Origin of the sequence: Rhizobium giardinii bv. giardinii H152 (assembly GCF_000379605.1) — a bacterium.
Lineage (GTDB): Bacteria > Pseudomonadota > Alphaproteobacteria > Rhizobiales > Rhizobiaceae > Pararhizobium > Pararhizobium giardinii.
Genome location: NZ_KB902591.1, coordinates 107,589 through 214,931 on the forward strand (window position 1 = coordinate 107,589; position 107,343 = coordinate 214,931).

The 107,343-nt window shown below is 59.8% G+C and carries 98 protein-coding genes, 5 tRNA genes and 4 pseudogenes (1 of these 107 cut by a window edge); 77 read left to right on the forward strand and 30 right to left on the reverse strand.

The window, feature by feature from the left end; translation table 11 throughout:
• Positions 1-193, reverse strand: the 5' portion of a protein-coding gene (locus tag A3AY_RS0108140) for a zinc-finger domain-containing protein (protein WP_018325189.1). Its footprint begins 53 nt before the window's first position; only the first 193 of its 246 coding nucleotides appear in the window; its start codon is at positions 191-193; its stop codon lies off the left edge, out of view.
• Positions 194-363: 170 nt separating this feature from the next.
• Between A3AY_RS0108140 and A3AY_RS0108145 the strand changes: the two genes are divergently transcribed.
• From A3AY_RS0108145 to A3AY_RS0108180, 8 genes are all read left to right on the forward strand, one after another.
• Entirely contained in the window at positions 364-1,149 is a 786-nt protein-coding gene (locus A3AY_RS0108145) for an alpha/beta fold hydrolase (protein WP_018325190.1), read from the forward strand.
• A gap of 101 nt (positions 1,150-1,250) precedes the next feature.
• Entirely contained in the window at positions 1,251-2,078 is an 828-nt protein-coding gene (gene cysE / locus A3AY_RS0108150; protein WP_018325191.1) for a serine O-acetyltransferase, read from the forward strand.
• A 101-nt stretch (positions 2,079-2,179) separates the two neighbouring features.
• A complete protein-coding gene (locus A3AY_RS0108155; RefSeq protein WP_018325192.1) occupies positions 2,180-2,383 on the forward strand; it encodes a DUF3126 family protein in 204 nt (67 codons plus the stop codon).
• 233 nt (positions 2,384-2,616) lie between these two features.
• Positions 2,617-2,976, forward strand: a complete 360-nt coding sequence (locus tag A3AY_RS0108160) for a phasin family protein (RefSeq protein WP_018325193.1) — start codon at positions 2,617-2,619, stop codon at positions 2,974-2,976.
• 254 nt (positions 2,977-3,230) lie between these two features.
• Positions 3,231-3,584 (forward strand): ATP-dependent Clp protease adapter ClpS, encoded by a 354-nt coding sequence (gene clpS, locus A3AY_RS0108165; protein WP_018325194.1) that lies wholly within the window; start codon positions 3,231-3,233, stop codon positions 3,582-3,584.
• Between the two features lie 9 nt (positions 3,585-3,593).
• Positions 3,594-6,116, forward strand: coding sequence for an ATP-dependent Clp protease ATP-binding subunit ClpA (clpA, locus tag A3AY_RS0108170; protein WP_018325195.1), 2,523 nt, complete (start codon positions 3,594-3,596; stop codon positions 6,114-6,116).
• Between the two features lie 80 nt (positions 6,117-6,196).
• The gene (locus A3AY_RS0108175) at positions 6,197-6,934 is read left to right on the forward strand and encodes an AzlC family ABC transporter permease (RefSeq protein ID WP_018325196.1); all 738 of its coding nucleotides are present in this window, start codon (positions 6,197-6,199) and stop codon (positions 6,932-6,934) included.
• Positions 6,931-7,275 (forward strand): AzlD domain-containing protein, encoded by a 345-nt coding sequence (locus A3AY_RS0108180; protein WP_018325197.1) that lies wholly within the window; start codon positions 6,931-6,933, stop codon positions 7,273-7,275. The genes A3AY_RS0108175 and A3AY_RS0108180 overlap by 4 nt, the downstream gene beginning before the upstream one ends.
• Before the next feature lie 6 nt (positions 7,276-7,281).
• On the opposite strand, the gene A3AY_RS0108185 is transcribed toward A3AY_RS0108180, so the two are convergent.
• Genes A3AY_RS0108185 through A3AY_RS0108200 form a run of 4 tightly spaced genes read right to left on the reverse strand, consistent with a single transcriptional unit; the run spans position 7,282 to position 10,164 of the window.
• Positions 7,282-7,713 carry an HIT family protein gene (locus A3AY_RS0108185; RefSeq protein ID WP_018325198.1) on the reverse strand — a complete coding sequence of 144 codons (432 nt, stop codon included), beginning with the start codon at positions 7,711-7,713 and terminating at the stop codon, positions 7,282-7,284.
• 46 nt (positions 7,714-7,759) lie between these two features.
• On the reverse strand, positions 7,760-8,953 hold the full coding sequence (locus tag A3AY_RS0108190) for a GNAT family N-acetyltransferase (protein WP_018325199.1): 1,194 nt from the start codon (positions 8,951-8,953) through the stop codon (positions 7,760-7,762).
• 3 nt (positions 8,954-8,956) lie between these two features.
• Positions 8,957-9,682 carry a glycerophosphodiester phosphodiesterase gene (locus A3AY_RS0108195; RefSeq protein WP_018325200.1) on the reverse strand — a complete coding sequence of 242 codons (726 nt, stop codon included), beginning with the start codon at positions 9,680-9,682 and terminating at the stop codon, positions 8,957-8,959.
• A gap of 14 nt (positions 9,683-9,696) precedes the next feature.
• Positions 9,697-10,164, reverse strand: a complete 468-nt coding sequence (locus A3AY_RS0108200; protein WP_018325201.1) for a RidA family protein — start codon at positions 10,162-10,164, stop codon at positions 9,697-9,699.
• A 147-nt stretch (positions 10,165-10,311) separates the two neighbouring features.
• Here A3AY_RS0108200 and A3AY_RS0108210 point away from each other — a divergent pair, with 147 nt between their 5' ends.
• From A3AY_RS0108210 to lpxB, 14 genes are all read left to right on the forward strand, one after another.
• Complete coding sequence (locus A3AY_RS0108210) at positions 10,312-11,139, forward strand: cell envelope integrity EipB family protein (protein WP_018325202.1); 828 nt, start codon at positions 10,312-10,314, stop codon at positions 11,137-11,139.
• Positions 11,140-11,329: 190 nt separating this feature from the next.
• Positions 11,330-12,097 carry a 30S ribosomal protein S2 gene (gene rpsB, locus A3AY_RS0108215; protein WP_018325203.1) on the forward strand — a complete coding sequence of 256 codons (768 nt, stop codon included), beginning with the start codon at positions 11,330-11,332 and terminating at the stop codon, positions 12,095-12,097.
• A gap of 256 nt (positions 12,098-12,353) precedes the next feature.
• Complete coding sequence (gene tsf / locus A3AY_RS0108220) at positions 12,354-13,280, forward strand: translation elongation factor Ts (protein ID WP_026203232.1); 927 nt, start codon at positions 12,354-12,356, stop codon at positions 13,278-13,280.
• Between the two features lie 191 nt (positions 13,281-13,471).
• On the forward strand, positions 13,472-14,194 hold the full coding sequence (gene pyrH / locus A3AY_RS0108225; RefSeq protein ID WP_018325205.1) for a UMP kinase: 723 nt from the start codon (positions 13,472-13,474) through the stop codon (positions 14,192-14,194).
• A gap of 50 nt (positions 14,195-14,244) precedes the next feature.
• Positions 14,245-14,805: a ribosome recycling factor gene (gene frr, locus A3AY_RS0108230; protein ID WP_018325206.1), complete on the forward strand. Its 561-nt coding sequence runs from the start codon at positions 14,245-14,247 to the stop codon at positions 14,803-14,805.
• Between the two features lie 38 nt (positions 14,806-14,843).
• A complete protein-coding gene (locus tag A3AY_RS0108235; protein ID WP_026203233.1) occupies positions 14,844-15,587 on the forward strand; it encodes an isoprenyl transferase in 744 nt (247 codons plus the stop codon).
• A complete protein-coding gene (locus A3AY_RS0108240) occupies positions 15,587-16,420 on the forward strand; it encodes a phosphatidate cytidylyltransferase (RefSeq protein WP_018325208.1) in 834 nt (277 codons plus the stop codon). Before A3AY_RS0108235 ends, A3AY_RS0108240 begins: the two co-directional genes overlap by 1 nt.
• A 30-nt stretch (positions 16,421-16,450) precedes the next feature.
• On the forward strand, positions 16,451-17,584 hold the full coding sequence (gene rseP / locus A3AY_RS0108245; protein WP_018325209.1) for an RIP metalloprotease RseP: 1,134 nt from the start codon (positions 16,451-16,453) through the stop codon (positions 17,582-17,584).
• Between the two features lie 249 nt (positions 17,585-17,833).
• Positions 17,834-20,164 (forward strand): outer membrane protein assembly factor BamA, encoded by a 2,331-nt coding sequence (gene bamA / locus A3AY_RS0108250; RefSeq protein WP_018325210.1) that lies wholly within the window; start codon positions 17,834-17,836, stop codon positions 20,162-20,164.
• A gap of 48 nt (positions 20,165-20,212) precedes the next feature.
• Positions 20,213-21,277, forward strand: coding sequence for a UDP-3-O-(3-hydroxymyristoyl)glucosamine N-acyltransferase (gene lpxD / locus A3AY_RS0108255; protein WP_018325211.1), 1,065 nt, complete (start codon positions 20,213-20,215; stop codon positions 21,275-21,277).
• On the forward strand, positions 21,270-21,737 hold the full coding sequence (gene fabZ / locus A3AY_RS0108260; protein WP_018325212.1) for a 3-hydroxyacyl-ACP dehydratase FabZ: 468 nt from the start codon (positions 21,270-21,272) through the stop codon (positions 21,735-21,737). Before lpxD ends, fabZ begins: the two co-directional genes overlap by 8 nt.
• Positions 21,738-21,739: 2 nt before the next feature.
• Positions 21,740-22,552 (forward strand): acyl-ACP--UDP-N-acetylglucosamine O-acyltransferase, encoded by an 813-nt coding sequence (gene lpxA, locus A3AY_RS0108265; protein WP_018325213.1) that lies wholly within the window; start codon positions 21,740-21,742, stop codon positions 22,550-22,552.
• Positions 22,553-22,557: 5 nt separating this feature from the next.
• Positions 22,558-23,439 (forward strand): LpxI family protein, encoded by an 882-nt coding sequence (locus A3AY_RS0108270; protein ID WP_018325214.1) that lies wholly within the window; start codon positions 22,558-22,560, stop codon positions 23,437-23,439.
• Positions 23,436-24,620: a lipid-A-disaccharide synthase gene (lpxB, locus tag A3AY_RS0108275; protein WP_018325215.1), complete on the forward strand. Its 1,185-nt coding sequence runs from the start codon at positions 23,436-23,438 to the stop codon at positions 24,618-24,620. The genes A3AY_RS0108270 and lpxB overlap by 4 nt, the downstream gene beginning before the upstream one ends.
• A 31-nt stretch (positions 24,621-24,651) precedes the next feature.
• Here lpxB and gltA read toward each other — a convergent pair whose 3' ends face one another.
• Positions 24,652-25,941, reverse strand: coding sequence for a citrate synthase (gene gltA / locus A3AY_RS0108280; protein WP_018325216.1), 1,290 nt, complete (start codon positions 25,939-25,941; stop codon positions 24,652-24,654).
• A 312-nt stretch (positions 25,942-26,253) separates the two neighbouring features.
• Here gltA and A3AY_RS34750 point away from each other — a divergent pair, with 312 nt between their 5' ends.
• The 9 genes from A3AY_RS34750 (at position 26,254) to exoR (ending at position 40,317) form a co-directional block, all read left to right on the forward strand.
• Positions 26,254-28,737 (forward strand): ComEC/Rec2 family competence protein, encoded by a 2,484-nt coding sequence (locus A3AY_RS34750; RefSeq protein WP_083925918.1) that lies wholly within the window; start codon positions 26,254-26,256, stop codon positions 28,735-28,737.
• Positions 28,738-28,969: 232 nt separating this feature from the next.
• Positions 28,970-29,947: a tonB-system energizer ExbB gene (gene exbB / locus A3AY_RS0108290; RefSeq protein ID WP_018325218.1), complete on the forward strand. Its 978-nt coding sequence runs from the start codon at positions 28,970-28,972 to the stop codon at positions 29,945-29,947.
• Positions 29,948-29,951: 4 nt separating this feature from the next.
• Positions 29,952-30,377, forward strand: a complete 426-nt coding sequence (gene exbD / locus A3AY_RS0108295) for a TonB system transport protein ExbD (protein WP_018325219.1) — start codon at positions 29,952-29,954, stop codon at positions 30,375-30,377.
• 319 nt (positions 30,378-30,696) lie between these two features.
• The gene (locus A3AY_RS0108305) at positions 30,697-31,362 is read left to right on the forward strand and encodes a protein-L-isoaspartate O-methyltransferase family protein (protein ID WP_018325220.1); all 666 of its coding nucleotides are present in this window, start codon (positions 30,697-30,699) and stop codon (positions 31,360-31,362) included.
• A gap of 303 nt (positions 31,363-31,665) precedes the next feature.
• Positions 31,666-33,039 (forward strand): TolC family outer membrane protein, encoded by a 1,374-nt coding sequence (locus A3AY_RS0108310; protein ID WP_018325221.1) that lies wholly within the window; start codon positions 31,666-31,668, stop codon positions 33,037-33,039.
• Positions 33,040-33,267: 228 nt separating this feature from the next.
• Complete coding sequence (locus A3AY_RS0108315) at positions 33,268-34,122, forward strand: PopZ family protein (protein ID WP_026203235.1); 855 nt, start codon at positions 33,268-33,270, stop codon at positions 34,120-34,122.
• Positions 34,123-34,250: 128 nt separating this feature from the next.
• Positions 34,251-37,091, forward strand: coding sequence for a valine--tRNA ligase (locus A3AY_RS0108320; RefSeq protein ID WP_018325223.1), 2,841 nt, complete (start codon positions 34,251-34,253; stop codon positions 37,089-37,091).
• A 435-nt stretch (positions 37,092-37,526) separates the two neighbouring features.
• Positions 37,527-38,786 carry an OmpP1/FadL family transporter gene (locus tag A3AY_RS0108325; protein ID WP_018325224.1) on the forward strand — a complete coding sequence of 420 codons (1,260 nt, stop codon included), beginning with the start codon at positions 37,527-37,529 and terminating at the stop codon, positions 38,784-38,786.
• A gap of 733 nt (positions 38,787-39,519) precedes the next feature.
• Entirely contained in the window at positions 39,520-40,317 is a 798-nt protein-coding gene (gene exoR / locus A3AY_RS0108330) for an exopolysaccharide production regulator ExoR (RefSeq protein ID WP_018325225.1), read from the forward strand.
• Between the two features lie 7 nt (positions 40,318-40,324).
• Here the strand turns inward: exoR and xth are convergent, their stop codons facing one another.
• Positions 40,325-41,119 carry an exodeoxyribonuclease III gene (gene xth, locus A3AY_RS0108335; protein WP_026203236.1) on the reverse strand — a complete coding sequence of 265 codons (795 nt, stop codon included), beginning with the start codon at positions 41,117-41,119 and terminating at the stop codon, positions 40,325-40,327.
• Positions 41,120-41,243: 124 nt separating this feature from the next.
• On the opposite strand from xth, the gene A3AY_RS0108340 reads away from it, so the two are divergent.
• On the forward strand, positions 41,244-42,707 hold the full coding sequence (locus tag A3AY_RS0108340) for a phospholipase D-like domain-containing protein (RefSeq protein ID WP_018325227.1): 1,464 nt from the start codon (positions 41,244-41,246) through the stop codon (positions 42,705-42,707).
• A 13-nt stretch (positions 42,708-42,720) separates the two neighbouring features.
• Here the strand turns inward: A3AY_RS0108340 and erpA are convergent, their stop codons facing one another.
• On the reverse strand, positions 42,721-43,053 hold the full coding sequence (erpA, locus tag A3AY_RS0108345) for an iron-sulfur cluster insertion protein ErpA (protein WP_018325228.1): 333 nt from the start codon (positions 43,051-43,053) through the stop codon (positions 42,721-42,723).
• Positions 43,054-43,263: 210 nt separating this feature from the next.
• On the opposite strand from erpA, the gene A3AY_RS0108350 reads away from it, so the two are divergent.
• The 3 genes from A3AY_RS0108350 to A3AY_RS0108360 all read left to right on the forward strand — a co-directional run bounded on the left by A3AY_RS0108350 (position 43,264) and on the right by A3AY_RS0108360 (position 49,380).
• Positions 43,264-44,481 carry a deoxyguanosinetriphosphate triphosphohydrolase gene (locus tag A3AY_RS0108350; RefSeq protein WP_026203237.1) on the forward strand — a complete coding sequence of 406 codons (1,218 nt, stop codon included), beginning with the start codon at positions 43,264-43,266 and terminating at the stop codon, positions 44,479-44,481.
• Between the two features lie 99 nt (positions 44,482-44,580).
• On the forward strand, positions 44,581-46,341 hold the full coding sequence (gene argS, locus A3AY_RS0108355; RefSeq protein WP_026203238.1) for an arginine--tRNA ligase: 1,761 nt from the start codon (positions 44,581-44,583) through the stop codon (positions 46,339-46,341).
• 63 nt (positions 46,342-46,404) lie between these two features.
• Complete coding sequence (locus A3AY_RS0108360; protein WP_018325231.1) at positions 46,405-49,380, forward strand: SPOR domain-containing protein; 2,976 nt, start codon at positions 46,405-46,407, stop codon at positions 49,378-49,380.
• A gap of 135 nt (positions 49,381-49,515) precedes the next feature.
• On the opposite strand, the gene A3AY_RS0108365 is transcribed toward A3AY_RS0108360, so the two are convergent.
• Both A3AY_RS0108365 and A3AY_RS0108370 read right to left on the reverse strand, forming a co-directional pair.
• Positions 49,516-49,989 (reverse strand): methyltransferase family protein, encoded by a 474-nt coding sequence (locus tag A3AY_RS0108365; protein ID WP_018325232.1) that lies wholly within the window; start codon positions 49,987-49,989, stop codon positions 49,516-49,518.
• 17 nt (positions 49,990-50,006) lie between these two features.
• On the reverse strand, positions 50,007-50,900 hold the full coding sequence (locus tag A3AY_RS0108370; RefSeq protein ID WP_018325233.1) for an NAD(P)/FAD-dependent oxidoreductase: 894 nt from the start codon (positions 50,898-50,900) through the stop codon (positions 50,007-50,009).
• Between the two features lie 174 nt (positions 50,901-51,074).
• Between A3AY_RS0108370 and A3AY_RS0108375 the strand changes: the two genes are divergently transcribed.
• The 16 genes and pseudogenes from A3AY_RS0108375 (at position 51,075) to A3AY_RS0108445 (ending at position 63,944) form a co-directional block, all read left to right on the forward strand.
• On the forward strand, positions 51,075-51,722 hold the full coding sequence (locus A3AY_RS0108375) for a TetR/AcrR family transcriptional regulator (RefSeq protein ID WP_018325234.1): 648 nt from the start codon (positions 51,075-51,077) through the stop codon (positions 51,720-51,722).
• A 34-nt stretch (positions 51,723-51,756) separates the two neighbouring features.
• Complete coding sequence (locus A3AY_RS0108380; protein WP_018325235.1) at positions 51,757-52,620, forward strand: class I SAM-dependent methyltransferase; 864 nt, start codon at positions 51,757-51,759, stop codon at positions 52,618-52,620.
• A gap of 91 nt (positions 52,621-52,711) precedes the next feature.
• Positions 52,712-52,975: pseudogene (locus tag A3AY_RS40370) on the forward strand (helix-turn-helix domain-containing protein); the annotation flags it as partial.
• A gap of 110 nt (positions 52,976-53,085) precedes the next feature.
• On the forward strand, positions 53,086-54,102 hold the full coding sequence (nagZ, locus tag A3AY_RS0108390; protein ID WP_018325237.1) for a beta-N-acetylhexosaminidase: 1,017 nt from the start codon (positions 53,086-53,088) through the stop codon (positions 54,100-54,102).
• 48 nt (positions 54,103-54,150) lie between these two features.
• On the forward strand, positions 54,151-54,999 hold the full coding sequence (locus tag A3AY_RS0108395; protein WP_040668342.1) for a segregation and condensation protein A: 849 nt from the start codon (positions 54,151-54,153) through the stop codon (positions 54,997-54,999).
• Positions 54,992-55,726, forward strand: coding sequence for an SMC-Scp complex subunit ScpB (scpB, locus tag A3AY_RS0108400; protein ID WP_018325239.1), 735 nt, complete (start codon positions 54,992-54,994; stop codon positions 55,724-55,726). Before A3AY_RS0108395 ends, scpB begins: the two co-directional genes overlap by 8 nt.
• A gap of 251 nt (positions 55,727-55,977) precedes the next feature.
• On the forward strand, positions 55,978-56,184 hold the full coding sequence (locus tag A3AY_RS0108405; RefSeq protein ID WP_018325240.1) for a twin-arginine translocase TatA/TatE family subunit: 207 nt from the start codon (positions 55,978-55,980) through the stop codon (positions 56,182-56,184).
• 72 nt (positions 56,185-56,256) lie between these two features.
• Positions 56,257-56,886, forward strand: a complete 630-nt coding sequence (tatB, locus tag A3AY_RS0108410; RefSeq protein ID WP_018325241.1) for a Sec-independent protein translocase protein TatB — start codon at positions 56,257-56,259, stop codon at positions 56,884-56,886.
• The gene (gene tatC / locus A3AY_RS0108415; RefSeq protein ID WP_018325242.1) at positions 56,883-57,701 is read left to right on the forward strand and encodes a twin-arginine translocase subunit TatC; all 819 of its coding nucleotides are present in this window, start codon (positions 56,883-56,885) and stop codon (positions 57,699-57,701) included. Before tatB ends, tatC begins: the two co-directional genes overlap by 4 nt.
• 70 nt (positions 57,702-57,771) lie before the next feature.
• Positions 57,772-59,055, forward strand: coding sequence for a serine--tRNA ligase (serS, locus tag A3AY_RS0108420; RefSeq protein ID WP_018325243.1), 1,284 nt, complete (start codon positions 57,772-57,774; stop codon positions 59,053-59,055).
• Positions 59,056-59,080: 25 nt separating this feature from the next.
• Positions 59,081-59,851, forward strand: a complete 771-nt coding sequence (gene surE / locus A3AY_RS0108425) for a 5'/3'-nucleotidase SurE (protein ID WP_018325244.1) — start codon at positions 59,081-59,083, stop codon at positions 59,849-59,851.
• Complete coding sequence (locus tag A3AY_RS0108430; RefSeq protein ID WP_018325245.1) at positions 59,848-60,501, forward strand: protein-L-isoaspartate(D-aspartate) O-methyltransferase; 654 nt, start codon at positions 59,848-59,850, stop codon at positions 60,499-60,501. The genes surE and A3AY_RS0108430 overlap by 4 nt, the downstream gene beginning before the upstream one ends.
• Positions 60,502-60,506: 5 nt before the next feature.
• A complete protein-coding gene (locus A3AY_RS0108435) occupies positions 60,507-61,238 on the forward strand; it encodes a class I SAM-dependent methyltransferase (RefSeq protein WP_018325246.1) in 732 nt (243 codons plus the stop codon).
• Between the two features lie 230 nt (positions 61,239-61,468).
• Positions 61,469-62,125, forward strand: coding sequence for a hypothetical protein (locus A3AY_RS0108440; protein WP_018325247.1), 657 nt, complete (start codon positions 61,469-61,471; stop codon positions 62,123-62,125).
• A 16-nt stretch (positions 62,126-62,141) separates the two neighbouring features.
• Entirely contained in the window at positions 62,142-62,345 is a 204-nt protein-coding gene (locus A3AY_RS39000) for a hypothetical protein (RefSeq protein ID WP_154663264.1), read from the forward strand.
• Between the two features lie 54 nt (positions 62,346-62,399).
• Positions 62,400-63,944: a LysM peptidoglycan-binding domain-containing M23 family metallopeptidase gene (locus A3AY_RS0108445; protein WP_026203239.1), complete on the forward strand. Its 1,545-nt coding sequence runs from the start codon at positions 62,400-62,402 to the stop codon at positions 63,942-63,944.
• Positions 63,945-64,007: 63 nt separating this feature from the next.
• On the opposite strand, the gene A3AY_RS0108450 is transcribed toward A3AY_RS0108445, so the two are convergent.
• Positions 64,008-64,880, reverse strand: a complete 873-nt coding sequence (locus tag A3AY_RS0108450; RefSeq protein ID WP_018325249.1) for an ATP-binding protein — start codon at positions 64,878-64,880, stop codon at positions 64,008-64,010.
• A gap of 243 nt (positions 64,881-65,123) precedes the next feature.
• On the opposite strand from A3AY_RS0108450, the gene yajC reads away from it, so the two are divergent.
• The 5 genes from yajC to A3AY_RS0108475 all read left to right on the forward strand — a co-directional run bounded on the left by yajC (position 65,124) and on the right by A3AY_RS0108475 (position 69,915).
• Positions 65,124-65,459: a preprotein translocase subunit YajC gene (gene yajC, locus A3AY_RS0108455; RefSeq protein WP_018325250.1), complete on the forward strand. Its 336-nt coding sequence runs from the start codon at positions 65,124-65,126 to the stop codon at positions 65,457-65,459.
• A 59-nt stretch (positions 65,460-65,518) separates the two neighbouring features.
• Positions 65,519-68,080 (forward strand): protein translocase subunit SecDF, encoded by a 2,562-nt coding sequence (gene secDF / locus A3AY_RS0108460; protein ID WP_018325251.1) that lies wholly within the window; start codon positions 65,519-65,521, stop codon positions 68,078-68,080.
• A gap of 2 nt (positions 68,081-68,082) precedes the next feature.
• Positions 68,083-68,469, forward strand: a complete 387-nt coding sequence (locus A3AY_RS0108465) for an Mth938-like domain-containing protein (RefSeq protein WP_018325252.1) — start codon at positions 68,083-68,085, stop codon at positions 68,467-68,469.
• A gap of 3 nt (positions 68,470-68,472) precedes the next feature.
• Positions 68,473-69,348 (forward strand): phytoene/squalene synthase family protein, encoded by an 876-nt coding sequence (locus A3AY_RS0108470; RefSeq protein ID WP_083925920.1) that lies wholly within the window; start codon positions 68,473-68,475, stop codon positions 69,346-69,348.
• A gap of 126 nt (positions 69,349-69,474) precedes the next feature.
• Positions 69,475-69,915, forward strand: coding sequence for a hypothetical protein (locus A3AY_RS0108475; RefSeq protein WP_018325254.1), 441 nt, complete (start codon positions 69,475-69,477; stop codon positions 69,913-69,915).
• On the opposite strand, the gene trmFO is transcribed toward A3AY_RS0108475, so the two are convergent.
• The 3 genes from trmFO to A3AY_RS37560 all read right to left on the reverse strand — a co-directional run bounded on the left by trmFO (position 69,893) and on the right by A3AY_RS37560 (position 72,247).
• On the reverse strand, positions 69,893-71,326 hold the full coding sequence (gene trmFO / locus A3AY_RS0108480; protein WP_018325255.1) for a methylenetetrahydrofolate--tRNA-(uracil(54)-C(5))-methyltransferase (FADH(2)-oxidizing) TrmFO: 1,434 nt from the start codon (positions 71,324-71,326) through the stop codon (positions 69,893-69,895). The genes A3AY_RS0108475 and trmFO overlap by 23 nt on opposite strands.
• A 129-nt stretch (positions 71,327-71,455) precedes the next feature.
• Positions 71,456-71,599 carry a DUF1127 domain-containing protein gene (locus tag A3AY_RS37555; protein ID WP_068955543.1) on the reverse strand — a complete coding sequence of 48 codons (144 nt, stop codon included), beginning with the start codon at positions 71,597-71,599 and terminating at the stop codon, positions 71,456-71,458.
• A gap of 504 nt (positions 71,600-72,103) precedes the next feature.
• A complete protein-coding gene (locus A3AY_RS37560) occupies positions 72,104-72,247 on the reverse strand; it encodes a DUF1127 domain-containing protein (protein ID WP_018325257.1) in 144 nt (47 codons plus the stop codon).
• Between the two features lie 1,016 nt (positions 72,248-73,263).
• On the opposite strand from A3AY_RS37560, the gene A3AY_RS0108495 reads away from it, so the two are divergent.
• From A3AY_RS0108495 to tig, 4 genes are all read left to right on the forward strand, one after another.
• Positions 73,264-74,370 (forward strand): DUF2157 domain-containing protein, encoded by a 1,107-nt coding sequence (locus A3AY_RS0108495; RefSeq protein WP_018325258.1) that lies wholly within the window; start codon positions 73,264-73,266, stop codon positions 74,368-74,370.
• Between the two features lies 1 nt (position 74,371).
• The gene (locus tag A3AY_RS0108500; protein WP_018325259.1) at positions 74,372-74,953 is read left to right on the forward strand and encodes a GDYXXLXY domain-containing protein; all 582 of its coding nucleotides are present in this window, start codon (positions 74,372-74,374) and stop codon (positions 74,951-74,953) included.
• 190 nt (positions 74,954-75,143) lie between these two features.
• Positions 75,144-75,228 (forward strand) — tRNA-Leu (locus A3AY_RS0108505).
• Positions 75,229-75,399: 171 nt separating this feature from the next.
• On the forward strand, positions 75,400-76,875 hold the full coding sequence (gene tig / locus A3AY_RS0108510; RefSeq protein ID WP_026203240.1) for a trigger factor: 1,476 nt from the start codon (positions 75,400-75,402) through the stop codon (positions 76,873-76,875).
• 302 nt (positions 76,876-77,177) lie between these two features.
• On the opposite strand, the gene sthA is transcribed toward tig, so the two are convergent.
• Complete coding sequence (gene sthA, locus A3AY_RS0108515) at positions 77,178-78,584, reverse strand: Si-specific NAD(P)(+) transhydrogenase (RefSeq protein ID WP_026203241.1); 1,407 nt, start codon at positions 78,582-78,584, stop codon at positions 77,178-77,180.
• Positions 78,585-78,765: 181 nt separating this feature from the next.
• Between sthA and A3AY_RS0108520 the strand changes: the two genes are divergently transcribed.
• Positions 78,766-79,836 carry a magnesium and cobalt transport protein CorA gene (locus tag A3AY_RS0108520; RefSeq protein ID WP_018325262.1) on the forward strand — a complete coding sequence of 357 codons (1,071 nt, stop codon included), beginning with the start codon at positions 78,766-78,768 and terminating at the stop codon, positions 79,834-79,836.
• A gap of 8 nt (positions 79,837-79,844) precedes the next feature.
• On the opposite strand, the gene radC is transcribed toward A3AY_RS0108520, so the two are convergent.
• The 4 genes from radC to phaC are packed head-to-tail and all read right to left on the reverse strand — an operon-like array spanning position 79,845 to position 84,096.
• Complete coding sequence (gene radC / locus A3AY_RS0108525) at positions 79,845-80,636, reverse strand: RadC family protein (protein ID WP_018325263.1); 792 nt, start codon at positions 80,634-80,636, stop codon at positions 79,845-79,847.
• Between the two features lie 7 nt (positions 80,637-80,643).
• Positions 80,644-81,471, reverse strand: coding sequence for a type I methionyl aminopeptidase (gene map, locus A3AY_RS0108530; RefSeq protein ID WP_018325264.1), 828 nt, complete (start codon positions 81,469-81,471; stop codon positions 80,644-80,646).
• A gap of 30 nt (positions 81,472-81,501) precedes the next feature.
• Complete coding sequence (gene sfsA / locus A3AY_RS0108535) at positions 81,502-82,221, reverse strand: DNA/RNA nuclease SfsA (RefSeq protein ID WP_018325265.1); 720 nt, start codon at positions 82,219-82,221, stop codon at positions 81,502-81,504.
• 21 nt (positions 82,222-82,242) lie between these two features.
• A complete protein-coding gene (phaC, locus tag A3AY_RS0108540) occupies positions 82,243-84,096 on the reverse strand; it encodes a poly(3-hydroxyalkanoate) polymerase subunit PhaC (protein WP_018325266.1) in 1,854 nt (617 codons plus the stop codon).
• Positions 84,097-84,267: 171 nt separating this feature from the next.
• On the opposite strand from phaC, the gene A3AY_RS0108545 reads away from it, so the two are divergent.
• The 4 genes from A3AY_RS0108545 (at position 84,268) to recJ (ending at position 89,270) form a co-directional block, all read left to right on the forward strand.
• Positions 84,268-84,606: a hypothetical protein gene (locus A3AY_RS0108545; RefSeq protein WP_018325267.1), complete on the forward strand. Its 339-nt coding sequence runs from the start codon at positions 84,268-84,270 to the stop codon at positions 84,604-84,606.
• Between the two features lie 121 nt (positions 84,607-84,727).
• Complete coding sequence (locus tag A3AY_RS0108550) at positions 84,728-85,945, forward strand: LL-diaminopimelate aminotransferase (RefSeq protein WP_018325268.1); 1,218 nt, start codon at positions 84,728-84,730, stop codon at positions 85,943-85,945.
• A 76-nt stretch (positions 85,946-86,021) separates the two neighbouring features.
• On the forward strand, positions 86,022-87,344 hold the full coding sequence (locus A3AY_RS0108555) for a homoserine dehydrogenase (protein ID WP_018325269.1): 1,323 nt from the start codon (positions 86,022-86,024) through the stop codon (positions 87,342-87,344).
• 123 nt (positions 87,345-87,467) lie between these two features.
• On the forward strand, positions 87,468-89,270 hold the full coding sequence (gene recJ, locus A3AY_RS0108560) for a single-stranded-DNA-specific exonuclease RecJ (protein WP_018325270.1): 1,803 nt from the start codon (positions 87,468-87,470) through the stop codon (positions 89,268-89,270).
• A 57-nt stretch (positions 89,271-89,327) separates the two neighbouring features.
• On the opposite strand, the gene A3AY_RS0108565 is transcribed toward recJ, so the two are convergent.
• From A3AY_RS0108565 to A3AY_RS0108580, 4 genes are all read right to left on the reverse strand, one after another.
• A tRNA-Glu gene (locus A3AY_RS0108565) sits at positions 89,328-89,402 on the reverse strand.
• 188 nt (positions 89,403-89,590) lie between these two features.
• Positions 89,591-89,665 (reverse strand) — tRNA-Glu (locus tag A3AY_RS0108570).
• A gap of 137 nt (positions 89,666-89,802) precedes the next feature.
• Positions 89,803-91,176, reverse strand: coding sequence for a D-Ala-D-Ala carboxypeptidase family metallohydrolase (locus A3AY_RS0108575; RefSeq protein WP_018325271.1), 1,374 nt, complete (start codon positions 91,174-91,176; stop codon positions 89,803-89,805).
• A 364-nt stretch (positions 91,177-91,540) separates the two neighbouring features.
• Positions 91,541-91,981 carry a VOC family protein gene (locus A3AY_RS0108580; RefSeq protein WP_018325273.1) on the reverse strand — a complete coding sequence of 147 codons (441 nt, stop codon included), beginning with the start codon at positions 91,979-91,981 and terminating at the stop codon, positions 91,541-91,543.
• 196 nt (positions 91,982-92,177) lie between these two features.
• Here A3AY_RS0108580 and A3AY_RS0108585 point away from each other — a divergent pair, with 196 nt between their 5' ends.
• The 11 genes and pseudogenes from A3AY_RS0108585 (at position 92,178) to A3AY_RS34770 (ending at position 99,599) form a co-directional block, all read left to right on the forward strand.
• Positions 92,178-92,756 carry a cold-shock protein gene (locus A3AY_RS0108585; protein ID WP_018325274.1) on the forward strand — a complete coding sequence of 193 codons (579 nt, stop codon included), beginning with the start codon at positions 92,178-92,180 and terminating at the stop codon, positions 92,754-92,756.
• Positions 92,756-93,241, forward strand: coding sequence for a DUF192 domain-containing protein (locus A3AY_RS0108590; protein WP_018325275.1), 486 nt, complete (start codon positions 92,756-92,758; stop codon positions 93,239-93,241). The genes A3AY_RS0108585 and A3AY_RS0108590 overlap by 1 nt, the downstream gene beginning before the upstream one ends.
• 86 nt (positions 93,242-93,327) lie before the next feature.
• A tRNA-Pro gene (locus tag A3AY_RS0108595) sits at positions 93,328-93,404 on the forward strand.
• Positions 93,405-93,644: 240 nt separating this feature from the next.
• Positions 93,645-93,950, forward strand: coding sequence for an ETC complex I subunit (locus tag A3AY_RS0108600; protein WP_018325276.1), 306 nt, complete (start codon positions 93,645-93,647; stop codon positions 93,948-93,950).
• A gap of 42 nt (positions 93,951-93,992) precedes the next feature.
• Positions 93,993-94,069 (forward strand) — tRNA-Arg (locus A3AY_RS0108605).
• 277 nt (positions 94,070-94,346) lie between these two features.
• Positions 94,347-95,420 (forward strand): D-alanine--D-alanine ligase family protein, encoded by a 1,074-nt coding sequence (locus A3AY_RS0108610; RefSeq protein WP_018325277.1) that lies wholly within the window; start codon positions 94,347-94,349, stop codon positions 95,418-95,420.
• Positions 95,421-95,583: 163 nt separating this feature from the next.
• Complete coding sequence (locus A3AY_RS34760; RefSeq protein WP_083925925.1) at positions 95,584-96,120, forward strand: MgtC/SapB family protein; 537 nt, start codon at positions 95,584-95,586, stop codon at positions 96,118-96,120.
• A gap of 181 nt (positions 96,121-96,301) precedes the next feature.
• Complete coding sequence (locus tag A3AY_RS0108620) at positions 96,302-97,276, forward strand: GlxA family transcriptional regulator (protein ID WP_018325279.1); 975 nt, start codon at positions 96,302-96,304, stop codon at positions 97,274-97,276.
• Between the two features lie 107 nt (positions 97,277-97,383).
• Positions 97,384-97,737, forward strand: a complete 354-nt coding sequence (locus A3AY_RS0108625; protein WP_018325280.1) for a hypothetical protein — start codon at positions 97,384-97,386, stop codon at positions 97,735-97,737.
• A gap of 69 nt (positions 97,738-97,806) precedes the next feature.
• Complete coding sequence (locus A3AY_RS34765) at positions 97,807-97,953, forward strand: hypothetical protein (protein WP_174371918.1); 147 nt, start codon at positions 97,807-97,809, stop codon at positions 97,951-97,953.
• Between the two features lie 458 nt (positions 97,954-98,411).
• Positions 98,412-99,599: pseudogene (locus A3AY_RS34770) on the forward strand (IS256 family transposase).
• A 689-nt stretch (positions 99,600-100,288) separates the two neighbouring features.
• On the opposite strand, the gene A3AY_RS39005 reads toward A3AY_RS34770, so the two are convergent.
• The 7 genes and pseudogenes from A3AY_RS39005 to A3AY_RS0108685 all read right to left on the reverse strand — a co-directional run bounded on the left by A3AY_RS39005 (position 100,289) and on the right by A3AY_RS0108685 (position 107,013).
• Positions 100,289-100,879: a hypothetical protein gene (locus tag A3AY_RS39005; RefSeq protein ID WP_154663266.1), complete on the reverse strand. Its 591-nt coding sequence runs from the start codon at positions 100,877-100,879 to the stop codon at positions 100,289-100,291.
• 332 nt (positions 100,880-101,211) lie between these two features.
• The gene (locus A3AY_RS0108650; protein ID WP_154663267.1) at positions 101,212-102,090 is read right to left on the reverse strand and encodes a hypothetical protein; all 879 of its coding nucleotides are present in this window, start codon (positions 102,088-102,090) and stop codon (positions 101,212-101,214) included.
• 1,126 nt (positions 102,091-103,216) lie between these two features.
• Entirely contained in the window at positions 103,217-104,572 is a 1,356-nt protein-coding gene (locus A3AY_RS0108660) for an adenylate/guanylate cyclase domain-containing protein (RefSeq protein ID WP_026203244.1), read from the reverse strand.
• Between the two features lie 131 nt (positions 104,573-104,703).
• Positions 104,704-104,988, reverse strand: coding sequence for a copper-binding protein (locus tag A3AY_RS0108665; RefSeq protein ID WP_018325289.1), 285 nt, complete (start codon positions 104,986-104,988; stop codon positions 104,704-104,706).
• 23 nt (positions 104,989-105,011) lie between these two features.
• Positions 105,012-105,491: a cupredoxin domain-containing protein gene (locus A3AY_RS0108670; protein ID WP_018325290.1), complete on the reverse strand. Its 480-nt coding sequence runs from the start codon at positions 105,489-105,491 to the stop codon at positions 105,012-105,014.
• A 32-nt stretch (positions 105,492-105,523) separates the two neighbouring features.
• Positions 105,524-106,477, reverse strand: a pseudogene (locus A3AY_RS34775) (multicopper oxidase domain-containing protein); the annotation flags it as partial.
• A gap of 158 nt (positions 106,478-106,635) precedes the next feature.
• Positions 106,636-107,013: a hypothetical protein gene (locus A3AY_RS0108685; RefSeq protein ID WP_026203247.1), complete on the reverse strand. Its 378-nt coding sequence runs from the start codon at positions 107,011-107,013 to the stop codon at positions 106,636-106,638.
• Between the two features lie 203 nt (positions 107,014-107,216).
• Between A3AY_RS0108685 and A3AY_RS40380 the strand changes: the two are divergent.
• Positions 107,217-107,343: pseudogene (locus A3AY_RS40380) on the forward strand (YqaA family protein); the annotation flags it as partial.

Below are 107,343 nucleotides of genomic sequence, written 5' to 3' on the forward strand. Positions count from 1 at the left end.
GAAGCTTGGCATTGTAGCGGTACAGCGTCGAACAGTAGGAGCAGACCTTCTCGTTGTCGTCGCCCATGTCGATATAGATGTGGGGGTGATCAAACGGAACGGAGGCGCCAGTACACATGAATTCCTTGACGCCGATCTCGATCACCGCGTGGCCGCCGTCGTTCTGAAAGTGAGGGATACCGTGCCCGGCCATGTCATGCTCCACTTGCGTCGTCTGGAAGAATAGTCGAATTCGGCGGCACCATAGAAAGCTTTGCGCAAAAAGTGTAGCGGCAAAGATGCCGCGGCCGCGCGTTTTTTGCCGCGCCGGGGTTTTCCCTATCGGGCCGGTATCATAGGTTCGGCGAAAAACAGGATATTCCCATGGATTTGAATCCCCCGCCCTTTTCGACATTTTACCATGATGGGCTGAACATCGCCTATTTCGACGAGGGCGACCCGTCGGGTGATCCGATACTTCTCATTCATGGATTCGCCTCCACCGCCAATGTGAACTGGGTCTACCCGGGTTGGCTGAAGACGCTCGGCGATGCCGGATATCGGGTGATCGCACTCGATAATCGCGGCCATGGCGCCAGCGACAAGCCGCATGATCCGACCGTTTACCACCCACCGGCAATGGCCGGCGACGCGATCGCGCTGCTCGACCATCTCGGCATCGCCGAGGCGCATGTGATGGGCTATTCCATGGGGGCGCGCATTTCTGCCTTTCTGACGCTCGCCAACCCCCATCGCGTCCGCTCCCTCATTCTCGGCGGACTCGGCATCGGCATGGTGACCGGGGTCGGAGAATGGGATCCGATCGCAGACGCGCTCACAGCGCCGTCCCTCGATGTGGTGACCCATGAGCGCGGCCGTATGTTCCGTGCCTTTGCCGACCAGACGAAAAGCGACCGCCATGCACTTGCGGCCTGCATCTCGACCTCGCGCGACCTTCTTTCCATCGAGGAGGTGGGGCGGATCGATGTGCCGGTGCTGGTTGCCGTGGGTACGAAGGACGATATCGCCGGCTCACCGCAAGAGCTCGCAACGCTCATTCCGCACGCCCTGGCGCTGGATATTCCCGGCCGGGACCATATGCTGGCCGTCGGCGACCGGGTCTTCAAGAAAGCCGCGCTCGAGTTTCTGGCGAGGGTCGGGCAGGCGTGAAGCAGCCGGAGTGTTTTAGCGCTCATTTTCGGACAGGCATTTATATCCGGGCCGATTTGGCCTATATCATCATCGACGACGTACTACGAAGGAGAGCGGCGATGGTCGCCAGAACTGACATACGCCCGACCGAGACCGTGAAGATCATGGACCCGATCTGGGACGCCCTGCAGGAGGAGGCGCGCGCCGCCGCCCAGCAGGACCCATTGCTTGCGGCGTTTCTCTACTCGACCATCATCAATCAGCGTTCGCTGGAAGACAGCGTCATCTATCGCATATGCGAGCGGCTCGATCATCCCGACCTGCAGGCCAACCTGCTGCGGCAGACCTTTGCGGAAATGCTGGAAGACTGGCCGGAATGGGGGGCGATCCTGCGCGTCGATATCCAGGCGGTCTACGACCGCGACCCTGCCTGCACGCGGTTCCTGGAAGCAATCCTCTATTTCAAGGGGTTCCATGCGATCCAGACCCATCGGCTGGCACATTGGCTGCTGAACCGTGGCCGCCGCGATTTTGCCCTCTACCTGCAGAGCCGCTCTTCCTCCGTATTCCAGACGGATATCAATCCCGCAGCACGCGTCGGCAAGGGCATCTTCCTTGATCACGCAACGGGGCTCGTCGTCGGAGAAACCGCGGTGATCGGCGACAATGTCTCCATCCTGCATGGCGTGACGCTTGGCGGCACCGGCAAAGAGGGCAGCGACCGTCATCCGAAGATCGGCAATGGCGTGCTGATCGGTGCCGGGGCGAAGATTTTGGGTAACATCCACATCGGCAATTGCTCGCGCGTGGCTGCGGGGTCGGTCGTGCTCAAGGAAGTCCCGCCGAAAACCACGGTGGCCGGCGTCCCGGCTCGGGTCGTGGGCGAGGCGGGCTGCTCCGAGCCGTCGCGTTCCATGGACCAGTTGCTGGTTTCGTTCGAGATCTGATTTGCAGCGATTTGTCGGCTGGCGGCCGAGCCAAGGGGTTTACACCGCTTGAGGCGCCGTGCAAGAAGCGGCGCAAATCAAACCCGCCATGGAGAAAAGACTTGAAGCCCGAAGAAATCAGAAAACTCGAAGCCTATTTCAAGCGCACTTTCAACCAGTCGATGGTCATCAAGGCGCGTCCGAAGAAGGACGAGTCCGCCGAAGTCTACCTCGGCGATGAGTTTCTGGGCGTTGTCTTCCGTGATGAGGAAGATGGCGAGCTGTCCTACAATTTTTCGATGGCCATTCTCGACATCGACCTCTGATCGCTCGCTGCAGTTGAGTTGATCGCTTTTAACCCGGCTCTGATTTCAGGCCGGGTTGTTTTCATAAATCATATTATTCATTTATTTTTTTTGAAAAAACGCCTCCAATTCCGCCGTTTTTCATCAAGCTGTTGCAATGACAGTATTTTATTGCGCTGCACGTATACATTGACTTTATTGTGCAGCGCACATAAATTGCAGTTGTCGTGAGCGTCAAAAAGAGGAGCAGCCCGATGTTCAATTTCGAAGATGCAAACAAGAAAAGCAAAGAATCGATTGATACGATGTTGAAGAGCTATGCCACGCTGACCAAGGCCTTCCAGGCGATCGCCACCGAAGCCGCCGACTATTCGAAGAAGAGTTTTGAGGACAGCGTTGCGCACCTTGAAAAGATCACTACCGTCAAGAGCGTCGAGGCTGCTTTCGAACTGCAGACCAACTACTTGAAATCGGTCTATGAAAACTATGTGGCTGAGGCCTCGAAGATCGGCGAAATGTATGCCGACCTCGCCAAGGATGCCTACAAGCCCTACGAAGCCCCGATCGCCAAGGCGACGGCTGCCGTCAAGTCCACGACCGCTGCCGCAGCGTAACGCAGCGATCCACGACTCCACATCAGTTCTTGAAAAACCGGCTGCGCATCGCGCGGCCGGTTTTTTGTTGCGCGCATCAGGCGGGGCGACCGGAGGGTCAAGAAAGTTGGTCAATCTTTGGGTCTGTGACGCAAATATGATTGCAGTGCAGGAGAACAGCCTTAAAATCCGGAAAAGAACCACTAGATTATGTTTCACGAACAGGCCGTGAATACCTCCCAAGCATTTGCGGCCGGACAAGGGAATGAAGTAGAATGATCGCCATGCCGGTCTGGATGCAAAAAGACAGCGACGGGGATGGGGGCAATGCCAACCGCGGCACGTCTGTCATCACTCGGACAAAGCCGAAGACCAAGAAGCCGAGCCTGTACCGCGTACTGCTTTTGAATGACGACTACACGCCAATGGAATTCGTGATTCATATCCTGGAGCGGTTTTTCCAGAAGGATCGCGAAGCGGCAACACTGATCATGCTGCACGTTCACAACCACGGCGTGGGTGAATGCGGTGTATTCACCTACGAAGTTGCCGAAACCAAAGTGACGCAAGTGATGGATTTCGCCCGCCAGCATCAGCACCCGCTGCAATGCGTCATGGAAAAGAAATGAGGAACTGACGTGCCAACATTTTCGACCAGCCTTGAAAAGGCGCTGCACCAGGCTCTGACGCTGGCAAATGAGCGCCATCACGAATATGCCACGCTGGAGCATCTGCTGCTGGCGCTGATCGACGATGCCGATGCGTCGGCGGTCATGGGGGCATGCAACGTTAATCTCGACAGCCTTCGCAAGACCGTGTCAGACTACGTCGACAACGAACTCGGCAACCTGGTTACCGGTTATGACGAGGATTCCAAGCCGACGGCGGGCTTTCAACGGGTTATCCAGCGGGCGGTCATCCACGTTCAATCGTCGGGTCGAGAAGAGGTGACGGGGGCCAATGTTCTGGTTGCCATCTTCGCCGAACGCGAGAGCCATGCCGCCTATTTCCTGCAGGAGCAGGAGATGACCCGCTACGACGCGGTCAATTTCATCTCGCACGGCATCGGCAAGCGACCAGGATCGTCGGAGACGCGTACCCCGCGCGGTGCCGACGAGCCGGAATCCGAGCAGAAGCCGTCGCGCGAGCAGGACGAAGCCGGACCGAAGAAGCAGCAGGATGCGCTGACCGCCTATTGTATCAACCTCAACGAGAAGGCCAAGGGTGGCAAGATCGATCCGCTGATCGGCCGCCACTCGGAGGTCAACCGCACCATCCAGATCTTGTGCCGCCGTTCGAAGAACAACCCGCTCTACGTCGGCGACCCCGGCGTCGGCAAGACGGCGATCGCCGAGGGCCTCGCCAAGCGCATTGTCGAGAAGAAGGTGCCGGAAGCGTTGCAGGACGCGACGATCTTCTCGCTCGACATGGGCACGCTGTTGGCTGGCACGCGGTATCGCGGCGACTTCGAAGAACGCTTGAAGCAGGTCGTCAAGGAACTGGAAGACTATCCGGGTGCTGTCCTGTTCATCGACGAGATTCACACCGTGATCGGCGCCGGGGCGACCTCGGGCGGCGCCATGGACGCCTCCAACCTGTTGAAGCCGGCTCTGTCCTCGGGGTCGATCCGCTGCATTGGCTCGACCACCTACAAGGAGTATCGCCAGTTCTTCGAGAAGGACCGGGCACTCGTCCGCCGCTTCCAGAAGATCGACGTCAACGAACCGACGATCCCCGATACGATCGAGATCATGAAGGGCCTGAAACCCTATTTCGAGGACTATCACAAGCTGAAATACTCGAACGAGGCGATCAAGTCTGCCGTCGAGCTTTCGGCCCGCTACATCAATGACCGCAAGCTGCCGGACAAGGCGATCGACGTGATCGACGAGACCGGTGCCGCGCAGATGTTGCTGCCGCAGAACAAGCGGCGCAAGCTGATCACCGAGAAGGAGATCGAAGCGACGATCGCGACGATGGCCCGCATTCCGCCGAAGACCGTTTCCAAGGACGACGAGACCGTGCTCGCCAATCTGGAAAAGGAACTGCGGTCGGTCGTCTACGGTCAGGATCTGGCGATCGAGGCCCTGGCTTCGGCGATCAAGCTGGCGCGTGCCGGCCTTCGCGAACCGAACAAGCCGATCGGCTCCTATGTCTTTTCCGGTCCGACCGGTGTCGGCAAGACGGAAGTTGCCAAGCAGCTCGCAGTCTCGCTCGGCGTGGAACTGATTCGTTTCGACATGTCGGAATATATGGAACGTCATACGGTCTCGCGCCTGCTTGGAGCGCCTCCCGGCTATGTCGGCTTCGACCAGGGCGGCCTCTTGACCGATAGCATCGACCAGCACCCGCATTCGGTGTTGCTGCTCGACGAGATCGAGAAGGCCCATCCGGACCTGTTCAACATCCTGCTGCAGGTCATGGACCATGGCTCGCTGACGGATCACAACGGCAAGAAGATAGACTTCCGTAACGTCATCCTGATCATGACGACGAATGCTGGCGCGTCCGAAATGGCCAAGGCGGCGATCGGCTTCGGTTCCGCGAAGCGCGAAGGTGAGGACGTCGAGGCGCTGAACCGGCTGTTCACGCCCGAATTCCGCAACCGTCTCGATGCGGTGATCCCGTTCGGCTCGCTGCCGACGCCGGTCATCCACCAGGTGGTGCAGAAGTTCGTCATGCAGCTTGAAACGCAGCTTGCCGAGCGCAACGTGACCTTCGACCTGCATCCTGATGCGATCGCCTGGCTCGCCGACAAGGGCTACGACGAGAAGATGGGCGCACGGCCGCTGGCGCGCGTCATCCAGGAAAGTGTCAAGAAGCCGCTGGCCGACGAAATCCTCTTCGGCAAGCTGAAGAAGGGCGGTGTCGTCAAGGTGACCGTCGGTATCAAGGCCGATGGCACCAAGGGTCTGATCCTCGACGCCGTGCCTGAAACGGCGCGGATCAAGCCGAAGGCCGAGGTGGTCGCGCCGGTAAGGAAGTCAGCCAAGGCGGCAAAGCCGAAGGAAATGGAAATTGTCGGCGCTGATCCGGAAGGCAGCGCCAAGCCGAAGAAGGCTGCGAAGGCAACCGCCAAGACCGAGGAGCCGGGCAGTGCCGTCCCCCCGGCAGCGCCCCGCAAGGGACGCACGGTGCCGAAGGTGCCGCGCAAGAAGTAAGCGGCTGCAACATACAGACACAGTGCCGGGCGGAATGGTCCGGCACTGTTTTTTTGTGGCATGAACCAGCGGATGTTTTGATGAAAAATGGCGAGACGGCCGGCTCTGCGCGGCATTGGTTCCTGGCCGGCATGATGGGTATATTCAGCCTGCCGGCGACCATCCTGATGCTGTCCTTCGTCGGCTTTTGTGCGTTCACCGCGCAGGCCGGTATCCCGGTCGAGCAGGTGGTATTCATGGTCGGCGCCGTCTGGGCACTGCCCGCCAAGGTCATCCTCGTCAGCTCGATTCTCGGTGGTGCCAACGTGCTGACAGCCTTTATCGCGGTGACCCTGTCCTCCATCCGGCTGATGCCGATGGTGGCGGCCCTCGTGCCGGAAATCCGCACGCAGCGGACTCCGACCTGGCTGCTGCTGTTACTCTCTCATTTCGTGGCGATCACGGCATGGGTGTTTGCGATGGAGCGGGTGCAATCCGTGCCGCGCGAGCGGCGGATCGTCTTTTTTGCCGGGTTCGGCATCACCCTCGTGTTGGCCAACATGACACTCGTGGGGGTGGTCTACCAGTTTGTGACGGAGTTTCCGCCCATCGTCGCCGGCTGCCTGTTCTTCCTGACGCCCGTCTATTTTCTCGCGTCGATCTGGAGTTCGGCGCGTCACCCGGTGATTTACGTGGCGCTCGCTGTCGGCCTCGTCGCCGGTCCGGTGTTCTACTGGATCGCGCCGGAGTTCGACATCCTGCTGGCCGGCGTCGGCGGCGGGACGGCCGCCTGGCTGGCCGAGCGCAGCTGGCGTCAACGCAAGGAGGCGCGCGCATGACCGTGCTTGAAGGCTGGTGGGCCTATGTCTTCATCGCGATCGCTGGCTGGCTTGCGACGGATATCTGGCGCTGGCTGGGGGTGCTGGCGGGCAACCGGCTGCGGGAGGATTCGGAAGCTTTGAACTGGGTGAGGGCGGTTGCCACCGCTCTGGTAGCGGCGGTCATCGCCAAGCTCGTTCTCTACCCGACCGGGGTGCTGGAACAATCGCCGCTCTGGCTTCGCCTCGGATCTGTTGTCGCGGGCGCGGCCGCCTTTTTTGCCGCGCGCCAGAAGCCTGCGATCGGTATCGCCACGGCCATCGGTGTGCTGGCCGTGGGATTGTACGCGCTCGGATTCTGAGCAGCCTCAGCCGGCAAGGGCTTGCCTGATTTTCGCGGCATTGGCCGCAAGAACCGACCCGTCTTCCATCTTGCCGGAATGCGGCCGCAACGGCACGCCCTCGCGACGGGGAATGACGTGGAAATGCAGGTGGAACACCGATTGGCCTGCCGGCGCTTCATTGAACTGCATGATCGTCACGCCATCGGCATCGAAGGCTTCCTGCGCCGCGATGGCGATTTTCTGTACGACCGCAATCAACGGGCCGAGCGTTGCCGGATCGGCGTCGAGAATGTTGCGCGATGCTGCTTTTGGGATGACCAGGACGTGGCCTTCCGCCTGTGGCATGACATCCATGATGACGAGGGTGCTGTTGTCTTCATAGACCTTCTGCGCCGGGATCTCGCCGCGCAGGATCTTGGCAAAAATATTGTCGCTGTCGTAGGCGCCGCTGTTCATCTGCCTCTTCCTTCTAAGTAATGTGTCTTCAAAATGGTTGCCGTGTTCAGTCGTCCAGATCCTGCCGCTCGCCTTTGCGGAACGGGCTGTGATCGGCAAGAATACCGCCGATCTGCTCGACTTCCCGCCGCTCGCGGTCGAGATAATCCGCGACAGCGCGTTTCAATCCGGGATGGGCGATGAAATGTGCCGAATGGGTCGTCACCGGAAGATACCCACGCGCCAGCTTGTGTTCACCCTGGGCGCCGGCCTCTACGCGCTTCAGTCCTCTGGAAATTGCAAAATCGATCGCCTGATGATAGCAGACCTCGAAATGCAGGAAGGGATGGTCTTCGATGGCCCCCCAATGGCGGCCGTAAAGTGCGTCGCTGCCGATGAAATTGATCGCGCCGGCAATATAGCGGCCGTTGCGCTTGGCCATGACCAGCAGGATGTCGTCCGCCATTCGCTCGCCGATCAGCGAATAGAATTTGCGGGTAAGATACGGACGGCCCCATTTGCGGCTACCGGTATCCATGTAGAAAGCGAAGAACTGGTCCCAGACGCTTTCCGTCAGATCCCCGCCGGTCAGCCAATCGATGCTGATGCCGTGCTCAACCGCCGTCCGGCGCTCCTTCTTGAGCGCCTTGCGCTTCCGGGACGCGAGTGTTTCCAGGAAATCGTTGTGGGATGTGTAGCCGTGATTGAAGAAATGAAACTGCTGATCGGTCCGGTGCAGGAAACCGGCGTTTTCGAGTGTCGGCATTTCTTCTTCCGGCACGAACGTCACGTGTGCCGATGACACCTTGTGGCGGCGCACCAGTTCCTGCAGCCCGAGAGCGAGTGACTCGCGAACCGCGCCCGTATTGCCGTTCGTCGCACTCAAGAGCCGCGGCCCGGTCGCCGGAGTGAAGGGGACCGCGCATTGCAGTTTCGGATAGTAGCGTCCGCCGGCCCGCTCGAGCGCATCGGCCCAGCCATGATCGAAGACATATTCGCCCTGGCTGTGGTTTTTCAGATAGCAGACGAGGCCGCCTGCAAGGCCGCCGTCGCCGGCCTCCATCAACAGGTGCTGGCCAAGCCAGCCGGTATCCGCGGTCGCCGAGCCGGATTCCTCCAGTGAAGAGAGATAGGCGTGCGAAACGAACGGATTGTAGAGACCGCCGTTCTGTCCTTTGGCGGTCCCGGACAATCCGTCCCAGCTTTCCTTCGGAATGTCCTGGAAGGAGGTTTCGATGCGGATTTTCACTTCGCCGGTCATTCTTTAAGCGGTGAGCCTTTCCTTTGGATCAAATCCCTCGAACGTCATCTGGTCCGCATGACTGAACGTGTGATCTGCGCCAGCCTCATCCCTCACGGTCCAGGTCAGAACCGGTCGTCCAAGGGCGCGTTCCTTGGTGATGAACGAATTTGGCAAATCGCCATAGAAATAGGAAATAAAATCAAGACCAAGCTGCATCGCTTCTTCGTGAGTGAAGAAGGACTCCGGCTGGTTGCCACCCGCCGTCAGTCCCAGAGGATAAGGCGGGTCGAGCGCCTTAAGGTCCTTGAGCAGCCAGTGGTCGAAGCTCATCAGGGCAACATGGCCCTGATAGCCTTCCAGCGTTTCCAGCACCGCGTCGGCAAAGCCCTCGTCGTCGCCCTTGCGGCCCTTGAGTTCGAGGATCAGCGGCACGCGGCCTTTCACAAGCCGTAGCAGTTGGCCGAGTGTCGGCACTTTGTCGGCGGTGCCGCCGATCGCGACGAGTGCCAGTTCACCGGCCGTCTTTTCGCGGATATCGCCCTTGATGCCGCAAAGCCGCTGCATGTCGTCATCGTGGAAGACCACGGGCACGCTGTCTGCGGTATATTGCAGGTCGCATTCAATGGCGAAGCCATGTTCCGCCGCCCGGGAAAAGGCAGACAGCGTGTTTTCCCAGATGGCATGGTTCATGTCGTGATAGCCGCGATGCGCGATCGGTTGCGCGGTCAGCCAGGAGAGGTCTTTCATGGGACAGGATTCCGTTATGCGATTTCGATGACGGCATCGATCTCGACGGCGGCATTAAAGGGCAGGGCGGCCATGCCGACGGCTGCGCGGGCGTGAATTCCGGCATCGCCGAGAACCTTGGCGATCAGGTTGGATGCCCCGTTCATGACCAGATGCTGCTCGATAAATGTCGTGGTGGAGGCGATGAAGCCGTTGAGCTTGACGACGCGGCGGATGCGCGAGAGATCGCCGCCAAGTGCTGCCTTGGCCTGGGCGAGAATGTTGATGGCGCAGAGTTCGGCTGCGCGCTGACCTGTCGCGACGTCGACGCCGTCGCCGAGATGTCCGGTGATGGCAACCTTGCCGTTCTCCATCGGCAGTTGGCCGGAGATATAAAGATGCGATCCGCTGATGACGAAGGGGACATAGTTTGCGGCAGGAGCTGCGGCCTGCGGCAGGGTGATTCCCAGTTCCTTGATGCGTGCTTCGATTTCTGCGGACATGGATAACTCCGTTGTGTTTTGTCACCAAATGCTGCATGCAAGGCGTGATTCATGAAGTGATAAAATACCGCTTCGCGATCATCTATGCCTCGCTTTCGCCGGATGTGTTCTTATAGCATTGGCGGCGAGTCCAACAGGAGGAAACGGATGTTTCGTTCAGGCTTTGCCTCCGCCATTCTGGCATGGGCGTGTTTCTCAGGCGTGACGGTCGGCGGCGCTTCTGCGGCTTCCGCCAATATCCTGGTGCCTCACCGTGCCGTGTATGATCTGGAACTGAAAGACGCATCCGAGCGCTCCGGAATTTCCGGAATGTACGGCCGGATGGTCTATGAATTCAACGGCTCCGCCTGCGAGGGATATACCGTCAGTTTCCGTTTCGTCACCAAGGTCGATACCGGCGAGGAAGTCAGGCTGACGGACCAGCAGACGACGACCTACGAGGACCTGAAGAACGGCAATTTCCGTTTCCTGACGCGTTCGTTCACCGACGAGAAGCTGGACAAGGAAGTGCGTGGCTCCGCCCACGAGGCCGAGCAAGGCGTGAAGGTCGATCTGACTTCGCCGGACAAGCGTCAGGTCGATCTCGCCCAGAGCCTGTTTCCGACCGAGCACATGCTGGAGGTCATCGATCGGGCAAAGAAGGGGGATACCCTGTTCGAATCCCGCATCTTCGACGGTTCCGACTCGGGCGACAAGACGCTGATCACCACGACGATGGTGGGCAAACAGCGAAACCCGGTTGCCGATGACGGCGACGCCGGCAAAGCCGGCGCCATGGCTTCCAAGCCCTATTGGCCGGTGACCATCTCCTATTTCAACGACGACATGACCGGTGACGCGCTGCCGATCTACCGCATGGAGTTCAAGCTGTACGAAAACGGCATCACCCGCGATCTGACGATGGACTACGGCGACTTCGTGCTGACCGGCAAGCTCGCTGACCTCGAAGTCTTCAAGCAGGGCGACTGCAAGTAGAGGCCGCGCCGTAATCCCATATTTTATGTCTTCGCCCTTGATTTATCGGGCAACAGGGGATATGGGCACCACATTCCACACGTAAGGTTTGGGACCGTCCGGGAGAAATCCGGCCAGTTCCACCCGGTGGCGCCTTCGAAGAAGGTGCTGTTTGCCTTGCGGAGGTTCAACCGGAAAAGGAGAAAAAGGCATGGCATTGCCTGATTTCAGCATGCGCCAGCTTCTGGAAGCTGGTGTTCACTTCGGTCACCAGACTCATCGCTGGAACCCGAAAATGAAGCCGTACATCTTCGGCGATCGCTCGAACGTTCACATCATCGACCTCGCACAGACCGTGCCGATGCTGTCGCGCGCCCTGCAGGTCGTCAGCGACACGGTTGCCAAGGGCGGCCGCGTTCTGTTCGTCGGCACCAAGCGCCAGGCGTCCGAAATCATCGCTGACGCTGCCAAGCGTTCGGCCCAGTACTACGTCAACGCCCGCTGGCTCGGCGGCATGATGACCAACTGGAAGACGATTTCGAACTCGATCCAGCGCCTGCGCAAGCTCGACGAAATCCTTAACTCGGAAGCTTCCGGCTTCACCAAGAAGGAACGTCTGAACCTCGAGCGCGAACGCGAAAAGCTGAACCGCGCCCTCGGCGGTATCCGCGATATGGGCGGCGTGCCGGATCTGATGTTCATCATCGACACCAACAAGGAATCGATCGCCATCGACGAAGCCAAGCGCCTTGGCATCCCGGTCGTCGCGATCATCGATTCGAACTGCGACCCGGACCAGATCGACTTCCCGATCCCCGGCAACGACGACGCTTCGCGCGCGATCTCGCTCTATTGCGATCTGATCTCCCGTGCTGCCCTTGACGGTATCGCCCGTCAGCAGAGCTCGTCCGGTCGCGACCTCGGCGCCTCCGCCGAACTGCCGATCGAGCCGGCTCTCGAAGAAGCCGCCGAAGCCTGATCGGGCCGGACGGCGGGATCTTCCCGCCGCTCCTCTAGATAAAATCAGGGCAAGGCCGTTTACGACTGAAGAAGTGAACGGCCTTGTTCTTTTGCATCGGGCCACCCCCCAAGGACACTGGCTTTTATGATGCGCATCATCGGGATGAAGCTTTCATCACGATGTCACATTCAGGGGTCATGCCCTGCCACATCCTCCTGGTATCGCGCCGGCATTCTGGCAGCGCGCCAGCCGAACAAACGAAGAGGCAAAAAAGATGAGCACTATTACAGCAGCAATGGTGAAGGAACTGCGCGAAAAGACCGGCGCAGGCATGATGGATTGCAAGAAGGCACTCGGCGAAACCAATGGCGACATGGAAGCCGCGATCGACTGGCTGCGCGCCAAGGGCATTGCCAAGGCCGACAAGAAGTCCGGCCGTGCAGCTGCCGAAGGCTTGATCGGCGTTGCCAGCAACGGCAATAAGGCCGTCGTCATCGAACTCAACTCGGAAACCGACTTCGTTGCCCGCAACGATGCCTTCCAGGAACTGGTTCGCGGCGTTGCCGGCGTCGCTCTCGGCACCAATGGCTCGGTTGAAGCTATTTCCGCCGCCAACTACCCGGCGACCGGCAAGTCCGTTGCTGAAAGCATCACCGATGCAATCGCCACGATCGGCGAAAACATGGCGCTGCGCCGTTCCGCTTTGCTGTCTGTCGAAGACGGTGTCGTTGCCACCTACGTTCACAACTCCGTTGCAGACGGCCTCGGCAAGCTCGGCGTTCTCGTCGCGCTGAAGTCGACCGGCGACAAGGACGCGCTGAACGCCATCGGCCGCCAGGTAGCCATGCACATCGCTGCCACCAACCCGCTGGCCATCCGTTCGACCGAGGTCGATCCGGTCGTTGCCGACCGCGAGCGCTCGATCTTCATCGAGCAGTCCCGCGCTTCCGGCAAGCCGGACAATATCATCGAAAAGATGGTTGAAGGCCGCATGCGCAAGTTCTTCGAGGAAGTCGCTCTTCTCTCGCAGGCTTTCGTCATGAACCCGGACCTGACCGTCGAAGCTGCCGTCAAGGAAGCTGAAAAGGCTGTCGGCGCACCGATCGAAGTCGTCGGCATGGCCCGTCTTCTTCTCGGCGAAGGCGTCGAGAAGGAAGAAAGCGACTTCGCCGCTGAAGTGGCAGCCGTCGCCAAGGGTTGATTTCTTCATCCTGATTGGGAAAACCGGGGGGCATCGCGTGACAACGCGGTGCCCTTCGTGTATCCGGCATCATCATCCCATTGACGCAGGCTCGCTCGGAAAATGATCGAGGCGATATCGGCCGCGCGGGGATGAAAGATCAGTTTTACGCACCATCTCGCATAGGTGTGCCTTCTTGGACAGGAGTGACGATGTCGGCCGAACCTCTCTTCAAACGCGTGCTGCTAAAAGCTTCGGGCGAAGCGCTCATGGGGAACCAGGGCTTCGGCATCGATGTCGCGGTTGCCGACCGGATCGCCTCGGACATTGCCCAAGCGCGCGCCATGGGAGTGGAAGTCGGCGTGGTTGTCGGCGGCGGCAACATTTTTCGTGGGGTCGCCGTGGCATCCAAGGGTGGTGACCGGGTAACCGGCGACCACATGGGCATGCTGGCAACGGTGATCAACGCGCTGGCTCTGGCGACGTCCCTGCGCAAGCTCGACATCGACACCGTGGTGCTCTCGGCAATTGCCATGCCGGAAATCTGCGAAAGCTTTTCGCAGCGCGCGACGCTTTATCATCTGTCGCTCGGCCGCGTGGTGATCTTTGCCGGCGGTACCGGCAATCCGTTCTTCACCACCGATAGTGCGGCTGCGCTGCGTGCAGCCGAAATGGGCGCGGAGGCGATCTTCAAGGGAACGCAGGTCGACGGCATCTACACCGCCGACCCGAAGAAGGATCCGACCGCGACGCGGTTCGACCGCTTGACGCACAGCGAAGTTCTGGAACGAGGCTTGGCTGTCATGGATGTTGCAGCCGTGGCGCTGGCGCGCGAAAACAGCATTCCGATCATCGTGTTCTCGATCCATGAGAAGGGCGGCTTCGCAGAAATCTTGACCGGCGGCGGTCGAGCCACCATCGTAACAGACAATTGAGCAATACAGGGCGGTGGCCATGCCGCCGCGATAAAACGGGAGTTTGATCCATGAGTGAAGGTATTGACCTGAGTGATCTGAAGCGCCGCATGGAAGGTGCGATCACCGCGTTCAAGCACGATATCGCATCGCTGCGCACTGGTCGTGCATCCGCCAATGTTCTCGATCCGGTTATGGTTGAAGCCTATGGTTCGCGCGTTCCGCTGAACCAAGTCGCAAATATCACCGTTCCGGAAGCGCGCATGCTCGGCGTTTCGATCTGGGACAAGTCCATGGTCGGCGCCGTCGATCGTGCAATCCGGGAATCGAATCTCGGCCTCAATCCGATCGTCGACGGCCAGAATTTGCGCATTCCCCTGCCTGAGCTCAACGAAGAGCGCCGCAAGTCGCTGGTGAAAGTTGCGCATGATTACAGCGAGAAGGCGAAGATCGCGGTGCGCAACGTTCGTCGCGACGGCATGGACAGCTTGAAAAAAGCCGAAAAGGACGGCGACATTGGCCAGGACGTGAGCCGCAGCCAGTCGGAAAAGGTCCAGAAAATGACCGACGAGATGATTTCCGACATCGACCGCTTGCTCGCCGAGAAGGAAAAGGAAATCATGCAGGTCTAGACTGCCCTTTTCCGAGTCTCTGTTTTTCCGGGCTGCTGATGTCGAACCCATTGATTAGAAATGTTCCCACGCACGTTGCCATCATCATGGATGGCAACGGACGGTGGGCCAATTCGCGGGGGCTTCCCCGCACGATGGGGCATCGCAAGGGGGTGGAAGCCGTCCGTGAGGCGGTGCGGACCGCCGGTGAGGTGGGCATCCGTTATCTGACGCTGTTTGCCTTCTCATCTGAAAACTGGAGCCGCCCGGAGGCAGAGGTCTCGGACCTGATGGGACTGCTGAAGGCCTTCGTCCGACGCGATCTTGCGGATCTGCACCGGCAGAACGTTCGCATCCGGGTGATCGGCGACAAGACCAATCTTCGCGGTGATATTCTGCCCTTGCTGATCGAGGCGGAGGATACGACCCGCAACAATAGCGGCATCACGCTCGTCATCGCGTTTAACTACGGTTCTCGCGATGAAATCACCCGCGCCATGCAGGCTCTGGCGGTCGATGTCGCGCAAGGACGGCTGACGGCCGACCAGATCACGCCGGAGCGCATCGCCAGCCGGCTCGACACGGCCGGCATCCCGGATCCGGACCTTATCTTGCGCACCAGTGGCGAAGAGCGCTTGTCGAACTTCCTGCTCTGGCAGGCGGCCTATTCCGAACTTCTTTTCATTCCTGAGCTCTGGCCTGATTTCAGCCGCGAGGTTTTCCTGGACGCGCTGAAGGCCTACGCGGGACGGGAACGTCGGTTCGGCGGACTGTCGCAGCCGACCTTGGCAGTTGGCTCCTGATGCAAAAAGAGCTGCAACTGCGCATCGTTTCCGGCATTGTTCTGGCGGTCGTCACGCTTGGCGCGACCTGGGCGGGCGGAACCGTCTTCCAATTGCTCTCCGTCGCCATCGCGCTCCTCGTCTATCATGAATGGTCGACGATCACCCGGCTTGGCGAGCGGGATTTTCAGGGCAATGCCTTCGGCTGGCTTTCGCAGGCGGTGATCGCCGCTCTCATCCTCTTCGACAATGCGCAACTGGCGTTGCTTGCACTGGCAGCCTTTGCCGTTGTCGGCGCCATCTGGGTCGCTCTGCGCAGCGGCAGCTGGTGGCTGCCCGGCGGCATCGTCTATGCCGGTCTTACCGGCATCTCGCTCTCGGCGATCCGAGGCGACAGCGATATCGGCCTCGTCGCGATGTTCTTTATTTTCGCGGTTGTCTGGGGGACGGATATTCTCGCCTATTTCATCGGCCGGGCGATCGGCGGTCCAAAGCTCGCACCGCGCATTTCGCCCGGCAAGACCTGGTCGGGTGCGATCGGGGGCGCGGTCTCGGGCGTGATAGCGGGCGTCGTGGTGTTCCTCAGCCATTTTTCCATGGACGACGTGCGCATTCCCTTGCTGGCGCTTGCCCTGTCGGTCGCCAGCCAGATCGGCGATCTCTTCGAATCCTATATCAAACGCCGGTTTGGCGTGAAGGATTCGAGCCGGCTCATTCCCGGTCATGGCGGCGTCATGGATCGTGTCGACGGACTTGTTTTTGCCTGTTTTGCCGCGCTTCTATTTGTCTTGGTGCAAGTCATGGCTGCCGGTGGACAAAATGCGCCCATGGGGGCGATCCTGCTGGGGCCGTAAATGGCGCCGCATACCTGATCGGGGGATGACATGGCTTACCTGGCCGATGTGCTTCACTTTATTCTCGGCTATATCGTGCCGTTTTTGCTGGTTTTGACGCTGATCGTCTTCGTGCACGAGATGGGCCACTACCTTGTCGGGCGCTGGTCCGGTATCCACATCCTCGCCTTCGCCGTCGGTTTCGGCCCCGAATTGCTCGGCTACACCGACAAACGCGGCACGCGTTGGAAGGTCTGTGCCATTCCGCTTGGCGGCTACGTCAAGTTCTTCGGCGATGAGGATGCCGCGAGCGTTCCGGACTACAGCCGCCTTGATCAATATTCCACCGAGGACCGCGGCCGCACCTTCCTGGGGGCCAAGCTTTGGAAGCGCGCTGCCACAGTTGCCGCCGGCCCCATCGCCAACTTCATTCTGGCGATCGCAATCTTCGCCGTGCTTTTCGCCATCTACGGCAAGCCTGTGGCGGATCCGGTCGTCGCCGAAGTAAAGGAAAACAGCGCAGCCGCCCAGGCTGGTGTGCTGCCTGGCGACCTGCTCGTTTCCATCGACGGCACGCCGGTGACGACATTCGACGACGTGCGCCGCTATGTCAGCGTCCGGCCGGAAACGCCGATCACCATCCAGATCAAGCGCAAGGGAGAGTTGCTGGATCTGCCGATGGTGCCCCAGCGCACCGAGATTACCGATCAGTTCGGTAACAAGATGGAGCTTGGAATCATCGGCATCTTGACGAACCAGGAAACCGGCAATTTCCGCCTCCAGCATTTTGGCCCGATCGAGGCTGTCGGGCAGGGGGTGATCGAGAGCTGGCATATCGTCACCGGCACATTCAATTATCTGGCCAATCTCGTTACCGGCCGGATGAAGGCCGACCAGCTTGGTGGGCCGATCCGGGTTGCCCAGGCCTCCGGCCAGATGGCGACCATCGGCGTCGCTGCCGTCCTGCAGCTGGCGGCAGTACTTTCAGTTTCCATTGGACTTCTCAATCTTATGCCCGTTCCCGTACTTGATGGCGGTCATCTGATGTTTTATGCGGTGGAAGCCGTCCGAGGGAAACCTGTCGGGCCGGGGGCGCAGGACATCGCTTTCCGTATCGGTTTTGCCATGGTCCTGATGCTGATGGTTTTCGCCACGTGGAACGACATCAGCTCGCTTCTTGGCTAGGAATTCGAGGCTCATGCGGAGCTGCGGGCCATTCGAGGGACGTTTAACGTCAGTGGGAATTCAAAGGGTTGATTGAAAGGAATTGTTTACGATAAAGCAATTCCGTAGTGGCCGTTAGGACACGGTTTCAATTGAAGTAAATAGAAATTAACGAGCTCCCTTGCTTGTATGAGAAAAGCGGTTAAAACGGCAACCGTGACCGGAGTCGGTACGAGTTCGCTGCGGGGCATTGGGAAGAAGGTAAGGTTTATGAAAGCTGGTTCAAGATTTTTGAACGCGGTGTCGGCGGTTGCGCTGTCCACTGGGATTGTCGCATCGGGGACTGGCATTGTAACGCTTGCAAGTGCATCTGTCGCAGAAGCCGCAACGATCAGCCGCGTGGAAGTCCGCGGCGCCACTCGCGTCAGCCCGGAGACCGTCCGCGCAAACATCACCATCGTTCCCGGCAAGAGCTTCAGCAACGCTGATATCGATTCTTCCGTAAAGCGCCTCTATTCGACCGGCTATTTCTCCGACGTCAGCATCAATATTTCCGGCGGCACGCTTGTTGTCACCGTGAGCGAAAACCAGCTCGTCAACCAGGTTGTTTTCAACGGTAACCGCAAGATCAAGGACGAAAAGCTGCAGGCTGTCGTTCGCACGCGTTCGCTCGGCCCGTACAGCGAGGCGACGGCTGAATCCGATATTCAGGCCATCAAGGATGCCTATGCGGCCATGGGCCGTAACGACGTCACGGTCACGACGCAGGTCGTTCCGATCGCGGAAGGTCGCGTCAATCTCGCTTTCGTCATCAACGAAGGCGATCGTACCAAGATCAAACAGATCAATTTCGTTGGCAACAACGCCTACGGCGACGGCCGTCTTCAGGCGGTGATCGCGACGAAGGAGTCGGGCATCTTCTCCTTCCTGAACCGCAAGGATGTCTACAACGCCGACAAACTGCGCGCGGACGAGGAACTGCTGCGCCAGTTCTACTACAATCGCGGCTACGCGGATTTCCGTGTCGTTTCCTCGGATGCAGTCCTGGATGAATCCAGCAACGAATACACGGTGACGATCACCGTCGAAGAGGGTGAGCGCTACGATTTCGGGCCGATCAATGTCGAATCGACTGTCGAAGGCGTGAATGCCGAGGAATTGAAGGGTCTCGTGCAGACCTCGGAAGGCTCGGTCTATAAGGCCAAGGACGTTCAGGAAAGCATTTCTGCGATTTCCAAGCGCGTTGCGGCGCAAGGCTATCCGTTCGCGCGCGTCACCCCGCGTGGCAACCGTGATTTCGGCAACCGGACAATCGCCGTCGATTATCTGGTCGATCAGGGCGAGCGCGCCTATATCGAACGCATCGAAATCCGCGGTAACACCCGTACGCGCGACTACGTCATCCGTCGCGAATTCGACGTGAGCGAAGGCGACGCGTTCAATCAGGAGATGATTGCGACCGCCAAGCGCCGCCTTGACGCGCTCGGTTATTTCTCCGCCGTCAACATCAGCACGCAGCCGGGTAGTGCGGCTGACCGTGTCGTCATCGTCGTTGACGTGCAGGACCAGTCGACCGGCTCGTTCGGCATCGGCGCCGGCTATGCGGCCGGCAGCGGCGGCGGCTTCCTCGTCGAGGCCTCGATCGAAGAAAAGAACTTCCTCGGTCGCGGCCAGTACATCCGCTTGGCAGCAGGCCGCGGTGAAGAGAGCCGGACCTATAACGTTTCTTTCACCGAGCCTTACTTCCTCGGTTATCGTCTGGCCGCTGGTTTTGATGTCTTTCAGAACGAAAACGATTATGACGAAGACAACTACAGCTATGAGGACAGCGGCTTCAGCCTGCGCGTAACTGCGCCGATCACGGAAAGACTGTCGACGACGCTGCGCTACAACTTTACGCAGATGGATTATCACGGCGATACGGATGATCTTTCGAGCCCGTATGATCGTGCCATCAATGGCTCGCCCTGGGAGCGGTCTTCGGTTTCGCAGACGCTGACGTATAATTCACTTGATGATGCGCAGCAGGCGCATGAAGGCATCCTGGCTTCGGCCACGCAGGAATATGCGGGCCTCGGCGGAACGTCTGACTTCTACAAGCTGACCGGCAAGTTCAAGTGGTACTATACGGTGAACGACGACGCCGATATCATCGCGTCATTGGCTGGTAGTGCCGGCCATGTGTTCAATACCGGTGGCGAAATGGAAGTGTTCGACCAGTTCCAGCTGGGCAGCAACGATATTCGCGGCTTCGAGCGCAACGGCGTCGGCCCGCGTGCGGAAAACGGTGACGCGATCGGCGGAACGACCTATTTCACGGCTTCTGCCGAGGCGACCTTCCCGCTGCCGTTTGTTGCCCGCGACGCAGGCTTCCGCGGCGCTGTGTTTGCCGATGCCGGTACGCTTTACGGCAACGATGTGGACGTGACTGCAGCCGACGGGGTTCGCGGCACCGACAGCTCGCTTCGGGCGTCCGTTGGTCTCGGTCTGCTCTGGGCGTCGCCCTTCGGTCCGCTGCGCATCGACTACGCAATCCCGGTTGCCAAGGAAGACTTCGACAGGGTTCAGAACCTCAAGTTCGGTATCTCGTCCTCCTTCTGATCCTTGCAGTCCAGAACTGCCTGCCAAAACTGTTCTGGAGTGTTGGCCATGGAATATAACTGGTTCTTCCCACCGCATGAGGGGGTTCGCCTGAGCGATCTGGCGGACCAAATCGGCGCGACGCTTGAAGATAAGAGTTCTGCCGACCGGCTTGCCCGGTCGGTTGCTCCCGTCTATCGGGCAAAGGAGGGCGACATTTGCTACATGTTGTCCCGCAAGAGCCGCGATGAACTGGAAACCTGCCAGGCGACCGCAATCGTCTGCGACAAGACCATTGCACCACTCGTTCCCTCTCATATCCCTGTCTTGCTGACCGCGCATCCGCACACGGCTTTCGCTTTGGCGGGGACCTATCTGCATGAAGCCGCCATGCGCCCGTCGCGCAACCTTTCGCAGGCCGGAATTTCCGCCGCGGCGGTGATCGATCCGCAGGCGCGGCTGGAGCCGAATGTCGAGGTCGAGCCGATGGCCGTGATCGGTGCAGGCGCCGAAATCGGCGAGGGGACGCGGATCGGCGCGGGGGTGGTGATCGGACCTGGCGTGCGAATCGGACGGGACTGTACGATTTCCGCCGGCGCGAGCATCCTGTGTGCGCTCGTTGGAAACAACGTCATTATCCATCCCGGCGCTCGCATCGGCCAGGACGGTTTCGGCTATGCGCCGGGCCCAAAGGGCGGAATGATCAAGATCGTCCAGATCGGCCGGGTCATCATCCAGGACAATGTCGAGATTGGCGCGGGCACGACGATCGATCGTGGCACGATGGACGACACCGTCATCGGCGAAGGCACCAAGATCGATAATCAGGTTCAGATCGGCCACAATGTCCGCATCGGCCGGCATTGCGGCATCGTCAGCCAGGTCGGCATCGCCGGCAGTACCATCGTTGGCGATGGCGTGATGATCGGCGGCGCAGCAGCAGTGAACGGCCATATCAAAATCGGTGACCGGGCCCAGATTGCCGCGATGAGCGGCGTCGCCTCGGATGTTCCCCCAAACGAGCGTTACGGCGGGATACCGGCGCGCCCCATGCGTGATTTCCTGCGCGATGTCGCTGAAATTACGGCACGGATGCACAACAGACAAAAGAAGTCGGGAGGCAACAATGAGTGAAGCAGGAACTACCGTTCTCGGGACCGCCGATATCCGGGAAATCTTGAAGCTGCTTCCTCATCGCTATCCGTTCCTGCTGGTTGACCGCATCATCGAGATCGACGGCGACAATTCGGCGATCGGTATCAAGAACGTGACGGCCAATGAGCCTCACTTTACCGGCCATTTCCCTGAACAACCGATCATGCCGGGCGTCCTGCTTATCGAAGGAATGGCACAGACGGCGGGCGCCATCTGTGCCCGCAAGACCGGCGACGGCAGCAATCTGGTTTACTTCATGACGATCGACAATGCCCGTTTCCGCAAGCCCGTCGTGCCCGGCGATCGCGTCGAGTTCCATGTCGTCAAGCAGAAGCAGCGCGGTAATATCTGGAAATTTCATTGTGATGCAAAAGTTGACGGGCAACTTGTCGCGGAAGCTGATATCGGCGCGATGATTATCAGCAAGGAAGACGCCTGACCATGATTGCAGCCACTGCGAAGATCCATCCGCTCTCGTTTATCGAAGACGGAGCGGTGATCGGCGACAACGTCGTTGTCGGGCCATTCTGCCATATCGGCCCGAAGGTCGTGCTCGCCGACAACGTCGAACTGATCAGCCATGTGGTCGTGCTTGGCCGCACCACGGTCGGCAAGGGATCGAAGATCTTTCCGTCCGCCGTGATCGGCGGCGATTCGCAGAGCGTGCACCACAGCGCCGTCGACACGACGTTGACGATCGGTGAAAACTGCACGATCCGCGAAGGCGTGACGATGAATACCGGCACCGTCGAGCATGGTGGTGCGACGATCATCGGTAACAACAACCTGTTCCTTGCCTATGCGCATGTCGCGCATGACTGCCGCCTGGGCAACAACATCATCCTGTCCAACAACGTCATGCTGGCGGGACATGTGACGGTCGAAGACCGCGCCATTCTCGGCGGCGGTTCGGCCGTCCACCAGTTCACCCGGATCGGCCGGCAAGCCTTTATCGGCGGTCTCTCGGCTGTCAGCTACGATGTCATCCCCTACGGCATGCTGAACGGGAACCCGGGTATCCTGAGCGGCCTCAATGTCGTCGGCATGGCGCGGGCGGGCATCGAAAAGGCGAAGATCCACGAGGTCCGCCGCGCCTATAAGCAGATATTTGAAGGACCCGAGTCCATTCGTGCCAATGCTGCTGCCATCCGTGCGAATTACGCCGATTGTGCGCCGGCCATGGAAATTTTCGATTTCATCGCCGCCGAGAGCGATCGCGCTTTGTCTTCGCCAAGCCGAGGTAAAAAAGGCTGAGCGTGATGGCTATCGACAGCCGGCCGGAAACACGCGGAAGGCTGGCCATCATCGCCGGTGGCGGCATGCTGCCCCATCACGTGGCCGAAGCCGCGCAGGCGAGAGGCGAAAATCCGTACATCATCGCGCTCAGCAACGAGACAGTACTGGATTGGTCTGATTTCGATCACCAGTTCCTGGGGATCGGCAATTTCAAGTCGATCAGCGCGGTCTTCCGCGCCGAAGGGATCGATCGTGTCGTCCTGTCCGGCGCCGTTCGCCGTCGCCCGGAATGGCGTGACATCAAGCCCACCTTCAAGACGCTCGCCAAGGTGCCCGGTGTGCTGAAGACATTGCTGTCGGGTGGCGATGATGCGGTGTTGAAAATGGCCATCGAACTCATCGAGGCAAGCGGCGCCCGCGTCATCGGCGTGCAGGACATCATTCCGGAACTGCTGGCGCAAACCGGGCCACTCGGCGCAATCGAGCCGGACAAGGACGACTGGAAGGATATCGAAGTTGCTGCCGCCGCCGCGGTCGCGCTCGGTAGGCTTGATGTCGGGCAGGGCGCAGTCGCTGTCGGCGGGCGCGTGGTCGCTCTCGAGGGGCCGGAGGGAACGGATGCGATGCTTGCCCGTGTCGCGGCGCTGAGGACCGAGGGACGGATTTCGACCCGCCGGCGCGGCGTTCTGGTCAAGTTGTGCAAGCCCCAGCAGGATCTGCGCGCCGATCTGCCTTCGATCGGCGCATCGACGATCGAGGGGGCCCGGGCTGCCGGGCTTGCGGGCATTGCCATAGAGGCGGGGCGTGCGCTGGTGCTTGAGCGGTCGGCGACGATTTCACAGGCGACCGAAGCCGGCATCTTCGTCACCGGAATCGATCGCGCTTTTCTGCGAGACTTGCGATGAGCAAAGGCAATCTCAAGCTTGCCGTCATTGCCGGCGAGGTTTCCGGCGACCTGCTTGGGGCTGATCTGGTCAAGGCGTTGCGCCCCCTTATTGGCGGCGATCTGTCCGTTGTCGGTGTCGGCGGCGAGGGGTTGGAAGCGGAAGGCCTGAAATCGCTGTTCGACTATTCCGAGCTTTCCATCATGGGCATTTCGCAGGTGCTCGTGAAATTGCCGAAGCTCATTTTGCGCATTCGCCAGACGGCACAGGCGATCGTCGCCTCAACTCCCGATATCCTCGTTATCATCGACAGTCCGGATTTCACGCACCGCGTGGCAAGAATTGTCCGTAAATCTTTGCCGGACCTGCCGATTGTCAACTATGTCTGCCCAAGTGTCTGGGCGTGGAAATCCGAGCGCGCCGTCAACATGCGGCCGTATGTCGACCACGTGCTTGCCGTGCTTCCCTTCGAGCCCGAGGTGATGCGGAGCCTCGGAGGTCCGCCGACCACCTATGTCGGTCACCGGCTGGCAAGCGACGCGAATGTCCTGCAGGTGCGAGCGCGACAGCTGGAGAAACATGTGGCAAAAGCGGGCATGATGCCTGCCACCTGCCTGTTGCTGCCTGGATCCCGCGCCAGTGAGATCACCCGTCTGCTGCCCGATTTCGGCGAGACGGCCAAGGAGCTTCGCAGCCGACATCCGGACATGCGGTTCTTGCTGCCGACCGTCCCGAGACAGGAAGGTTTGGTGCGGCAGGTCACGGCGCCGTGGGCCATCAAGCCGGAAATCACCATCGGGCCTACCGCCAAGTGGCAGGCTTTCGCTCAGGCCGACGCTGCAATCGCGGCGTCCGGCACCGTCATTCTTGAACTGGCGCTGGCCGGCATACCGGTGATTTCGGCCTACAAGGCTGACTGGATCATTCGGCTGATGCACAAACGTATCAAGATATGGACGGCCGCCATTCCCAATCTCGTGGCAGATTATCCGGTTGTTCCCGAATATCTGAACGAAGCCATCCGGCCTGGCGCCTTGGCGCGCTGGATGGAACGCCTCACCACCGCCACGCCGGAACGCGAGGCCATGCTGTCCGGCTTTCGAACGGTCTGGCAGCGTATGGCGACACAAAAGCCGCCCGGTGAGGCCGCCGCCCGGATCGTTCTCGAAGTTCTAAACGCAAAAAAGCCCGGCCATTTCTGACCGGGCATTTTCATAGTCGGTTGGCTCAAACTCAGCGCTTGGAGACCGGGACGTAGTCGCGCTCCGGCGCGCCGATATAGAGCTGGCGCGGACGGCCGATGCGCTGTTCCGGGTCCTCGATCATCTCGTTCCACTGGGCGATCCAGCCGACCGTGCGGGCAAGCGCGAACAGCACCGTAAACATGGTCGTGGGGAATCCCAGCGCCTTCAGCGTGATCCCCGAGTAGAAGTCGATGTTCGGATAGAGCTTCTTCTCGATGAAGTAGCTGTCGGTCAGAGCGATACGCTCGAGTTCCATCGCCACTTCGAGCAACGGATCGTCCTTGTGACCAAGCTCGGCCAGGACCTCATGCGTGGTCTTCTGCATGATCTTGGCGCGCGGATCATAGTTCTTGTAGACCCGGTGGCCGAAGCCCATCAGGCGGAACGGATCGTTCTTGTCCTTGGCGCGGGCGACGAATTCCGGAATGCGGTCGACCGTGCCGATTTCCGAAAGCATGTTGAGCGCTGCTTCGTTGGCGCCGCCGTGGGCCGGACCCCAGAGGCAGGCGATACCGGCCGCAATGCAGGCGAACGGATTGGCGCCCGACGAGCCGGCGAGACGAACCGTCGAGGTCGAGGCGTTCTGCTCGTGGTCGGCATGCAGGATGAAGATGCGGTCCATGGCGCGCGACAGCACCGGATTGACGACATAGTCTTCGCACGGCACGGCAAAGCACATGCGCAGGAAGTTCGACGCATAATCGAGGTCGTTCTTCGGATAAACGAAGGGCTGACCGATATGGTACTTGTAGGCCATCGCGGCAAGCGTCGGCATCTTGGCGATCATGCGCAGGCTGGCGACCATGCGCTGATGCGGATCGGTAATGTCGGTGGAGTCGTGATAGAACGCCGACAGGGCGCCGACACAGCCGCACATGACGGCCATCGGGTGGGCGTCGCGGCGGAAGCCGGTGAAGAAGCGGGACATCTGCTCATGCACCATCGTGTGGTGCGTGACCCGGTAGTCGAAGTCCTTCTTCTGAGCGGCCGTCGGCAATTCACCGTAGAGCAGCAGGTAGCAGACTTCGAGGAAATCGCCGTGTTCGGCGAGCTGTTCGATCGGATAGCCGCGATGCAGGAGGACGCCCTGATCCCCATCGATATAGGTGATCTTCGATTCACACGATGCTGTCGAGGTGAAGCCGGGATCGTAGGTGAACTGGCCGGTCTGCTTGTAGAGCGTGCCGATATCGACCACATCCGGACCAATCGACCCCGATCGCACCGGTAACTCTACCGTTTTGTTGTCGACGGTGACGACTGCGCTTTTTCCTGTCATGGGGATCCTCCGTTTGCAGCAAATTGGCACACAATTATGCCGCAGATATTAAAGCCGACCATGTGCTACCCGATTTACACACGGCTGCCAAGTTGAACGAAAGGCAAATTGTGCGATGCAAAAATAGGCATATGGCGACGCAATAATTACATGTTCCGCCAATATGTCCAATGGGATAATGGACCTGAAAAATAGCCCTTTCAAACGTCAATGAGACGCTGCCTGTTTTTTGGGCGAAAATCTCAAAGGTTGCATTTCGATATCCGCGGTTGCACAGTGAAACTAGGGGCTGGCGCGGATGGAATAGCGTCCATGGGTGAGGGACAGGGGCCGATTGTGGCAACGCGTACGCGATTTTTCGGCGCTCAACCCAGCGCGCTCGACACCACCCCGCAACTACCTGAAATAATTCACGAACCGCCGAAAACCGATGGTCGCGGGCTCCATGTCTCCTTTCCCTTGGCTGTAGGCAGCCGGTTCCGGCGAAAGAAATGGCGTGCCGCGTTTCGGCGTGCGGTGGAGGAAGAGCAGGCTTTTGGCCACGTCTTCCTGTTTGCGCCGGTGTTTCTCGGCCTGGGCGCTCTGGCTTGGTTTTCCTTCGCGCAAACGCCTGGGTTTCTCAAAACTGCACTGCTGATGTGCATTTTTGGCATGGCAGCGCTCCTGCTTCGGCCGAGCGTCTGGCGCATCGTCGCCCTTTTCGCCACCCTGTTTTGTGCCGGCATGGTTCTGGCGGCGGGCGAGACGGCCCGGAAGAACACGGTGTTGCTGGACACGCCGGTTACGACCGTCGTGCGCGGCACTGTCGTCGCCCGGGAGAGCACCGACCGGGGGTACTGGCGCTATACCGTCCATGTCGCCCAAACCTCGCATCCCGCTTTGAAGCGGGTGCCTGCAACGGTGACACTCCTCTCCCGCAGCAGGGCAAAGCCGGTCGACATCGGTGGCGGGATCGAGGGCAAGGCGCGGCTTTCTCCACCATCCGGTCCGGCTCTTCGCGGTCTCAACGATTTTGCCTTCGACAGCTATTTCAAGGGCATTGGCGCGGTTGGATATTTCTACGGCAAACCGGCAGCGGTCGCGGCTGTGCCGGAGAGCGCGCCCCCTGGCGGGATTGCGACTTGGCCTGTTCGCGCGCAGGAGACGATCGCGCGAATGCGCGAGACAGTCGGCGCGCGCATCCGCAGCACGATCGGGGGCGATGCGGGGGCGATCGCCGCGGCCTTGGTGACGGCAGAAGAGCGCGCGATCAGTCGTTCGACGATCGAGGCTTTACGGGAGGCGGGGCTGGCGCATGTGCTCGCCATTTCCGGCCTGAACATGGTGCTGGCGGCAGGGACTTTCCTGATCGGCGCGCGAACCTTTCTCAGCCTCATCCCCGGGCTGGCACACCGGTTTGCGATCAAGAAGCTGGCGGCTGCCGGTGCCCTGATCATGGTGTTTGTCTATATCCTTATCTCCGGGGGAGCCGTTTCGGCCGTGCGATCGTGGATCATGATTTCGATCATGCTGATCGCCGTATTCTTCGACCGGCCGTCGATCAGCCTGCGCAACGTGGCGCTATCGGCGCTGATCATTCTGGCGATCACGCCGTCGGCGGTGACGGGACCAGGATTCCAGATGTCCTTTGCCGCAACATTGGCCCTGGTGGCGGGCTATGGACATTGGCGGGAACGGCCAGGCCGCGAACCGGTGTCCGGCAAGCGCACGGCCGGACCCGTCAAGGCCGTCAGCGGATTTTTCGCGGGCTTGCTGCTCAGTTCCTTTATCGGCGGCCTCTCGACAATGATCTATTCCGCGGGGCACTTCCATCGTCTTGCGGCCTATGGGCTTGTCGGCAACATCCTTGCCATGCCGGTGATCAGCGTTCTGGTCATGCCGTTCGGGCTGCTTGCGATGCTGCTGATGCCTTTCGGTTTGGATCGCTATCCGCTGCTCGTCATGGGGCAGGGGCTGGACTGGGTGATTTCCGTCGCCAATTTGGTATCGTCCTGGGGCGGCGAAGTGACGACCGGCCGGGTGCCGGACAGCGCCTTCATGCTGATTGCGACCGGAGGTATTCTCGCCTGTCTGTCGCGGACATGGCTCGCTTTGTCGGGTATGGTGGTGATCGCCGCCGGGCTCCTGGCCGGATGGGGTGGCACGAGCCCGCGGCCGGACCTCGTAATTGCTGAAGATGGCCGTCTGGTCGCAATGATCGAAGAAGGCCAGGCGGCGAGTAACCGCACCAAACCGGCTGACTTCGTGTTTTCGCAATGGCAGCGCGCCTTGCGTCTGGACGGGCATCAAAAGCCGCAGCAGCGCGCCGACCTGGCGCTCAAGGACGCCGATGCGCCGCTACACGAAAGGGCAGGGAGCGATTCGGGGCCGAAAAACAAGACACCGATCGACAAGGATGCTGCGCGATCGGCTGTCCGCCGGCTGTTGGCAGAAGCCGCACCGGCGCGTTTCGCCTGCGTGCCGAAACAGTGGTGTGCGGCGACCACGCGCGCGGGATGGCGTATCGTCACGGTGGAAGATGCGCGCTTTGTCGGCATCGCCTGTGATGAGGCCGACATCATCGTGACGCCGGTCATGCTGCAGTTTCAGGACTGCCGGTCCGGCGCCATGTTGCTCAGCGGTCAAAGCCTGAGGCGAACGGGCGCCATCGAGATTTTCGCTGTCTCCGCGGACAACGCCGGCCGGCAGAATGGCAAGGCCGGGATGCGCGTTGTGACTGCCTTGGACCAACTCCAGCGTCCCTGGGGTCGCCACAGGACCTATGATTGGCGAACCGGCGAGTTCAACGCTCCCTGAGTGCGTTGGAGCGCGCGCCTGCCCGAGCGGCGCAACCTCGAGCGCACGGGATATACGCGATATATAAAGGAGTGCTTATTCTTGATTAAAATACTCCACAAATTCTTGCGTTTCCTCCATAGTCTGTCGTATGAAGCCGCGAACGACGCTGGCGTTCTGCCTTCGTCAGGATTTGCGGTCCCATGTCTTTCCTGTGGGGTGGCAGGGCGATTGAACAAGGTAAGGAGAGGTCATGCCGAACCGGGCGATGCCAAAATGGATGATGCTGGCAGCCGTGCTGCTGGCGTTCTCGAATGCTGGAGCGATACACGCGCAGGACAACCCGGCTCCCGTTGCGACCGAGATGCAGCCAGTTGAAGCAACGCCTGCGGGCGAAGTCAGCCAGGTTGCGCCGGTCGATCGAGCCGACAAAGCAGAGGCGATGCCGCAGAGCCAGGAGCACAAGGCAACATCCGCCAATCCGGTGCTGCCGCATGACCTGTCGCCGCTTGGCATGTTCCTTGCTGCCGATATCGTCGTCAAAGGCGTGATGGGTGCGCTTGCGCTGGCATCGGTTACGACATGGGCGATCCTGCTCGTCAAGATGTTCGAACTGGCCGCCGCCAAGCGAGGCGTCAAGCGGGCGGTCCGTTTCTTGACGGAGGCGGTCGTGCTGCGTGATGTCGGTGAAAGCCTGTCAGGCAATTCCGGCCCGGCAGGCCGTATGGTTGCCGCTGCGAATGATGAACTGGCGAAATCGGAAGCGGTTCTCGATCTGGTATCGGCACAGGGCGTCAAGGAGCGCGTCGCCTCGCAGCTCTCCCGCATCGAGGCTGGCGCCGGAAAACGCCTCGCCGGCGGTACCGGGATACTTGCGACGATCGGCTCGATCTCGCCATTCGTCGGGCTTTTCGGCACGGTCTGGGGCATCATGAATTCGTTCATCGGCATCAGCCAGGCGCAGACGACCAATCTGGCGATCGTTGCGCCGGGTATTGCCGAAGCGCTGCTGGCAACGGCCGTCGGCCTTGTCGCCGCCATCCCGGCCGTGGTCGTCTACAACTATTTCGCCCGTTCGATCAGCGGCTACCGCCTGATCCTTGCCGATGCCTCCGCCGCGGTCGAGCGGCTCGTCAGCCGCGACCTCGACTTCCGCCAGGCGCGCCGACACATGCCGCGCAAGGCCGAAAGCCATATGCACTCGGACGCCGGCATCGCACGGATCGGATAAGATCATGGCCAGCAAAATCAGCGAAGGCGCCGGCGACCTCGAAGAAAACAGCGAGATCAACGTCACCCCCTTTATCGACGTGATGCTCGTGCTGCTGATCATTTTCATGGTGGCGGCGCCGCTCGCCACCGTCGACATGAAGGTTGATCTGCCGCAATCGGCGGCACAGCCGGCCAAGCGTGACGACAAGCCCGTTTTCGTAACGCTGAAGGCGGATCTGTCTCTGGCGCTCGGCAACGAGGAAACGGGCCGCGACAACTTCGTCGCAGAGCTTAACCGGATCACTGACGGCAACACGCAGACGCGCATCCTGCTGCGCGCCGACAAGGCCGTCGACTACGGTGAACTGATGGCGGTGATGAACCTCATTCAGCGGGCGGGCTATACGAAAATCGGATTGGTCGGCCTGGAAGCTGCGCCGGCCGGTTGAGGCACGGCTTAAAATTTGTAGCCGACGGCGAGGCCGGCATGGCTGAGGCCATCATTCGGCCCCTCGCAGAGATCCCCATGATTCGCGTGCATATAGGGTATCCCCACATTTTCCCTTTTGCCGGCAAGTCAGATTGTGACTGCCCGCTTTCGCCAAGCTTGCTTTTTTGCAAGAACTGCGTTCCATAGCTTGAAACGGCGGGGGCGCGGATTTATGAGCGTGACCAAGCCCGGTCGGCTGAGCGCTGCCGGTTGTTTTATCTGCGCGAGCAAAGAGCACGCAAACGCCGGAGACGATCCGGATCATGAGGGCAGGCAGGATGAATTTCGAAGCAGCACGCATCAAGATGGTCGATAACCAGATCCGCACCACGGACGTGACGTCGCATGCCGTTCTCTCGGCATTTCTATCGGTCCCGCGGGAAGAGTTCGTACCTGCGGCGATGAAGCCGCTCGCCTATATCGACACAGACATTGAGCTGACGGCAAGCGGCGCGTCCGAACGGCGCTACCTGATGGAACCATCGCCGCTGGCAAAGCTCCTGCAACTGGCTTCGGTTACCAAGACCGACAAGGTTCTCGAAATCGGCTGTGGCACGGGTTACGCATCGGCGATCCTTTCGACGCTCGCCGCGACGGTCGTGGCGCTCGAAAGCGATGCCGCGCTTGCCTCCGAGGCGACCGAAACGCTTGCGCGTCTCGGCTACTCGAACGTCACGGTGGTCACGGGTGATCTCGAAAAGGGCCATACGGCAGCCGCGCCCTATGATGTGATCTTCGTCCACGGCGCGGTCGAGACTGTCCCTGATTCCCTCTTTGCGCAGTTGAGTGACGGCGGCCGCCTTGTCGCCGTGGTCGGGTCCGGCAACGCCTCTCGAGCCAAAGTCTGCCTCCATGAAAATGGAATCACCTCGGAACGGCTGGCCTTCAATACTGCGGTGAAGCCACTGCCGGGCTTCCGGCTTGTCCGCGAATTCGTCTTTTGATAACCTCTTGCTGAGGGGCCTCAACATCTGATTGTGAGTCCGCAAATTGCACGTGCTATTCGGCAGCGTGATGTCCGTTTTCTCTTCAATCTGAACCGTTGGAGAGGGAGGCTGTGGTTGTCGATGTCAAATTAGGGGTTTCTAAAAGTTCCTCGGGGATGATAAGAGCGGGGGTAATCGGTCGCTTGTGGAAGCCTCCGTCGGTCGAATGCAGGGCGTTAGGCTTTCCGGGAAATCCGGTTGCCGTCGCTTTGCCAAACTGGGAAGGTCTGGAACACCGGCTTTCCTACCGGAGTAGAGATTGTGTCGATTTTCGTTAGAACAGCTGCGGCAGCAGCCCTGTCCACCGCCTTGTCGCTCCTGCCGTATGCCGTTTCCGCCGAAACCATCTATGGCGCGATGGCGAAGGCCTATCAGAACAACCCGGATCTCAATGCCGTTCGTGCCGGGCTTCGCGCCACCGATGAAGGCGTGCCGATCGCCAAGTCCGGCTATCGGCCGCGAGTCTCGGCAACGGCCACCGGAACGTTGACGCGGCTTGATCAGGAATTCCTTCCAAGGCCTCTGGACTATCATGACGGCTCGGCGGGAATCACCATTACGCAACAGGTTTTCGATGGCTTTCAGACCTTGAACAACGTCAGGGCGGCCGAAGCGACCGTCTACTCCAGCCGCGAAACGCTCAAGGCCAACGAGATTTCCATCCTGCTGGCGGCCGCGGAATCCTACTCGAATATTGCGCGCGACCAGCGGATCGTGTCCATCCGCAAGCAGAATCTGGCCTTCCTCAAGGAGCAGTTGAATGCCGCCGAGGCGCGGCTGAGTGTCGGCGAGGGGACGCGAACGGACGTCAGCCAAGCGCAAGCCGAACTGGCCAATGCGCAGGCGCTGCTCGTCAACGCGGTGGCCCAGCTGAAAGAGAGCGAAGCGGTTTATGTACAGATCGTGGGCGATGCGCCGAAGGGAATCAAGCAGCCGTCGCCCGCCTCGAAGGCCCTGCCGAAAAGCCTGGACCAGGCGGTTGCCACCGGTTTGCGCGAGAATCCGTCCATCGCTGCTGCCCAGTATGACGTCGATGCGGCGGGTTACAGGGTGAAATCTGCCGAAGGCACGATGTTGCCGGGGGTCGTCGTTCAAGGGGCTCTCACGCGCAGCACTGGCAACGAGCCCGGCTCGAATCTCGACGGCACGACAGCCAGCGTCACCGCCCGGCTCGAAATCCCGCTCTACCAGGGTGGGGCGGAATATGGTCAGATTCGCCAGGCCAAGGAGCGACTGGGTCAACAGCGTATCCTCGTCGATTCCGCCCGTGCTGACGTTCAGCAGACAATCGTCAGCGCGCATGCACAGCTGGAGGCCGCACTGGCAAACATTTCAGCCAACCGCGCGGAGGTGAGTGCTGCAAACATGGCCCTGGACGGAGTCATCGAAGAGCGCAAGGTGGGCCAGCGTACGACGCTCGACGTGCTCGACGCCCAGCAGACCGTGCTTGCCGCAGAGGAGAGCCTGGTATCGTCGCAGCGCAATGCCGTTGTAGCCAGCTATTCCCTTCTGGCCGCAATGGGACGGCTGACCGTCAAGAGCCAGGGCCTGCAGGTTGCCGAATATCGCGCTGAGGAACATTACGAGGCCGTCAAGGACAAGTGGTTCGGATTGCGAACCGTCGATGGTCGCTGACCCGCGCGCCTGACTCGGCCGTTGTGAGATTTTCGAAAGCCGTGCGCCAGAAATGGTCGCGCGGCTTTCCCGTTCAATGGCAGTGGGTGCCGCTGCGAACAAATCTGTGCAAGAATCCAACTTGATGATTCGCGTCGTTTTTTTCGGCGCCGGACTCGCATACAGTCCGCGTCAACGACTGCGCGGCAATGTTTCGATCAAACGCGACCGCAGAAAACGGGGAAGATTATGGCACAACCCAATGTAGCGCGTGAACCTTCGATGGACGAGATTCTCGCCTCCATTCGAAAGATCATCGAAAGCAATGAACCCGGCATACCCGGGTTTCCCGCCAATGACCTCGGTCCCGCCTCCGGCGAAGACTATCGCTCCGACGTCACCTATGACGACGACAGTTTCGAAGACGTGCACCTGACGATCGACGACGGAGTGCTGGTTGCGGAATTCGAGGCGGAGGTGCAACGGCCCTCTGCGCCCGCGGAGCATCCACCGCAGGAGCCACAGCGGGGCAGTGCAATGCCTGGTGTTTCCGTCGCGACGCCACCGCAATCTCTCGCCGATGTCGCAGCGCGCGTGCGAGCGGCATCCGAGCGACATGCCGCTCCGCTTCGGGCGCCGGAGGCTGCAGGCAGTGCAGCGGTAAAGTCGGACAGCCCGCTCGTGACGTCACGCATGGCGCCGGTTGTTGCATCCCAACCGGCAAACGGCGCGTCGCAGGTGGAAACTGCCGAGGTGACGCCTGCCGTGGTTTCCCAGCAGCCCGCGGCAGCCGCCGAAGAAAAGCGGGATGAAGCGCAATCGCCAAGCGTTGTGGAGCCGACCGCGCAAAGCCATCCGCCTGCCGTTATCGCTGAAAGGGAGGTTGCCGCCCTTGTTTCACCGGCCGTCGGCGAACAGGTCGCGCGGTCCTTTGGGGATTTGGCCCTCGCCATCGATAGCATTGCCCGGCGTTCCTTTGACGAAATCGCCGAGGATATGCTGCGGCCAATGCTGCAGGAATGGCTGGACGACAACTTGCCGACGCTCGTGGAGCGTCTCGTGCGTGAAGAAATCGAGCGCGTCGCGCGCGGTCCGCGGCGCTAAAACGCAGAAAGTTTCCGACGCCAAGCCGCCAGCAATCGCGCTGGCGGCTTTTTTGCTGTTATTGTTGACACCAATGCCTCGTTCGGATTTACAAACCACCCATATCAATCAGCAAGTTTGGCTTCAAAATGCTTGAAAAAACCTATGATTCCGCCGCTGTCGAACCCCGCATCGCCAAGATCTGGGATGACGAGGACGCCTTCCGCGCCGGCGCGGGTGCAAAACCGGGTGCCGAGACTTTCTGCATCGTCATTCCGCCGCCGAACGTTACCGGCTCGCTGCACATGGGCCACGCGCTGAACAATACGCTGCAGGACATCATGGTGCGCTTCGAGCGCATGCGCGGCAAGGATGTGCTTTGGCAGCCGGGCATGGATCATGCCGGCATCGCCACCCAGATGGTCGTCGAGCGGCAGCTGATGGAACGGCAACAGCACCGCCGCGAAATGGGCCGTGACGCCTTCATCGACAAGGTTTGGGAATGGAAGGCCGAATCCGGCGGTCTGATCTTCAACCAGCTGAAGCGGCTCGGCGCCTCTTGCGACTGGTCTCGCGAACGCTTCACGATGGACGAGGGCCTGTCGAAGGCTGTTCTCGAAGTCTTCGTTTCTCTCTACAAGGACGGCCTGATCTACAAGGACAAGCGGCTGGTCAATTGGGATCCGAAGCTTCTGACGGCGATTTCCGACCTCGAGGTCGAGCAGGTCGAAGTGACTGGCAGCCTCTGGCATTTGCGGTATCCGCTCGAAGACGGCGTCACTTACCAGCATCCCATTGCCTTTGACGAGGATGGCAAGCCGACCGATTGGGAAGCGCGCAACTATCTGGTCGTCGCAACGACACGGCCGGAAACCATGCTCGGCGATACCGGCGTTGCGGTCCATCCGAGCGACGAGCGCTACAAGTCCATTATCGGCAAGCATGTCGTTCTGCCTCTCATCGGACGGCGAATTCCGATCGTTGCCGACGAATATCCGGATCCGACGGCGGGCACCGGTGCGGTCAAGATGACGCCGGCGCATGACTTCAACGACTTCGATGTCGGCAGGCGCCACCACCTCCGGCAGGTCAACATCCTGACCATTGATGGTCACCTGACGCTGGCTGGCAATGAGGATTTCCTCCACGAATTGCCGTCGGGCCATGATCTCGAAGCCCTGATATCCAAGCTTGACGGCGTCGAGCGTTTTGCTGCGCGCAAGATGATCGTTGCGATGTTCGAAGAGCGCGGCCTGCTCGACAAGATCGAGCCGCACAAGCATACGATCCCGCATGGCGACCGCGGCGGCGTTCCGATCGAGCCGCGACTGACGGAGCAATGGTATGTCGATGCCAAGACGCTCGCCAAGCCCGCGATCGCGTCGGTACGCGAAGGCCGTACGAACTTCGTCCCGAAGAACTGGGAAAAGACCTATTTCGAATGGATGGAAAACATCCAGCCCTGGTGCGTTTCCCGTCAGCTCTGGTGGGGTCACCAGATTCCCGCCTGGTACGGTCCGGACGGACAGGTCTTCGTCGAAAAGACCGAGGAAGAAGCGCTGCATGCCGCGATCCAACATTATCTCTCGCATGAAGGCCCGATGAAAGCCTATGTCGAGGATCTGCTCGAGAACTTCCGCCCGGGCGAAATTCTTACCCGGGATGAGGATGTTCTCGACACATGGTTCTCGTCGGCGCTCTGGCCTTTCTCGACGCTCGGCTGGCCCGATAAGACCCCGGAACTCGACAAATACTATCAGACCGACGTCCTGGTGACGGGTTTTGACATCATCTTCTTCTGGGTCGCCCGGATGATGATGATGGGTCTGCATTTCATGAAGGATAAGGACGGTACCCCGGTCGAGCCTTTCCACACCGTCTATGTGCATGCGCTGGTCCGAGACAAGAACGGCCAGAAGATGTCGAAGTCCAAGGGCAACGTCATCGATCCGTTGGAACTCATCGACGAGTACGGCGCCGACTCGCTGCGCTTCACGCTGGCGATCATGGCGGCGCAGGGACGCGACGTGAAGCTCGATCCGGCCCGCATCGCAGGCTATCGCAATTTCGGCACCAAGCTCTGGAACGCGACGCGCTTTGCCGGCATGAACGGCGTTGCCAACGATCCGAAGTTCGTTCCGGAAACCTGCTCCCTGACGATCAACCGCTGGATCCTGACCGAACTGTCACGCACCATTCGCGATGTCACCGAGGCGATCGAAAGCTACCGTTTCAACGAGGCGGCGGGCAGCCTCTACCGCTTCGTCTGGAACCAGTTCTGCGACTGGTATCTCGAGCTGCTGAAACCCGTCTTTGGCGGGGAGGACGAGGCGGCAAAGGCGGAATCGCAGGCCTGCGTCGCCTATGTCCTCGACGAGACGTACAAGCTCCTGCATCCATTCATGCCGTTCATGACCGAGGAGCTTTGGGCACAGACCGCAGGTGAGGGCAAGACGCGCGAGGGACTTCTTTGCCATGCCGAATGGCCGGCCGCCTCCTACGCGGATGATGCCGCGGCAGGCGAAATCAACTGGCTGATCGACCTGGTATCGGGCATCCGTTCGGTGCGCTCGGAGATGAACGTCCCGCCGGCCGCGATCGCACCCCTCGTTGTCGTCGGAGCCAGCTTTTTGACCAGGGAGCGCCTGCAGAGCCATGCGGCTGCGATCCGCCGGCTTGCGCGGGTCGACGCAATCGACCTTGGGGCAACGGCGCCGAAGGGCAGCGCCCAGATCGTTGTCGGCGAGGCGACGGTCTGCCTGCCGCTCGGCAGCCTCATCGACCTTGGTGCCGAGAAGTCCCGGCTTGAAAAGGCGATCGGCAAAGTCGATCAGGAACGCGAACGCATCCTTGGGAAGCTGTCGAACGAAAAGTTCGTCGCCAATGCTCGACCCGATGTCGTTGAGGCGGAGCGAGAGCGCCTGGCTGAACTTGATGGGCAGAAGGCGTCGCTTGGTGTGGCGCTGACACGGGTATCGGACGCCAGCTGACGGTCGAGGCAACAGACTTGATTGGATTGAAAAAGGCGGCTTTTGCCGCCTTTTTCACGACCGTCTGATTCTCTTCACGCAAGGCAAAATGCGCGATGATGCCCTTGTCGGTGCGGCAAACGGCCTTTCATGTCACATATTTCGTAATCAAGGCGCCAGGGAGTCAAAAAGCGACATTGTTGTGTCGATGTGACACTTGGTTACATTTATGAAAAATTATTCCAATAAACATCCGGAACTGGACATACGGAGAAATTCTATCCTGATTTCTGCGAGTTTTTCCGCGTTTCAGATTTTCTTACGTAAATTTTTTGTGATTTCCAGCCCTCTGCCCGCGAAATATGGGTATTTGCCATTAACGGTCCGCAGCCGATACTCGTTTTCGAGCGGTTGGCGTGCGCGCCGGCCACTGATTTGTGTTCAGGGGAGGAACGGATGGCTCACAACAAAATCAACGCGGCTATGACGGCGGCGGTGGTCGTCTTGCTCAGCACAACGGCGGCGAGCGCCGGTGGTCTCGAGCGTGGCGGCTACAATATCGATCTGTTGTTCGATCCGTCGACCTACGCCGCTGAGGCTGCAGCAACCTACGTCAACCCGCAGCGCGAACTGGATAACGTTGACGATATCGATCCGGCAAACGGCGCGTTTGACCTGACGCGCCCGACGAGCGGCGTCGAGGATACCGAAGGCTATTGGGTGCCGCGTATCGGTGTGAAGGCTGGCTTCGGCGACAGTGTCGACTGCATGGCCGATTATTCGCAGCCGTGGGGAGCGCATACCAATCCCGGTACCAACTGGGCGGGTGTCAACGATAACATCGAAACCAAGATCGAAAGCGACAACTACGCTGCGACTTGCTCCTACAAGTGGGATGTGGGGCAGGGACAGTTCCGTGTTATCGGCGGTGGCTTTTACCAAGAGGTGGGCGGTTTCAAGGAACGCCTCGTGAGCCCAATCATTGTCCCGGGATTTGACGGTATCGGGCGGCTTGATCTGGAAGGCAGCGGTTGGGGTTGGCGCACCGGCGTGGCGTATGAAATTCCAGAATATGCGTTACGCGCAAGCCTCGTTTACAACAGTGCAGTCGATCTCGACAATCTGGAAGGAACGATCGACCTCACCCAAGTCAGACTGCCGGTTTTTGGCCCCGGCGGCGTTCTCATAACCACCGTTCCCGGAACGAAATACGATGTGAGCAGTTTTGCGTCCATGCCGGACTCTCTGGAGCTTAAACTTCAGACAGGCATCGCGCCCGGCTGGCTCGCGTTCGGCTCGGTTAAGTGGACCGACTGGAGCCAGTTGCAGGTCATTCAGGTTACTGCGAACGACACTTCCGATCCGCGTAATCTTCCGACCAGCCTCGACCTTCTTTATCGCGATGGCTGGACGGTTAGCGGCGGTATCGGCCACAAGTTCAACGACCAGTGGAGCGGGGCTGTCAGCCTGACGTGGGACCGCGGCACCAGCCATGGCTACGGAACCCAGACGGACACCTGGACGGTCGGCACGGGCGTTTCCTACATGCCGACCGATAATGTCGAGCTTCGACTGGCCGGTGCCATCGGCATCCTGACGAGCGGCAGCTCCAGTCCGCAAACATACCAGGGCGACGTTGTCGGCGACGACGTAACCTACGATTTCGGCACAGATATCGTCAGTGCCGTCTCCACATCGCTCAAGATCAAATTCTGATCAACAAACAGACACGCCAGCAACTGACAGGCCCGGTGTTCGCATCGGGCCTTTTCAATTTCCAGCTACCGTTACAGCGCCGCGCGTCAAACATGACGCGCAGAAGACGCTGTAGCACGTTGAAATCGCTGCATATTTATTCTCATTGATTTAAGGAATTTTGCAGTCACCGCTGCCGGCCTTTGCTCTGCTCCAAGCATTGTCGCGCAACGCTCCGCCGATTGTCGTACTGTCCTCGGTCGCTCCGTTTCCAAGAATTTCAGCGTCAACGCGTTGGATTTATCCCGTTTCCCGCGTGACGAATTGTGACGATTCAGCAACACATTCTTTCTATAGTCTGTGGCGGTCTGGAGAGGGGGGATTGCGTCTATTTCCCGCCACAAACTGGGAGCACCGATGATCTTGACAAACCTGCAAAGAAGTTTTGAGCATGCGGCGTTTGAGGTAAGATGAGTCATCGCGTTTTCGAAAAATTCCAGGCTTCCCGCGACGTTACATGGCTTCGACACGGCTCTCAGGCCGTTCGAGGGGCGGGTCGGTGCGAGCGCCTCAAGGTTGCGAGGGCAAGCCGTACTCTTGCCGGAAACGCTGACTACAGTTGGGAAACTGCCGGAATGAATCGACAGATTGGCAATGGGCGAAATGCTGCCGTCTGTCGCAGCGTTGGCGACAGGGATCTCGTTCGGACTGGCTTTGGCCAGCTCTTGGGATTGAACGGAAGATATAGACTATCATGCTGATACGCGGTTACCGGTCGTTGACGTTTCTTGTTTTGAGTGTTGCGCTCGCGCTGACCGCACAAGGCCGCGCGGCCTGCGCCTTTGATCCCAATGCCGGTGTCACCAAGGAATCCGGTCCGTTCGCACTCTTCAAATTCGGTTTCTCCGCTTACAAGAACGGCCGCAAGGACGAGGCAGTCGAGGCCTATCGTTATGCCGCCGAAAAAGGTCATACCGGCTCCCGGTGGGCCTTGGCCAACATGTATGCCTATGGCGACGGCGTGGCGGAGAATGACCTCGAAGCGTTCAAGATCTACAGCGAAATTGCCGAAAAGGGTGTCGAACCAGGGTCCGAAGATACGGGCTACTTCGTCAACGCGCTGATTTCGCTTGCCGGTTACTATCGTCGTGGCATACCGGACAGCCCGATCAAGAGCGATCTCGGTCAGGCCCGCCAGCTTTATTTCCAGGCTGCCTCGACCTTCGGTGTCGCCGAGGCGCAGTTCCAGCTGGCAAAGATGCTCCTTGCCGGCGATGGCGGCAGCGTTAATGTCCAGCAGGCCAAGAAATGGCTGAATCGCGCCCGCAAGAACGGCCATGCCGGCGCCATGGGCGTTTTCGGCAATGTGATTTTCCAGGAAGGCCAGACGGCACGCGGACTGGCTTATATGACCGCCGCGCTCGACCAGTGTTCGCCGAAGGATCGGCCCTGGCTGCAAACCCTTCAGGAGCAGGCCTTTTCACTCGCCAGTGAAGACGATCGCCGCACCGCGATCGCCATGTCTCACAGCATTCATGTCGACAGCGATTGAGCAGTCACTAAGTACACGCCGTGAAGTTGAACGACGCCGCAACCGGCACATGGTCCGACGGCTTTTCCCAGGCGCGCACGTGCTTTTCGATGTCCGTCGAAACCAGCCTGTCAGCAGCCTCCGGCGATAGCATCAGGTGATCGATGCGGATGCCGAAATTCTTCTGCCAGCATCCGGCCTGATAATCCCAGAACGTATAGAGCGGCGCTGCGTCCGTGGTCGCCCGGACAGCGTCAGTAAAACCGAGATTTTCCAGGCGGCGAAACGCCTGCCGGGTCTGCGGCTGAAACAGTGCGTCGTTCTGCCAGACCTTGACGTCCCAGCAGTCGTGCGGCTCGGCAATGACATTGTAATCGCCTGCGAGAATGAGCGGCTCTTCCAGCGCAAGGCGACTTTCGGCAAAGGCGCTGAGGCGATCCATCCAGGACAATTTATAGAGAAATTTTTCGGTTCCGATCGGATTGCCGTTCGGCAGATAAAGCGAGCAGACACGGATCGCGCCGCCGTTGACGGAAAACACCCCCTCTAAGAAGCGCGACTGCTCATCTGCATCGCCGCCGGGCAGCCCGCGGTTGATTTCATCCGGCCGTATTTTCGACAGGATGGCGACGCCGTTGAAGCCCTTCTGGCCATGCGTCTCGACATGATAGCCAAGCGCTTCGATCTCCAGGCGTGGAAATCCCTCATCCACTGTCTTGATCTCCTGGAGGCAGACGATATCGGGCTGTGATTCCTTCAGCCATGCTACAAGGACGTCGATGCGGGCCCTGACGCCGTTGATGTTCCAGGTCACGATTTTCATATGGTCGGCATCCTTTTTTGACTTGTGCATGGCCCGCCATCCTTTTAGCCGCGCTGGGTTTTTTTGACAAATCCGGCGTGGAGCATGAATTGCTTCCTGGCTTTGGCCCGCTATAGTCCGGCGCATGATCGATATGCTCATCACCTATTGGCCGCATGTCCTGGCGGTGCTGTCCGTCATTCTTGGCGTACCGGCGGCCATTCATGCAACGATGACCAAGGAGGAGGTACGTTCCGCGCTCGGCTGGGTCGGCATAATCCTTTTGTCTCCGATACTCGGCGCCCTGGTCTATGCGATCGCCGGCATTAACCGGATTCGCCGCTCGTCGATCGAGCAGCAGAGGTCGCAGTTCCGCGAGCGCGGGCCGGACGTGATGGGTGAATTCGACGTCTCCAGCGCGGCAGTCTCCGACCGGTTCGGTCAGCGATTCGCTGCGATGAAGATGCTAGGCGACCGAGTCAGCCGTCATCGCCTCTGCAGCGGAAACAGCATCACGATCCTTGAAGGCGGGGATGCCGCCTATGCGGCAATGCTGGAGCAGATCGAAAAAGCCAGCCGGTCCATTCTGCTCGAAACCTATATTTTCGATCGTGACGACATCGGTCTGCGTTTTGCCGATGCGTTGATCGCCGCCGCCCAGCGCGGCGTCGAGGTCAGGGTTCTGATTGATGCAGTCGGAGCGCGGTACTCGGTACCGAGCGTCGTCGGGCATCTTGAGGCCGGTGGTGTGACGGTCAGGGTCTTCAACGGGAACATTATCATGGGGCTGCGGTTGCCCTACGCCAACCTGCGCACCCACCGGAAAATCCTGATCGTGGACGGTGAGGCTGCGTTTACCGGCGGCATGAACATCAGGGCCGGGTTCACGTCGGAGTTCGCTGGCGACGCTCAGGCGCGCGACACGCATTTCCGTGTTGCAGGTCCAGTCGTTGCCGATCTCTTTCAGGTGGCCGCGGAGGACTGGTACTTTGCCAGCAAAGAATCGCTACAGGGCGAGAAATGGCGCATCGAGCTGCCGGCGCAGAATCAGGGCAAGCCTTCGGTACTGATGCGCGCCGTGCCCTCCGGACCGGACAGGGCCAATGAATCCAACCACAAGATGATGATGGGTGCGTTTTCCGTTGCCAGGCGCAATATCCGCATCATGTCACCCTATTTCCTGCCGGACAGGGAATTGATCAGCGCCCTTGTCACGGCGGCGATGCGCGGCGTCGAGGTGGATGTCATCGTGCCTGCGGTCAATAATCTGGTGCTCGTCGACCGGGCGATGACGGCGCAATTCGACCAGGCGCTGAAGGGCGGATGCCGCGTCTGGCGGTCCAGGGGCGTCTTCAACCATTCCAAGCTGATGACGGTCGATGACCGCTGGGCCTATGTCGGCTCGTCCAATCTCGATCCGCGTTCGCTGCGGTTGAATTTCGAGATCGACCTGGAGGTACTCGATGCGGGTTTTGCCGGCGCGGTCGGGCAGCGCATACAGACGGCGCTGAGGGAGGCTCAGTCGGTGACGCTGGACGACCTGAGCGCAAAGCCGTTTTTGACCCGTCTTATCAACAAGATATTCTGGCTGGGCTCACCCTATCTGTGAAGCTGGTGCGGCTTCAGACCGAGAAACTGGTGCCGCATCCGCAGCTTGCAACTGCATTCGGGTTCTTGATCTGAAAAGACTGGCCAAGCAGATTGTCGATGAAGTCGATTTCGGCGCCGTTCATATAGACAAGCGACAGGCTGTCGATCAGCACTTTCGCGTCGCCCTTCTCGAGCACGAGGTCGTCGGCGTCGGCGTCGCTGACCAGATCGAACTTGTAGGAAAAGCCGGAGCAGCCGCCGCCCTCGACGGAGACGCGCATGGCTTTCTTTTCGGCGTCGGATTTCAGGATGACGCCGATGCGTTTTGCCGCCGAGTCCGAAAGGGTCACAGTTTCTGCTGTCATATCTACCTCCTGCCGGGGTCAAGAACCGGAGAGATTCGCTGTTTACGCCCGTCCGCCGTATTATATCGCCGGACGGCAATGTGGTCCACGCATGCAGCAAAGCCTTGTTTTCGTTCAAGCTCAGGAGCGACCGTCACTCGGCGCTTTCCTGCAACGCGCACTATAGGTATGAAGGCTTTGGTACCGCGTCAATGGGATGCAGAGTGGGAAATGACATTGGACAGACATGCGCTTGGTTTCGGTTCCGGTGAACGCGCGATTTTCGCCTCCGATCCGTGGGCGAGCAGGGGGCGGCTGTACCCGGAGACCGGCAGTCCGACGCGCTCCGATTTCCAGCGCGATCGTGACCGCATCGTCCATACGACGGCGTTCCGCCGGCTGAAACACAAGACCCAGGTTTTCATTGCCGCCGATGGCGATCATTATCGCACGCGACTCACCCACACGATCGAGGTGGCGCAGATCGCCCGTGCCCTGGCGCGGGCGCTGAAGCTGGATGAGGACCTCGCAGAAGGCGTCGCCCTCGTCCACGATTTCGGCCATACGCCGTTCGGTCATACGGGCGAGGACGCTCTGCACGAAATGTTGAAGCCCTACGGCGGCTTCGACCACAATGCGCAGTCCCTGCGGATCGTCACCAAGCTCGAGCGCCGCTATGCAGAGTTCGACGGCCTCAATCTGACCTGGGAGAGCCTGGAAGGCCTCGTCAAGCATAACGGGCCGCTGATCGCCCAGGACGGCGAGGGCACCCGCGGTCCCGTTCCTCAGCCGATCCTTGATTATTGCGCCCTGCATGATCTGGAACTGGCGAGTTTCGCCAGTCTGGAGGCGCAGGTGGCGGCGATCGCCGACGACATTGCCTATAACACCCACGACATCGATGACGGATTGCGATCCGGCTACCTGACATTCGAGATGCTCGAGGAAATTCCCTTCCTTGCGGGCCTGATGCAGGAGGTCGGTGGCCGCTATCCTGGGCTGGAGGCGAGCCGCTTCACCCATGAGATCATGCGCCGGCAGATCACCGCGATGGTGGAGGATGTGATCACCGTTGCACAGCAGGGTCTCAAGGAGGTGCGACCGCAAAGCGCGGCGGATATCCGCAACGCCGGCAGGGTGATCGCCACCTTTTCGGAAGCGATGCTTAAGACGGACCAGCAGATCAAGAAGATGCTGATGACGAGGATATATCGTCATCCCGACGTCATGCGCGTGCGCGCCAATGCGGCTGCGATCGTCGCCGATCTCTATCATGCCTTCATGGCCGATCCGCAACAGATGCAGAAGCACTACTGGATCGACCAGATCGCCGGCATGGCCGAGCCGGCCAAGGCCCGGCACGTCGGCGATTATATCGCCGGCATGACCGACACCTATGCGATTGCCGTACACAAGCGCTTGTTTGACCATACCCCTGAATTGCGGTAGTCACCGCGCCGGTTGATGGCGGCGATCGGGCTGCCGCACTGCCACTGAACGATAACAACGCGGTCTCGCAGCCAAAGGCGAGCAGAGCGGATGGATGACATGAACCTTTTCACAGACTTCCAATCAAGAATTAAAAACGTTCTGGAAACGATTGATATCGTGCGTGAAAAGAGATCCGAACTCGATTTCGGACGTGTCAGTGTCGAATCGCCGCGCGATGCCAGTCATGGCGATGTGGCGACCAACGCCGCGATGGTGCTGGCCAAGCCGCTCGGCACCAATCCCCGCGCGCTCGCCGACCAGATCGTCGCGAAGCTGAAAGAGGATCCGGAAGTCGCCGACGTCTCGGTGGCTGGTCCCGGCTTCATCAATGTCAAGCTCTCGGTTGCCTATTGGCAGAACCTGCTGGCGATCATGATCGCCGATGGCACCGGTTTCGGCAAGAGCGCCGTCGGCGCCGGACGCAAGGTCAATGTCGAATATGTCTCGGCCAATCCGACCGGTCCGATGCATGTCGGCCATTGCCGCGGAGCCGTCGTCGGAGACGCGCTCGCCAACCTGCTGGAGTTCGCCGGTTACGAGGTGACCAAGGAATATTACATCAACGATGCCGGCTCGCAGATCGACACGCTCGCCCGGTCCGCTTTCCTGCGGTACCGCGAAGCGCTGGGTGAAAAGATCGGCGAGATCCCGACGGGTCTCTATCCGGGTGACTACCTCGTTCCGGTCGGCCAGGCGCTGGCGGATGAATTTGGCACCAGCCTGCGGATCATGCCGGAAGACAAGTGGATGCCGCTCGTCAAGGACCGGACGATCGACGCGATGATGGTGATGATCCGCGAGGATCTCGCCGCGCTCAACGTCCATCACGATGTCTTCTTTTCCGAGCGGACGCTGCATGCCAACGGTGCCGGTCCGATCCGCAACGCCATCAATGACCTGACCTTCAAGGGCCATGTCTACAAGGGTGCGCTGCCGCCGCCGAAGGGGCAGGTGCCGGAGGACTGGGAAGACCGCGAGCAGACCTTGTTCCGCTCGACGGAGGTCGGTGACGACATCGACCGGCCGCTGATCAAGTCGGACGGTTCCTATACTTACTTTGCCGCTGACGTTGCCTATTTCAAGGACAAGTTCGATCGCGGCTTCAACGAGATGATCTACGTGCTAGGCGCCGATCACGGTGGATACGTCAAGCGGCTTGAAGCCCTGGCGCGCGCCGTCTCGGGCGGAACAGCGAAGCTGACCGTGCTTCTCTGCCAACTCGTCAAGCTCTATCGCGATGGCGAGCCGGTGAAGATGTCCAAGCGTTCCGGCGATTTCGTCACGCTTCGGGATGTCGTCGAGGAAGTCGGGCGCGATTCCGTGCGGTTCATGATGATCTACCGCAAGAGTTCCGAACCGCTCGACTTCGACTTTGCCAAGGTGACAGAACAGTCGAAGGATAATCCGGTCTTCTACGTGCAGTATGCGCATGCACGCTGCATGTCGGTCTTTCGCCAGGCGGCCGAAGCACTTCCGGGGGTTGATTTCGAGGCGCTCGATCTGGCCGGTGCCGTTGCCGGCAATATCACTGATTCGAATGAACTCCAGCTCGTCGCCAAGCTCGCAGAATATCCGCGTGTCATCGAGGCAGCGGCACTGTCTCAGGAGCCGCACAGGATCGCGTTTTACCTCTACGATCTTGCCAGCGCCTTCCACGGACACTGGAATAAAGGTAAAGAATCTCCGGAATTACGTTTTGTTAACGATAAGAACAGAGAATTGACCATTGCCAGACTTGGGCTGGTGCGTGCCGTTGCCTCCGTTTTGAAGTCGGGCCTGTCGATTACAGGTACCGCTGCCCCGGACGAGATGCGATAGTAATGTCACCATTTCCCCACAAAGCACTGGCAAAAACTGGCTAGTAAGTTGTGAGTGGAGCGCATGGCAGACAAACAATTGGCACGAAGCGGGACTGCGGAATTCGACGTCTTGTCGGATGACGATCCTTTGGCAGAGTTGGCCCGCATTGTCGGCTATGACAATCGGCCCGCAGTTCAGCAGTTGCAGGAACTCGAAAGACATCGCGAAGCGGTCCGTCTCGAGCCTGCATTCGATCTGGAGGACGAGCTGCTCCGCGAGTTCGACATCTACGATGCGCCGCAACGCGGACCGTCGATGGATGCGCCGGAGCCGGTCAGTGCCGAGGATCATGTTGCTTTCGCGCCGCCTCCCGAAGAACGCGATGTCGCTCCAGCCACTGCCGCAGAGCCGGAATTCGTTGCTTACGAGCCGGAAGGTTTTTTCCCGGAAGTTGAGGCCGATGTCGCTGCATCCTCCGCGGAGATAGCGCCGCTCGCTGCAGAAGATCCCGTTTTTGCAGAGCCGGACGTTGCGGTTGCAACCGTAGACGAAGAGCCGGTTGCCGATCACTGGGCCTCCCAGCCGGAGCCCGTTTCGGCTGAGGTGGAGAGCGCCTGGTCGGTTGATTCCTACAACGAGCCGGCATTTGACGCGCTGGATCTCGAGCGCGAGCTCGAGCTGTCCATCGGCTATGACATTGCCGAAGCGCCTGCGATAGAAATGGCCCCGGCGCAGGCTCAGCATTTCGAGCCTGAATTGAATACTCCTGTTGACGTCGAGGCGGAGGAGCCGGCCGAACCGGATGTGGTTCCCATGGCTGCGGTTGAAGAGCCTGTTTCTCTTCAGTCCGTTGAGGATGTCTATGCTGGCGCCGACCAAGCCGCAGTGGCGGTTGAGCCGAGCGAGACGCAGGACAATCTTGTCGAATGGCAGCCGGAAACGGTAGTGGCGCTGAAGTCGGACGAAGTGACGTCCGCGTCCGATGCGCATGACCTCGATGCCTTGCTGACCGATATCGAACGGTTTCCTGTTCCCCCCAAGGCCGCGGTAAAACTGGCAACCCCGGCGGATGCTGCGCGAAAAGTCAATTATCCGTTCACGCCGACATTCAGTCGCGCTACTCCGGTTGCCTCCAATGGCGGAGTTCTGTCGCAGAAGGCCTTTGCGACCCCGCTTCCGGCGACAGCCGTGCCGGTAAGCGTAACGGTCACCGAAACCGCGTATCAGCCAACCGAAACGCCCGTCGAGCCGGTGGTGGTCGAGGCAGCGCCTTCGCTGAAGACGCCCGCCGATCCGGACCCGGATTTCGATCTCGACACATTTGAACTCGATCTTTCCGGCATCGATCTCGATATCGATCCCTCGGAGTTCGAGACCGCGTCCCACGGGCCCACTCTCGCTCCGGCCACGGCGCTTGCAGAAGAGCCCGTTGCGGCTGCGCCCTTCGAGGAAGCGCCGCAGGATGAAGAGCCTGTGCGCGAAGAGCCTGAAAGTGTCTTGCCCTTCGATCCCTCGATGATTGCCGAGACGGAAGAAAACGTGACGGCGATCGCCGATCTGAACGTACCGCAATTGCCGACCGTCGAGCAGGAGCGTCCGGTGGTCCATCAGCCGGATTACGACCTCGATATCGACGCTGAAATGGCGCAGCTGTTCGGAGCGCCTGGCCGTACCAACGTTGGCGCGAACAGGGGCGCTGATAGAGAACTGGGTTTCGGTTCCGTGCCGCATGCAATTTCCCAGGCGCAGCCCGCCACCGGCAGTGCGGCCGCCGAGGATGATTTCGACGAGTTCGAAAAGGCCATGGAAGAGGATTTCCGGCTGTCGCTGAGCCAGCGGCGGGAAGCCGACCCATCTTCGGATCGCCTGGCTGTCGGCTCAGGCTACGCGGCCAATAGCGACTTTGACGAAGAGGGCAGCGGTTCCGGCAAGCGTCGCTTGATCCTGCTTGCAGCCGCCGTTACCGGTCTGGCGATCTTCGGTGGCGTCGGTGTCTACGCCTTCATGGGCGGCAACGGTTCGATGCTGTCGGGCGGAGAGCCGAAAATTATCCTGGCGGACAAGTCGCCAGTGAAGGTCGTGCCGGTCGAAAAGGGTGGCAAGACCGTTCCCAACCAGGACAAGGCGGTCTACGACCGTGTTGCCGGTGCGCAGGACAGCACGCCGGAGCAGGGCACGCTGGTATCCTCGACGGAGGATCCGGTCGATGTCGTTCAGCGAACACTGACGCCGGAGAACCTGCCGCTGGAAGGTGCCGGCGACGAACTCCCGGGCGTAACACCAGCAGACGAGGACGGCGAGGAGCGGCTGTTGCCAGATGGCCAGGCCGCCGAGAACGCCGCGACCGAAGAGGAGAGCTCGCCCGCCGTATCGCCGCGCAAGGTTCGCACGATGATCGTCAAGCCGGATGGCACGCTGGTTGCCCGCGACGAGCCGGTTGCCCAGCCCGAAACGAAGGTTGCCGCAAACGAAACGCCGGCGAGTAAGGACGACCCGCAGGTCAATATGGTCAAGACGACGACCGTCAGCCCCCAGGTGGAAACGGGTTCCACGCCGAAGGCCGTGCCCGCTGCCGACCAGGCTGCTGCGCCGGAGCAGAAGAGCGCTCTGGCGGATGCCGCTGCGGCGACCGTTGAAGAGACCGCGCCGGTTCGCACGATAAAGACGACGCCGGTTGCCGAGACCAATCCGGTTCCGCAGACGCGTCCGGTCGAGGAAAAGGAAAAGGTCGTTGACACCTTCAAGACCGAGCCGGTCGAAAAGGTTCAGCCGGCAGCCGAAGCAAAGCCGGTAGAAACAGCCTCTGTCGCGCCGGGCACCTATGTGATCCAGATCGCCTCGCTGCCCTCGGAAGCCGAAGCCCAGAAGTCCTACAAGACGCTATCCGGCAAGTTCGGCAGCGTCATCGGCGGCAAGGGCGTCGATATCAAGAAGGCGGAGATTGCCGGCAAAGGCACCTATTTCCGGGTACGCATTCCGGCCGGCTCCAAGGCGGAGGCGAATTCCCTGTGCACGCGCTACAAGAGTGCCGGTGGCAGCTGCCTCGTGACGAAATAATCCGGCAAGACCAAGAGATCAGCAAGAGGCGCGGCGAAACGGCCGCGCCTTTTTCGCTTTCAAACGCAACTGCTCGCTGTGAATGACGGATTTATACGCATCCAGAAGGCCCCGCAGGCGGCAGCGGCGGAATAGTCAGAACCAGCGGCGAACCTCGGCCTTGTAGCGGCGGTAGTCGTCGCCGAATTTCGCTTCGAGATAGCGCTCCTCGCGGGCGATCACCTGCGTCTGGATCGCGATCAGCACCAACGGGAGCAAGGCGAAGGCGATCGGCCCGTCGAAGCCGATCGCAAGGCCGGCATAGATAAGCGCCATGCCGAGATACATGGGATTGCGGGTCCACCGATAAGGACCGGTCGTTGCGATGAGGGTCGTTGGCTTCGACGGCGGAACGTTGGTGCCCAGCCGCCGGAACAGCCCCGCCGCCGCAAGCATCATCGCCGCGCCGGCAACGAACAGCAGCGCGCCCGTCGCGACCAGCAACCGCCAGTCGATGCCGAAAGAGCGCAGGGTGACGAACCGCTCCGCCGCCAGCCCCAACAGCAGCGCTCCCAGATAGACGACGGGCGGAGGGAAGCGCACACCCGCGCTGTCCGGTTCGACGGCCATGCTCATCTCCTGTGCTCTCAAACCAGCATCGACTGCTGGGCGGAGATACCCGCCGTCGCGCCCTGCGATATTGCCGTGGTGACCGAGGCCATGGCTGGGTTTGCAAGATCGCCGGCGGCATAGATGCCGGGTATGCTGGTTTCGCGACGCTCGTCGACCTTGAGGGCGATGCCAAAGGGTGTATTGACCGTGGCGAGGCCCAGTGATTCATGCAGGCCTGCGGACGGCTTGTTGCGCGGATGCGCGAACAAGATATCGACTGTGACATCGGGGGCGGTATCGAGCTTGACGGTGGCATTATGGCCCCTGTGACGGGCGATTTCGGTGATCCGGCCATCAACGACAGGTATGTGGCGGCCCGCCAGATCGGCCCGGATATCGGGTGCAATGTCGTGACCATCTGCGAAGACCGTCAACGTGTCGGTCCAATCCTGGTACAGCCTGACATAATTGTGCGACGGCGGACCGGACCAGACAAGGCCCCAATGCTGAGTGGCGACTTCAAAGCCATCGCAATAGGGGCAGGGTACGATGGATGTGCCCCAGCTTTCGGCAAAGCCTGGAACAGCAGGCATCTGGTCGACGACGCCATAGCTCAGGATCAGGCGGCGCGCCCCGAGGCTTTCGCCATCGCCAGTGAGGACGGAGAAATCATCGATGGCGCCGGAGATGCTGTTGGCCCGGGCATTGACCAGCTTGACTGTGGGATAACGCGCCAGTTGCTGCCGCGCCTCGGCCAGGATGTCCAGCGGTGGCTTGTGATCGTGGCCGAGCAGACCATGCGAGTGGCCGGCGAAGCGATTGCGCGGCAGGCCGGTATCGAGAACCGTGACCTTGCGGCGGGCACGGCCGAGCTGAAGGGCGGCGGCGAGGCCGGCAAAGCTACCGCCGATGATGATGACGTTATCCATAGTGATGCGCTCCGTGTTGCGGGTGGAGGGGCTGGGCTGTCCCTGGCGCGAAAGCGGCCGCAGGGAAACTTAATTTGGAGGACAGGGTAAAATCCAACCTTTGGCTTGCGTATTTGTGAAACTGCATGGTATCGTAATTCAAGAATTAGGATACTGTCAAGGACTGGAATTGTCGTGACCGAAAACAGCCATGCCCGGCGCGGCCGGCCCCCCAACGAAGCGCTTGGCCAAACGATTATCGACGCAGCGTACGAACTCTTTGTGGAATTGGGTTTTCAAGCGACGACATTGGACAAGGTCGCCCAGCGGGCGAAGATATCCAAGCTCAGCATCTATCGTCACTTCGAGAACAAGGAGGCGCTGTTCAGCGCTGCCATCGCGGCCCACTGCCATCAGTTTGCACCACAGGCTCTTATTGAAGGCGTCGACGGTCCGGCCGAAGATCAGCTCATGACGGTGGGATCATTCCTGCTTCGCACGCTGTTGAGCCCGGACGTCCGCAGTGTCGAAGCCATGGTCATGGCCGACAAGACGAATCAAAAGTCGTTAAGCAAGCTCCATTACAAAGCCGGCCCCGCCTATGTCATCGCCCAAATCGAGGCCCTGTTGCGCCAGTTGCACGCGAAGGCAGTTCTGAACGTGCCCGATCCTCTCCGGTCCGCCCGCTTGTTTGCCGCGCTTTTCAAAGGATCCGATCTTCTGATTATCGCACGCTTCGATGAGGCGAGAGCAGAGGACGATAACGAAATCGAATCCTATTGCCGGTCGGCCGTCGCCATGTTCATCGCCGCGCACGGTGGCAACGACCACGCGGGCGGATAGCCTAGTTAAGAACGGATCAGAACAAGGACATGGGATGGCAGAGAAAGATGTTTATCAGGTAGCTGACTGGAGTGGCCAAAGCGGGGAGCGCTGGGTCGTTTACCAGGCCCGGCTCGATGCCATGATGGCGGTGTTCGGCCAGGCCGCGATAGAAGCCGCCGCGCCCGCCACGGGCGAACGCGTGCTGGACGTCGGCTGCGGCGCGGGGGCGTCTAGTCTGGATCTGGCCGCCCGCGTCGGCGCGGGAGGCCATGTGCTAGGCGTGGACATATCCGAACCGCTGATCGGCAGAGCGCGCGCGCTAGCGCCGCAGGATACGCCGGCCGTGTTCCAGGTGGCCGACGCCAGCAGCGCCGAGTTGCCCGAGGGCGCGTTCGACATCCTGTTCTCGCGCTTTGGCGTGATGTTCTTTCACGATCCTACGGCGGCGTTCGCTCATATGCGCCGTGCGCTCAAGCCGGGCGCGCGGGTCGCTTTCGTCTGCTGGCGCGGCATGGCCGAGAACGATTGGGTGCGCTTGCCGATGGGCGCGATCAAGGGCATCGTCCCGCCGACGGCGCCGCCCGATCCCGAAGCGCCCGGCCCATTCTCGTTCGGCGACCAGGGGCGGGTGGCGCGAATTCTAACGGTGGCTGGCTTCACCGACGTCGCTATCGCGCCCTTCAATGCCTCCATCCCATTCGGCAAGGGGGAGACGCGGGACGCGGCGCTCGACGACGCGGTGGAGATGACACTCGAGGTCGGCCCGCTGTCGCGCGCGCTCGCTGATCAGCCCGACGACATCCGCGCCCGCGCCTCGGTCGCGGTTCGTGCCGCCTTCGCGGGCTGCCCCGGTGAGCGGTCGGTGATGATCGACGGCGCGGCGTGGATCGTCACCGCGCGCAATCCGGTAAGCTGACAGGGACTAATACGCCCTCTTGCTGAGTGAGACACTTGAGCTTCCCAAGTGACGATGAATCAGAATCTCTGTTGCAAACGGGAGGTTTGCGATGGGAGCAGCGATTTCATTACGGGCGGATTTTGACGCGGAAGGTCTTCGGCGTCTGGCCCGCTAGAGCGAGCATGCGGCGCAGGCGCGTCGTCTTTTGGCGCTTGCCTTGATCTATGGCGGCGGCTCGCGCTCGGATGCAGCGCGTCTTGGCAATGTCGCCCTTCAGATCCTGCGTGACTGGGTCTTGCGGTTCAATGCGAATGGCCCCGACGGGCTGATTGCTGCGATGCCTGGCGCAAACTCGAAACCCAGCCTTGGCGCATCATGTCCATCGGGCGCAGAGACTGGGCAAATGGGTTTGATCAATGAGGATGCGCATTAAAGGAAAAATCGACATTCGCCTTTGCCTGCAGCAGTCACTATCATCGCTTCATGACCGAATCAAAAGCATTCATTTCAGGCTGCAAGGGCCTGACGATCACGCCCGAGGAAAAAGCCTTCTTTGCAGGAGAGCGCCCCTGGGGCTTCATCCTTTTCGGACGCAATATCGGCGAGCCCGAGCAGATTTCCGATCTGGTCGCGTCTCTGCGCGACAGCGTCGGCAATCCCGATGCGCCGGTGCTGATCGACCAGGAGGGTGGCCGCGTCCAGCGCATCCGTCCGCCGATCGTTCCGCAATATCCGAACGGTGCTGCGATAGGTGAGATCTATCGCCGCGATCGCGAGCAAGGCTTGCGCGCCGCATGGCTGATGTCACGGCTGCACGCCTTCGACCTGATGCGCTTCGGTATTACGGTTGATTGCCTGCCGGTGCTCGACGTGCCGATCGAAGGCAGCAGCGATGTCATCGGCAACCGCGCCTATGGCCATGATCCGCAGGCCGTGGCTGCGATCGGCGCAGCAGCGGCCGCGGGCCTCAAGGCCGGAGGCATGCTGCCGGTGATGAAGCATATGCCAGGCCACGGCCGGGCTTTCGTCGATTCTCACCACAAGCTGCCGGTCGTCGATGTGCCGTTTGACGAGCTCGCCAAGAGCGATTTTGTGCCTTTCGTTGCCATGAAGAACGAACTGATGGCAATGTCGGCGCACATCGTTTTCACTGCCATCGATCCGGAAAATCCCGCGACGACTTCCCCGAAGGTGGTCGAAGGCGTCATCCGCGGCCATATCGGTTTTGATGGGTTGCTGATGTCTGACGATGTCTCGATGAATGCGCTGGCTGGCAATATCGAGGAGCGGGCGCGTGGTATTGTGGCCGCAGGCCTCGATCTGGTGTTGCATTGCCACGGCATTATGGATGAAATGCTTCAGGTGGCGCGTGTCGTGCCGGTGATATCCGGTGCGACGCTCAGGCGCGTGAAGGCGGTGGAAGCCGGGTTCGCAAAGCCGGATTCATCGGATGAAGCCGCATTGCGGGACGAGTTCAACGGCATGCTGGCCATCGTGTAGGGGAAGCACGCCAATAAGAGGCAAGAGATCGTGAGCAACGCCGGCGACATGCAGAGGAAACCGGCAGCCAAGGCCCCGATGGAGCCGCTGTGGCAGGACGACGCATCGGATCGTGGTCTGCACGAGGAAGAACTCGTCGTCGATATCGCCGGCTTCGAAGGCCCGCTTGATCTGCTGTTGCATCTGGCGCGCAACCAGCGTGTCGATCTCTCGCGCATTTCAGTGCTGGCGCTTGCCGAGCAATATATCGCTTTCATCGAGCGCGCCCGCAGCATCCGGCTTGAGCTTGCCGCCGACTATCTCGTCATGGCGGCCTGGCTCGCCTTCCTCAAGTCGCGCCTGCTCATTCCGCAGCAGAGCAAGGACGACGGCCCTTCGGGCGAGGAAATGGCCACGGCGCTGGCTTTCCGGCTCAAGCGACTGGAAGCGATGCGCGAGGCGGCCACCCGCCTGATCAATCGCAACCGGCTTGGGCGTGACGTATTCGCGCGTGGTGCGCCGGAACATATTCCGGTCGAAAAGAAGTCGGCATTCGAGGCATCGCTCTACGATCTGCTGAGTGCCTATGCCTCGTTGCGTCAGCGTGAAGCGGTGATGCAGGTAACGATCGAGAAGCGGCAGGTCTGGTCACTCGCCGATGCCCGCCTGGTCCTTGCCCGGCTGATCGGCGATATGGTCGACTGGACCGCACTCGACCACTTTCTGCTGCGCTACATGACGAGCCCCAAGGAGAGGGCGACAGCAATCGCCAGTTCGTTTGCCGCATCGCTCGAAATGGTGCGGGAAGGCCGGCTTGAAATTCGCCAGGATGGCGCGTTTTCGCCTATCTATCTGCGCCAGGGGCCAAACAAGCTGACAGCCGAGGTGCTGGCTGACATGGAGGCGGGGCGTGATTGACCCGCAAAAGAAGCTACCCGGCGTGATCGAAGAACAGGACGAAACGACCAGCAGGGGCATCCTGCTTGACCCGCGGACCGAACTGGAGGCGGAGCGCATCGCCGAAGCGCTTGTCTTTGCGTCCGCCCAGCCGGTGTCGGAGGGCTATATTGCCTCGCGCCTGCCGCGGGGTGCAAATGTTGCGCGTATCATGATGCGGCTGAAGGCCATATATGCCGCGCGCGGCGTCAATCTCGTACAGGTGGCTGATCACTGGGCGTTCCGGACGGCTGCAGACCTTTCATTCGTTGTCCAGACAGATGAAAACGAAGTGCGCAAGTTGTCGCGGGCAGCACTCGAAGTGCTGGCGATCATCGCCTATCACCAGCCGGTGACGCGTGCGGAGATCGAGGATATTCGCGGTGTGCAGACCTCCAAAGGCACGCTGGACGTGCTGATGGAAGCGGGCTGGATACGGTTCCGTGGCCGCCGCCGCACGCCCGGCCGTCCCGTGACTTTCGGCACGACCCGGGATTTTCTCGACCACTTCGGTCTGGAGGAACTGCGCGACCTTCCGGGTCTCGAAGAATTGAAGGGAGCGGGGCTGCTCTCCGGTCGCATTCCTTCCAACTTCCAGATACCGGTTCCGCTTGGCGATGATGGACTTGGCGAGGACGAGGATCCGATCACGCAGCTTGATCTGGAGGAGCTCGGCCTTCTAGCGCCGAGCGGTGGGGACGGGGAATAACGTCCGGGGTCCCGACGCCGCTTGCCTCCTCCCTCTGCCGGTGTGTGTAGTGGTCGCATTGGCTTCCTGCTTCCACCGGCGGCTGCGTTCGATTGATCCGAAATTCTCTGGGACGGGCCTATCTCTGCCGAACTCGTGGTGTAAGCATTGCGTGGCGTGCCGCTTTCCGTTAACGAGCGGGATACATTGCCGTTTGAAAAAGATGGTCGAGCATCTTAAATCGGGGTTGCAGGTTTCAAGGGAGTAAGGACATGGGTTCCTTTAGTATCTGGCATTGGCTGATCGTTCTGGTCGTTGTTCTGCTGTTGTTCGGACGCGGCAAGATTCCGGAACTGATGGGCGACGTTGCCAAGGGCATCAAGAGCTTCAAGAAGGGCATGACCGAAGACGACACCGCCGCCGCCGACAAGGGTGTCGATGCCAAGGCGGTCGAACACAAATCCGACGAAGTCCGCTGATCATGCATTCGGTTCGGGGCCCGGCCGTGAGGGCAGGCCCTGCCGCTTTTCGGTGTTGTGGAGTCCTAGAGAATGCTTGATGTCGGCTGGACCGAGCTCGTCGTTATCGCCATCGTCCTGATCATCGTGGTGGGTCCGAAGGATTTGCCGCCAATGCTTCGGACGTTCGGCAAGATGATGACGAAGATGCGCGGCATGGCGAATGATTTCCGCCACCAGTTCGACGAAGCGCTGAAGGAAGCTGACCTCGACGATGTTCGCAGGACGCTGAGCGACGCGCAGAAGCTCAACCCGGCACATAGTCTGCGCGAGGCAATGAATCCGCTTCGCCAGATGGGCAACGAGATCAAGGCCGACCTGCAGAAAGCGACGACCGTCGAGACGAAGCTGGTTGAACCGGCCGTGGCGCCCGCCGACGTTCCGGCAGAAGCAGTCACTCCGCAGGAACAGCCGAAAGCCGAACCTGTCGCCGCCACAGCTGCCGCGACCGCCACGCAGGCGGACCGCGCGGCTGCCGTCGCTGCGCCCGTTGTCGAGCGGAACGCGACGACTGCTTCCAAGCCGAAAGCAGCTGCAGTCGGGGCCGCGGTGTCTGGACCGGAGAAGGCTGCCGCGAAAAAGGCAAAACCGGTGAGCGAGAAGAAGCAGCCGGAATCTGCCAAGGCTGCGCCTAAAAAGACGAAGAAAAAAGGTGACGCATGAGCGGCGATATTGAAGACAAGCCCCAGCCGCTGATGGAGCATCTGATCGAGCTGCGCTCGCGGCTTATCTGGGCGGTCGGCGCTTTTTTCGCGGCTTTCCTCGTCTGCTTCTATTTCGCCAAGGGCCTGTTCGATGTCCTCGTTCAGCCATTCAAGTGGGCGGTTCAGTGGGCAGGGCTTGATCATCGCAACGTTGAGCTGATCTACACGGCGCCACAGGAGTTTTTCTTCACGCAGATCAAGGTCGCGATGTTCAGCGCGCTGGTGATCTCGTTTCCCGTCATCGCCTCGCAGGTCTACAAGTTCGTCGCTCCCGGCCTCTACAAGAACGAGCGGGCTGCCTTCCTGCCGTTCTTGATCGCCTCGCCGATCCTCTTTCTGATGGGGGGCGCGCTCGTCTATTTCTTCTTCACGCCAATGGTGATGTGGTTCTTCCTGGCGATGGAACAGCATGGCGGCGAGGGGCAGGTATCGATCCAGCTTCTGCCGAAGGTTTCGGAATATCTGAGCCTGATCATGTCGCTGATCTTCGCCTTCGGTCTGGTGTTCCAGCTGCCGGTCATTACCACGCTCTTGGCGCGTGTCGGTTTCGTCACCTCGCAGGGTTTGAAGGACAAGCGCAAATACGCAATCGTCATCGCCTTCATTGCGGCGGCAATTTTGACGCCGCCGGATCCGGTTTCCCAGATCGGTCTTGCTCTCCCGGCCATCCTTCTCTACGAGATTTCGATCTACACGGCCCGACTCGTTGAGAGGCAACGGACACGCGACGCACAAAGACGCGAAGATGCCGAGGCGAGCGAAAACGCCGGCTGACACGGATTTCGTGTCAGCGCCCGGTGTTCGGGATCCACTTTCGACACGACCGATCAGGACCTGAACGAACATGCTTGATATCAAATGGATTAGGGACAATGCCGAAGCCCTGGACGCAGCGCTTGAAAAGCGCGGTGTAGAGCCCCTGTCGGCCGCACTGATCTCGCTCGATGAAAAGCGCCGCTCCCTCGTTCAGTCGCTGCAGGACATGCAGTCGCGCCGCAATGCCGCTTCCAAGGAGATCGGTGCGGCAATGGCGCAGAAGAACAGCGAGCTTGCCGAAACGCTGAAGGCGGAAGTGGCTGAACTGAAGACCACCATGCCGGCGCTCGAAGAACAAAGCCGTCAGACGGATGCCGAGCTCGCCGACGCTTTGTCGCGCATACCCAACATTCCGCTCGAGGATGTGCCGGTCGGCAGCGACGAGCACGGCAATGTCGTCAAGCACAGCCACGGTCTGAAGCCCGGCTGGAACCACAGGCCGAAGGAGCATTTCGAAATCGGCGAGGCGCTTGGCTGGCTCGATTTCGAAGGTGCAGCCAAGATTGCCGGCTCGCGCTTCACCATCGTCAAGGGTCAATTGGCGCGGCTCGAGCGGGCGCTCGGGCAGTTCATGCTCGATCTGCACACGAGCGAACACGGCTATCTGGAAGTTCAGCCGCCGCTGATGACGCGTGACGAGGCCATGTATGGCACCGGGCAGCTTCCGAAGTTTGCTGAAGACCTGTTCAAAACCACGGATGGCCGCTGGCTGATCCCGACTGCCGAGGTACCGCTCACCAACATGGTGCGCGAGCAGATCCTCGAAGCCGACGCGCTGCCGCTGCGGTTTACAGCTCTGACGCCCTGCTTCCGCTCGGAAGCGGGTTCGGCTGGCCGCGATACCCGCGGCATGCTGCGCCAGCATCAGTTCAACAAGGTGGAACTCGTGTCGATCACCGATGCGGATAGCTCGATCGACGAACATGAGCGCATGACCGCCTGTGCCGAGGAGGTGCTGAAGCGTCTTGGACTGCACTACCGTGTCATGACGCTTTGCACCGGCGACATGGGTTTTGGCGCACGCAAGACCTACGATCTTGAAGTCTGGCTGCCTGGCCAGGATACTTATCGCGAAATCTCGTCCTGCTCGGTCTGCGGCGATTTCCAGGCACGGCGCATGAACGCGCGCTACCGCACGAAGGACGACAAGACCCTGAAATTCGTTCACACGCTGAACGGCTCGGGCACGGCTGTCGGTCGAGCACTCATCGCCGTCATCGAAAACTATCTGAATGAAGACGGATCGGTAACCATCCCGAACGTATTGTTGCCCTATATGGGCGGCCTGACCAAGATCGAAAAGGCCGGTTGAGCCGCGTCCTGCGGCAGGGGTAGAGATGCGAATTCTGCTGACAAACGACGATGGCATTCACGCCGAGGGCCTTGCTGTTCTCGAACGGATTGCCCGGACGATTTCTGATGATGTCTGGATCGTTGCGCCGGAAACCGATCAGAGCGGCCTTGCCCATTCGCTGACGCTGTCGGAGCCCTTGCGTCTGCGGCAGGTAACGGAAAAGCATTTCGCGCTGCGCGGCACGCCGACCGACTGCGTCATCATGGCGGTGCGCAAGGTGCTGGATTTCAAGCCGGACCTCGTCCTCTCGGGCGTCAACGTCGGCGCCAACATGGCGGATGACGTCACCTATTCCGGCACGATTGCCGGCGCCATCGAGGGCACGTTGCAGGGTATCCGATCCTTTGCCCTCAGCCAGGCCTATCGGCATGCGGACGGCGGGAGCGTCCCCTGGGATGTCGTCGAGACCCATGCGCCCGACCTTCTGCGCAAGCTGATGCTGGTTGACCTGCCTGATGGGACATTCCTAAATCTCAATTTCCCGAACTGCGCACCGGGCGCCGTTGCCGGTACCGAGGTCACCTCACAGGGCAAGCTCGATTTCGGCCTGACGATCGACGAGCGCACCGATGGCCGCGGGCATCCTTATTTCTGGCTTCGATTTGGTGAGCGCTTTGGCGATTTCCGGGCGGGAACCGACATTCACGCCCTCCGCGAACACCAGATTTCCGTGACGCCACTGAAGCTCGACCTGACGGATTATACGGTGCAGGACCGCGTTGCGCGTGCGTTGCTCGGCGGAGACGCCGATTGAGCCCGCGCGCCGTCGAACAGGAGGGGTTTGCCGCTCTTTTGCTGCGCCTGCGTGCGGAAGGTATTTCCAGCAAAGAACTGCTCAATGCCGTCGAGCAGACGCCGCGCACGCTGTTTACGCCTCCCCAATTTCAGGAAAACGCCTATTCGTCGCGGCTCGTGCCGCTCGATTGCGGTTCCTTCATGGAAGGTTTCGATTTCACCGTACGTCTTCTTCATCATCTCAGCCTCAAGCCCGGACAACGCATCCTCGAGGTTGGTACCGGTAGCGGCTTTACCGCGGGCGTGATGGGCCGCATCGCTGAGCGCGTGCTGACGATCGACCGCTACAAGACGCTCGTAACCGGTGCCCAGAAGAACTTGGAGAAGGCGGGTATCCGCAATGTCATCGTTCGTCATGCCGATGGCAGCATAGGGCTCGCGGGGGAAGGGACGTTCGATCGCATTCTGGTCACCGCAGCGTTCTCCAGTCTGCCGCGCGTCTTTTCCGATCACCTCGTTTCCGGGGGCGTTCTCATTGTACCGATCATGATGAGCGAAACCGAATGCCGGATCGTCCGGCTCACGCGCACCGGCAGCCGTTTCGACCGAGAGGACCTGTTCGAAGCGCCTTACCTCCCCATCGTTCCGCAACTCGCCTCCTTTCTCTAGGCGCGATGCCCGACGAGATTTACACAGACTGCTCGCTTGCAACGCTCTACGACAGCCTCAACCCTGCAGGTCCGGATACCGATTTTTACTGTCGGCTCCCGCAACAGCCCTGCCGCATCCTCGACCTCGGCTGCGGCACCGGGCTTCTCGCCGCGATGCTGGCTGCCCGCGGACATCAGGTGACCGGTGTTGATCCGGCGGTGGCGATGCTGGATATCGCGCGCCAACGTCCGGGCGGCGAGAAAGTGCGTTGGATCGATGGCGACATCCTTGCCGTTGGAACTGCGGAACGCTTCGATCTGGTGCTGATGACGGGACATGTTTTTCAGGTGTTCTTGGATGAGGACCAGGTTCTGGCGGTCTTCTCTTCCGTGCGGCGGCATCTTGAAGACGGCGGTAGCCTCGTGTTCGAAAGCCGAAACCCGCTTGCACGCGCCTGGGAACGCTGGACGCCGGAACAATCCTTCCGGTCGATCGAACATCCGGCGATGGGCACGGTCGAAACTTGGCATGAGGTCGTCGATGTGCGGGCCGGACAAGTGAGCTTTCGAACCTATACCCGCATCGGCGGGCAGAATAAGCTCATTATCTCACCGAGCACGCTGGCATTTCGCGATCAGACGGAGATTGAGCGCCTGCTGCACGAGGCAGGCTTTGCCGATGTCTCCTTGCTGGGCGGATGGGACGGCCGTCCGTTCAGTGCAGGAAGCAGCGAAATCATCGCTATCGCACGCTGATTCCATTATTTCTTATTGCGTCGCAGCATGGAGCATAAGTCTGTTTGTCGCGGCGGTCCGATTTATTATCGCAAAATCAATTCGTTAATTTTTCATTAATCATGGTCAGCCTGGCGCAAGTTTCGCAGCCTAACCGAAAGCTACGTACAAAAGTCATACCTTTGAGCTGACCCGGACTTGATGCGTGTTTGTCAGTTCCATTTCAGGCGTCACAACGCAGGAGACGGCAGATGCAGATCGCGAACAGATTAGGCTCGACCGGTACTGGCGACGGCCTGAGCAACCTTGCAGGCCGCGCCGCGGCGCAGGTCACTTCGGGTAGCCGCGAAGAGGGCAATGCGGCCGTGTCGCCGGCCGGCAGCTACGATCCATCCTCGCGTGTTTCCCTGTCGATAGAGGCACTGCTGTTTCTCGGTCGCACGAAGCGCGTGCAGGAAAAATACCCGGCACTGACGGCGGAGGAATGGGGCAACAAGCTGTCGCCGCAGCTCGCCGCCCGCGAATATCAGGCCTTCGGGAAATATGGCGAGACCGGCGACTACAAAGCCTATTACCGTGCATTCATCGAGTACTACGACAACCTTCGCCCGGAGGATCAGAACAGCCTGCGCTATTTCGGCACGCGCGAGGCGGCGCTCGCCGGAGCGCGGTCAGTGGAATACAGCGACGAGAGCGGCGGCGAGGGTGGCGCAGCCTTTCAAACCCTCGTCAGTGTCCTGCTCGACACCGACAAGCCTCAATCCGAGTTCTCAACTTCGCAGGATGCGGGCGGCATGATCACTGGAGACATGTTCGGCTGGGATAGCGGGACGATCAGTTACGAGGATGTCTCCCAGACACGCGGCGCTCTCTCCGAGGTCGAGAGGCTCTACCAGGAAAACTTCTGAACCTTGAGCCGCAGCATTGCGCGTCTATGGTCGTGAAAAATACGCAATTCCGTCTCACGATTGGAAAAATGCCGGGATGAGCGGTCACGCGACGGTCGATTCGCGCGACCCACCGGTTCGATTGGCCGCCGGCACCGCCATCGTCGGTGTTGTCGCCAAATCATGGTTATCAATTCATCAAAAACTATTGTCCCGGCCGCCGGTTTTAACCGCGCGGTAACTCTAATGCGCTTTAATCACCCTACACTGAGTTGTGTTCCAAGTGGGTAGCGTCATGCGTATGAGAGTTTCGTCGAGTGCAGGAAAGTCCGTCGTCCGTCTTGTTGCGGCGGTGTTGCTGGCAAGCGCGGCAACAGGTTGCAGTTCTGATGCAACCCGCTTCGGAGGGCTCTTCTCCAAGTCAGATAATTTCACGACAAATTCGATCGCCGGCAGCAATGTCCCGATCCCGCGCAGTGATGTCCAGGGAGGCGGCATGGCGGTTGTGCCGGCGGCCGCAGGCGACAGTCGCGATCAGGCCATGAGCCAGCCGTTCCCCGATCCGGTCAATACCGCAACGACGCCGGTTTCCCGTGCCCGGGAAGCGTCGACACCAATCAACGTCCAGCGTGTCGCACTTGCCGAACCGGCTGCGAAGGCGCGTGATGCCTCGCTGACACAACCTTTCCCCGCTGCCCGCGAAACGGCGAAGGCCGAGCAGAAGCTCAAGGCCGATCCGATCTCCACCGGCACGACGAAGGGCGGTTGGTCGACGGCGAATGCTCCGGCGGTGCTTCTGCGGCAAGGCGATACCGTCGCGACATTGTCCAAGCGTTTTGGTGTTCCCGAAAAGGAAATCCTCAAGGCAAATGGTCTGAAGTCTGGTGCCGACGCAGAGCCCGGCCAGCGCATCCTTATCCCGACCTTCGGCGTTGCCGGAAGTGCGGCGAAGGCGGCTGCTTCCGATGCCGCCGCGAGCCTCGATGTCGACAAGCAGAAGAAAATCCCGCTGCAGCCGGACAATCGCGATGTCGCAATCCTGCCCGGCCAGCCTCAGTCCCGCGAAAAGGGCACGACCCGTACTGACATGGCAGCCGGCAAGCAGCCGGTTGCCGGCGAAGGCGGCAAGGGCGGAACCTATACCGTCAAGGCGGGCGATTCCCTGAACAGGATCGCCAAGGCGAACGGCGTCTCCGTCGAGGAACTGCGCAAGGCGAATGGCTTGACGACCGCGGCGATCCGCATCGGCCAGACCTTGAAGGTTCCGGGCGCCGACACATCGGCTCCGGACCAGGTGGTTACCGCCTCGGTTCCCGGCAAGACGGTTGATGCCAAGGCCGAGACCAAGCTTGCCAAGACCGAAGAAGCAAAGCCCGCGCAGTACACGCCGCCGGTCGCCAAGGAATCGGTCACCGAAGTCGCCTCGAAGGATGACGGCTCGGAAGCCTCGCCGAAGGGAACGGGGATCAGCAAGTACCGCTGGCCGGTTCGTGGACAGGTCATCGCCGGATATGGCGCCAACGTCGAGGGCAACCGCAACGACGGCATCAACATCTCGGTACCGGAAGGCACCCCGATCAAGGCGGCGGAAAACGGCGTGGTCATCTACTCCGGCAGCAGCCTCAAGGAACTCGGCAACGCCGTTCTGGTGCGCCACGACGACGGCACTGTCACCGTTTATGGCAATGCGTCGGAGCTGAAGGTGCAGCGCGGTCAAAAGATTCAGCGCGGCCAGACGCTGGCGGCGTCCGGCATGAGCGGCACGGCAACGCAGCCGCAGGTGCACTTCGAGGTGCGCAAGAACGCCAGCGCCGTCAACCCGGCCACCTTCCTGGAATAGCCAGGCCTTGTTGCCAGCTCCTCATCAAAAGAAAAGCCCCGCAACGGGGCTTTTCTTTTTGTGTCAAACCAGGTCGATCTTCTTCTTCAAGCGGCCGGCGAGATCCTGGATGAACTGCCAGGCAACGCGGCCGGAACGGGCGCCGCGCGTGGTGCTCCACTCCAGCGCTTCGGCATGCAGCTGCGCAGGATCGCTTTGAAGGCCGAAATACGTTGCGTAGCTGTCGATCATCGCCAGATAGTCTTCCTGGCTGCATTTGTAGAAGCCGAGCCAAAGGCCGAAGCGATCGGACAACGAAACCTTCTCCTCGACCGCCTCTGAAGGGTTGATCGCCGTCGACTGCTCGTTTTCCATCATGTGGCGTGGAAGCAGATGGCGGCGATTGGACGTTGCGTAGAGCAGGACGTTGGCCGGGCGGCCCTCGATGCCACCGTCCAGCACCGCTTTCAATGATTTGTAGGACGTGTCGTCGTGATCGAAGGACAGGTCGTCGCAAAATACGATGACCGGCACTGGCGCTGATTTGAGGATCTCCATCAAGACCGGCAGCGTCGAGATGTCTTCGCGATGCACCTCCACCAGTTTCAGGCGAATACCGGCATCCCGCGCCACGCTTGCATGAACCGCCTTGACGAGCGACGACTTGCCCATGCCGCGGGCGCCCCACAGCAAGACGTTGTTTGCCGCAAACCCTTCGGCAAATCTCAGCGTGTTGTCGAACAGAATATCGCGGACATGATCAACGCCGCGGATCAGCGTGAGATCGACCCGGTTCGGCTTGCTGACGGGCTGGAGATGCAGCCGTTGCGGGACCCAGACAAAACATTCCGCTGCGCCCCAGTCATTGACGGCAGGGGCGGGGCCGGCAATCCGCTCGATGGCCGCCGAAAGCTTTTGCATTTCGGTGATCAGAAGGTCGATTTTCGTATCCTGCATCAAAAAGCCTCCTGAAATAGGGCAACAGGTTGTGCCGTTGGGCCAAGCGTCCGGTAGCATAGCTGTTGTAACGGTAAAAGGCGTGAAATCCGGTAGAAAGCGCTTCTCCTCCAGCCGATTTCCTGTATGAGGCTGAAGGTAGACGCCGGTTAGCCCGTGGTTGCATTCACATTGGCTATTCTTATATTCGGCGATCCGAACCATGGGCTGCCCGCCCGCAAAACCGCATTCAAGGAGTGATTGATGTTCATTACCGAGGCATTCGCCCAGACGGCACCCGGCGCAACGGCTGGCGGCGCTGATATCCTGATGTCTATCCTGCCGTTCCTGCTGATCTTCGTGGTAATGTATTTCCTGATCATCCGGCCGCAGCGCGCAAACATGAAGCGCCGCGAGGAACTCCTGAAGAACATTCGTCGTGGCGACCAGATCGTCACCGGCGGCGGCATCGTCGGCAAGGTGACGAAGGTCATCGACGACAGCGAACTCGAAGTCGAAATTGCTGACGGCGTCAAGATTCGTGTGGTACGCAGTGGTGTATCCGAAGTCCGTGTAAAGGGCGAACCCGTCAAGGAGTAAGCTTGCAGGGAGGCCGGATCGGACCGGTCACCTTGTAACGACACATCTTCGAGAGCTTCATGCCGTATTTTTCCCGCTGGAAAACCATCATCGTCTGGCTCGTCGTGCTGCTCAGCATCGTGGTGGCTTTGCCGAACGCGGTTGCAGAGGCGACTCTGGAGCGCTTGCCAGACTGGGTTCCGAAAAAGCAGCTGATGCTCGGTCTCGACCTCCAGGGCGGATCCCAGATCACCCTGAAGGTCGAGCGCGAAGATGTGGTGAAGACCCGCCTCGAGGCGATCATCGACGCGATCGGCGCGCGGTTGCGGTCTGCCGGCATCGCCTATTCCGGCCTTTCGGGCACGGGCCAGGATATTCAGCTACGCCTCCGCAACCCGGCACAGCTTGAGGCCGCGCAAACGGCCCTGAAGGCTTTGACGGATCCGGCAAAGATCGGTGGCGTCACCAAGGATGCGGTCCGCGAGGTTGCTATTGGCGGTTCGCCTGACGGGTCCATAAGCGCCAGCATTTCCGACGAGGGCATTGACCGCAGGGTTTCGGCCACGGCCGATGGTGCCATTGCCGTCCTGCATCGTCGCCTGGCGGATCTCGGCGCCCAGCAGCCGAAAATCCGCAGACAAGGTGCCGACCGCATCATCGTCCAGATTCCCGGCCGCTACGATCCGGAACAGGTCAAGTATATCCTGAGCCAGGCGGGCGCTCTTTCGTTCCGAAGCATCGATATGTCGATGGCGGTTCAGGACGCCGTCAACGGCCAGCCGCCGTTAAATTCGGAAATTCTCTACTCCGCCGACGACCCACCGATCGGTTATCTCGTCCGCAAGCAACCCATCATTGCCAATCAGGACATTGTCGGCGCCAAATCGGCGATCAACGCGCAGTCCGGCAATCCAGTCGTCAACCTGCGTCTTGGCCCGCAGGGTGCGGCCAGGTTTGCGAAGGCGACGGCGGACACGACTGGTACGACGATTGCGGTGGTGCTTGATGGGGCGGTGATCGCGACGCCGCTGGTGCGCAAGGCGATCACCGACGGCACCATACAGTTGTCGGCTGAAATGAGTCCGGAGGGTGCCGATGATCTGGCGCTGCTTCTGCGCGCCGGTTCTTTGCCGAGCCCGCTGACCGTCGTCGAGGAGCGCTCGATCGGGGCAGGGCGTGGGGCGGATTCGATCCATTCCATTCTGGCTGCAGGCGCGATCGGCGCCGTTCTCGTCATTCTTTTCATGCTGGGCTTCTATGGCTTCTTCGGCGCGGTAGCGAGCCTTGCCGTGGCTTTCAACGTCGTCATGATCGTTGCCGTGCTTTCGGCGACAGGACTGGCTCTGACCCTTCCCGGAATTGCGGGGATCGTGCTGACGATCGGCATGGCGGTCGATTCCAACGTGCTGATCTACGAGCGCATCCGGGAAGAGGTCCGTCACGGCAGGTCGCTTCGGGAAGCCTTCGATTTCGGTTTCTCGCGCGCATTCGCCGCCATCGTCGACGCCAATATCACCACGCTGATCGCCGCCATCATCCTGCTGTTCCTCGGAACAGGGGCGGTCCGCGGCTTTGCCGTGACGTTGGCGATCGGTATCGTGACCACGCTGTTTACCGCCTTCACTTTGACGCGCGTTATGCTGGACGTATGGCTGCACAGGCGCCGGCCGAAGCAATTGCCGGATGGGATTCGGACCGGCGTGTTCGACGGTGCAGCGTTCCGGTTCATGGCGATCCGAAACTACGTCTTCTCGCTGACGGCGTTGCTGTCTGTCATCAGCATGCTGCTTTTCGGCGCGATGGGCATCAATCTCGGCATCGACTTTGCCGGTGGTTCGGTGATCGAACTGAAGGCGCGCGAGGGGGCTGCGGATATCGAGGATATTCACGCGCGGCTGGACGAACTCAATCTCGGGGAGATCACGGTCAAGCCGTTCGGCTCGCCGCAGGATGTGGTCGTGCGCGTCCACTCCCGCGAAGGTGGAGAGAACGCCGAGCAGACGTCGGTGATCCTGATCCGGGGCGAACTGGAAGACGCCTATGAATTCCGCCGCGTCGAAGTCGTCGGCCCCTCGGTCTCCGGTGACCTGACGAAAGCGGCGACCATCGGCGTTTTCGCTTCGCTTCTCGCCATCCTCATTTACATATGGGTCCGGTTCGAATGGCAGTTTGCCGCCGGCGCGATCGTCGCCACGTTGCATGACGTGCTTTTGACTATCGGTCTCTTCGTCGTCACCGGCATGGAATTCAACCTGACGAGCATTGCGGCGCTTCTGACCATCGTCGGCTATTCGCTGAACGACACGGTGGTCGTCTACGACCGGGTTCGCGAAAACCTGAAGCGTTATCCGCGCATGCCATTGCCGATTCTGATCGATACCTCGATCAATCAGACCTTGTCGCGAACGGTTCTGACCGGCGCGACCACGATGCTGGCACTGGCTGCGCTGTCGATTTTCGGTGGCGAGGCAATCCAGTCCTTTGCCTTCGTGATGCTGTTCGGTGTTGCGATCGGCACGTTCTCCTCGATCTATGTTGCCGGTCCCGTCCTCATTCTCTTCAGGCTGAGGCACGGCGCACCGGGCAGCGATGCCGAAAAGAGCGGCAGCGCCGGCATACGCCCGGTCAAGGGGGCGCAGTAGGCATGCGCAGACCTGTAGAAATCCGCAATGCACATTTCCCCGGTCGGGCGCCGATAGAGAGCTACGGCAATGGCGGCTTCCGTTTCGCCGACATGTCGCATCGCGGATCGCTGCTGATGCTGCCCTCCGGCATCTATGGCTGGGACATGGTCGAAGGCGATCCGCTGACGGTGGAAAATTTCCACCGCGTTTTCGATGAAGCCGCCGATATCGAGGTGCTGCTCGTCGGAACGGGCAAGGACATCCGGCCGCTGCCAAAAGAGTTGAAGGCGCGATTCAAGGAGCTTTCAATCTCTTCCGACCCGATGAGCACGGGTGCTGCGGTGCGCACCTACAACATCATGCTTGCGGAATCGCGCGCCGTCGCTGCCGCCTTCATTGCCGTCTGACCGATGATATCTCCCGAAAATTCGAGGTCGGCCGCCGTGGCAGTCTACGATTTCAGTCTCACGGCGTTGCGCGAGAGCGACCGTGACCGGTACCTTGCCTGCCTGCTGTCGCCGCAGGACAAGCGCGGCCCGCTGTCGGCTCTCTATGCCTTCCACGCGGAGATTGCCCGCGTTCGCGACGTCGCGCGCGAGCCGTTGCCGGGAGAAATCCGCTTGCAGTGGTGGCGTGACGTGCTCAGCGATCCGGGCGGCACGAGCGGCGATGGGAACCCATTGGCGGAAGCGCTGCTCGCCTGCGTCCGGGCCTACAATCTGCCGGTATCCGTGCTGCAGAACATGATCGATGCCCGCATCTTCGATCTCTACGACGATCCGATGGAAAGCCGCTCGTCACTTGAGGGATATGCGGGCGAGACGGCCTCGGCGCTGATCCAGCTTGCGAGCCTGATTCTCGATCCCGCCCATGCCCAGCAATCGGCGTCTGCGGCAGGCCACGCGGGTGTCGCGCAGACGATCGCCGGACTGCTGCTGCTTTTGCCGTTGCACCGGCGCCGGGGGCAGGTCTATTTCCCCGCGGAATTGTTGGCTGCCACGGGCCTGGATCGCGACGCTTTCCTCGCCGGCACGGATGAGGACGCGGTCAGTCGGGCGATACGCGCACTGTCCGGCCTCGGTCGTGACCACCTCGCCAAGGTTCGGACCGACGCGAAAGGCATTTCCCCGGCCAACCGTTTTGCCTTCATCACGCTGGCGCTGGCCGAACCGGTTTTTGACCGCGCCGAGCGGGCCGGTTCGAAATTGTTCGAGCAGTCGATTGTGCCATCACAATGGCGCCGGCAATGGTGGATGTGGAAAGCCGCCCGCAGCGGCCGGTGGTAAGCCGTCGGCGGCATTTCATATTCGTAAATGCTGTTTTTCGAATCCGACGGCACATTGGCGCAAGCTTCGTCCTCTAGGCTCGCGGCGTGTTATTTTCGCCACCGGCACGAAAAAGGAGCAGGCACAATGGTCTGGCCGATCGTCATCCTCTGCATGCTGCTCGCAGGGACCTTCTACATGCGGATGAAGGAGCGCGCCGACAAGGACCGGCAGGAGCCGGATACCGGATCGGCTATCCTCGATTTCGGCCGGGCATTTCCAGGCGAGGCCATCCGGGCCATTCACGCGACGGCAGATGAGAAGGCCTATTTCGTCCGTCTTCACGACGGCAAAGCCGGGTTCATGGCCTCACACGGAAACCATTTCGTCTGCCATCTGATCGAACCCGGCAAGGTCAACGTCAGCAACGCGCCAAGCGGCCGTGGCCTGGTGGTGCATTTCGCCGACTTCGCCTCTCTTGATGGCGCCTACGAGTTCGCCAGCCCGGCCGTGGCAGCAGAGGTTTCCCTCTGGCTGCTCGGCAGTTTCAGTCCGCAGTCGGAGTTCACGGCCGTGTCGGCAAATTAGCGACCGTTCCAAGCCAGGCTGCGCAGTCTTCGAGTGCACGGGCTGCGACGAGCTGTTTCTTCATCACCGTCTTGTCCTTGCCCCGGAAGCGCTTGACGCCTTCGGGTTTGGTGATGGCACCGGGTTCCAAGAGCGGAAACAGGCCGAAATTGATGTTCATCGGCTGGAACGAGCGCTTGCCCGGTTCGTCATCGGAAACGATGTGACCGCCGGTGATGTGATTGAGCAGCGAGCCGAAGGCCGTCGTTGCCGGCGGCAGGGGCAGAGGCTCGCCCTTGCGTTCGGCGGCGGCGAAGCGCCCGGCAAGCAGGCCGATGCTGGCGCTTTCGACATAGCCTTCGCAGCCGGTGATCTGGCCTGCAAATCGCAGTCCCGGGCGCGACTTCAACGTCAGCGATGGATCAAGCAGCACGGGCGAATTGATGTAGGTGTTGCGGTGCAGGCCGCCGAGGCGAGCGAACTCGGCATTCTCGAGACCCGGAATCATCCGGATAACTTCGGCCTGCGCGCCGTATTTCAGCTTCGTCTGGAAGCCGACCATGTTGTAGAGCGTGCCGAGTGCGTTGTCCTGACGCAGTTGTACCACCGCATAGGGTTTTACGGTCGGATTATGGGCGTTGGTGAGGCCCATCGGCTTCATCGGGCCGTGCCGGAGCGTCTCGCGGCCACGTTCGGCCATCACCTCGATAGGCAGGCAGCCGTCGAAATAGGGGGTGCCTTCCCATTCCTTGAAGCCGGTCTTGTCGCCGGCGATCAGCGCGTCGACGAAGGCATTGTACTGCTCTTCGTTCATCGGGCAGTTGATGTAGTCCTTACCCGTGCCACCGGGCCCGACCTTGTCGTAGCGCGACTGGAACCAGCAGACATCCATGTTGATGCTGTCGGTGTGGATGATCGGGGCGATGGCATCGAAGAAGGCGAGCGCATCGGCGCCGGTTTCGGCCTGGATGGCGCTGGCGAGCGACGGCGCCGTCAGCGGGCCGGTGGCGATGATTGCGAGGTCCCATTCCTTGGACGGCAGGCCGGACACTTCTTCGCGCACCACGGTGATCAATGGGTGATTTTCGATCGCTTGCGTTACCGCATGCGAGAAGCCGTCGCGGTCAACCGCGAGGGCGCCGCCGGCCGGAACCTGGTTTCTGTCGGCAGCCGACATGATCAGCGAACCGGCAAGGCGCATTTCCGCATGCAGCACGCCGACGGCATTGCTGGTGGCGTCGTCCGAGCGGAAGGAGTTGGAGCAGACCAGTTCGGCGAGGTTATCGGTCTTGTGAGCGTCCGTGCCGCGTACGCCGCGCATTTCATGGAGGCGGACAGGGATGCCGGCCTCGGCAATCTGCCAGGCGGCCTCCGATCCGGCGAGACCGCCGCCGATGATATGAATGGGGGAATAGGAAGATGTATCTGTCATGCGCCGTTATTTAGAGCAAGGCGGGCGCGAAGGGAACCTGTTCTGCATACCGAGGCGCCATGCAAGATCCCGGAATCAGAAACGGCACCCCGTGGTGCCGTTTTTAGTCCCTCGACATATCCTGTCCGATTAACGGAAGGAGCGCGAAGCGATGTTGCGGATGTCGAAGCGGGTGATGCCGATGTCCGACAGGGCGTGGTTGGACAGGTTGCCGAGTTCGGCAACGGTACGGCGGTAGTTGATCCAGCTTTTTGCGATACGAATCGGGTTCATGATCTTTTCCTTGAGAAGCAAATGAGCAGTGCAGTGATTTGCCTGCTTCGTTGGGATCTATGTACGCCTTTCGCGGAAAAAGATGGAGTGCAAAGAAAATGCATCTGCTATGCATTTGTGCACTGCATTGCTGCTTCACTAGTCATTTTGTGCGTGTGCTGAAAAAGAAGCCATAGGTTAACGGCGATCCGCAGCGCGGCGACAATCAATGTAACTAATTGTCTTTTTTAATTTTTTGAAATGATCACGCGCGAGAAACCTCGGCGCGTCGGGAATTATCCAGTCCTCGTTAACGCCATCCGATCCAATGCCAGGAAAATGGGCATGCAAAAATGCTGCGCTGCAGCGGCGGCATGGAGGCCTTGCATGCGGAGCGGTTGCGGGTGCCGACTTCGTCCGTAATGGGCCAGGCAAAATTCAGACGAAAAAAAACGCCCGCCGGATCGAACCGGAGGGCGTTTGGCAGCTGCGCATCAGGCCGGAAAAGCCGGCCGGTTGCGAGACTTACTTGACTGCCTGGCGGGCAACGTACTGGATGTCGCCGCGGCCGATGCCGAGGTCGTTCAGTTCGCGATCGGTCATGCGGCCGAGTTCGTTGCAGGTCTGACGGTACTTGCGCCAATTGTTGAACGAGCGAGCAATGTTCATGATGCTGGTCCTTTCCAAGGTTCCTTGCCAGCACCATCTGCTGGCCTTCATCTGATGATTGGAATATAGGCCGCCAACCCCTGAAATTACAGAGACAATGCTGCATCGCACCCATGCACCGATTGCAATCCTCTTTGGGGATTGGCCACGGTTTGACCAAATTCTGTGCGAGCGCGTGAGCGCTAAAAGAGGACGTGCTGATGCTCGGGAGGAGCTGACAAAAACAACGCCCGCCGGGGGAGGAGGTCCGGCGGGCGCTGCTTGTTCTGATCGGCAACCGGGAGGAGGAGAGTTACCGATCCCCATCGGCGCGCGCTGGGAGGAGAAGTGCGCTGCTCCGAAGTTGTCATTTACATAAACGGACTGTTGGAATTGGGTAGGGCCAGTGGCGAATGGCACCTATGCCAAGCGCGCATGCCTTGGCTCGTTGATTGGGAACATGCAGATAACGGATGTTTTTCGGCATCCGCGATCCTATAATTCTTCAAGGCGCTGGAATTTAACGAGTTGTTTGATTTTCCGAAATGAATAACGCCCGCTGGGGGAGGAGGTCCAGCGGGCGTCATTTACGGTGACAGGCAACCGGGAGGAGGAGTGTTGCCCGTCTGATCGGAGCGGCGCTGGGAGGAGGAGTGCGCCACTCCGAATTCTATGATGCGGACCTTTTCGGCCCGCTGACCTTCTCCGCTTCTTGAGCGGAAACGGCTGGTCTCGCCGCTGACGGCCCTGATCGCTTTCGCTGATCTCGTTCCGTCTTCTTGAGTTCAATATAGGTCAGCAAAGCTAATTTGTGCAGTGCAATATCATCATGGATGCTATGCGAATTCTGCAAGGCCCGTTCGATCGTCCTGCTGCTCATTTGAAGACTACAGATTCGCACGAAAATCTTTACGGTGCGTAAGCGACGATCGCTCGTTTCCGCCTGCCCGAGGCCTCGCGTCGCCAGAAGGCTCAACTATGATTTGCCGGTGCCTATGATATGTGTAGCGGGCGAGGCGCATGCAAGGAGGGCGGGTATGTACAGGGGGCGGATCGAGAAGGACTTCAACATCTGGGTCTCGAAGGGAATGCTTGGCGCCGATGCAGCGAAGGCAATGCTTGCCGAATATGATTCCCGGGAGACGGTTTTCAGTGCAGGCAGGGTGCTGCTGGTGTTGGCGGCGGTCCTCCTGTCGGCTGCCATCCTGTTGCTGGTTGCAGCCAATTGGGAGGCGATTCCGCGTCTTGTCCGTGTCGGCGGTATCGTCGCCCTGATCTGGGCCTTCTACCTGTCGGCCGCTGTGTGCCTGGGGCGAGGTTGGCGCGGCATGGGGGCCGCCTTTCTTGTCCTCGGGACCATGACGTTCGGCGGCGCGATCGCGCTGGTCGGGCAGATGTATCATCTGTCAGGCGATGCGGCCGAGGCGCTGCTGGTCTGGTTCGCGGCTGCCTGCGTCGCGGCGCTTGCGTTCCGTTCGGCGGCTCTTTCGGTGATCTCGGGCTTTCTGGCCTGGGCTGTTTTTGGCCAGTTGGTGATGGATAATGACGCCAGCCTTGCGGGCAACGGCTATATCTATTTCATTCCGGGCCTGATTGTCCTTGTGATCGCACTGGTCCGCTATACCAATGCCGGTGCGGCCCGCCATCTCGCCTATCTGCTCGCCCTGGCCTGGCTCGGCTGGCTCTATCTCGAACTGCCGGAAGTCTGGCTTGCCGCCGCTCTGTTCGGTCTTGGCTTGCTGGCATTCCTGCTTGTCAGTTTACCGATGTCGCCGCTCTATCGCTTTGCCCAAGAGGCGGGCGCTGCACCCGCGTTCTATAGCTTTGCGCTGGCGATCCTCGGACTCGCGGTGTTGCATGCGGAGATGGACGGGGTTGGCCAGGAGGTCGCGCTCGGCGCAACGACGCTTGGCGTCGCTCTGGGCGGTATCGCTGTCGCCGGCCGGCTGAACGGCGCCGTGCGGTTTCTCGGCTATGCGGTCTTCGCCGTTGAAATCCTCTATCTGGCCTTCGAAACGCTCGGCAGTATTCTCGGTACATCGGGCTTCTTCCTGATTTCGGGCGTCGTTGTCGGGCTGATCGCCTGGCTGGTGATCCGCCTGGAGAAACGGCTCGCCGCGACGTCAGCAGTGGAGGGCATATGACATGAGCGACAATCCGATCTTTCGCCCGCTGGTCGCAGCGATCGTCGTGGCTCTGCTGCAGACTGCGTTTCTCGGCTACATGATCGAAAGCCGCGCCTCGATCCTGCGCAGCGGCGTCGATGTCGTGCTGAAGACCGTTCCCGTCGACCCGCGCGATCTGTTACGCGGCGACTATGTCATTCTCGCCTACGACATCTCGACCATTCCCGCCGATAAGATCACCGGCGGTTTTCCGACGGAAGCGATGGATGCGCAGCTATCGGTGCGGCTCGAGAAGCAATCGGATGGTTTCTGGGGCGTGGCGGAGGCCTCCTTCGGTCCGCTCGCACCGAAAGACGGCAGCGTGATCGCGCGCAGCGCGCCCTTCTACTACTATCCGACGCCCGATAATCCCCCGTCCTCCTTGAATGTCGAATATGGCATCGAACGGTACTATGTGCCTGAAGGCGAGGGCAGGGTGCTGGAGGAGGCGCGCAATGCCAGCGCCCTTGCCGTGACGGCAAGCATCGACGACGATGGCCGCATGCAGATCCGCGTGATCTCGATCGATGGAAAACCGCTTTACGAAGAGCCGCTCTACTGATCTTTACAGTTGCGTTTTCCGCCAAGTGACAAGAACACGACGACAACCGTATTTTTCCTTTGATCCATTGCAAACGGGTGATATAGAGACGCCGCGCTCGGGAACGCCCTGAACCCGGCGCAGAATGTGTTGCGGCTTTTGCAGCGATGTCTTCTGTGCCGATGTGAGCAGGCGCTGCGGTTTTCTGAACGCGGGTATGGTGAAATTGGTAGACACGCCAGATTTAGGTTCTGGTGCCGCAAGGCGTGGGAGTTCAAGTCTCTCTACCCGCACCAGAATAAGGGACGTCCAGGGCTGGTTCTTGGCGTCGATCGAGAAGACGGCGCCATTTTGCTTGCAAAACGGTGACTGATTTGCGTAAAGCCACTCCCGGCAAATGGATCGGCTCAAGTGCTCGTGTACAGAACACCGACAGAGCCCTGTCAACGTGAAATGAAGGTTTGAACATGCAGGTTATCGAAACGCTCGCTGAAGGGCTGAAGCGCGAACTCAAGGTCGTCATTCCGGCCAAGGACATGGAAGCTCGTATGAACGAGCGCCTCGAAGACGCCAAGGGCAAGGTCCGTATCAACGGCTTCCGTCCGGGCAAGGTGCCGTTCGCCCATCTGAAGAAGATGTACGGCAAGTCGATCATGGCCGAACTGGTCAACGAACTCGTTCGCGAAAAGCCGACCGAGATCCTGTCGGAGCGCGGCGAAAAGTCGGCGACCCAGCCGGAAATCGCGATGACCGAGAACGAGGCCGAAGCCGACAAGATCCTGAACGCCGAGGTCGATTTCGAATTCACGCTGGCTTACGAAGTCCTTCCGGCGATCGAGCTGAAGGATGTGAGCGGCATCAAGGTGACGCGCGAAGTCGTCGATATCGACGAGGCCGAAGTCACCGAGCAGATCCTCAAGATCGCTGAAAACGCCCGCACCTACGAAACCAAGAAGGGCAAGGCCGCAAACGGCGACCGTGTCACGATCGATTACCTCGGCAAGGTCGACGGCGTCGCCTTCGACGGTGGCAAGGACGAGGACGCTGAACTGGTTCTCGGCTCCAACCGCTTCATCCCGGGATTCGAAGAGCAGCTCGTCGGCGTCAAGGCAGGTGACGAAAAGGTCATCACCGTAACCTTCCCGGCCGAATATCCGGCTGCGAACCTCGCGGGCAAGGAAGCCACCTTCGACATCACCGTCAAGGACGTTGCCGCTGCTGCCGAAGTCGAAATCAACGACGACCTCGCCACCAAGCTTGGCCTCGAATCGGCTGACAAGCTCAAGGAAGTCGTCCGCGGCCAGATCGAAAGCCAGTACGGCTCGATGACCCGTCAAAAGGTCAAGCGTCAGATCCTCGATCAGCTGGACGAACTCTATCAGTTCGACACGCCGCAGCGCCTCGTCGACGCCGAGTTCGACAACATCTGGCGCCAGATCAACACCGACCTGCAGCAGGCCGGCAAGACCTTCGCCGATGAAGACACGACGGAAGAAGACGCCCGCGCCGAATACCGCAAGCTGGCGGAACGCCGCGTGCGCCTCGGCCTCGTTCTCTCTGAAATCGGCGAAAAGGCCGGCGTTCAGGTGAGCGACGAGGAAATGCAGCGCTCGCTGTTCGAACAGCTGCGCCAGTTCCCGGGCCAGGAAAAGCAGATCATCGACTACTTCCAGAAGACCCCGGGTGCCGCCGCTTCGCTGCGTGCGCCGATCTTCGAAGAAAAGGTTGTCGATCACCTGCTCTCCGAAGTGAAGGTCACCGACAAGACCGTCAGCAAGGAAGAGCTGATGGCCGATGACGAAGAGGACGCTTCGGAAACGAAGAAGGCCGCGCCGAAGAAGAAGGCCGCTGCCAAGGCTGAAGTTGCCGAAGGCGAAGAAGCCGCTGCGCCTAAGAAGAAGGCCCCGGCCAAGAAGAAGTCCGCTGACGATAGCGCCGAATAAGTTTAGCGCTGCCGAAAATTTGAAGAGGCCGTCCCGTGAGGGGCGGCCTTTTTGCTATACGTAAGATTTGTGCGGAAACGAAGAGACCCGCTGTCGCGATCTATCGGACAGCGCGCCTGAGCTCCGCAAATTCAAGCGATCAGGGCAAGGCGTAGCGGTTTCAACACCACGTTGGCAAATTGCGCCGCGGACGGCCCGAGATGACGATCACCTGCAGCGTTGCGCGTCAGACATGACGCGCAAAGGACGCTGTAGCACGTAGAACGTGCTGCACAAATTTTAGGAATTATGCAGTGGGTCGCCTATCCCTTTGCGACGAGTTCGCCCATTCGGTTGCCGGCATCGAGGCCAGCGATCTTGTATGCTTCGGCCAACGTCGGATAGTTGAAGGTGTTTTCGACGAAATACTCGACGGTGCCCTTCAGATTGAGCACGGCTTGGCCGATATGGACGAGCTCGGTCGCACCTTCGCCGACAATGTGGACACCGAGCAGGCGGCGGGTTTTTAGCGAGAAGATCAACTTCAGCAAGCCGGCGTCGAGGCCCATGATGTGCCCGCGCGACGTTTCCCGGAAACGCGCGATGCCGCATTCGTAAGGAATGCCACGTTCCTTGACCTCTTCCTCGGTTAGGCCGCAGGTGGAAATTTCCGGTACGGCATAAATGCCGTAGGGGAAGAACTTCGGCGGCTCCTTGGCGATTGCGCCAACGGCGACGCGTGCAGCGATGCGCCCCTGTTCCATCGACGTCGAGGCAAGGCTCGGAAAGCCGACGACGTCGCCGGCGGCATAGATATTAGGAACCGATGTCTGGAACGTCTCGGGGTTGACGCTCAACCGGCCGCGGCTATCGGCTTCCAGCCCGGCTGCGGACAAGTTCAGCGTGTCGGTGGCGCCCATGCGGCCGGCGGCAAACAGCACCATCTCGCAGATGATCACACGGCCGCTGTCGAGCGTGATCGAACATTTGCCGTCCGGCGTCCGCTCGACCTTTTCCGCCTTCTGGCCCAGATGCAGCTTCATGTTGCGGTCGCGCAACTGGTAGGTGAAATCCTCGACGATTTCCTTGTCGATGAAGTCGAGCATCGTCGCCTTCGGATCGATCACCGTGACGTGTGTGTCCAGCGCGCTGAAGATCGTCGCATATTCGATGCCGATGACCCCGGCGCCGATCACGGCCAGGGAACGCGGCAGATCTTCGATTTCCAGCAACTCGTCGCTATCGAGCACCGTCTTTCCGTCGAAAGGTATGTAGTCCGGGCGGAACGGTTTTGTGCCGACGGCGAGAAGAATGCTCGTACCGGAAACCCGAATGGTTTCTCCATCGTCCTTGACGATCTGCAGCGTCTGCGGGTCGACGAAGCTCGCCTTGCCGCGCAAGTGCTGGACGCGGTTGCGGGCAAACTGGTGTTCGAGCACCTCGACCTCGTGATCGAGCGTGATCAAAAGCCGGCGGCGCAGATCGTCGGCGCTGATTTCCTGCTTGACGCGATAGGCACGCCCGTAAAAGCCGCGCTCGCGCCAACCGGTGAGGTTCAGCGCGGTTTCACGGAGTGTCTTGGAGGGAATGGTGCCGGTATGGACCGAGACGCCCCCCACTCGTTTTCCCTGCTCGACGACAAGAACTCTCTTGCCCAGTTTGGCTGCTTGAATTGTGGCCCTGCGTCCTGCGGGACCACTGCCGACAACCACGAGATCATACTGGTTCATGACGAGTTTCCGGTGATGGCTGGAGAATCATTGTGCGTTGCGGCAATGTTCACTCCCAAGCGTCTATAACGTCAATCTTGCAGTCTAATAAAGCCTTATAAATTACGCTCGGTCTCGCAGGTGCCTGTTTTACGAAATGCGCTTATATATTGCCGACGGATTTACAATGGGAGATGGTGCCATGGCCGTACACGAGACCGACGTCACGCGCGTCCATGATCTCAACCAGGACCTGCTTTCGCAGACAGAACCAACCGACGCGCCCGGAAAGCCCCGCAGCCGCCCTGGTGTTGTCGCCGCGGCGGTTTACGAAGATGGTCAGCGCATTCGTGACATCGAAATCCAGGAAGCCCACAACTGGAGGGGCCGCGACAAGGCAGTCGTCTGGATCGGCCTGCATGAGCCGGACGAAGCGTTGCTGCGGGAGGTGCAAGCCGAATTCGGTCTGCACGAGCTTGCCATCGAAGACGCAGGCCATGCCCATCAGCGCCCCAAGCTGGAGATCTACGGCGAGGCGATTTTCGTTGTCGCGCGGACGGCCCATATGGGCGGAGACGAAATCGTCTTCGGCGAGACCCATCTGTTTGTCGGCCGCGGCTATGTCGTGTCCGTGCGCCACGGACCATCCACCTCCTACAATCAGGTCAGACAGCGGTGCGAGGCTTCGCCGGCGGCGCTGGCGCATGGCGAGAACTACATCCTCTATTCCATCCTCGATTTTATCGTCGACAACTACATGCCCGTCGTCGAAGGGATTCACGCCGAGGTCGAGGAACTGGAAGAACGCGTGCTGCGTGATCGGCTGGACAAAAAGGATATCGAGAGGCTCTATTTCCTGCGGCGCAGCCTGCTTCGGTTACGCAATGCGGTCGTGCCGCTGGTCGATGTCTGCCGGCGTCATGAACATCTCGATCTTCCTGGCATGGATGCAACATTGCACGCGCTGTTTCGCGATGTCACCGATCATGTTCGCCGGGTTCAGGAAGATATCGACACCCTGCGCGAAGTGCTTGCCTTCACCTTCGAAGCCAGCCTGATGATCGGCCAGTCCGAGCAGACGGAGATTTCGCGCAAGCTGGCGTCCTGGGCGGCCATCCTGGCGGTGCCAACGGCAATAGCGGGCATCTACGGCATGAACTTCGACGAAATGCCCGAGTTGAAATTTCGCTACGGTTATTTTCTGATCCTGGCGGTCATCGTCGTCACCTGCAGCCTGCTCTACCGAATGTTCCGGCGAGCGAGGTGGCTATAGCGCCCGCCTCAGATCAGTCGTAGCCCCTTCAGGCTGGCATGGCCGTCCTTGCCAATGATGATGTGGTCATGAACGGTGATGCCGAGCGGCTTTGCCGTTTCGATGATCATTTTGGTCATGTCGATATCGGCACGCGAGGGGGTCGGGTCGCCGGAGGGATGGTTGTGGACGAGAATCAAAGCAGTGGCCGAGAGTTCCAGAGCGCGCTTAACGACTTCGCGCGGATAGACAGGCGTATGGTCGACCGTTCCCGTCTGCTGCACTTCGTCAGCGATTAATGCATTGCGCTTGTCGAGGAAGAGAATCCGGAATTGTTCACGGGTCTCGTGCGCCATGGCTGCATGGCAATAATCGATCACCGATGACCAGGAGGAGAGAACCTGCTTGCCCTTGAGTTCGCTCTTCAGAGTCCTGTGAGCGACGGTCGAAATGAGCTTCAGATCGAAAGCCACGGACTCGCCGATGCCCTTCACTTCCTGCAGCAGGGTGGGGGAAGCGCCGAAGACGCCGGCCAGTGTCCCGAAGCGCTCGAGCAAGGCTTTGGCGATGGGCTTGGTGTCGCGGCGCGGAATCAGCCGAAAAAGCAGCAATTCCAGGATTTCGTAGTCTGCGAGCGCTGTGTCACCATGGTCTCTGTAGCGTGTTCGCAGGCGGTCGCGGTGGCCATGATAGTGCGCCTCTTCCTGCTGTGCGGCCTGGATGCCGAGGCCGGAGCGTTTTGCCGGCTGTTCCGCGAAAAAGCCCCTTTCGTCAGCCGGTTGCGAATCATCGCCGTCGGGAGAGAAAGGGGGCTTGGTCATCGCGAACCTATGTTGGCAGTCCCGGACGGTCGAGACCGGCCGGCGACAGAGTGAAAATCTCGCAGCCGTCGGCCGTCACGCCGACCGTATGCTCATATTGGGCGGAGAGGGACCGGTCGCGGGTGACGGCGGTCCAGCCATCGGCCAGGACCTTCACATGCGGGCGGCCGAGATTGATCATCGGCTCGATGGTGAAGATCATGCCCTCGCGCAATTCCGGACCTTCATTCGCCCGGCCGTAATGCAGAATGTTCGGGGCGTCATGAAACAGCCGGCCGACACCGTGGCCGCAGAAGTCGCGCACAACCGAGCAACGCTCCGCCTCGGCAAAGGTCTGGATGGCCTCGCCGATGGCACCGGTGCGTGCGCCCGGCTTCACCGCGGCAATGCCGCGCATCAGGCATTCGTAGGTGACTTCAAGCAGCCGCTCGGCGGCGCGCTTGATCTCGCCGACCGGATACATGCGGCTGGAATCGCCATGCCAGCCATCGACGATGTAGGTGACGTCGATATTGACGACATCGCCCTCGCGCAGCGGCTTTTCATTGGGAATGCCATGACAGACGACATGATTGATCGAGGTGCAGGAGGACTTCGTGTAGCCGCGATAATTGAGCGTGGCGGGCAGGGCGTTGTTGTCCATGCCGAATTCGAACACAAAGCGATCGATCTCGTCGGTCGTCACACCCGGCTTGACGCGGTTTGCCAGTTCGTCGAGGCATCTGGCAGTGACCTGGCAGGCACGCTTGATGGCGGCGAAATCCTCGGGCGTGTAGAGGCGGATGACGCCGGTATTCTTGTAGGGCGCAGACGCTGCCTCGATATAGGTGACCATTACAATACTTTCAGTTGCCTTTCCCTGCTGTCATAGATCAGCAAAGGCGGGTTCGTCCATCATGATCAGGCCGTCCGGCGTAATTTGCTGCGGGGAAACGCGGCATTTGACGACGAAGGCCTCGACGCCGCGCTGTCGGGCCCGCTGGAAGGCCTGGGCATAGAGAGGGTCAAGGTCGTCGCAGACCCTGAAGGTCGCGCAGTCATCCCGTTGGATCAGATAGATCATGATGCCGCGATGACCGGCCTCGACCATGTCGCCAAGTTCCTCGAGGTGCTTGGCCCCGCGTGCTGTCGGGCTATCCGGAAATTCGGCAAGTCCTGATGCGCGGCTGAAATGCACGTTCTTGACCTCGACATAGGCGCGGCCGCGCTGAGGGTCGGTCAGAAGCATGTCGATGCGGGAGTTGCGACCGTATTTTTGCTCCCGCTGCAGGGTCGAATAGAGATGCAGATCGCCAATCTGGCCTCCCGTGATCGCTTCCTCTGCCAGCCGGTTCGGCAGGCCGGTATTGATGCCGACGACAGTGCCGCCCACGTCCACCATCTCGAGCATGTAACGATGTTTTCGCGTCGGGCTGTCATGCTCGGAGAGCCAGATGGGCGATCCGGGCGAGGTCAGGCCGCGCATCGATCCGGTATTGGGGCAGGAGCCCGTGATCGCACGGCCATCCTCCAGAACTGCGTCGAAGAGAAAGCGCTTGTAGCGTTGGACGAGGACAGCAGGCACGAGCGGCCGGTCGAAGATCATGAAGCCGAATTCCGTTCTGCTTCAGGCGCGGGCGCGAACGTAGGAGCCGGGGGCTTCCTCCAGGGTATTGAGTGTTCCGCCGGTCTTGCGGGCGGGAACGCGCTCGCTGTCGAGAGCTTCAATCCAGGCATGCCAATGCGGCCACCAGGAGCCCGGAGTCTCGGTGGCTGTCTCCACCCAATCCTCGAAATCGCCCTTGGCGGGACCACCCGTCCAGAATTGGTATTTGTGCTTGTCCGGAGGGTTGACAACGCCTGCAATATGCCCTGATCCGGCCATGACATAGGTGACATCGCCGCCGAAAAACTGGCTGCCGACGAACACCGATTTTGCCGGCGCGATGTGATCTTCCTTGGTAGCGAGATTGTAGATTGGGATCTTCACGTCGCCGAGCGAAATCTTCTTCCCCGCCAGCACCATCTTGCCCTTGGTCAGATTGTTCTCGAGATAGCAGTTGCGCAGATAGAAGGAATGGTTCGCCGCCGGCATGCGCGTCGAATCGGAGTTCCAGTAGAGCAGGTCGAAGGCCGAAGGTTCCTGGCCTTTCAGGTAGTTGTTGACGAAATACGGCCAGATCAAGTCCGATGCGCGCAACATGTTGAAAGCCATGGCCATTTTCGAGCCGTCGAGATAGCCGTTCTCCTTCATCCGCTGCTCGATCTGGGTGATCTGCTCCTCATCGGCAAAAACCTTGAGATCACCGGCATAGGTGAAATCGACCTGCGTCGTGAACAGCGTCGCCGACCGGATGCGCTTGTCGCCCTCCTTCGCCTGCAAGGCGAGCGTTGCCGCAAGCAGGGTCCCGCCGACACAATAACCGATCGCGTTGACATCCTCTTCGCCGGTTGCCAGTTGGATCGTGTCAAGTGCGAAGCCGATGCCTTCGCGGGCATAGGATTCCCAGTCCTTGTTGGCATGGCGCTCATCAGGGTTGACCCAGGAGATCACGAAGACGGTATGTCCCTGGTCCACCGCCCATTTGATGAAGGATTTTTGCGGATTGAGGTCCAGCACGTAGAATTTGTTGATCCACGGCGGGCAGATCAGCAGCGGTCGCTTCAGGACGGTCTCGGTGGAGGCGTCATACTGCAAGACCTGGCAGACATCGCTCTGGGCGATCACCTTGCCCGGCGTAATGGCGATGTTCTCGCCGACTGCGAACTTGCTCGTATCCGTCTGCCGCAGTTTGAGATCGCCTTTGCCTGCCGCGATGTCCTCGGCGAGCATCTGCATCCCCTTGACGAGGTTTGCGCCGCTCGATGCCACCGTTTCGCGATAGAGTTGCGGGTTCGTCGTCACGAAATTTGCCGGTGAAAGGGCGCTCGAAATCTGCCGCACGTAGAAGGCGGCCTTGTGCCTCGTGTGATCATCGAGGCCGTCGGCATCGCGCACCATCCGGTCCGCCCAGTTGGAGGTAATGAAATAGCTTTGCCGCAGGAAATCGAAGAACGGATTGGCGACCCAATCGGCGTCGGCGAAACGCTTGTCGTCCTGTGGCACCTCTTCCGGGTCAGCGACGGCTTCGCCGCTCATTTTCTGCAGCGTGCGTGTCCACATCGAAAAGAAGCTGCCCATCAGGGAGGTTTGAGCCTCCAGCGTCCGTCTGGGATCGGACAGCCAGTATTCGGAGACTTTCGACAACGTCTTGACCATATCGACGACCGGATCGGCCATCATGTCGGTCTTGCGACCGCTTTCGCGCGGCGCAAGCCAAGCGGATGCCGCCTTGCCGAGTTGCTCCACCGTGCGCGCGAGGTTTACCGCTAAGGCTTCGGGATCCTTGACGATATAGGGATCGACTGATTTCGGGTCGAAGCCGGGGAAACCATCCGTATTGGGGCCGGAGGGGTTCTCGGTCTTCCTGTGTTCTGCCACCCCGTTTCCTCCACAGATGTTTGTTTGTTTTGTCTTTTTACATTCTGCCTTAAAATGATTACAAGTGCCAGCGCATGTTGGACATGCCTTTTGGCAGTCGGCAAACCTCAGGCGAAGATCGAGCGGCACGGGCCGAGCAGGGGCATGATGAAGAAGTCGGGAAAAGCAGAGATGGTGCGGATGGTAGCGGCCTGTGGAGCGGTTGGTGTTGCCCTTGTGCTCGCCGGCTGCACCTCAGCCACGGTTGACGAAAAGCCGTCCGCTTATTCCGCGACGATGGCCAAGCCTGTTCCGGCAGATGTCTATCCGGTGATCGAAGGCAAGCGTCCTGCGGCGAGCGCACAGATGACCAATGAGGAAGCCGCCGCCCAGGAAGCGCGGCTGACGGCATTGAGTTCGGCCCGCGCGTCCGGCAAAATCTCGGAAGCGGAATATCAGCGCCGCCTGAATGAGCTTCAACAGCTTGCTGCCAATCACGGCGCCGAGACGCTGAAGCAGATACAGAATTAGCGCTTGCGTTTCCGCTGATTTGGACGCAAAGCGTTTCGTGGCCGCGTGGGCCGATTGCACCGCGCGTTTCTCCGTGCACGGATGATTCGAACGACGGAGACCGCGCAAGACGAGGTTAGAGATGGAAGAGTTTCACAAAGTCCGGCGTCTGCCGCCTTACGTTTTCGAACAGGTCAACCGTTTGAAAGCCAGCGCGCGAGCGGGTGGAGCCGACATCATCGACCTTGGTATGGGCAACCCCGACCTGCCAACGCCGAAATCTGTCGTCGATAAATTGTGCGAGGTCGTCCAGGACCCCCGCACGCACCGCTATTCCTCGTCCAAGGGTATTCCAGGTCTGCGTCGGGCGCAGGCCGCCTATTATGCGCGCCGCTTTGGCGTCAAGTTGAACCCGGATACGCAGGTCGTTGCGACGCTCGGCTCGAAGGAAGGCTTCGCCAACATGGCGCAGGCGATCACCGCACCGGGTGACGTCGTGCTTTGTCCCAACCCGACCTATCCGATCCACGCCTTCGGCTTCCTGATGACCGGCGGCGTGATCCGCTCGATCTCGGTGGAGCCCGATGACACGTTCTTCCCGCCGCTGGAGCGGGCGATCCGACATTCAATCCCCAAGCCGATCGCGCTGATCATCAATTACCCGTCCAACCCGACGGCGCATGTGGCGACGCTCGATTTCTATAAGGAAGTCGTGGCCTTCGCCAAGAAGCACGACATCATCATCCTGTCGGATCTCGCCTATTCGGAAATCTATTTCGACGACATGCCGCCCCCGTCTGTCCTTGAAGTGCCGGGCGCGATGGATATCACGGTCGAATTCACCTCGATGTCGAAGACATTCTCCATGCCCGGCTGGCGCATGGGGTTTGCCGTTGGCAACGAGCGCCTCATCGCTGCGCTGACGCGGGTCAAGTCCTATCTCGACTACGGTGCCTTCACGCCGATCCAGGTTGCGGCGACGCATGCGCTGAACGGAGACGGATCCGACATCGCCGAGGTACGCAATATCTACAAGCGCCGGCGCGATGTTCTGGTCGAAAGCTTCGGCAAGGCTGGATGGGACGTGCCGCCGCCGGCCGCCACCATGTTCGCCTGGGCAAAGATCCCGGAAAAATTCCGCCATCTCGGTTCGCTGGAGTTCTCCAAGCTGCTGGTAGAGAAAGCCGATATTGCGGTGGCACCGGGCATCGGCTTCGGCGAGCAGGGGGATGACTACATCCGCATCGCGCTTGTCGAGAACGAACACCGTATTCGGCAGGCTGCCCGCAGCTTGAAGAAGTTCCTTTCGACGGCGGACGACACTTTGCACAACGTCATTTCGTTGAATGCCCATCGCTGAGGTGCCGGGTTCGGTTCCCTCGAAACTCTGCTCCGCCGCCTGAGGCGGAGCGTTCTCGACATGTTAGGAATAGTGAATGTCAGATGCCCTTAAAATCGGCATTGCGGGCTTGGGTACCGTTGGCGCCTCGCTCGTGCGTATCCTTCAGGAGCGTCATGAGGCGCTGGCGACGACATGCGGCCGGGCCATCGAGATTACTGCCGTCACGGCGCGCGACAGGAATCGTGATCGCGGCGTCGACCTTACCGCAATGCAGTGGCATGACGATGCACTGTCGCTCGCCCAGACGGCCGATATCGACGTCTTCGTCGAACTGATGGGCGGTGCCGGAGAGCCGGCCTATTCCGCCGTCAAGGCAGCGCTGTCGCGCGGACTTCACGTCGTTACCGCCAACAAGGCACTGCTCGCCGCACACGGCATTGAGCTTGCGGGGCTTGCTGAGGAGCATGGTGCGCTGCTGAACTATGAAGCGGCCGTCGCCGGTGGCATTCCGGTCATCAAGGCACTGCGTGAATCGCTGACCGGCAATACGATTTCCCGCGTCTACGGCATCATGAACGGCACGTGCAACTACATCCTCACCAAGATGGAGAAGGAGGGGCTCTCCTTCGAAGCCTGCCTCAAGGAAGCGCAGCGTCTCGGCTATGCGGAAGCCGATCCGGCCTTCGACATCGAGGGCAACGACACCGCGCACAAGCTCGCCATTCTGACCAGCCTTGCCTATGGCACGGCGATTGCCGCAGATGACATCTATCTTGAAGGCATCACCAATATCTCGATCGACGATATCCACGCGGCCGCCGATCTCGGCTACCGCATCAAGTTGCTCGGCGTCGCGCAGCGCACCGAAAGCGGCATCGAGCAGCGGGTGCATCCGACCATGGTGCCGCTCGATTCGGTAATCGCGCAGGTCGATGGCGTGACCAACGCCGTGGCGATCGAGTCCGACATTCTCGGCGAGCTCCTGATGGTCGGCCCCGGCGCCGGCGGCAATGCGACGGCATCCGCCGTGCTCGGCGATATCGCCGACATCGCAAAGAGCCGGCCCGGCGCACAGCATGTGCCGGCCTTCGGCCGTCCGGTGACCGCACTGCTTACCTACAAGCGTGCGCAGATCCAGAGCCATGAGGGCGGTTACTTCATCCGCCTTAAAGTCGTCGATAGAACTGGGGTTTTCGCGAAAATCGCCACCCATATGGCGGAAAATCACATCTCGCTCGAATCGATCGTCCAGCACTCGAAGCATCCGGTCGAGACCGGCGAACCGCAAACGATCATCCTGGTCACCCATGCGACGACCGAGCAATCGGTGCGCAAAGCCGTCGCCTCGATCAAGAGCGAAGGCTATCTCGTCGGTGATCCCCAAGTGATCCGCATCGAGCGCCCAAAGGCCGTTTGATTTCTGTCGTGAGGCTTTTTTGCGGCCCCGTCCGGATATCGACCCGGATGGGGCCGCTGTCGTTTCCGGTTTGCGGACAGCGCAAAAGATGGCTACGAACGGTCAAGCAATCATGGGGGTATCATGAGCGAGTTGGTAGATCCGGTCCAGCGGGCTTTTCTCGGTGTCGAGCGCTCGGTAAGCGGGCAACGCTGGGTCTCGCGGCTCGATCAGGCCGGCCAGAACCGCGCGCTCGCCATCAGCCAGGTCCATGGTTTTTCAGATCTCATCGCCCGGGTGCTGGCCGGCCGTGGCGTGACGATGGACGACGCCGTCGCGTTCCTTGAACCGACGATCCGCTCGCTGATGCCCGATCCCGATACGCTGACTGACTGCAGCAAGGCCGCCGCTCGCATCGTCGCTGCCATCAAGAAACGTGAGAAAGTCGCTATCTTCGGCGATTACGATGTCGATGGAGCCGCATCGTCCGCCCTGATGTACCGCTTCCTGCGCCATTTCGGCGTGGACGCCGAAATCTACATTCCGGACCGTATTTTCGAGGGCTACGGGCCCAATCCGGCTGCGATCAACCAGTTGATCGACAACGGTGCCCGCCTGATCGTCACGGTGGACTGCGGCTCGACGAGTCACGGATCGCTCGCCGCGGCCGAAACGCGCGGCATCGATGTTGTGGTGATCGATCACCACCAGGTTGGGGCGCAACTGCCGCCGTGCGTGGCGCTGGTCAATCCGAATCGTGAGGATGATCTTTCGGGGCAGGGCCATCTCTGCGCCGCCGGCGTGGTCTTCCTCGTTCTCGTCAATGCGGTACGTCAACTGCGAGAAGCCGGAGACGGCCGGGTTGCTTCGTTCGATCTCCTCGCGCTGCTCGATCTTGTCGCTCTGGCGACCGTCTGCGACGTCGTGCCCCTCAAGGGGTTGAACAGGGCCTATGTGGTGAAGGGGCTTGTCGCCGCCCGCCATATGCAGAATCTGGGACTGTCGGCACTCTTTCGCAAGGCCGGCCTCGGCGGGCCGGTGACGCCCTATCATTTCGGCTTCCTGATCGGGCCGCGAATCAATGCCGGGGGGCGTATCGGCGATGCGGCACTTGGTAGCCGTCTGCTTACGCTAGACGAGGAAAACGTGGCGGAGCAGATCGCAGCAAGGCTCGATGAATTGAACCGCGAGCGCCAGGCGATGGAAATTGCCATGCTGGCCGAGGCGGAGGCGGAGGCGCTGGCGGAATATGGCAATGGTGACGCCGCCTCCATCATCGTCACAGCGCGCGAAAACTGGCATCCCGGCATCGTCGGCTTGTTGGCGGCGCGGCTCAAGGAAAAATTCCGCCGCCCGGCCTTTGCCATCGCCTTCGATCCGAGCGGCAAGGGAACAGGATCGGGCCGCTCGATCAGTGGCTTCGATATCGGACGAATCGTCCGTGCTGCCGTCGATGCCGGCCTTCTGGCGAAAGGCGGCGGCCACGCCATGGCGGCGGGCTTGACGGTCGAGCGCGCCAATCTCGGCAAGCTGCGGCATTTCTTCGACGAAAAAGCGCAAAATGCCATCAGGGATCTCGTCTCGGCCGAGACGCTGAAGATCGATGGAGCATTGGGGGCGGCCGGCGCCAATCTGGCGCTGATCGACCAACTGGAGCAGGCGGGCCCCTACGGGGCGGGCCACCCGCAGCCGGTCTTCGCCTTGCCGTCGCACCGCTTGCGCGATTCACGACAGGTGGGCGCCAATCATGTGAAGATCACGCTGGAGGGGCAGGACGGCTCGCGCGTCGAGGGAATTGCTTTCCGCGCTATTGAAACCCCGCTTGGTGATCTCCTGCTGTCGGGCCGCGGCACGTCCATCCATGTCGCGGCATCGATTTCTGCTGACTTATGGCAGGGAACGCGACGCGTGCAGCTGCGCGTGATCGACGCTGCGAAAGCACTCTGAACGAGCCTCTCGCGGTACTGAAAATAGGCGTCAATGCTGTCGGAGATCAGGAAACCATGGCACGCCCTAGGGGAGTCGAACCCCTCTTCCCAGAATGAAAATCTGGTGTCCTAACCGATAGACGAAGGGCGCATCAGTGGTGTGGGCGTCTTATAGTCAGACACTTGGAATGCTGCAAGCGCTAAATCGCATTTTTTTTGAGTTTTTTTGCAGTAAAAACAGCGGCAAAGTAGACCTGATACGTCGTGCGGAAGCGTTCACCGGCAAGCTGTTTTCACCGGCAGCGCGCAAACTTCCATGTTATGGGAGAGGTTCACAAATGGCACGCCCTAGGGGAGTCGAACCCCTCTTCCCAGAATGAAAATCTGGTGTCCTAACCGATAGACGAAGGGCGCATCAGTTGTGTGGGCGTCTTATAGTCAGGGGTTTTGAATACCGCAAGCGGCAATTTTCATTTTCCTGTAAAAAAGTCCGGATAAGGCGGCATTCCTGGGGAAAAGAGGAAATACTAAATCAAAACAAGTGCTTGATGTCATACTTGTCGACGGCGGCAACGCCAGTTCCAGTCGCGGATTTCACCGGTATCGATATGAACGGATTCCGTGTGGCAATAGGTTCCAACGCCGCCACGTCCGGGGATGGTGCGCAGATATTCGGCAAGATCCCACTTGCTGACGCCGGGCACCTGGATGTCGGCGGCCTGGCAGGTCGTGTGAAGGGAATACCGACGGCCGCCGGCCCGAATGTTGTGTTTGAGATCCCGCAGGCCCGAGGTCACCATGACCTTGCGGCCATAATGGGTCTCGACGACCTTAAGGAGTTGTAGCAATTCCGGACGGAAACAGCCGGTCTCCACTTTCTCGGTCTGCAGTTGGAGGCCGTTCGGCGCAAGCCGCGCCAGACCGGGCAGGGCGGCCACTTCGACCGCGGCACGTTCGTCGTCATGACCGGGCTGGGAATCGTCCACTGTCGCAAACATCGAGGTGGTCTGGACGCCCGGCAAGTCCGTGAAGCCGAGCGCTGCAATCTGGCGCTGCGGCGTGTTGGCGGCGGCGAGTGTCTTCTTCGCCGGTGTTTTGGCGAAACGGTCGCTGTTAAACTGGCCCTTGGTCTTGCGCTTGGCGGCAAACAGTGCGGCGAACGTCAGCGGCTTCTGCGTTGCATCCTGCTCGTCGCCATCGTCTGGCGCGTTTTCGGATCTTGCAGCCGCGGTGGCAACGGCGGTCTGATTTGCAGACACCGCTTGCGCCGCCGCTGGCTGCGGCGTGACGTCGCCGTCACGCAGGGCGTTGGCGGTCGAGGGAATCGGTACTGCCGCCGGAAGAGCGGTGCCGTCCGCGCCGGATTCGGCGCTTGCAACCTGCTGCGTCGCGGGAACCGCACCCTCGGCATTGCTTGCGCCATCAAGCGGCAGCCCAGCCGGGCTGGTCGCGGGTTGGCCGCCGTTGAAAAGGCTGTTCGTGGATGGGTTGACGCCGGTTTGTTGCCCGACAGGCAACGGTGCATTGCCCGTTTCCCTATCGGCATTCTGCATCTGGGCAGGAATCGCATTCGGCGTCTGGACCGCAAAGATGCTGCTGGAGGTTGCTTTGACACCAGTGCTTTGCATCGTCAGCGATGCCGGCTGGCTGTTGGTCCCGGCGGCAACCATCGCGTTGGCGTCGACCGGGTTCCCGGCCTGTGCGCCGGCGCCGACGACCGCCACCTGTTGGTCCTGATAGGTCCCGGGCACTGCCTGCGCCGCATCGGCAGACGCGGTTTCGGCAACCGTCTCTTCAGCCACCGAGGGCGCTTGCGCGGTTTCCTTGCCAGCCGAGACGCAGCCGGAAAGGGCCATAACGGAAACGGTCAGGGCGAGAGCGCAGCCGAAACTGCGAATCGTCGGCGCTTTTTGCAGAACACGCAACGTTGGATCCCCACTCAATGCGGGCCCGGGCGACATATCGTTGCCGTCATGGCCGATCATATCGAAGGCACAAACAGCGCACCGTGGCGCGATACCTGTCTGGGGCATACGCACCGCTCTTGCGGTTTGACCGGTTCAACCGGGGCAGGATGGTGTCGACCTTAAGAGGCGACTCACATCCCGATCCCCCTAACGTTCGCGTGCACAGTAGTGAACGCGTCGTTGTTTGTAAACCTGCGCTGACGCAGGCGCTGGTTGTCACACGGTGGGAGACTTTCACCAAGGCGGTGGTTGAGCCGTTCCGCCATGAACCAGGCGATTTCCATCTTTCGAGGGGTTATCGCCCGGTCCCATTGTGCGGGGCTTACCAGGCGCCGGTATTGCCCATCGACCGCCATGGCTCCTGCGGCGGCAGGTCTTCGCCCTTCTGCAGGATTTCGATCGATATGCCATCCGGTGAACGAACGAAGGCCATGTGCCCGTCGCGCGGCGGGCGATTGATGGTGACGCCGTTATCCATCAGATGCTGGCAAGTCGCGTAGATATCATCGACCTCGTATGCCAGATGACCAAAGTTGCGGCCGCCGGTGTAGTCCTCGGTATCCCAGTTATAGGTGAGCTCCAGGCAAGGGGACAATTCCGCTTTCGCGTGGGAGAGATCGCCGGGGGCTGCAAGGAAAACCAGGGTGAACCGGCCCTTTTCGTTCTCGTAGCGGCGGATTTCCACAAGGCCGAAAAGCGTGCCATAAAAGTGAAGCGCCGCGTCCAGATCTTTGACGCGAACCATCGTGTGCAGATAACGCATTGTAATATCCCTGTTTTGCCGAAGATGCAGTATATTTAGCCGCAAGTCAGCCAGAGGCAAGGCTTGGGAGATAGCCTTGGTCGACGGCAAATTTCATCCGAGGGCTTGCACAATTGCGGCGGGACGATGTTATTCTGACCGTCAAGAATCAGTTAACCGTAATGAGTGTGACGCGTAAACGAGGGGCTGGCGGGCAATGGCGGACAGGATTTCAGCGAAGGGCGTCACGCCGGACGAGGACATCAGCAACGATGCGCTTGATCTGATCGAAATTACCGGTGTGATCAAGTGGTTCGATGTTGCCAAGGGGTTCGGTTTCATCGTCCCCGACAACGGCATGCAGGATGTGCTTGTTCATGTCACCTGCCTGCGCCGCGATGGTTATCAGACCGTTCTCGAAGGAGCGCGTGTTGTTGCCCTGATCCAAAAGCGCGACCGCGGCTATCAGGCTTTCCGCATCCTGTCGATGGATCAGTCGACCGCCGTCCATCCGTCGCAACTGCCGCCGGTCAAGACACATGTTCAGGTGACGCCGACCAGCGGGCTGGAGCGGGTGCTTGTCAAGTGGTTCAACCGCACCAAGGGCTTCGGTTTCCTGACGCGGGGCGATGGTACCGAGGACATCTTCATTCATATGGAAACGCTCCGTCGGTTCGGCCTTACCGAACTGCGCCCTGGTCAGACTGTTCTGGTTCGCTTCGGCGATGGCGACAAGGGGCTGATGGCTGCCGAAATCCATCCGGACGTACCGGCACCGACCGGTCGGGCGCATTGATGCCGGCGCGTTTCTCGCGCCGTACCGGAAGCGCCCTTGTGGCGCTTTTTTTATGGCTGGTTCCGTTTTGCGCCCCTGCAGCCGAGCTTACCTTCGCTACGGAGCCGCTGCAGATCATCTCTGCCGGCGGCAAGGTGCACAGGTTGACTGTCGAACTGGCCGTTGATGGTGCCCAGCGTGCCCAGGGATTGATGAACCGGCGTCACATGCCACGAGACCGTGGCATGTTGTTCGATTTCGGCGAGACGCGCCAGGTGATGATGTGGATGAAGGACACCTATCTGCCACTCGACATGCTGTTCATCGCCAGGGACGGCGAGGTCAAGACGGTGCGTGAAAACGCCGTGCCCCTGTCCGAATCCATCATCGCCTCCCGCGTCCCCGTCGCGTTCGTTCTCGAATTGAATGCCGGCACCGTCAGCCGTCTCGGCATCGCCCCGGGCGACATCGTCGATAGCCAGCATATATCCGCGGCAAAGCCATAAATCGGCATTCGTGCATGCGTTGATTGCACAATTTAGCTATTGCAGGGGCAGGGGTAAGCGTGTATCTCCGCCTCATCGATGGGTCACGGAGTGTAGCGCAGCCTGGTAGCGCATCTGGTTTGGGACCAGAGGGTCGGGAGTTCGAATCTCTCCACTCCGACCACCGAATTTTTCATGACAGCGTTGGCACTGATTGAACCGTTGTTTCGGCGGGCACCTATTTTGGCGCCACAGGGGTGCCACTTTGAACTGCGTTCTGCCGCGACACCATGAAGGCCGGTAAAATCGGCGGATATATCACCGGAAGGTCATTCCGTTTTAATCCATTCTGCGCTATGGCAATGCGCAGCAACCGGCAGCAGTGATCCGGTGTGACGGAACGAAGGTGGAGACCGCTCAAGACATGTCCGCGAAAATCTATCGACCCGCAAAAACCGCCATGCAGTCGGGCAAAGCCAAGACGCATTTGTGGGTTCTTGAGTTCGATCAGGAAAAGGCGCGCACGATCGATCCGATCATGGGCTACACGAGTTCGGCCGACACCCGCCAGCAGGTCAAGTTGACGTTCGAGACCGCCGAGCAGGCGATTGCCTATGCTGAACGCAATGGCATCGACTACCGCGTCATCGCGCCGAAGGAAGCGACCCGCAAGAACGTTTCCTACAGCGATAATTTCCGGTTCAGCCGCACCCAGCCCTGGACGCACTGACACCAGGCTGCCCATTTCCGGAGGTCATCACCTCCTTCAAGCGGCCCCTTAGCTCAGCTGGATAGAGCACCTGCCTTCTAAGCAGGTTGTCGCAGGTTCGAGCCCTGCAGGGGTCGCCAAAAACTCTCAAGAATCAGAGTATTGCTTCAATCTCTTGCGGAGCGAGTTTAACCATTCGATGCGGCTTAGCTGATTCTCCCGCAACTCATGGCCCCCGACGCTGTACGCATCACCGCATTTCCCGGGCAATCGACGCCGGCGTCGGTATCTGTCTGCGCGGCTAGGAGATTCGTGTTCCACTGACACAAACCGCAAAAATCATCTCAATTTGGTTGCAATTGGCCGGTTACAGCTTGGCACCCGCCTGTTGATGCGGATTTTTCAGAAGGAAACTCCATGGCCTCCAAATTGCGAGTAGCTGTTCTCTTTGGCGGACAATCCGCAGAGCATGATGTTTCGATCCTTTCCGCCCGCAATGTCGTCAAGGCCATCGACGCTGCCAAATACGAGGTCATACCGATCCTTATCGATCGGGCCGGACAATGGTTGTTGATAGAACTGCTGGACGGGGCTTTGCCGGCCTCCGTGGCCTATGTCGGGACAAAGGTCTGCTTGCTGCCCGGTGGGTGCGGTCGGCTTGTCGCCGTCGAAGGCTCCGCCGGTTCCCGCGAACTGCCGGCGATCGATATCCTGTTTCCCGTTCTGCACGGATTGCACGGCGAGGACGGGTCCGTCCAGGGGCTGGCTCAGATTGCAGGTGTTCCCCTGGTCGGCTGCGGTATCCTGGGGTCGGCCATAGCCATCGATAAGGACGTGGCCAAACGCCTGCTGCGCGAGGCGGGTCTGCCGGTCGCCCGTTCGATCGCCGTTAGACCTGGCGAGCACCCGGTATTCGACGAGGTCGCGAAGGCCCTCGGATCGCCGCTTTTCGTCAAGCCCGCGCGACAAGGCTCGTCGGTTGGGGTCAGCAAAGCGCGCACTGAGAGCGAATTTCATGACGCGCTCGGTGAGTCGTTCAGGTTTGATACGAAGGTTCTCGTGGAAGAGTTCGTCCAGGCTCGCGAGATTGAATGCGCGGTTCTTGAGAACCCCGACGGAACGATCGTGGTCTCGGTCCCCGGCGAGATCGTGACGGGCGAGGGGCACGGATTCTATACCTATGAAGCAAAGTACATCGACGAAAAGGGCGCCACCATCAACATCCCGGCGCTGCTTCCCGAACTGACGGCGCGACAGTTGCAGGACATGGCGAGACAAGCATTCATCGCGCTGGGCTGCGAGGGGCTAGCCCGCGTCGATTTTTTCCTCCGGCCGGACATGACAGTCGTTGTCAACGAAATCAACACCATGCCGGGATTCACCGATATCAGCATGTACCCCAAAGCAATGGCGGCGACCGGAACGTCCTACCCTGAACTCATTGACCGGCTGATCGAGCACGGACTGGCAAGAGCCAAACGGGCCGTCTGATCGGGGGAACGGGCTGCGGCAGTCGGCAAGTGTTCCGCCGGTCTTTAGCCGGGTAACCTTAATTGCAAATGAGATCATGGCCGCAGCATCGGAGGATTGCCGACCGGCCAGGGCTCGCTCCATGCCGTGTTGGAACCAAGTTTTCGCCGGCGCGTTCTGCGGCATGGACCAGATTTTAGCCGACATCTTTCCCGCGACGCAAATTCCCTACCCGGTCATCATCGCCCGCTTTTGCGGCGCGATTTTCTTTGGCGGACTGATCGGTTTCGAACGGGAGGCGCGGGACAAGGCGGCAGGTTTGCGCACCCACATACTCATCAGCCTTGCCTCCGCCGTCTTTGCGATTATCTCGATCGAGAGCGCGCATATGCCTGGACTTTCCGACGCGCAGGTGCGCATTGACCCGCTGCGGGTTGTCGAGGCGGTGACGGCCGGGGTGGCCTTCCTTGCGGCCGGCACAATCATTCTGTCGCAAGGGGAGGTGCGGGGGCTGACCACCGGTGCCGGAATGTGGCTCGCAGGGGCAATCGGCCTTGCACTCGGCTTCGGCCACTGGCTGATCGCGGCGTTTGCGCTCGCAGCCGGGTTGACGGTGCTTTATGCCGTTGGAAAGCTTGAAAATGCCTATAAATCGAAGCGGCCGCCAGTTGCGGAGCCGGAGATGAGCCGTAAGGACAACAAGAGCCGGCAGGCCAAATGAAAAAAAACGGACCGAAGGCATTTCTGCCGTTCGGCCCGTCCGGCAAAGTGGCGGATAGGGGGAATGTCCAGACATCCACAGGCTGACCAGCGCTGCGAATGGGAGGTCTCTTACCGCCTCATCATGCCCGATCGCCGATATTTCATTTGACATAAAGCGTAGAAGATTTGACATTTTTGCCATGCCGCAAAAAGAGCCTCCCGAACACGGCGTCGCCGTCGTCATCGTCGTCCTGCCCGAATCGTCGATCATGTCGCTCGCCTCGGTGCTGGACCCGATGCGGGCTGCAAATCGCGTCGCCGGAAAAGCGCTGTTCCGCTGGAAGATTCTTTCTCCCGATGGCGAGCCGGTTCTTCTGACCTGCGGCGTGTCGATCGCCGTGGACGGCCTTTTTACCTCCCGTGCGGCGGGCGATTTTCTGCTGGTGATCGGCGGGTTCAATCTCGAGCGTCACGCGGGAAAGACGTTCATCGCCGCCCTTCAAGCCTGCGCCCGGCATTTTGCCGTCGTGGCTGGCATCGAATCCGGATGCTGGCTGCTGGCGCGCTCCGGCCTCGTCAACGGTCGGTCGGCAACGGCGCATTGGGAGGAGCTCGAGGATTTCGCGCTGACCTTTCCGGATGTTTCGGTCAAGGCCGACCGCTTCGTCACCGATGGCAAATTCTGGACTTCGGGCGGCGCGTCGCCGACCTTCGACATGATGCTGCACATGATCCGGCAGCGATTCGGCTCAGCCGTCGCGCTCGATGTGGCGAGCATCTTCGTCTACGACGAGACGCATGCCGCGTCGGATGCGCAGCCGCTGGTCTCGCTCGGCCGCATGGAGGCGCTCGATCCGGACCTTGCCCGCGCCATCCGGCTGATGGAGCGCACGCTCGACCGGCCACTGTCGATCGCAGCACTCGCCTTGCGCGCCGGTCAATCCCGCCGCAAGCTGGAAACGCGTTTCGCCAAGGCCCTCGGCATCAGCCCCGGCAGCTACTATCTGCGGCTTCGCCTGCAGGCCGCCCATCGACTCGTCAGCGATACGGAATTGAGCGTTCGCGACGTTGCCCTTCGCAGCGGCTTCGACAGCCTGTCCGCCTTCTCCCGCGCCTTCAAGCACCAATACGGCGAAAGCCCCTTGAAATTGCGCCGGGGAAAAGGGCGTCATTGACCGGCTGACACGCGCGCGAGTTTTTATTTGCCACGTCAGGACTCCGCCCATGCATCCTTTTGTCTCCAGCCGCGTTGTCTAAGCGCGAAAAGGAATAAGGATCGGTCATGATGCAGGGCGGTGGTAAAACAGGCGGCAACAGGAAACATTCCAGCCGGGGAAATGAACTTGAGGAGTATTTCGCAGAATTAGGCGATGAACCGGTTGAGCAAGACGCGGGCTTTCAACAGCCGGACGTGTCCAGCACCTGGGACGCTCAGGAAGACCTGCGCCGACTGAAAGCTTATGTGTCTTATCTTAGAGGCCGCATATCGGAACTCTCGGAGAGACGCTTAATTGCGCCGGCGCGCCCGCGCCCGAACTATGCCGCCGTGACTCTAGCCACTGTAGTGATGGTCGGTATCGCGGCGGCCTTTGCCACGCGGGTTCTGCTAAACCCGGCCGGGCGACCTCGCCGATGAGGTGCTCGGGGGGCTGCCTGCCAGCCGGCATTGATCCTGCCCCCAGAGGTAGTCGCGCAATCCCACATCTTGCCCCTGCTGCAAGTCTGCGCCATCATCTTCCATGCCACGCGGGGGGAATTTGCTGCCCTGCCGCTCAACTTTATCCTGCTGCGTCTCGTGGCCTACATCCTCTGGGGCCGCGCCAAGAGGGCACCCGTCGCCGCGCGCGGATAGGGATTGCTGGCCACTCATTCAAGAAAGCCGCGGCTTGTGCCGCGTGAGCTTTGTCATTTCTGTATTTCCAAGCACCGATGATCTTGTTTTGTTCTAAGTGTTAGTCCAGCCCGAAGTTTCCTTCGGGCTGGATAGTAGTAGTTTCAGTTGTTGTTGTGTTGTTATTAAGCACAAGTATCAGCTGCACCCACTTGTAGCGCCAACCCAACAACACGACGCTGAAAAATTCGTAATGAAGTTCGCTAGTTAACAGACATTACTCCGAACGTTACTCTCGGGTTTGCGTTGTAATATGCGCCTAACTTGAGTGCTCGCTGCATTGGAGCGACACGGGATCAAACAAGACAATGCCAGGTAAGTGGATGATGTCCCGGGAAGTGGTGTAGCTGGCGGGTGGCCATCAGTGTTTTTCCGGTAGGGTCGGGTTGTTGAAGCTCAACCTGATGGAAAGATCACCGATGACCAACGATATGATGAACCTGCGCTCGCTTGTTGAGAAGAGCGCCGATGCCGATTTGCTTCGCGAGATGATCGGCTTCGCCGCCGAGAAGCTGATGGAACTGGAGGTCGGCGCGAAGACGGGCGCGGGCTGTGGCGCGAAGAATGCGTTCCGGCTTGCGAGCCGCAACGGCTATCGCGATCGGGACTGGAGACGCGGGCTGGAACAGTCGAGCTGCGCATCCCGAAGCTTCGCACCGGCAGCTACTTCCCGAGCTTCCTTGAGCCGCGGCGTATGGCGGAGAAGGCCCTGACTGCCGTCATCCAGGAGGCCTACATTCAAGGCGTTTCGACCCGCTCGGTCGATGATCGCGTCAAGGCCATGGGCATGTCGGGTATTTCCAAGAGCCAGGTTTCCAGGCTTTGTGAGGAAATCGACGATAAGGTCAAAGCCTTCCTCACCCGCCCGATCGAAGGCGACTGGCCCTATCTGTGGATCGACGCCACCTATCTGAAGGTGCGTCGCGGCGGGCGCATTGTGTCGGTCGCCGTGATCATCGCCGTTGGCGTCAACACCGACGGCCGGCGGGAGGTGCTCGGCATGGAGATCGGCACGAGCCGATCTGGACAGAATTCCTGCGCAAGCTGACCCGGCGAGGCCTCAGCGGCGTCAAGCTCGTGGTCTCCGATGCCCATGAAGGATCAAGGCCGCCGTGTCGAAGGTGCTCTCCGCGGCCTGGCAGCGCTGCAGGGTGCACTTCATGCGCAATGCGCTTGCCCATGCCGGCAAGAGCGGTCGACGCGTCGTGTCCGCCTTCATTGCCACGGCCTTCGCTCAGGACACGCCCGAGGCCGCAAGCGCACAGTGGCGCAACGTCGCCGACCAGATCAGGCCGAAGGTGCCGAAACTCGCCACCCTTATGGACAATGCGGAAGAGGACGTGCTGGCCTACATGACCTTTCCCAGGCAACATTGGACCAAGCTTCATTCGACAAATCCGATCGAGCGCCTCAACGGCGAGATCAAGCGCAGGACCGACGTCGTCGGCATCTTTCCCAACGACGATGCCATCGTCCGCCTCGTCGGCGCGCTGTTGCTCGAACAGAACGACGAGTGGGCCGTCCAACGATCCCGATACATGACTCTTGAGACCATCGCCGAAATGAGCGATGATCCGCTCATCAGCTTGCCTGGTGCTGCAAGCTGATCCGTTCCCGGCTTCGTCCGGAAAGCACGGCGATCACCGGAGATACACCACTTCCCGGGACATCATCCATGGACTTTGGCAACCTCTCGAATAATCCTGTTCAAAAGTCCGGAATCAGGGGAGAGGAACATCTCGACTTTTCCAGCGGATGCGAGGGAATGATACAGCCAAGGGGACTTGATCAGCTTCGTGAGGTAGTCGATTTCGGATTGGACCGTGTTCGTTGGATGAAGTTTGTTATGAGTGATGAGCATCTCTAGTCGGGCTTTGGCTGTCGCCCGCAAGCCTTTTGTTCGCTCGATCATAAATCGGATAATATTATAGGCGTGGAATTGGGGCTTTGTTTTCGACGAAACACCCACTTTTTAACCCGTTCTTTCCAGACCGCGATAACGCAGTGGTGTTCGTGTTGCAGCGACGGTTGACACCATTTGTCGTCTGTGACGTCCATGTCCAAGGTGCTTGCATAATTGAAACCCGTGTTGAGCATGAAGAGCCACATAAAAACAGCGGTGTCGCACTGCGCGGGATGAAACCATCGAAGTTCCCGATATAGCCCTTTGTCGCCTGAATTGACTGATTTGGAGAAGTGTACTTTGGTCCACCGACACTGGCGTCATGTAACTTGTTTGCATTTACAGACAGCAACTGCTTCTTATCCAAAAGCCCGTTCTGCGTTAGGTGGCAAATCAGCCAAGCGCGGCACCTTCCGACATCATTTGAATTTGTGCTCGCGCTTCGTGGCGAAGCACGAGGCTGAGCCGCTGGAGGGCGACAAGATCGGGCTCAGCAACATCTGTTAGTTGATCCTTGTCGCGGGCGGCGAGAGGTGATGGTCGCTGAAAACGATCAAGGAAATATGCATCGACGATTGCCTTGAACCGCCTGTACCCCGACTGTGTAAGTCTTGCATCGAACAGCCACTGCTTGAAAGATTCTCCATGTATTTCATTGAAGTCGGCAATCGACTCTACGTGTGGCAGATCGGTTCGATCCTCAAGAAAGCGGAACACGTTTCGCCAAGTCGCTAAGGCATTTTGGTGCGAACCGTGATATGGAGCCGTCTTCAACATGATTGCCACGAAGTCTGCAGCAAGTCTTGGTCTTGCCACAATATCTGACCGACAAAGACGATGAAGACGGAGAGGAAGTTGCTCACGCGCGCAGCCTTCGAAAAATTCGGTATAGTCTGCTAAGAATGTCGCCTGTCCGTTTGCTGGGCGAATCCAGTATTGATGGGGCTTCAGCACGGGGTCCGACATCGGCGGCAGCTTTGGCACTATTCGCTCCCCAGAAATCAGACCACTCGTCAGTGATGTTGATAAGTTCGATTTGGGTCATCATCCACCTCGTGTACAGCTCGGTGGTTTCTTCACTGACGTGACCGAGTTGCTTCTTCGCAATTTTCAGCCAGTAGCTGACCCGGCCTTGGGTCCAGCCTGGCGCAAGAGTCTTCGGTGATTGCCCTAACGCGGTGGCGTCTCGTTGAATGCCCCGAAGGATAAAAGTGCACGTCCAAAAATGTCGACCATGATCAGGATACCAGGGCGAAAAGCTGCAGACCGGTGGCTTGAAACATTCAAACAGGCGTGCCTTGGAAATAGGGGTTCCCTCAAAACCTTCGGCGTCGGAAACAAATAGGCTTTCGGGAGCAGGTTGCCTGTCCGGCGGCAATATAAGTCCACGAGTCTGGGTCTTTTTGTTCGATCCAGAATGTTACGAGTTTGGCAAATTCGACAGTCACCAGAACCACTCGTGGTTTACTGCCTTTGGTAATTGTGACGGTGAGATTCACGAATTCTTGCCGTCTTTGCTCTGCTTTCTCGATTTCTGACCGCGTGGGCCATTGAGATACGATCAGGGAGCAACTTTCGGTAAGGCGAAGACCGGTTTCGACAACCAGCCGCGCATTGTACATTTTGCTTTCGCCCCGCTTGTGTCGGACGTTGATCAGCCAGTCATCAACCATCGGTTGCTCTGGAAGTTGGAGAACTTGTAGACCGGTCTGCCGTTCGGTCTTCCTTTGGGCTCTTGTCGGAATAATTTGCGGTCTACCGAACCTGGAAAAGGTAGAGCGCTTGTAGCGCACACTTACCTTGAACTTCATCCTATGCCGTCGGGCTGGGAGCCAGGCCAAGTAGGATGTCGCTTCATCAGCGCGAATGTTTGCGGTCGATGGTGCGAGGTTTCTCCCCTTTGCGCTCCAGCGACCTTCAGCCATGTCATTCTGATACCGGATGACATGTTTGTAGTTCATTTTCGACGGGTCCAGATGGAGGGTGCTGCAGTATTCCAGAAAGTTTTTGAGGTGATATCCACAATTCCGCTGACTCTGCGGGGAAAGCACTTCTGGGGCTCGTTCAGAGTGAAAAAGCTGATGCTCCCAATCTCCCGAGGAGCGTTCTCGCAAATAGCGCGATGGCAACCGGCTATAGCGGTCATCGAAGAAAAAAGCAGGGCACGTCGCAATCTCCGCATAACCTAAATCCATCAGTCGGTCGGCGTCCGGGAAAAAGATGATCCATTTGGAATCTGGGACTAATCGAGGGCGTCTTTTCAAAGTGATGTGCTTTTACGAGTTGAGGCTATTATTAAATTAAATCAGAGAATAAAACGGTAATCAAACAAAAAAATCCAATTACGAAATATTTTACTCCAGATAAATACTTGACAATTCAGCCATTTACTCAAAAACAACTCGAAGTTTTTAGGTTATTTCCTTAAATACCGCAAGGAAATGCTATTTAAAACGCGACTTTTAAGAATTACCACTGGTAAAATACTTTGAAATGTTATTATGAAAAAACTTCGCTTTGCTGGGCCTATCCGCCTGAGTGTTCTTGACGGTGAATTGCCGTAAGAAAAACGCAGCATATAGTAAGTGAAAATTGTGAAGATGGTATAAAATTCCTATTAAATCCTACAGGTAATCTTTAAAAATAAGAGTAAAATCCTAGAAAAATTTTTCACTTGCTCCGGTCGCCGAAATGAGCCCGTGTCGCGTTCGGTTGCCTTGAGAACAAGCCACTACAATCGATGAGATGGCAACTGAACTCGATAGGGCTAAGAGTGGGATCACCAGCCTGCCTTAACCGTGGTGCAGGCCGGAGGAGGCCGTGAGATACATGCCGGGCATTGAGGAGCTTGCACCCATTGAACGCTACTTAAGAGAGGTAAGTCGGTTCTGCCGGAGTGCTGATTCGAACACAGCGTTCCGAATACCTGCCTCGCTGATCTGGGCCACTCCATCAATCAGGGCCCGCAGCAGCGCTCACTGGAAAGCCGCTACGTACGTGATATGATTTTGGCTTCGCTGAACCATGGGAGGTGGGAATGCGTGCTTTTGTACTCACCCTCGCCGTCGGAGTGCTATCCGCTTTTAGCGCAGTGGCTGCAGAGCCCCTGATATTCCACACTGCGCATTTCGACGACAACACTGTTGTCAATCTTGGTCTCGTCAGTAATCACGCGACAGAGCAAGCTGGATACGATTACGACGTCCTAATATCGCTTTCACAAGGTAACGCTACGAGCGGTTCTGCCTACATTGATCCGGGAAAGCATCGAGCATTCGTGAAATGCAGTGATCCCGCCAAGGTGTCCGTGCGAGGCATCGACTATCCGGTGCGCACATTGGGCCCGGAAGGGGATGACTGGAAGGACGATCTTTGGAGGGCGGTCTGCATGACCCCTGTCTCGTGACCCAAGCTATCCTGGGTGGTAGTTAAGCCAGCTTCACGACGTAAATACCAAACATCTATCGGGAGCCGACGTCCCTGCAGCGGCACGGAACTTTGCGGTATCCAGAGTGCAGATGGGACTGGATAATGCAGCCGGGCCATCACTGCAGACGAGACAACAAGTGGTGCGTCGAGTGATTTAGCCAAGGTCTCCAGTCGCTGCGCGACGTTTACAGCGTCGCCGATCACCGTGAACTCGCTGTGGCATCCGCTGTCCAGAACCCCGCCGACGACCGTGCCGTAATGCAAGCCGATGCCCGCGTTAAGGGCAGGATAGCCGTTCAGCATGCTGTGGTTCTTCCAATCGTTCAGTGCATCGACGAGGTCGAGAGCGCATGCCAATGCCCGATCTGCGTCGTCCTCTGTCGGGGTAGGTTGGCCGAAGACCGCCATCACCCCGTCACCGATGAACTTGTCGACGGTCCCGCCATAGCTGAAGATGGTGCCGGAGACGAGGTGGCGGTATTCCGCCAGCACCAGGGCCAGTTCCCGCGCAGGCGCAGTCTCGGCAAAACTCGTAAAATCCCGCAGATCGACGAACATGATTGCCGCGTTGCGACGTTCAAGATCAAGGTTTGAGCTGCCTTCCTGGAGGTCCGCGACCACAAGCGGCGAGAAGAAGCGCGAAAGATTGAGACGCCGCTTGTCGGCTCGTAAGGCTTCCTTGCGGGTCCGGTCATGGTCTCTCGCGAGCAAGTAGATAGCGAAAGCTGTAAAGCCGAAGCTTACTGTGAGGCCCAGGTCCTGGTTGAAGAATGCCGCAAGCAGCGACATTGCGTCGGCTGTATGATGTCTGGCGGCCGTGATCGCCAGCATGGCAACCCAGGAAACCAGGACGATGCCGGAGAAGAGAAGGACGAGCCGACGATCTTGTTTCAGGCCAACATGGTTGAGCAGAATGAACGCCACCACCAAACTGGTTGTCGTCAGGTTGTGGTTTTCGGTAACCGGTCCGCCAAGAATGTGCGCGTGCAAAATCAGGGTGACCAGCAGTGCGTCGAGCACGACAAAGAACGTCTTAAGCCAGGACAGGCTAGGCAGGAACCGCGCGGTCGCCACCGAAGCGACGCTGATGATGAAGTAGCTGACGACGACGACAGTATGCATCCATTCCGCCCCCTCGTTGCCACCAAGCAGGAGGTTGGCAAGTAGGATGGCGAAAGCGACAAATCGCAAAAGAACTGAACGGATTTCCCGCGCGGCGTCCCAATGGGCGCTGAGTGAAGATGTCATTGCTCGTCACTTGAAAGCGCGGGTGGGTTTACAAGACCTTGTGGGTCGACCGAGTCCGCTTTCTCTCGGTAAAGCAGTGGTGTCGCACGCGGCCGCTTAAACAGCCGCGTGCATTATCCGACGATATCGTACTATTTGATTTCCGTGACGGTCAGCTTGCCCTCGACGCGCTCTGCGACGAACTCGATGCTCGCGCCTTCCTTGAGCTTCGCAAGCATTGCGTCGTCCTTGACGCGGAACACCATGGTCATGGCGGGCATTTCCAGAGACTTGAGTTCCTCATGAATGAGGGTGACCTTCTTTGCCTTGGCGTCGACTTTCTTGACGGTGCCCTTGGTGAATTCCGCCGCGAAAGCGCCGGAGGCGACAGCGATTGCGACCAGGGTGGTCGCTGCAAGTCTGAAAACTGATTTCATTGTCTTATCTCCTTGGGGCAGGATTACTTTTTGGCTACGGTCACGTCGCCATGCATCCCGGCGTCGTAGTGGCCGGGAACGAGGCAGGCGATCTTAAACGTGCCGTCGTTGGTGAACTTCCAGATGATCTCGCCGGACTTTCCGGCAGCCAGACGGATCGCGTTCGGATCGTCGTGTTCCATCTCCGGGAACTTTTCCATCACCGCCTTGTGCTCCATGATCTTGTCTTCCTGGTCGAGCACGAACTCGTGGTCCAGTTCGCCCGCGTTCTTGATGGAGAAGACGACGGTCTGACCTTTGCGGACCTTGAAGGTGTTCGGCGTGAAGATCATCTTGCCGTCATCCGTCTCCTTCATGGAAACGCGAATGGTCTGGGTGGCCTGCGCCTTCTTGCCAGGCTCACCGACGGCCATGGCTTCGCCGTGACCACCGGCATGTGAACCGGAGGCAAGGGCCGGAGACGCGAGCGCCGCGAGGAACAATGCGATAATTGCAGTTTTCATGGTTTATTCCTTTGGTTGGTTGGGAGATGAGATCAGCCGTGCTTCATTGGCTTGGGCGTGATCTGAGTTTTGGCATCCTTGGCCTTGGTCGTGTCGGGAAGCTCACCCGTCCACTCCCAGGCCTGCGTACCGGGTGGGTTTTCGTACCAGCCGGGATCGGTGTAGTCGTCGGCCGCGATCCCCTCGCGGACCTTGACGACAGAGAACATGCCGCCCATCTCGATGGGACCATGCGGTCCCCATCCAGTCATCATCGCAACGGTGTTCTCCGGAATTTCCATTTCCATCTCGCCCATGTCGGCCATACCAGCAGTCCCCATCGGCATGTATTCGGGGCGCAGTTTCCTGATCTTTTCCGTGACCTGTTTCTTGTCGACGCCGATAAAGGTCGGGATGTCATGTCCCATGGCGTTCATCGTATGGTGCGACTTGTGGCAATGGATCGCCCAGTCGCCGACCGTACTTGGCGTCGAACTCGTAGGCGCGCATTGCGCCGACCGGGATGTCGATGCTGACTTCCGGCCAGCGGGCTTCCGGCCGCACCCAGCCCCCGTCCGTGCAGGTGACCTCGAAGTCGTAGCCGTGCATGTGGATCGGATGGTTGGTCATGGTCAGATTGCCCACCCGGACCCTGACCCTGTCATCCTTGGAGACCACAAGCGGGCTGATGCCCGGGAAGATGCGGCTGTTCCAGGCCCAGAGGTTGAAGTCCGTCATTTCCATGATGCGCGGAACGTAGGTGCCCGGATCGATGTCATAGGCGCTCAGCAGAAACACGAAGTCCCGGTCGACCGGCATGAACTTCTCGTCCTTCGGGTGGATGATGAACATCCCCATCATGCCCATGGCCATCTGGACCATTTCGTCGGAATGCGGGTGGTACACATGAAGGTGCCCGATTTCACGAGATCGAACTCGTAGACGAAGGTCTTGCCGACGGGGATGTGCGGTTGCGACAGCCCCCCGACCCCATCCATCCCGGACGGCGAGGCAACGTGGCAGCGCAACCGCTTGCGAAAAGCGGCAGGGCAACCACCAGAAATAATGGTTTCATGGTGTAATCCGAATAGGAGAAGGCAGCGGCGCAGCGGGCAATGACACCCACCTACGCACGTTCAGACCCGCAAGGACGGGCGTGTCCTGTTCAGATATTCGGGGGGCGATGCAGCGGCACGAGTTCGCCGACGACACGGTTGTCGTCGATGAATTCGCGGATGGAGGACACGACGGGTCCGCCGACCACACCGGCGGCGGCGACAATCGCAAAACTCACGCAGAAGTCTTTGCAGCACTCCTGCTTTGCAATTTTCTGCATGTCATCCGGCGAGGCGCTTTCGTCTCCATGGACGTGATCGCCGTTTGTCATCTCGTGGTGGTCGTCAGATTGGACGGTCGTTGATGTCGACATCGGCCCATGCATTGCTGCCGAAGCAGCGGGCAATGAGTATCCAGCCAGTGATGCGATGATCACCAACCGAAGCAGAACCAGCATTTTTGCCAATGTGATTCGATACATACCCATGTCCCGAGGACTACCATCAGCCCGGAAGTTGTCAATTGCGAGCTTCATCTAGCCGATGATTCGCGTCGTTTATGTGGCGCTGCACAAGGAACCATGCCACCGATGGATCATGAAGAAACCTTGTAGAGCTTCCAACGATGGCAAGGTCAACAGGGTCCTAAGAGGGAGTGTGGAATTTATGGGAGATATGCGGGTTATATTCAGTGAGTAGCTTAACGGCCTATATCGGGCTTTTCCTGGTCGCCTTCGGCGCGGCGACGATTTTGCCATTTCAGTCCGAACCGGTGCTCATCGGCTTGCTCCTTTCCGGCAAATTCTCCGTGCTGGGAC

What these genes read in the sequence shown, in the direction of transcription:
- A3AY_RS0108185 (WP_018325198.1), bottom strand. Translation starts at nt 7,713, where the DNA reads ATGAACAGCGGCGCCTACGACAGCGACAATATTTTTGCCAAGATCCTG.
- A3AY_RS0108620 (WP_018325279.1), top strand. Translation starts at nt 96,302, where the DNA reads ATGCCGCAAAAAGAGCCTCCCGAACACGGCGTCGCCGTCGTCATCGTC.
- A3AY_RS0108520 (WP_018325262.1), top strand. Translation starts at nt 78,766, where the DNA reads ATGGCCGTACACGAGACCGACGTCACGCGCGTCCATGATCTCAACCAG.
- lpxA (WP_018325213.1), top strand. Translation starts at nt 21,740, where the DNA reads ATGATTGCAGCCACTGCGAAGATCCATCCGCTCTCGTTTATCGAAGAC.
- map (WP_018325264.1), bottom strand. Translation starts at nt 81,471, where the DNA reads ATGGTCACCTATATCGAGGCAGCGTCTGCGCCCTACAAGAATACCGGC.
- A3AY_RS0108340 (WP_018325227.1), top strand. Translation starts at nt 41,244, where the DNA reads ATGATCGATATGCTCATCACCTATTGGCCGCATGTCCTGGCGGTGCTG.
- A3AY_RS0108580 (WP_018325273.1), bottom strand. Translation starts at nt 91,981, where the DNA reads ATGCGTTATCTGCACACGATGGTTCGCGTCAAAGATCTGGACGCGGCG.
- recJ (WP_018325270.1), top strand. Translation starts at nt 87,468, where the DNA reads ATGAGCGAGTTGGTAGATCCGGTCCAGCGGGCTTTTCTCGGTGTCGAG.
- A3AY_RS0108545 (WP_018325267.1), top strand. Translation starts at nt 84,268, where the DNA reads ATGGTGCGGATGGTAGCGGCCTGTGGAGCGGTTGGTGTTGCCCTTGTG.
- A3AY_RS0108445 (WP_026203239.1), top strand. Translation starts at nt 62,400, where the DNA reads ATGCGTATGAGAGTTTCGTCGAGTGCAGGAAAGTCCGTCGTCCGTCTT.
- exoR (WP_018325225.1), top strand. Translation starts at nt 39,520, where the DNA reads ATGCTGATACGCGGTTACCGGTCGTTGACGTTTCTTGTTTTGAGTGTT.
- tatB (WP_018325241.1), top strand. Translation starts at nt 56,257, where the DNA reads ATGCTTGATGTCGGCTGGACCGAGCTCGTCGTTATCGCCATCGTCCTG.
- A3AY_RS0108350 (WP_026203237.1), top strand. Translation starts at nt 43,264, where the DNA reads ATGACATTGGACAGACATGCGCTTGGTTTCGGTTCCGGTGAACGCGCG.
- A3AY_RS0108435 (WP_018325246.1), top strand. Translation starts at nt 60,507, where the DNA reads ATGCCCGACGAGATTTACACAGACTGCTCGCTTGCAACGCTCTACGAC.
- pyrH (WP_018325205.1), top strand. Translation starts at nt 13,472, where the DNA reads ATGTCGGCCGAACCTCTCTTCAAACGCGTGCTGCTAAAAGCTTCGGGC.
- A3AY_RS0108625 (WP_018325280.1), top strand. Translation starts at nt 97,384, where the DNA reads ATGATGCAGGGCGGTGGTAAAACAGGCGGCAACAGGAAACATTCCAGC.
- cysE (WP_018325191.1), top strand. Translation starts at nt 1,251, where the DNA reads ATGGTCGCCAGAACTGACATACGCCCGACCGAGACCGTGAAGATCATG.
- A3AY_RS0108190 (WP_018325199.1), bottom strand. Translation starts at nt 8,953, where the DNA reads ATGACCGGCGAAGTGAAAATCCGCATCGAAACCTCCTTCCAGGACATT.
- A3AY_RS0108370 (WP_018325233.1), bottom strand. Translation starts at nt 50,900, where the DNA reads ATGGATAACGTCATCATCATCGGCGGTAGCTTTGCCGGCCTCGCCGCC.
- A3AY_RS0108470 (WP_083925920.1), top strand. Translation starts at nt 68,473, where the DNA reads ATGATATCTCCCGAAAATTCGAGGTCGGCCGCCGTGGCAGTCTACGAT.
- A3AY_RS0108160 (WP_018325193.1), top strand. Translation starts at nt 2,617, where the DNA reads ATGTTCAATTTCGAAGATGCAAACAAGAAAAGCAAAGAATCGATTGAT.
- A3AY_RS0108380 (WP_018325235.1), top strand. Translation starts at nt 51,757, where the DNA reads ATGGCAGAGAAAGATGTTTATCAGGTAGCTGACTGGAGTGGCCAAAGC.
- A3AY_RS0108270 (WP_018325214.1), top strand. Translation starts at nt 22,558, where the DNA reads ATGGCTATCGACAGCCGGCCGGAAACACGCGGAAGGCTGGCCATCATC.
- fabZ (WP_018325212.1), top strand. Translation starts at nt 21,270, where the DNA reads ATGAGTGAAGCAGGAACTACCGTTCTCGGGACCGCCGATATCCGGGAA.
- tatC (WP_018325242.1), top strand. Translation starts at nt 56,883, where the DNA reads ATGAGCGGCGATATTGAAGACAAGCCCCAGCCGCTGATGGAGCATCTG.
- A3AY_RS0108650 (WP_154663267.1), bottom strand. Translation starts at nt 102,090, where the DNA reads ATGGATTTAGGTTATGCGGAGATTGCGACGTGCCCTGCTTTTTTCTTC.
- A3AY_RS0108320 (WP_018325223.1), top strand. Translation starts at nt 34,251, where the DNA reads ATGCTTGAAAAAACCTATGATTCCGCCGCTGTCGAACCCCGCATCGCC.
- A3AY_RS37560 (WP_018325257.1), bottom strand. Translation starts at nt 72,247, where the DNA reads ATGAACATTGCTCGCTCGTTCAACAATTGGCGCAAGTACCGTCAGACC.
- A3AY_RS0108585 (WP_018325274.1), top strand. Translation starts at nt 92,178, where the DNA reads ATGGCGGACAGGATTTCAGCGAAGGGCGTCACGCCGGACGAGGACATC.
- A3AY_RS0108660 (WP_026203244.1), bottom strand. Translation starts at nt 104,572, where the DNA reads ATGACATCTTCACTCAGCGCCCATTGGGACGCCGCGCGGGAAATCCGT.
- A3AY_RS0108180 (WP_018325197.1), top strand. Translation starts at nt 6,931, where the DNA reads ATGACCGTGCTTGAAGGCTGGTGGGCCTATGTCTTCATCGCGATCGCT.
- A3AY_RS34750 (WP_083925918.1), top strand. Translation starts at nt 26,254, where the DNA reads ATGGGTGAGGGACAGGGGCCGATTGTGGCAACGCGTACGCGATTTTTC.
- A3AY_RS0108555 (WP_018325269.1), top strand. Translation starts at nt 86,022, where the DNA reads ATGTCAGATGCCCTTAAAATCGGCATTGCGGGCTTGGGTACCGTTGGC.
- A3AY_RS0108450 (WP_018325249.1), bottom strand. Translation starts at nt 64,880, where the DNA reads ATGCAGGATACGAAAATCGACCTTCTGATCACCGAAATGCAAAAGCTT.
- A3AY_RS0108235 (WP_026203233.1), top strand. Translation starts at nt 14,844, where the DNA reads ATGTCGAACCCATTGATTAGAAATGTTCCCACGCACGTTGCCATCATC.
- A3AY_RS0108590 (WP_018325275.1), top strand. Translation starts at nt 92,756, where the DNA reads ATGCCGGCGCGTTTCTCGCGCCGTACCGGAAGCGCCCTTGTGGCGCTT.
- A3AY_RS0108610 (WP_018325277.1), top strand. Translation starts at nt 94,347, where the DNA reads ATGGCCTCCAAATTGCGAGTAGCTGTTCTCTTTGGCGGACAATCCGCA.
- A3AY_RS0108145 (WP_018325190.1), top strand. Translation starts at nt 364, where the DNA reads ATGGATTTGAATCCCCCGCCCTTTTCGACATTTTACCATGATGGGCTG.
- A3AY_RS0108240 (WP_018325208.1), top strand. Translation starts at nt 15,587, where the DNA reads ATGCAAAAAGAGCTGCAACTGCGCATCGTTTCCGGCATTGTTCTGGCG.
- A3AY_RS0108195 (WP_018325200.1), bottom strand. Translation starts at nt 9,682, where the DNA reads ATGAAAGACCTCTCCTGGCTGACCGCGCAACCGATCGCGCATCGCGGC.
- A3AY_RS0108365 (WP_018325232.1), bottom strand. Translation starts at nt 49,989, where the DNA reads ATGGCCGTCGAACCGGACAGCGCGGGTGTGCGCTTCCCTCCGCCCGTC.
- A3AY_RS0108360 (WP_018325231.1), top strand. Translation starts at nt 46,405, where the DNA reads ATGGCAGACAAACAATTGGCACGAAGCGGGACTGCGGAATTCGACGTC.
- bamA (WP_018325210.1), top strand. Translation starts at nt 17,834, where the DNA reads ATGAAAGCTGGTTCAAGATTTTTGAACGCGGTGTCGGCGGTTGCGCTG.
- tsf (WP_026203232.1), top strand. Translation starts at nt 12,354, where the DNA reads ATGAGCACTATTACAGCAGCAATGGTGAAGGAACTGCGCGAAAAGACC.
- nagZ (WP_018325237.1), top strand. Translation starts at nt 53,086, where the DNA reads ATGACCGAATCAAAAGCATTCATTTCAGGCTGCAAGGGCCTGACGATC.
- A3AY_RS0108395 (WP_040668342.1), top strand. Translation starts at nt 54,151, where the DNA reads ATGCAGAGGAAACCGGCAGCCAAGGCCCCGATGGAGCCGCTGTGGCAG.
- sthA (WP_026203241.1), bottom strand. Translation starts at nt 78,584, where the DNA reads ATGAACCAGTATGATCTCGTGGTTGTCGGCAGTGGTCCCGCAGGACGC.
- secDF (WP_018325251.1), top strand. Translation starts at nt 65,519, where the DNA reads ATGCCGTATTTTTCCCGCTGGAAAACCATCATCGTCTGGCTCGTCGTG.
- radC (WP_018325263.1), bottom strand. Translation starts at nt 80,636, where the DNA reads ATGACCAAGCCCCCTTTCTCTCCCGACGGCGATGATTCGCAACCGGCT.
- exbB (WP_018325218.1), top strand. Translation starts at nt 28,970, where the DNA reads ATGCCGAACCGGGCGATGCCAAAATGGATGATGCTGGCAGCCGTGCTG.
- A3AY_RS0108665 (WP_018325289.1), bottom strand. Translation starts at nt 104,988, where the DNA reads ATGAAATCAGTTTTCAGACTTGCAGCGACCACCCTGGTCGCAATCGCT.
- erpA (WP_018325228.1), bottom strand. Translation starts at nt 43,053, where the DNA reads ATGACAGCAGAAACTGTGACCCTTTCGGACTCGGCGGCAAAACGCATC.
- trmFO (WP_018325255.1), bottom strand. Translation starts at nt 71,326, where the DNA reads ATGACAGATACATCTTCCTATTCCCCCATTCATATCATCGGCGGCGGT.
- A3AY_RS0108405 (WP_018325240.1), top strand. Translation starts at nt 55,978, where the DNA reads ATGGGTTCCTTTAGTATCTGGCATTGGCTGATCGTTCTGGTCGTTGTT.
- surE (WP_018325244.1), top strand. Translation starts at nt 59,081, where the DNA reads ATGCGAATTCTGCTGACAAACGACGATGGCATTCACGCCGAGGGCCTT.
- A3AY_RS0108175 (WP_018325196.1), top strand. Translation starts at nt 6,197, where the DNA reads ATGAAAAATGGCGAGACGGCCGGCTCTGCGCGGCATTGGTTCCTGGCC.
- A3AY_RS0108305 (WP_018325220.1), top strand. Translation starts at nt 30,697, where the DNA reads ATGAATTTCGAAGCAGCACGCATCAAGATGGTCGATAACCAGATCCGC.
- A3AY_RS0108500 (WP_018325259.1), top strand. Translation starts at nt 74,372, where the DNA reads ATGAGCGACAATCCGATCTTTCGCCCGCTGGTCGCAGCGATCGTCGTG.
- clpS (WP_018325194.1), top strand. Translation starts at nt 3,231, where the DNA reads ATGATCGCCATGCCGGTCTGGATGCAAAAAGACAGCGACGGGGATGGG.
- frr (WP_018325206.1), top strand. Translation starts at nt 14,245, where the DNA reads ATGAGTGAAGGTATTGACCTGAGTGATCTGAAGCGCCGCATGGAAGGT.
- A3AY_RS0108600 (WP_018325276.1), top strand. Translation starts at nt 93,645, where the DNA reads ATGTCCGCGAAAATCTATCGACCCGCAAAAACCGCCATGCAGTCGGGC.
- A3AY_RS0108200 (WP_018325201.1), bottom strand. Translation starts at nt 10,164, where the DNA reads ATGTCCGCAGAAATCGAAGCACGCATCAAGGAACTGGGAATCACCCTG.
- A3AY_RS0108440 (WP_018325247.1), top strand. Translation starts at nt 61,469, where the DNA reads ATGCAGATCGCGAACAGATTAGGCTCGACCGGTACTGGCGACGGCCTG.
- A3AY_RS0108465 (WP_018325252.1), top strand. Translation starts at nt 68,083, where the DNA reads ATGCGCAGACCTGTAGAAATCCGCAATGCACATTTCCCCGGTCGGGCG.
- yajC (WP_018325250.1), top strand. Translation starts at nt 65,124, where the DNA reads ATGTTCATTACCGAGGCATTCGCCCAGACGGCACCCGGCGCAACGGCT.
- A3AY_RS0108475 (WP_018325254.1), top strand. Translation starts at nt 69,475, where the DNA reads ATGGTCTGGCCGATCGTCATCCTCTGCATGCTGCTCGCAGGGACCTTC.
- A3AY_RS0108210 (WP_018325202.1), top strand. Translation starts at nt 10,312, where the DNA reads ATGTTTCGTTCAGGCTTTGCCTCCGCCATTCTGGCATGGGCGTGTTTC.
- xth (WP_026203236.1), bottom strand. Translation starts at nt 41,119, where the DNA reads ATGAAAATCGTGACCTGGAACATCAACGGCGTCAGGGCCCGCATCGAC.
- A3AY_RS37555 (WP_068955543.1), bottom strand. Translation starts at nt 71,599, where the DNA reads ATGAACCCGATTCGTATCGCAAAAAGCTGGATCAACTACCGCCGTACC.
- A3AY_RS0108670 (WP_018325290.1), bottom strand. Translation starts at nt 105,491, where the DNA reads ATGAAAACTGCAATTATCGCATTGTTCCTCGCGGCGCTCGCGTCTCCG.
- A3AY_RS0108325 (WP_018325224.1), top strand. Translation starts at nt 37,527, where the DNA reads ATGGCTCACAACAAAATCAACGCGGCTATGACGGCGGCGGTGGTCGTC.
- A3AY_RS0108315 (WP_026203235.1), top strand. Translation starts at nt 33,268, where the DNA reads ATGGCACAACCCAATGTAGCGCGTGAACCTTCGATGGACGAGATTCTC.
- rseP (WP_018325209.1), top strand. Translation starts at nt 16,451, where the DNA reads ATGGCTTACCTGGCCGATGTGCTTCACTTTATTCTCGGCTATATCGTG.
- rpsB (WP_018325203.1), top strand. Translation starts at nt 11,330, where the DNA reads ATGGCATTGCCTGATTTCAGCATGCGCCAGCTTCTGGAAGCTGGTGTT.
- serS (WP_018325243.1), top strand. Translation starts at nt 57,772, where the DNA reads ATGCTTGATATCAAATGGATTAGGGACAATGCCGAAGCCCTGGACGCA.
- A3AY_RS0108685 (WP_026203247.1), bottom strand. Translation starts at nt 107,013, where the DNA reads ATGGGTATGTATCGAATCACATTGGCAAAAATGCTGGTTCTGCTTCGG.
- lpxB (WP_018325215.1), top strand. Translation starts at nt 23,436, where the DNA reads ATGAGCAAAGGCAATCTCAAGCTTGCCGTCATTGCCGGCGAGGTTTCC.
- exbD (WP_018325219.1), top strand. Translation starts at nt 29,952, where the DNA reads ATGGCCAGCAAAATCAGCGAAGGCGCCGGCGACCTCGAAGAAAACAGC.
- sfsA (WP_018325265.1), bottom strand. Translation starts at nt 82,221, where the DNA reads ATGATCTTCGACCGGCCGCTCGTGCCTGCTGTCCTCGTCCAACGCTAC.
- gltA (WP_018325216.1), bottom strand. Translation starts at nt 25,941, where the DNA reads ATGACAGGAAAAAGCGCAGTCGTCACCGTCGACAACAAAACGGTAGAG.
- lpxD (WP_018325211.1), top strand. Translation starts at nt 20,213, where the DNA reads ATGGAATATAACTGGTTCTTCCCACCGCATGAGGGGGTTCGCCTGAGC.
- argS (WP_026203238.1), top strand. Translation starts at nt 44,581, where the DNA reads ATGAACCTTTTCACAGACTTCCAATCAAGAATTAAAAACGTTCTGGAA.
- A3AY_RS34760 (WP_083925925.1), top strand. Translation starts at nt 95,584, where the DNA reads ATGGACCAGATTTTAGCCGACATCTTTCCCGCGACGCAAATTCCCTAC.
- A3AY_RS0108550 (WP_018325268.1), top strand. Translation starts at nt 84,728, where the DNA reads ATGGAAGAGTTTCACAAAGTCCGGCGTCTGCCGCCTTACGTTTTCGAA.
- tig (WP_026203240.1), top strand. Translation starts at nt 75,400, where the DNA reads ATGCAGGTTATCGAAACGCTCGCTGAAGGGCTGAAGCGCGAACTCAAG.
- A3AY_RS0108495 (WP_018325258.1), top strand. Translation starts at nt 73,264, where the DNA reads ATGTACAGGGGGCGGATCGAGAAGGACTTCAACATCTGGGTCTCGAAG.